108 protein-coding genes, 9 pseudogenes and 1 riboswitch (1 of these 118 running past the window's edge) are annotated in these 114,293 nt (G+C 63.5%); of the genes and pseudogenes, 46 read left to right on the plus strand and 71 right to left on the minus strand.

Annotation, left to right across the window (positions count from 1 at the left end; translation table 11 throughout):
* Positions 1–741 precede the first annotated feature (741 nt).
* Positions 742–825: pseudogene (locus PCS43_RS33485) on the plus strand (transposase); the annotation flags it as partial.
* Positions 826–1,137: 312 nt separating this feature from the next.
* Here the strand turns inward: PCS43_RS33485 and PCS43_RS19310 are convergent.
* Complete coding sequence (locus tag PCS43_RS19310; RefSeq protein WP_231915025.1) at positions 1,138–1,314, minus strand: hypothetical protein; 177 nt, start codon at positions 1,312–1,314, stop codon at positions 1,138–1,140.
* Positions 1,293–2,000 carry a LysR family transcriptional regulator gene (locus PCS43_RS19315; RefSeq protein WP_231915024.1) on the minus strand — a complete coding sequence of 236 codons (708 nt, stop codon included), beginning with the start codon at positions 1,998–2,000 and terminating at the stop codon, positions 1,293–1,295. The genes PCS43_RS19310 and PCS43_RS19315 overlap by 22 nt, the downstream gene beginning before the upstream one ends.
* 326 nt (positions 2,001–2,326) lie before the next feature.
* Here PCS43_RS19315 and PCS43_RS19320 point away from each other — a divergent pair, with 326 nt between their 5' ends.
* The 5 genes from PCS43_RS19320 to PCS43_RS19340 all read left to right on the plus strand — a co-directional run bounded on the left by PCS43_RS19320 (position 2,327) and on the right by PCS43_RS19340 (position 6,926).
* A complete protein-coding gene (locus PCS43_RS19320; RefSeq protein WP_064074420.1) occupies positions 2,327–2,680 on the plus strand; it encodes a hypothetical protein in 354 nt (117 codons plus the stop codon).
* A 343-nt stretch (positions 2,681–3,023) separates the two neighbouring features.
* Positions 3,024–4,550, plus strand: a complete 1,527-nt coding sequence (locus PCS43_RS19325; RefSeq protein WP_007728168.1) for an aldehyde dehydrogenase family protein — start codon at positions 3,024–3,026, stop codon at positions 4,548–4,550.
* 433 nt (positions 4,551–4,983) lie between these two features.
* Positions 4,984–5,343, plus strand: coding sequence for a hypothetical protein (locus PCS43_RS19330; protein WP_064074421.1), 360 nt, complete (start codon positions 4,984–4,986; stop codon positions 5,341–5,343).
* Positions 5,340–6,581 (plus strand): low temperature requirement protein A, encoded by a 1,242-nt coding sequence (locus PCS43_RS19335; RefSeq protein WP_064074422.1) that lies wholly within the window; start codon positions 5,340–5,342, stop codon positions 6,579–6,581. The genes PCS43_RS19330 and PCS43_RS19335 overlap by 4 nt, the downstream gene beginning before the upstream one ends.
* A gap of 57 nt (positions 6,582–6,638) precedes the next feature.
* Positions 6,639–6,926: a hypothetical protein gene (locus PCS43_RS19340; protein WP_064074423.1), complete on the plus strand. Its 288-nt coding sequence runs from the start codon at positions 6,639–6,641 to the stop codon at positions 6,924–6,926.
* 73 nt (positions 6,927–6,999) lie between these two features.
* Here the strand turns inward: PCS43_RS19340 and PCS43_RS19345 are convergent, their stop codons facing one another.
* Positions 7,000–7,431: a hypothetical protein gene (locus tag PCS43_RS19345; RefSeq protein WP_064074424.1), complete on the minus strand. Its 432-nt coding sequence runs from the start codon at positions 7,429–7,431 to the stop codon at positions 7,000–7,002.
* Between the two features lie 137 nt (positions 7,432–7,568).
* Between PCS43_RS19345 and PCS43_RS19350 the strand changes: the two genes are divergently transcribed.
* The 4 genes from PCS43_RS19350 (at position 7,569) to PCS43_RS19365 (ending at position 12,510) form a co-directional block, all read left to right on the plus strand.
* The gene (locus PCS43_RS19350; RefSeq protein WP_064074425.1) at positions 7,569–10,352 is read left to right on the plus strand and encodes an ATP-binding protein; all 2,784 of its coding nucleotides are present in this window, start codon (positions 7,569–7,571) and stop codon (positions 10,350–10,352) included.
* A gap of 149 nt (positions 10,353–10,501) precedes the next feature.
* Entirely contained in the window at positions 10,502–11,326 is an 825-nt protein-coding gene (locus PCS43_RS19355) for an alpha/beta fold hydrolase (RefSeq protein ID WP_064074435.1), read from the plus strand.
* Between the two features lie 55 nt (positions 11,327–11,381).
* Positions 11,382–11,705, plus strand: coding sequence for a putative quinol monooxygenase (locus PCS43_RS19360; RefSeq protein WP_054801418.1), 324 nt, complete (start codon positions 11,382–11,384; stop codon positions 11,703–11,705).
* A gap of 112 nt (positions 11,706–11,817) precedes the next feature.
* Positions 11,818–12,510, plus strand: a complete 693-nt coding sequence (locus tag PCS43_RS19365) for an SDR family NAD(P)-dependent oxidoreductase (RefSeq protein ID WP_064074426.1) — start codon at positions 11,818–11,820, stop codon at positions 12,508–12,510.
* Positions 12,511–12,954: 444 nt separating this feature from the next.
* Here the strand turns inward: PCS43_RS19365 and PCS43_RS19370 are convergent.
* The 3 genes and pseudogenes from PCS43_RS19370 to PCS43_RS19380 all read right to left on the minus strand — a co-directional run.
* Positions 12,955–13,677 (minus strand): annotated as a pseudogene (locus PCS43_RS19370) (transposase); the annotation flags it as partial.
* A 55-nt stretch (positions 13,678–13,732) separates the two neighbouring features.
* Positions 13,733–15,421 carry a sensor histidine kinase gene (locus PCS43_RS19375; RefSeq protein WP_064074427.1) on the minus strand — a complete coding sequence of 563 codons (1,689 nt, stop codon included), beginning with the start codon at positions 15,419–15,421 and terminating at the stop codon, positions 13,733–13,735.
* Positions 15,418–16,061 (minus strand): annotated as a pseudogene (locus tag PCS43_RS19380) (response regulator). Before PCS43_RS19380 ends, PCS43_RS19375 begins: the two are co-directional and overlap by 4 nt.
* A 307-nt stretch (positions 16,062–16,368) precedes the next feature.
* Here PCS43_RS19380 and PCS43_RS19385 point away from each other — a divergent pair.
* Positions 16,369–16,659, plus strand: a complete 291-nt coding sequence (locus tag PCS43_RS19385; RefSeq protein ID WP_231915190.1) for a hypothetical protein — start codon at positions 16,369–16,371, stop codon at positions 16,657–16,659.
* A gap of 151 nt (positions 16,660–16,810) precedes the next feature.
* Positions 16,811–17,569, plus strand: coding sequence for a VIT1/CCC1 transporter family protein (locus PCS43_RS19390; protein ID WP_082893182.1), 759 nt, complete (start codon positions 16,811–16,813; stop codon positions 17,567–17,569).
* A gap of 117 nt (positions 17,570–17,686) precedes the next feature.
* On the opposite strand, the gene PCS43_RS19395 is transcribed toward PCS43_RS19390, so the two are convergent.
* Positions 17,687–18,697, minus strand: a complete 1,011-nt coding sequence (locus tag PCS43_RS19395; protein WP_064074438.1) for a zinc-dependent alcohol dehydrogenase — start codon at positions 18,695–18,697, stop codon at positions 17,687–17,689.
* An 842-nt stretch (positions 18,698–19,539) separates the two neighbouring features.
* On the opposite strand from PCS43_RS19395, the gene PCS43_RS19400 reads away from it, so the two are divergent.
* Complete coding sequence (locus tag PCS43_RS19400; protein ID WP_331712743.1) at positions 19,540–19,923, plus strand: VOC family protein; 384 nt, start codon at positions 19,540–19,542, stop codon at positions 19,921–19,923.
* Between the two features lie 176 nt (positions 19,924–20,099).
* Here PCS43_RS19400 and PCS43_RS19405 read toward each other — a convergent pair whose 3' ends face one another.
* From PCS43_RS19405 to PCS43_RS19425, 5 genes are all read right to left on the minus strand, one after another.
* A complete protein-coding gene (locus tag PCS43_RS19405) occupies positions 20,100–20,735 on the minus strand; it encodes a hypothetical protein (RefSeq protein ID WP_064074428.1) in 636 nt (211 codons plus the stop codon).
* Positions 20,732–21,007, minus strand: a complete 276-nt coding sequence (locus tag PCS43_RS19410) for a hypothetical protein (RefSeq protein ID WP_156525029.1) — start codon at positions 21,005–21,007, stop codon at positions 20,732–20,734. The genes PCS43_RS19405 and PCS43_RS19410 overlap by 4 nt, the downstream gene beginning before the upstream one ends.
* A gap of 55 nt (positions 21,008–21,062) precedes the next feature.
* On the minus strand, positions 21,063–21,902 hold the full coding sequence (locus tag PCS43_RS19415; RefSeq protein WP_064074430.1) for an ABC transporter permease: 840 nt from the start codon (positions 21,900–21,902) through the stop codon (positions 21,063–21,065).
* Positions 21,899–22,846 carry an ABC transporter ATP-binding protein gene (locus tag PCS43_RS19420; RefSeq protein ID WP_064074431.1) on the minus strand — a complete coding sequence of 316 codons (948 nt, stop codon included), beginning with the start codon at positions 22,844–22,846 and terminating at the stop codon, positions 21,899–21,901. Before PCS43_RS19420 ends, PCS43_RS19415 begins: the two co-directional genes overlap by 4 nt.
* 242 nt (positions 22,847–23,088) lie before the next feature.
* Positions 23,089–23,388, minus strand: coding sequence for a DUF4342 domain-containing protein (locus PCS43_RS19425; protein ID WP_197486168.1), 300 nt, complete (start codon positions 23,386–23,388; stop codon positions 23,089–23,091).
* Between the two features lie 397 nt (positions 23,389–23,785).
* On the opposite strand from PCS43_RS19425, the gene PCS43_RS19430 reads away from it, so the two are divergent.
* From PCS43_RS19430 to PCS43_RS19455, 6 genes and pseudogenes are all read left to right on the plus strand, one after another.
* Positions 23,786–24,784 carry a zinc-binding alcohol dehydrogenase family protein gene (locus tag PCS43_RS19430; RefSeq protein WP_064074439.1) on the plus strand — a complete coding sequence of 333 codons (999 nt, stop codon included), beginning with the start codon at positions 23,786–23,788 and terminating at the stop codon, positions 24,782–24,784.
* Complete coding sequence (locus PCS43_RS33490) at positions 24,784–26,697, plus strand: MFS transporter (protein WP_082893180.1); 1,914 nt, start codon at positions 24,784–24,786, stop codon at positions 26,695–26,697. Before PCS43_RS19430 ends, PCS43_RS33490 begins: the two co-directional genes overlap by 1 nt.
* 57 nt (positions 26,698–26,754) lie before the next feature.
* A complete protein-coding gene (locus PCS43_RS19445; protein WP_064233847.1) occupies positions 26,755–27,510 on the plus strand; it encodes a sugar phosphate isomerase/epimerase family protein in 756 nt (251 codons plus the stop codon).
* 167 nt (positions 27,511–27,677) lie between these two features.
* A pseudogene (locus tag PCS43_RS33495) lies at positions 27,678–27,779 on the plus strand (SDR family NAD(P)-dependent oxidoreductase); the annotation flags it as partial.
* Between the two features lie 49 nt (positions 27,780–27,828).
* Positions 27,829–28,440, plus strand: coding sequence for an SDR family NAD(P)-dependent oxidoreductase (locus PCS43_RS19450; protein WP_082893181.1), 612 nt, complete (start codon positions 27,829–27,831; stop codon positions 28,438–28,440).
* Positions 28,441–28,524: 84 nt separating this feature from the next.
* Positions 28,525–29,230: pseudogene (locus PCS43_RS19455) on the plus strand (IS6 family transposase).
* Positions 29,231–29,544: 314 nt separating this feature from the next.
* Here PCS43_RS19455 and PCS43_RS19460 read toward each other — a convergent pair.
* Positions 29,545–30,261 carry an SDR family oxidoreductase gene (locus PCS43_RS19460; protein WP_064074433.1) on the minus strand — a complete coding sequence of 239 codons (717 nt, stop codon included), beginning with the start codon at positions 30,259–30,261 and terminating at the stop codon, positions 29,545–29,547.
* Between the two features lie 92 nt (positions 30,262–30,353).
* On the opposite strand from PCS43_RS19460, the gene PCS43_RS19465 reads away from it, so the two are divergent.
* Positions 30,354–31,226 carry a LysR family transcriptional regulator gene (locus tag PCS43_RS19465; RefSeq protein ID WP_064074434.1) on the plus strand — a complete coding sequence of 291 codons (873 nt, stop codon included), beginning with the start codon at positions 30,354–30,356 and terminating at the stop codon, positions 31,224–31,226.
* Positions 31,227–31,378: 152 nt separating this feature from the next.
* Here PCS43_RS19465 and PCS43_RS19470 read toward each other — a convergent pair whose 3' ends face one another.
* On the minus strand, positions 31,379–31,654 hold the full coding sequence (locus PCS43_RS19470) for a hypothetical protein (protein ID WP_054801407.1): 276 nt from the start codon (positions 31,652–31,654) through the stop codon (positions 31,379–31,381).
* A 2-nt stretch (positions 31,655–31,656) separates the two neighbouring features.
* On the opposite strand from PCS43_RS19470, the gene PCS43_RS19475 reads away from it, so the two are divergent.
* Positions 31,657–31,791: a hypothetical protein gene (locus PCS43_RS19475; RefSeq protein ID WP_270923085.1), complete on the plus strand. Its 135-nt coding sequence runs from the start codon at positions 31,657–31,659 to the stop codon at positions 31,789–31,791.
* Positions 31,792–33,116: 1,325 nt separating this feature from the next.
* On the opposite strand, the gene PCS43_RS19480 is transcribed toward PCS43_RS19475, so the two are convergent.
* The 7 genes and pseudogenes from PCS43_RS19480 to PCS43_RS19510 all read right to left on the minus strand — a co-directional run bounded on the left by PCS43_RS19480 (position 33,117) and on the right by PCS43_RS19510 (position 41,063).
* The gene (locus PCS43_RS19480) at positions 33,117–33,947 is read right to left on the minus strand and encodes an NUDIX hydrolase (RefSeq protein WP_058228089.1); all 831 of its coding nucleotides are present in this window, start codon (positions 33,945–33,947) and stop codon (positions 33,117–33,119) included.
* Entirely contained in the window at positions 33,944–35,092 is a 1,149-nt protein-coding gene (locus PCS43_RS19485) for an acyl-CoA dehydrogenase family protein (RefSeq protein WP_064074884.1), read from the minus strand. The genes PCS43_RS19480 and PCS43_RS19485 overlap by 4 nt, the downstream gene beginning before the upstream one ends.
* Positions 35,093–35,186: 94 nt before the next feature.
* Positions 35,187–36,224: a zinc-binding dehydrogenase gene (locus tag PCS43_RS19490; protein WP_064074876.1), complete on the minus strand. Its 1,038-nt coding sequence runs from the start codon at positions 36,222–36,224 to the stop codon at positions 35,187–35,189.
* Positions 36,225–36,298: 74 nt separating this feature from the next.
* Positions 36,299–37,489 carry an FAD-dependent oxidoreductase gene (locus PCS43_RS19495; RefSeq protein WP_064074875.1) on the minus strand — a complete coding sequence of 397 codons (1,191 nt, stop codon included), beginning with the start codon at positions 37,487–37,489 and terminating at the stop codon, positions 36,299–36,301.
* Between the two features lie 162 nt (positions 37,490–37,651).
* The gene (locus tag PCS43_RS19500) at positions 37,652–38,794 is read right to left on the minus strand and encodes a CaiB/BaiF CoA transferase family protein (protein ID WP_082893240.1); all 1,143 of its coding nucleotides are present in this window, start codon (positions 38,792–38,794) and stop codon (positions 37,652–37,654) included.
* An 89-nt stretch (positions 38,795–38,883) separates the two neighbouring features.
* Positions 38,884–39,787, minus strand: a pseudogene (locus PCS43_RS19505) (enoyl-CoA hydratase-related protein).
* 232 nt (positions 39,788–40,019) lie between these two features.
* A complete protein-coding gene (locus tag PCS43_RS19510) occupies positions 40,020–41,063 on the minus strand; it encodes a phosphotransferase family protein (protein WP_064074883.1) in 1,044 nt (347 codons plus the stop codon).
* Positions 41,064–41,184: 121 nt separating this feature from the next.
* On the opposite strand from PCS43_RS19510, the gene PCS43_RS19515 reads away from it, so the two are divergent.
* The 6 genes from PCS43_RS19515 to PCS43_RS19540 all read left to right on the plus strand — a co-directional run bounded on the left by PCS43_RS19515 (position 41,185) and on the right by PCS43_RS19540 (position 46,390).
* Positions 41,185–41,877: a TetR/AcrR family transcriptional regulator gene (locus tag PCS43_RS19515; RefSeq protein ID WP_054801403.1), complete on the plus strand. Its 693-nt coding sequence runs from the start codon at positions 41,185–41,187 to the stop codon at positions 41,875–41,877.
* A gap of 87 nt (positions 41,878–41,964) precedes the next feature.
* Positions 41,965–42,642, plus strand: a complete 678-nt coding sequence (locus PCS43_RS19520) for a nitroreductase (RefSeq protein ID WP_064074873.1) — start codon at positions 41,965–41,967, stop codon at positions 42,640–42,642.
* A complete protein-coding gene (locus tag PCS43_RS19525) occupies positions 42,639–43,649 on the plus strand; it encodes an NADPH:quinone oxidoreductase family protein (protein ID WP_064074872.1) in 1,011 nt (336 codons plus the stop codon). The genes PCS43_RS19520 and PCS43_RS19525 overlap by 4 nt, the downstream gene beginning before the upstream one ends.
* A 47-nt stretch (positions 43,650–43,696) precedes the next feature.
* Positions 43,697–44,440, plus strand: a complete 744-nt coding sequence (locus PCS43_RS19530) for an SDR family NAD(P)-dependent oxidoreductase (protein ID WP_064074871.1) — start codon at positions 43,697–43,699, stop codon at positions 44,438–44,440.
* Between the two features lies 1 nt (position 44,441).
* Positions 44,442–45,440, plus strand: coding sequence for an NADPH:quinone oxidoreductase family protein (locus PCS43_RS19535; protein ID WP_064074870.1), 999 nt, complete (start codon positions 44,442–44,444; stop codon positions 45,438–45,440).
* 143 nt (positions 45,441–45,583) lie between these two features.
* Positions 45,584–46,390, plus strand: a complete 807-nt coding sequence (locus PCS43_RS19540; protein ID WP_064074869.1) for an SDR family NAD(P)-dependent oxidoreductase — start codon at positions 45,584–45,586, stop codon at positions 46,388–46,390.
* 73 nt (positions 46,391–46,463) lie between these two features.
* On the opposite strand, the gene PCS43_RS19545 is transcribed toward PCS43_RS19540, so the two are convergent.
* A complete protein-coding gene (locus PCS43_RS19545) occupies positions 46,464–47,654 on the minus strand; it encodes an acyl-CoA dehydrogenase family protein (protein ID WP_064074868.1) in 1,191 nt (396 codons plus the stop codon).
* Between the two features lie 14 nt (positions 47,655–47,668).
* Positions 47,669–48,781 (minus strand): acyl-CoA dehydrogenase family protein, encoded by a 1,113-nt coding sequence (locus tag PCS43_RS19550; RefSeq protein WP_064074867.1) that lies wholly within the window; start codon positions 48,779–48,781, stop codon positions 47,669–47,671.
* Between the two features lie 234 nt (positions 48,782–49,015).
* Between PCS43_RS19550 and PCS43_RS19555 the strand changes: the two genes are divergently transcribed.
* The 3 genes from PCS43_RS19555 to PCS43_RS19565 are packed head-to-tail and all read left to right on the plus strand — an operon-like array spanning position 49,016 to position 52,971.
* On the plus strand, positions 49,016–49,798 hold the full coding sequence (locus PCS43_RS19555; RefSeq protein WP_064074866.1) for an enoyl-CoA hydratase/isomerase family protein: 783 nt from the start codon (positions 49,016–49,018) through the stop codon (positions 49,796–49,798).
* 8 nt (positions 49,799–49,806) lie between these two features.
* Positions 49,807–50,607: an SDR family oxidoreductase gene (locus PCS43_RS19560; protein WP_064074865.1), complete on the plus strand. Its 801-nt coding sequence runs from the start codon at positions 49,807–49,809 to the stop codon at positions 50,605–50,607.
* Between the two features lie 21 nt (positions 50,608–50,628).
* Positions 50,629–52,971, plus strand: coding sequence for a CoA transferase (locus PCS43_RS19565; protein ID WP_064074864.1), 2,343 nt, complete (start codon positions 50,629–50,631; stop codon positions 52,969–52,971).
* A gap of 227 nt (positions 52,972–53,198) precedes the next feature.
* Here PCS43_RS19565 and PCS43_RS19570 read toward each other — a convergent pair whose 3' ends face one another.
* The 5 genes from PCS43_RS19570 to PCS43_RS19590 all read right to left on the minus strand — a co-directional run bounded on the left by PCS43_RS19570 (position 53,199) and on the right by PCS43_RS19590 (position 56,882).
* A complete protein-coding gene (locus tag PCS43_RS19570; protein ID WP_156525060.1) occupies positions 53,199–53,342 on the minus strand; it encodes a hypothetical protein in 144 nt (47 codons plus the stop codon).
* 140 nt (positions 53,343–53,482) lie between these two features.
* Positions 53,483–53,905 carry a MaoC/PaaZ C-terminal domain-containing protein gene (locus PCS43_RS19575; protein ID WP_082893239.1) on the minus strand — a complete coding sequence of 141 codons (423 nt, stop codon included), beginning with the start codon at positions 53,903–53,905 and terminating at the stop codon, positions 53,483–53,485.
* Between the two features lie 2 nt (positions 53,906–53,907).
* Positions 53,908–54,396 carry an FAS1-like dehydratase domain-containing protein gene (locus PCS43_RS19580; protein WP_064074881.1) on the minus strand — a complete coding sequence of 163 codons (489 nt, stop codon included), beginning with the start codon at positions 54,394–54,396 and terminating at the stop codon, positions 53,908–53,910.
* A gap of 58 nt (positions 54,397–54,454) precedes the next feature.
* Entirely contained in the window at positions 54,455–55,210 is a 756-nt protein-coding gene (locus tag PCS43_RS19585; protein WP_082908868.1) for an SDR family NAD(P)-dependent oxidoreductase, read from the minus strand.
* Positions 55,211–55,214: 4 nt separating this feature from the next.
* Entirely contained in the window at positions 55,215–56,882 is a 1,668-nt protein-coding gene (locus tag PCS43_RS19590; RefSeq protein ID WP_063892163.1) for an acyl-CoA synthetase, read from the minus strand.
* Positions 56,883–57,065: 183 nt separating this feature from the next.
* On the opposite strand from PCS43_RS19590, the gene PCS43_RS19595 reads away from it, so the two are divergent.
* Positions 57,066–57,866, plus strand: a complete 801-nt coding sequence (locus tag PCS43_RS19595) for an enoyl-CoA hydratase/isomerase family protein (RefSeq protein WP_058228070.1) — start codon at positions 57,066–57,068, stop codon at positions 57,864–57,866.
* A gap of 70 nt (positions 57,867–57,936) precedes the next feature.
* Here the strand turns inward: PCS43_RS19595 and PCS43_RS19600 are convergent, their stop codons facing one another.
* Together PCS43_RS19600 and PCS43_RS19605 are read right to left on the minus strand one after the other, a co-directional pair.
* Positions 57,937–59,139, minus strand: coding sequence for an FAD-dependent oxidoreductase (locus tag PCS43_RS19600; protein ID WP_063892155.1), 1,203 nt, complete (start codon positions 59,137–59,139; stop codon positions 57,937–57,939).
* Positions 59,136–60,197: an amidohydrolase family protein gene (locus PCS43_RS19605; protein WP_063892154.1), complete on the minus strand. Its 1,062-nt coding sequence runs from the start codon at positions 60,195–60,197 to the stop codon at positions 59,136–59,138. The genes PCS43_RS19600 and PCS43_RS19605 overlap by 4 nt, the downstream gene beginning before the upstream one ends.
* A 217-nt stretch (positions 60,198–60,414) precedes the next feature.
* On the opposite strand from PCS43_RS19605, the gene PCS43_RS19610 reads away from it, so the two are divergent.
* The gene (locus PCS43_RS19610) at positions 60,415–61,218 is read left to right on the plus strand and encodes an IclR family transcriptional regulator (RefSeq protein WP_231915183.1); all 804 of its coding nucleotides are present in this window, start codon (positions 60,415–60,417) and stop codon (positions 61,216–61,218) included.
* A 54-nt stretch (positions 61,219–61,272) separates the two neighbouring features.
* Here PCS43_RS19610 and PCS43_RS19615 read toward each other — a convergent pair whose 3' ends face one another.
* From PCS43_RS19615 to PCS43_RS19630, 4 genes are all read right to left on the minus strand, one after another.
* On the minus strand, positions 61,273–62,337 hold the full coding sequence (locus tag PCS43_RS19615) for an extradiol ring-cleavage dioxygenase (RefSeq protein WP_058228068.1): 1,065 nt from the start codon (positions 62,335–62,337) through the stop codon (positions 61,273–61,275).
* A 531-nt stretch (positions 62,338–62,868) separates the two neighbouring features.
* A complete protein-coding gene (locus PCS43_RS19620) occupies positions 62,869–63,735 on the minus strand; it encodes an alpha/beta fold hydrolase (RefSeq protein WP_058228067.1) in 867 nt (288 codons plus the stop codon).
* Between the two features lie 37 nt (positions 63,736–63,772).
* Positions 63,773–64,744, minus strand: a complete 972-nt coding sequence (locus PCS43_RS19625; RefSeq protein ID WP_058228103.1) for an alpha/beta fold hydrolase — start codon at positions 64,742–64,744, stop codon at positions 63,773–63,775.
* Positions 64,745–64,812: 68 nt separating this feature from the next.
* Positions 64,813–66,012 (minus strand): NAD(P)/FAD-dependent oxidoreductase, encoded by a 1,200-nt coding sequence (locus tag PCS43_RS19630; RefSeq protein ID WP_064074862.1) that lies wholly within the window; start codon positions 66,010–66,012, stop codon positions 64,813–64,815.
* 180 nt (positions 66,013–66,192) lie between these two features.
* Between PCS43_RS19630 and PCS43_RS19635 the strand changes: the two genes are divergently transcribed.
* Entirely contained in the window at positions 66,193–67,836 is a 1,644-nt protein-coding gene (locus tag PCS43_RS19635; RefSeq protein WP_197486194.1) for an FAD-dependent monooxygenase, read from the plus strand.
* On the opposite strand, the gene PCS43_RS19640 is transcribed toward PCS43_RS19635, so the two are convergent.
* Positions 67,821–68,144 carry a non-heme iron oxygenase ferredoxin subunit gene (locus tag PCS43_RS19640; RefSeq protein WP_054801916.1) on the minus strand — a complete coding sequence of 108 codons (324 nt, stop codon included), beginning with the start codon at positions 68,142–68,144 and terminating at the stop codon, positions 67,821–67,823. The genes PCS43_RS19635 and PCS43_RS19640 overlap by 16 nt on opposite strands.
* Positions 68,145–68,231: 87 nt before the next feature.
* Positions 68,232–69,089, minus strand: coding sequence for an alpha/beta fold hydrolase (locus PCS43_RS19645; protein WP_231915182.1), 858 nt, complete (start codon positions 69,087–69,089; stop codon positions 68,232–68,234).
* Between the two features lie 179 nt (positions 69,090–69,268).
* Here PCS43_RS19645 and PCS43_RS19650 point away from each other — a divergent pair, with 179 nt between their 5' ends.
* The 3 genes from PCS43_RS19650 to PCS43_RS19660 are packed head-to-tail and all read left to right on the plus strand — an operon-like array spanning position 69,269 to position 72,120.
* The gene (locus PCS43_RS19650) at positions 69,269–70,681 is read left to right on the plus strand and encodes an FAD-dependent oxidoreductase (RefSeq protein WP_063892161.1); all 1,413 of its coding nucleotides are present in this window, start codon (positions 69,269–69,271) and stop codon (positions 70,679–70,681) included.
* A 39-nt stretch (positions 70,682–70,720) separates the two neighbouring features.
* Entirely contained in the window at positions 70,721–71,224 is a 504-nt protein-coding gene (locus tag PCS43_RS19655) for a nuclear transport factor 2 family protein (protein WP_058228064.1), read from the plus strand.
* Positions 71,221–72,120, plus strand: coding sequence for an SDR family NAD(P)-dependent oxidoreductase (locus tag PCS43_RS19660; RefSeq protein WP_058228063.1), 900 nt, complete (start codon positions 71,221–71,223; stop codon positions 72,118–72,120). The genes PCS43_RS19655 and PCS43_RS19660 overlap by 4 nt, the downstream gene beginning before the upstream one ends.
* A gap of 189 nt (positions 72,121–72,309) precedes the next feature.
* On the opposite strand, the gene PCS43_RS19665 is transcribed toward PCS43_RS19660, so the two are convergent.
* The 6 genes from PCS43_RS19665 to PCS43_RS19690 all read right to left on the minus strand — a co-directional run bounded on the left by PCS43_RS19665 (position 72,310) and on the right by PCS43_RS19690 (position 77,649).
* Positions 72,310–72,570, minus strand: a complete 261-nt coding sequence (locus PCS43_RS19665; protein WP_082654932.1) for a zinc-binding dehydrogenase — start codon at positions 72,568–72,570, stop codon at positions 72,310–72,312.
* Between the two features lie 114 nt (positions 72,571–72,684).
* Complete coding sequence (locus PCS43_RS19670; protein WP_058228062.1) at positions 72,685–73,992, minus strand: ABC transporter substrate-binding protein; 1,308 nt, start codon at positions 73,990–73,992, stop codon at positions 72,685–72,687.
* A 148-nt stretch (positions 73,993–74,140) separates the two neighbouring features.
* Positions 74,141–75,274 carry a branched-chain amino acid ABC transporter permease gene (locus PCS43_RS19675; protein ID WP_058228061.1) on the minus strand — a complete coding sequence of 378 codons (1,134 nt, stop codon included), beginning with the start codon at positions 75,272–75,274 and terminating at the stop codon, positions 74,141–74,143.
* Positions 75,274–76,164: a branched-chain amino acid ABC transporter permease gene (locus PCS43_RS19680; RefSeq protein ID WP_058228060.1), complete on the minus strand. Its 891-nt coding sequence runs from the start codon at positions 76,162–76,164 to the stop codon at positions 75,274–75,276. The genes PCS43_RS19675 and PCS43_RS19680 overlap by 1 nt, the downstream gene beginning before the upstream one ends.
* 13 nt (positions 76,165–76,177) lie before the next feature.
* Positions 76,178–76,888 carry an ABC transporter ATP-binding protein gene (locus PCS43_RS19685; RefSeq protein ID WP_058228059.1) on the minus strand — a complete coding sequence of 237 codons (711 nt, stop codon included), beginning with the start codon at positions 76,886–76,888 and terminating at the stop codon, positions 76,178–76,180.
* The gene (locus PCS43_RS19690; RefSeq protein ID WP_058228058.1) at positions 76,885–77,649 is read right to left on the minus strand and encodes an ABC transporter ATP-binding protein; all 765 of its coding nucleotides are present in this window, start codon (positions 77,647–77,649) and stop codon (positions 76,885–76,887) included. The genes PCS43_RS19685 and PCS43_RS19690 overlap by 4 nt, the downstream gene beginning before the upstream one ends.
* A 461-nt stretch (positions 77,650–78,110) precedes the next feature.
* On the opposite strand from PCS43_RS19690, the gene PCS43_RS19695 reads away from it, so the two are divergent.
* Entirely contained in the window at positions 78,111–79,085 is a 975-nt protein-coding gene (locus PCS43_RS19695) for a zinc-binding dehydrogenase (RefSeq protein WP_064074860.1), read from the plus strand.
* Between the two features lie 165 nt (positions 79,086–79,250).
* Here PCS43_RS19695 and PCS43_RS19700 read toward each other — a convergent pair whose 3' ends face one another.
* The 8 genes from PCS43_RS19700 to PCS43_RS19735 form a co-directional block, all read right to left on the minus strand.
* Positions 79,251–80,567, minus strand: coding sequence for an aromatic ring-hydroxylating oxygenase subunit alpha (locus PCS43_RS19700; RefSeq protein WP_058228100.1), 1,317 nt, complete (start codon positions 80,565–80,567; stop codon positions 79,251–79,253).
* A 152-nt stretch (positions 80,568–80,719) separates the two neighbouring features.
* Positions 80,720–81,457 carry a dienelactone hydrolase family protein gene (locus PCS43_RS19705; RefSeq protein ID WP_058228056.1) on the minus strand — a complete coding sequence of 246 codons (738 nt, stop codon included), beginning with the start codon at positions 81,455–81,457 and terminating at the stop codon, positions 80,720–80,722.
* Positions 81,458–81,549: 92 nt separating this feature from the next.
* Entirely contained in the window at positions 81,550–83,109 is a 1,560-nt protein-coding gene (locus PCS43_RS19710; RefSeq protein WP_167349902.1) for a long-chain-fatty-acid--CoA ligase, read from the minus strand.
* Between the two features lie 110 nt (positions 83,110–83,219).
* Positions 83,220–83,552: an IclR family transcriptional regulator domain-containing protein gene (locus PCS43_RS19715; RefSeq protein ID WP_231915187.1), complete on the minus strand. Its 333-nt coding sequence runs from the start codon at positions 83,550–83,552 to the stop codon at positions 83,220–83,222.
* Positions 83,444–84,052 carry a helix-turn-helix domain-containing protein gene (locus PCS43_RS19720; RefSeq protein ID WP_058228054.1) on the minus strand — a complete coding sequence of 203 codons (609 nt, stop codon included), beginning with the start codon at positions 84,050–84,052 and terminating at the stop codon, positions 83,444–83,446. Before PCS43_RS19720 ends, PCS43_RS19715 begins: the two co-directional genes overlap by 109 nt.
* Positions 84,053–84,544: 492 nt before the next feature.
* On the minus strand, positions 84,545–85,465 hold the full coding sequence (locus PCS43_RS19725) for a quinone oxidoreductase family protein (RefSeq protein ID WP_064074859.1): 921 nt from the start codon (positions 85,463–85,465) through the stop codon (positions 84,545–84,547).
* Between the two features lie 31 nt (positions 85,466–85,496).
* The gene (locus tag PCS43_RS19730; protein ID WP_058228052.1) at positions 85,497–86,300 is read right to left on the minus strand and encodes an SDR family NAD(P)-dependent oxidoreductase; all 804 of its coding nucleotides are present in this window, start codon (positions 86,298–86,300) and stop codon (positions 85,497–85,499) included.
* Positions 86,297–86,821 (minus strand): aromatic-ring-hydroxylating dioxygenase subunit beta, encoded by a 525-nt coding sequence (locus tag PCS43_RS19735; protein WP_054801153.1) that lies wholly within the window; start codon positions 86,819–86,821, stop codon positions 86,297–86,299. The genes PCS43_RS19730 and PCS43_RS19735 overlap by 4 nt, the downstream gene beginning before the upstream one ends.
* Before the next feature lie 185 nt (positions 86,822–87,006).
* Here PCS43_RS19735 and PCS43_RS19740 point away from each other — a divergent pair, with 185 nt between their 5' ends.
* Positions 87,007–88,275, plus strand: coding sequence for an acyl-CoA dehydrogenase family protein (locus tag PCS43_RS19740; protein ID WP_058228051.1), 1,269 nt, complete (start codon positions 87,007–87,009; stop codon positions 88,273–88,275).
* A gap of 74 nt (positions 88,276–88,349) precedes the next feature.
* Positions 88,350–88,469 (plus strand): annotated as a pseudogene (locus tag PCS43_RS19745) (aldehyde dehydrogenase family protein); the annotation flags it as partial.
* An 80-nt stretch (positions 88,470–88,549) separates the two neighbouring features.
* Here the strand turns inward: PCS43_RS19745 and PCS43_RS19750 are convergent.
* Both PCS43_RS19750 and PCS43_RS19755 read right to left on the minus strand, forming a co-directional pair.
* Positions 88,550–89,285: pseudogene (locus PCS43_RS19750) on the minus strand (IS6 family transposase).
* A 29-nt stretch (positions 89,286–89,314) separates the two neighbouring features.
* Entirely contained in the window at positions 89,315–89,764 is a 450-nt protein-coding gene (locus tag PCS43_RS19755) for a GIY-YIG nuclease family protein (protein ID WP_231915179.1), read from the minus strand.
* A 603-nt stretch (positions 89,765–90,367) separates the two neighbouring features.
* On the opposite strand from PCS43_RS19755, the gene PCS43_RS19760 reads away from it, so the two are divergent.
* Entirely contained in the window at positions 90,368–90,661 is a 294-nt protein-coding gene (locus tag PCS43_RS19760) for a hypothetical protein (RefSeq protein WP_156667375.1), read from the plus strand.
* A 166-nt stretch (positions 90,662–90,827) separates the two neighbouring features.
* Here PCS43_RS19760 and PCS43_RS19765 read toward each other — a convergent pair whose 3' ends face one another.
* A complete protein-coding gene (locus PCS43_RS19765) occupies positions 90,828–91,253 on the minus strand; it encodes a hypothetical protein (RefSeq protein WP_064074857.1) in 426 nt (141 codons plus the stop codon).
* Positions 91,162–91,380: pseudogene (locus PCS43_RS19770) on the minus strand (aminotransferase class V-fold PLP-dependent enzyme); the annotation flags it as partial. The pseudogene PCS43_RS19770 and the gene PCS43_RS19765, both read right to left, overlap by 92 nt.
* A 51-nt stretch (positions 91,381–91,431) precedes the next feature.
* Positions 91,432–91,546: riboswitch (SAM riboswitch) on the minus strand.
* Positions 91,547–91,866: 320 nt separating this feature from the next.
* Here PCS43_RS19770 and PCS43_RS19775 point away from each other — a divergent pair.
* Positions 91,867–93,429, plus strand: coding sequence for an acyl-CoA carboxylase subunit beta (locus PCS43_RS19775; protein ID WP_058228048.1), 1,563 nt, complete (start codon positions 91,867–91,869; stop codon positions 93,427–93,429).
* Between the two features lie 123 nt (positions 93,430–93,552).
* Here PCS43_RS19775 and PCS43_RS19780 read toward each other — a convergent pair whose 3' ends face one another.
* Together PCS43_RS19780 and PCS43_RS19785 are read right to left on the minus strand one after the other, a co-directional pair.
* Entirely contained in the window at positions 93,553–94,791 is a 1,239-nt protein-coding gene (locus tag PCS43_RS19780; RefSeq protein ID WP_058228047.1) for an NAD(P)/FAD-dependent oxidoreductase, read from the minus strand.
* A 68-nt stretch (positions 94,792–94,859) separates the two neighbouring features.
* Positions 94,860–95,051 (minus strand): ferredoxin, encoded by a 192-nt coding sequence (locus tag PCS43_RS19785; protein ID WP_058228098.1) that lies wholly within the window; start codon positions 95,049–95,051, stop codon positions 94,860–94,862.
* A 161-nt stretch (positions 95,052–95,212) separates the two neighbouring features.
* Between PCS43_RS19785 and PCS43_RS19790 the strand changes: the two genes are divergently transcribed.
* Positions 95,213–95,998 (plus strand): TetR/AcrR family transcriptional regulator, encoded by a 786-nt coding sequence (locus PCS43_RS19790; protein ID WP_074447138.1) that lies wholly within the window; start codon positions 95,213–95,215, stop codon positions 95,996–95,998.
* Positions 95,999–96,051: 53 nt separating this feature from the next.
* Here PCS43_RS19790 and PCS43_RS19795 read toward each other — a convergent pair whose 3' ends face one another.
* The 13 genes from PCS43_RS19795 to fabG all read right to left on the minus strand — a co-directional run bounded on the left by PCS43_RS19795 (position 96,052) and on the right by fabG (position 109,118).
* Entirely contained in the window at positions 96,052–97,368 is a 1,317-nt protein-coding gene (locus PCS43_RS19795; protein ID WP_064074856.1) for a phytoene desaturase family protein, read from the minus strand.
* A 69-nt stretch (positions 97,369–97,437) separates the two neighbouring features.
* Positions 97,438–98,607, minus strand: a complete 1,170-nt coding sequence (locus PCS43_RS19800) for an acyl-CoA dehydrogenase family protein (RefSeq protein WP_058228096.1) — start codon at positions 98,605–98,607, stop codon at positions 97,438–97,440.
* 5 nt (positions 98,608–98,612) lie between these two features.
* Positions 98,613–99,413: an enoyl-CoA hydratase-related protein gene (locus PCS43_RS19805; RefSeq protein ID WP_082654928.1), complete on the minus strand. Its 801-nt coding sequence runs from the start codon at positions 99,411–99,413 to the stop codon at positions 98,613–98,615.
* Between the two features lie 49 nt (positions 99,414–99,462).
* Complete coding sequence (locus tag PCS43_RS19810) at positions 99,463–100,656, minus strand: acetyl-CoA acetyltransferase (RefSeq protein ID WP_058228044.1); 1,194 nt, start codon at positions 100,654–100,656, stop codon at positions 99,463–99,465.
* Positions 100,653–102,035 (minus strand): OB-fold domain-containing protein, encoded by a 1,383-nt coding sequence (locus PCS43_RS19815; protein WP_058228043.1) that lies wholly within the window; start codon positions 102,033–102,035, stop codon positions 100,653–100,655. Before PCS43_RS19815 ends, PCS43_RS19810 begins: the two co-directional genes overlap by 4 nt.
* Before the next feature lie 48 nt (positions 102,036–102,083).
* Positions 102,084–102,314 carry a hypothetical protein gene (locus PCS43_RS19820; RefSeq protein ID WP_082654939.1) on the minus strand — a complete coding sequence of 77 codons (231 nt, stop codon included), beginning with the start codon at positions 102,312–102,314 and terminating at the stop codon, positions 102,084–102,086.
* A gap of 9 nt (positions 102,315–102,323) precedes the next feature.
* The gene (locus tag PCS43_RS19825) at positions 102,324–102,851 is read right to left on the minus strand and encodes an aromatic-ring-hydroxylating dioxygenase subunit beta (RefSeq protein ID WP_058228042.1); all 528 of its coding nucleotides are present in this window, start codon (positions 102,849–102,851) and stop codon (positions 102,324–102,326) included.
* A complete protein-coding gene (locus PCS43_RS19830) occupies positions 102,848–104,164 on the minus strand; it encodes an aromatic ring-hydroxylating oxygenase subunit alpha (RefSeq protein WP_058228095.1) in 1,317 nt (438 codons plus the stop codon). Before PCS43_RS19830 ends, PCS43_RS19825 begins: the two co-directional genes overlap by 4 nt.
* 50 nt (positions 104,165–104,214) lie before the next feature.
* On the minus strand, positions 104,215–105,918 hold the full coding sequence (locus tag PCS43_RS19835; protein ID WP_058228041.1) for a class I adenylate-forming enzyme family protein: 1,704 nt from the start codon (positions 105,916–105,918) through the stop codon (positions 104,215–104,217).
* Between the two features lie 75 nt (positions 105,919–105,993).
* Positions 105,994–106,773, minus strand: a complete 780-nt coding sequence (locus PCS43_RS19840) for an enoyl-CoA hydratase/isomerase family protein (RefSeq protein WP_058228040.1) — start codon at positions 106,771–106,773, stop codon at positions 105,994–105,996.
* Between the two features lies 1 nt (position 106,774).
* Entirely contained in the window at positions 106,775–107,584 is an 810-nt protein-coding gene (locus PCS43_RS19845) for an enoyl-CoA hydratase/isomerase family protein (RefSeq protein ID WP_058228039.1), read from the minus strand.
* Positions 107,581–108,381 (minus strand): enoyl-CoA hydratase/isomerase family protein, encoded by an 801-nt coding sequence (locus tag PCS43_RS19850; protein ID WP_257233028.1) that lies wholly within the window; start codon positions 108,379–108,381, stop codon positions 107,581–107,583. Before PCS43_RS19850 ends, PCS43_RS19845 begins: the two co-directional genes overlap by 4 nt.
* Complete coding sequence (fabG, locus tag PCS43_RS19855) at positions 108,378–109,118, minus strand: 3-oxoacyl-ACP reductase FabG (RefSeq protein WP_058228093.1); 741 nt, start codon at positions 109,116–109,118, stop codon at positions 108,378–108,380. Before fabG ends, PCS43_RS19850 begins: the two co-directional genes overlap by 4 nt.
* Before the next feature lie 161 nt (positions 109,119–109,279).
* On the opposite strand from fabG, the gene PCS43_RS19860 reads away from it, so the two are divergent.
* From PCS43_RS19860 to PCS43_RS19875, 4 genes are read left to right on the plus strand one after another with little or no spacing between them, the layout of a single operon-like run.
* A complete protein-coding gene (locus PCS43_RS19860) occupies positions 109,280–110,077 on the plus strand; it encodes an SDR family NAD(P)-dependent oxidoreductase (protein ID WP_064074854.1) in 798 nt (265 codons plus the stop codon).
* The gene (locus PCS43_RS19865) at positions 110,074–110,709 is read left to right on the plus strand and encodes a TetR/AcrR family transcriptional regulator (protein ID WP_058228037.1); all 636 of its coding nucleotides are present in this window, start codon (positions 110,074–110,076) and stop codon (positions 110,707–110,709) included. The genes PCS43_RS19860 and PCS43_RS19865 overlap by 4 nt, the downstream gene beginning before the upstream one ends.
* 59 nt (positions 110,710–110,768) lie before the next feature.
* Positions 110,769–111,926, plus strand: coding sequence for a CaiB/BaiF CoA transferase family protein (locus PCS43_RS19870; RefSeq protein ID WP_058228036.1), 1,158 nt, complete (start codon positions 110,769–110,771; stop codon positions 111,924–111,926).
* Positions 111,923–112,951, plus strand: a complete 1,029-nt coding sequence (locus PCS43_RS19875; RefSeq protein ID WP_058228035.1) for an MBL fold metallo-hydrolase — start codon at positions 111,923–111,925, stop codon at positions 112,949–112,951. Before PCS43_RS19870 ends, PCS43_RS19875 begins: the two co-directional genes overlap by 4 nt.
* Before the next feature lie 69 nt (positions 112,952–113,020).
* On the opposite strand, the gene PCS43_RS19880 is transcribed toward PCS43_RS19875, so the two are convergent.
* Together PCS43_RS19880 and PCS43_RS19885 are read right to left on the minus strand one after the other, a co-directional pair.
* Positions 113,021–113,884: an SDR family oxidoreductase gene (locus tag PCS43_RS19880; RefSeq protein WP_058228034.1), complete on the minus strand. Its 864-nt coding sequence runs from the start codon at positions 113,882–113,884 to the stop codon at positions 113,021–113,023.
* A gap of 42 nt (positions 113,885–113,926) precedes the next feature.
* On the minus strand, positions 113,927–114,293 hold the final stretch of the coding sequence (locus tag PCS43_RS19885; protein ID WP_058228033.1) for a class I adenylate-forming enzyme family protein. It continues 1,274 nt past the right edge of the window; the window shows 367 of its 1,641 coding nt (coding positions 1,275–1,641); its start codon lies off the right edge, out of view; the stop codon is at positions 113,927–113,929.

Raw genomic sequence — 114,293 nt, forward strand, 5'->3', positions numbered from 1 at the left:
CCGGACGTGGTTCGCGGTTACGAAGACATCAAGCTCGGCAACATCGAGCTGTACAAGACTCGCCTGCGCGAACTCGGAAGATCGCACTCAGATGTCTAGAAAAGCAATCCCAGCTGATGTCTCTTGGGACGCGCATGTCAGTCTAACTAGCTGCGGCTTGGCGCACCTTCGGTCGATGGGGACAACCGATAGGCTTGAAATGTACTCAATTGACTGTGAGGATACTGCCAGCGTCATTCCCCGGCTTACGACCATATTTTGGCGCCTTGGTGTCGAACTTCGGGACTTGTCTACGTGGAAGTCGTTGGCGGGCAAGCCTAAGCAAGGTGTGTTGATCATCTGTAACCGACCGCCGCGTCTAGAAGCAGAGTTTCTGGTTAAACGAATGAACAACTTGGTCGGTGTGGTCAAAATCCGTACGATAGGCCTAGATTCTGCCCGGCATTGCCGACGCGGCAGTGCGCCGCGGAATGAGGTAGCTCCTGACGCGAACGCCCCGCTGCGGAGCGGCTCTCTTTGCTGTGCTGGCCCGTCCGGGTGCCGTTCGGTGTCTGACCGGCCGGAGCTGGTCGAGAGGTGCCGTTGTTCATCGGGCGGCGTCGGCGGCTGACGGGCCCGGTCAAGTCGGCCCTGCCGACCCCTGCCCATGCCGATGGGAAACGGTTGCGGCGACAGCGGATCGACAAAGCCCTACACGCGCTCATCATTTCAGCCATGCGTCCACGGCGTCTCGATCGACGGACCCGCGAAGTCCTCGTCACCGCAGTCGGCGACAGTGCGTCGTTCGAGTTTTGGCGCGAGTTCCTCACCGGCGCCGAAGACCGCAAAAGCGTTGCGGCACTGGAGAAAGATGTCTGGATCGACAACTGGAACCAGGACCCGAAACCCTTCGTCTGGCGCAAGACCGCCGAAGAGATGCTCGTCTCCTCGCCAATATATATCGAAGATTCCAGAACCAGCACACTAGTGCAACGCAAGTCCACGCGGCTGTACCACATGTGTTGTTGCTAGCTCACTTCGATACGTTTCGGCTTGGGGGTGTATTTGGCGGTCGTGATTGATTCTTGTTCTCGTCGGATGCCGACAGCGCACAGAGCTGCTATCGCAGCACCTCGACGCTGGTTCCGGCTGTTCCTCTTACCTATCGACCTCGGCCGCCAATCGCGCCAGGGCCCCGATGTCCGCGGAACGACTACCTGCCGGCCAGGCCAGCACCGTGGTGATCGCGACGGCATCGGTGACCGGGATCGCCACATGTTGTGGCCACTGCCACGCACGACTGGAGGCAGGAATTACCAAGAGCGCCTTGCCCATGCGACTAGCTGGGCTATAGCCGATTGGGTACGCACCTCCGGCCCAGGACCCTCCGGGTAGCTGCCGTCAAGTTTCGGCCACCGGGCCAACGGCAGATCGGGGATATCTCGAATCAGGGAAAGCGTGACATGCGTCCGCGTCGCGAGAAAGTGGCCCGCAGGAACAATGGCCACCTGCCCCTCGGCGAGCATATCTTCGGTGTCGAAGCCGTAGAGGTCATCGACCGGCCGGTGCATGATCGCCATATCGGCCCGGCCACCACGCAGCAGCGCCGCCTGCTCCCCGACCTCACACAGCAGCACCTCGATATCAGGAATGTCACTCCGCTTGGCAGCCTCCTCAAGCAGCTCAAGGGACGCACCTGCTTTCGTCGCAAGCACCAGCTGTCCCCGAGGGCCTCCGGCTCGCCGAGTCCGGTGAGCCGCAGCCTCGACCGCCTCGATCACCATGCGCGCCTCGCTCACCCGGACCCGTCCGGCGTCGGTGAGCTCGACGCCGCGACGGTCGCGCTCGAACACCTTCACGCCGAGCCTCGACTCGAGTCGCTGGATCGCACACGACAGCGGCGGCTGCGCGATACCGAGCCGGTCTGCAGCCCCACTGAAGTGCAGCTCGTCGGCAACGGCGAGGAAATACCGGAGCTCACGCGTTTCCAGATCAGACACGTCCACCGGCACGTTCATCATCTACGAGCGCTGGTAAAACCACGAGCTGCTCGACGCTCATCTGAGCGCACCGCGCATGCAGAAACTCGTCCCGCAGATGCTTGAACTGATCGACGGTTCCATCGAGGACGGCATTCGTTTGCTGCTGCCCTTTCGGCCCGACCACTAGAAGGGCCCTCGTCGGCGGTCCCCTTCCACCCCGGGAGGCGACAAGTCTTACCGCCACCCCGAAAGTCGCTGGTGCTCCGCGTGTTTCTCCGCGCAGGGTAGCGGCACCACCACATACCAGAAAGAGAACTATCACCACGACATTGATCACCGGTGGTAACAGGAGCCTCGGCCACGAAGTGGCACGCCGCCTCGTCCAGGCCGGACAGACAGTCTGGATCGGAGCCCGAGACGCCGAGAACGGCCGTGCGTCCGCCGACCGGCTCGGTGCGCACTTCATCCAACTGGACGTGACCGACGATTACGTCACTGTCGGGCGGGAACCAGCAGATCACCCGTACCACCACACCCTCGTGATAAGAGTGCGAGGTCCGCCACACTCGGTAGCGACCCGACTGCCGCACCCGTTTGAGACCCGGCATATCGACCACCCGCGGTCGTCGCAGCTGTCGAAGTCCGCGAAGGCCTTGAACAGCTATGGCCTTGACGTCGAAGAACTTGTCAGACAGTTCCTCGAATGCTTCGGACGCTAGAACCCGCATGTGATGCGTCCGGGGGTCCCGAGCAACTGCTCGAGACCCCGAAGCATCCCGCAAGGTTCTTCAGAACCTTAAGAACCTCCCCTAACTCGGAACTTGTCCCCATCCAAAACGCGATTCTTCGTGAAGAACGATGTTTCGATACCGCCGGCTCGGCTGTTCTGGCGGTCATTCAAAATGCACATGCTGTAGCCAGCACGACACGACACCTCGTCCCTGCCTCCGAAACACCGCCCCCCTTGAACAGCGGAAACGCACCCGCCGTTCTCGGAAAGGTAACGGCTTATAAGCGAGTCATCGGCCGGATGTCAGTCAGCTGACGGAGGCTGTCGGTACGGTGGCCGAGCCATTCTTGTGGAGATATCGAAACCGCCCGGTACCCGGGCGTGACCACGAGGAGCGGACCATCAACACCATCGCGCAGCACTGGATCAACGGACAGTGGACCGGCTCCGGCTCGGTTCTGGAATCGATCAACCCGGCCGACGGCACAGTCGTCGGCTCGTTCTACGACGGTGGCGAGGCGGAGGCCTCGGCCGCCGTGGACGCCGCCGTCGCCGCGTTCGAGACCACCGAATGGGCGCGCACTCCCTCGCTTCGGGCGACCGCACTCAGTCGGCTGGCCGACGCCCTCGAAGCCCGGGTACCCGAGGTTGCGGCCATGTTGTCCCGGGAGAACGGCAAGCTGCTAGGCGAGACCACGTGGGAGGTCAGCGGTGCGGTCGGGTGGCTACGGTACGCGGCGGCCTCTGCGCGCACCCAGAACGCCGGGCGCGCCGCCGAGACGGAACCCGGCCAGTACACCCACTCGGTGCCTGAACCGCTTGGTGTCGCCGGGATCATCTCACCCTGGAACTCCCCCATCATGCTGACTGTGCGGGCGCTGGGCCCGGCGCTGGCCGCCGGCTGCACCGTCGTGGTCAAGCTTCCAGCTCAGACGGCGCTGACCAATGAGCTTTTCGCGCAGGCCCTGGCCTCGGTCACGGAGATCCCGGCGGGCGTGGTCAGCGTGTTCACCGAGTCCGGCAACACCGGGGCCCCGTTCCTGGTCTCCTCCGACAAGGTCGACGTGATCAACTACACCGGCAGCACGCCGGTCGGGCGCCGTATCGCGGCCGCGGCCTCCACCACGCTTAAGCGGCTCGGTCTGGAACTGGGCGGCAAGGCGCCGATGGTGATCCTTCCTGACGCCGATCTGGACATGGTGATCCCGACCGTGGTGCAGTCGCTGGTGCTGATGAACGGACAGTTCTGCTGCACCGGCTCCCGTGTACTGGTGCACCGGGACATCGCCGACCAGGTGCGAACTCGACTCACCAACGCGCTCGCGCAGGTGCGGCTCGGTTCGGGCGACGACAAGGATGCCCAGCTCGGCCCGGTGATCGACAGGGCGTCCGCCCAGCGGGTGGACGCGATCGTCGAGGAAGCCACCTCATATGGCACGGTACTGCTGCGCGGCGGCGTGGTCACCGACGGTCCCCTGGCCGCCGGTGCGTTCTACCGGCCGAGCCTGATCGAGGTGGACCGCACCGACGTCCGGATCGTGCAGGAAGAGGTCTTCGGTCCGGTCCAGACGTTCGAGATCTTCGACGACGAGGACGACGCCGTGACCAAGGCGAACGCCACCATCTACGGCCTGGCCGCCTCGGTGTTCAGCTCGGACTCGATGAAGGCCCGCCGGATCGCCCGGCGCATCCGTACCGGCACTGTATGGATCAACACCTGGGGAGCTATCAGCGAGGACTTTGAGGAGGGCGGCGTCAAGAGCAGCGGTTACGGCTATCTATGCGGCCCGCGAGCGATTGAGGAGTTCCAGGCCCTCAAGGTGTATGTGGAGCAGGACCACGCCCAGTCCACTCACTGATCAGAACATGACTCGCCCGGAGCCCGCCCGGGCTCCGGGCCCTCGCATGAGAAGGCCGCACCATGCCGTCGATTCTGATCACCGGAGCGACGAACGGTCTTGGTCTGTTTTGGCTGAGGAGTCTGACGAAACCGAGCACCAGTTGCTTCTGCACGATCGCAACCCGCAGCAACCGGTGCCGATGGCGCAACATTTCAGGGCCGAGCAATTCATCGCCGACTTGTCCGCTCCGGCCAAGACCCAGCATCTCGAGGCCGAAGTGACGGCACGACACCCGCAGCGGCTGGCGGTGAAACCATCCGAGCCCTGTGCTGTTCACCTGGCAACTGCTGCCGCTGTTGCGCGCGGACAGCCCATCACGCAGCGCCAACATCGCGTCGGTCGTGCAGGAACCGATGGAATCAAAACGCAACATTACGATTTGGAGTGGTCCATGAACGAGAGACTTGTTTCCCATGCCTACGGTGCCGACGATCCCGGACTGCCAAGCCCACCGACAGTGACAGACGTCCGGCATATGCTCCGGGAGCAGAGACGGAACGATCTCGCGAACGCCGAACCCCGTCTCGGCCCCACCGTTCCGGCCGTCGTCCGGCCTTGGAAGCTGTGGCTGCTCACCGTGTGCGCTATCTACCCCACCATCGTCCTGCTGGGCCTGGCCACGAACCCTGTTCTGGAAGATCTGTACCTGCCGGTACGACTTGCTGTACTCGTCCCGGCGGCAGCAGCAGCGATGGTCTGGCAGATCAATCCCCGACTGCAGCGGCGTTTCGGAGCTTGGCTCACCAGATGACAAGCAGCCCAACTCCGCCGCCGGTACGCTCCACGGCGCCCGCACATTACAGACCACTGAGCAGGCTCACGGCGCGAGGCCGCGACGAGACCCACCGCGGCGTCTCCTCACTGGAGCTCTTCTTCGACCTGTGCTTCATCGTGGCCATAGCCCAGGCAGGCGCCCAGTTGGTGCACGCCATAGTCGAGGGACACACGGGCGATGGGATCCTCAACTACTTGATGATCTTCTTCGCTATCTGGTGGGCGTGGATGAACTTCACGTGGTTCGCCTCGGCTTACGACAACGACGACGTGCTGTATCGGATCGTCACGCTGATCCAGATAGCCGGCGTGCTCGTCCTGACGGCAGGGGTCTCCCAGGCGTTCGAGGAACACGCGTACCCGGTCGTCATCCTGGGCTATGTGATCATGCGGCTAGCCATGACGGCGCAGTGGCTGCGCGTGGCGCGGTCGAGCCGGGGCCCCGAGCGGACGATGGCGCTGCGGTACGCCATCGGGCTGTGCCAGATCGGCTGGCTGGGGCTACTGATCCTGCCGGAGGCCGGCCGCCCGTGGGTCTTCCTGGTGATGGCGCTGCTGGAGATGGCCGTACCGCTGTATGCGGAGCGCGCCCACCCCACGCCCTGGCACCCCCACCACATCGCTGAACGGTACGGGCTGCTCACGCTCATCGTGCTCGGCGAGACCATCGCAGCGGCCACCGTCGCCGTGAAGTCGGGGATCGACGAGCACGAGGCTCTGGGTGAGTTGGTGCCCATCGCCGCCGGCGGACTGCTGATCATCTTCGCCGCCTGGTGGGTGTACTTCGCGGTGCCCATCCACGGGCACCTCCGGTCCAACCGGCAGTCCTTCCTCTGGGGTTACGGCCATTATCTGATCTTCGTCTCAGGTGCCGCGATTGGCGCCGGCCTGGAGGTGGCGGTGGAGCAGGCAGTGGGCAAGGCGCACCTTTCGGCGCTGTCGGCGTCGGCGGCGGTGACGCTGCCGACAGCGCTGTTCCTGCTCACGGTGTGGGCGCTGCACTCGCACTTCTACAAGGTAGGAATCGCCCAGCAGTCGGTGCTGCCGGTCACCGCGCTGCTGGTAGTCGTCTGTACGTTCCTGGGTCACTGGACGGTGCTCGCGGTGGGACTGGTGGCGGCGCTGGCGGTGACAGCCGGGGTGACGCTAACGGCGCTCGGGGCCGGCCCGGAGCGCCGGAGAGGCGAGGAAAGCGCCGCGGTGCCAGCTCTGTGAGGGAACCCTCGCCGCCGCGGGAAACTGGCCGGCGCTGCGTACGAAGGCGCCCGCGCCGTGCGTCCGGTGCCCCTGCTCAACGACGGCGACACGTTGTTCACGCCGACGCCGGGGATGCACCCGCTCGGCACCGCGAACCCGCTGGCCCCGGACGACGCTCTCACGGCGGGGCGCGGACGCGGTGACTCACGCGACCGTACGCGCTGTGGGCACCGCCGAGTAGGTCACGCAGTCATCGACGGAGCCGAGACCGCCACGGCCCTCAACGTTGCTCAGGCAGCCAATGTCGACGCCACCCCCATCACCGTCCCCAGCCAACTCGAAGGGCTTCCCCAAGAAGACTGACATCGAGGGCTTGTTCTCCACCAAGGACGACCTCTGGCTCCTCAACAGGGCCAGGGGGCAATTCCGGTCTGGGTCACTCTCGGCGATCTCGTTCTCGAATCATCAGCGCCGCAGGGCCTTCAGACCTGCGGTCAGACCAGGGATCCGGGTCGGCAGACCCAGGTGGGCAATACGGCCGCGATGGTCGCCGGGTCGGGCAGGGCGGAGAAGTGGAGCAGGTGGACTCGGGAGCGGCGTCACCGTCGCCGCGTTCCTGGTCTTCGGCGTCGTCCTCGTCGACGCCGACGATCCGTCCGTCTCGGTCGCATCGGACGTGGATTTTACGCCGACCGCTGGCGTAGACGCGGGAGGCGAACTGCTCGGCGAGCCGTTCATCATGACTGTGCAGGTCTCGGAGGACGGCGACGAGGGGGCGGTAGCCGGCGGAGGCGACCGGCGCGATGATCCGCGTGACCTTCGTGCTGTCGTTGCGGTGGGACTGCAGCGCCTGGCTGGTGTTCTGCATGCTCTTCGTCTAGAAGCTGTGGGTGGCGGCGAAGCAGATGGTTTCACGCTCCGTTTGCCGGTAGGTGCGATAATCACTGGGCAAGTGCGTGGCTGGTGGATCGACCGCTTCGCGAGGTACAGCGAAGGACGCGGCGAATGTGGGCGAGGTCAAGGACAGACACGAGCGTCGGCCCGGCCGGACTGGTCGGCCGGGAGGGGGAACTCGCCGAGCTGGCGGCGTTCCTGGACATGGCCGGGACGAATGGAGCCGCCCTGCTGCTCACCGGCGATCCGGGCGTGGGGAAGACTGCGCTCCTGGACGCGACAGCCGAGCTGGCGGTGGCGAAAGGAGTGCGGGTCGTCCGCGGGAGTGGCGTCGAATACGAGACTGACATCAGCTTCGCGGGACTCCACCAGCTCGTCGGTTCACTGCCGGACGAGCTTGGTCGTCTGCCGCGTTCCACGCGGGAGGCCCTCGAGGTTGCCCTCGGTCTCGGCGCCGGTCCCGCGTCGAGCCGGATCGCCGTCCTGAACGCGGCACTGGCCCTGTTCGACGAGGCCGCGAAAGAGCAACCGTTCCTCCTCGTGGTCGATGACCTTCATGCCGTCGACCAAGCGAGCCAAGCTGCGGTGGGTTTCGTCGCCAGAAGACTGGGCGGTCGCCGCATCGGGCTGCTGGGAGCACAGCGAGAGGAGTCCGACGAATCCTTCCGGTCCGTCGGCCTACCGGAGCTCAAGATCGCGCCGCTGGACGACGCGGACGCCCTGCGACTGCTGTCCCGGCGTTTCGCCCACCTCCCCCGCCGGGTGCTTTCAACCGTGGCCCACGAGGCACAGGGAAACCCCCTTGCTCTACTCGAGTTCGCCGGGTCGACGGGGGCGACCGGCGACGAACACGGGCAAGGGACGGCGTGGGCGAGCGGCCCAGGGCGGGACGTGCGCGCTTTGTACGGCGCCCGCGTCGCACGACTGCCGCAGAGAACACGCGAGGTACTGCTGCTCGCAGCTCTCGAGGGCTCCGGCGACATCGGCATTCTCGAGGCAGCCGGCGGGCCGGACAGCCTCGAGCAAATCTCTCCCGCGGAGCGTGACCATCTGGTCATGGTCGCGGAGAACGGCCGCGCGGTGCGCTTTAGGCACCCGCTGGTCGGGTCCGCGGTGGTCGACGGTTCCACCGGCGAGCAGCGGCGCAGCGCCCACCGCCAACTGGCCGACGCGCTGGGCGACCAGCCCGAGCGGCGCGGTGATCACCTCGCGAGAGCCACGACGGCGCCTGACGAGGCGGTCTCCGCCGCCGTGGAGTCGGCAGCCCGGAGCAGCCTGCGACGCGGTGACGCCGACGGCGCCATCGCGAGGCTGCGGCGTGCGGCCGAACTGAGTCCCGACCGAGGGGTCCGCAGGCGCCGCCTGTCGAAGGCCGCCTACGTAGCCGCCTGGGTCGCGGGTCATCTGGAGATCAGCCACGAGATCATGCGTGAGGTCGAGGGCGATCCGGCGGCCCGGTCGCTCTCGGCGGCCGCGGCGGCCGGCTTCCTCGTGCTCGTCACGGAAGGCGAAGCCGATACCGCGCACGCGCTCCTGATGGAGGCGGTCGAGCAGGCCTCGGTGATACCCGGACCGCCGCGTGAGGAGCTGGAGACCGCGCTCTTCACTCTCACCCTCGCCTGCCAGTACTCGGGCCGACCCGAGCACTGGCAGCCTCTGGTCAACGTCCTCGATCAGCTCCCCGAGGCATCGCCCGCCGCCGCGGCGTCACTGGGGCGCGTCCACCACGACCTCGGTTCCATCACCGACAGCATGCTGCGCCACCTGGACGAGGAGATCTCGCGGCTGAGGGACAAGAGTGACGCCGACGTGGTCATCCGCACCGCCCTGACCGCCTCGTACCTCGACCGGCTTCCGGGCTGTCGCGAGGCCGTATCCCGGGTCATACGCGACGGCGGCGCGCTGGGGTCGAGCATGCCAGCCCTGATGTTCGTCGCCCTCGACGACCTGTACAGCGGCCGGTGGCGGACGTCGGCCGACGCCGCGGACGAGCTCATCGCACTGTCCGAGGAGACGGGATACCACTTGTTCGCCCAGGTGGGGCACTACATCGCGGCGATGACCGCGGCCCAGCGCGGCGACCTCGACGCGTGCCGCCGCCACTGTGAGGCCGTCTGGGAGTGGGCTAGGCCCAGGGGATTGCAGCGGCTGGAGAACTGCGCCCACCAAGCGGCGGCGCGGGCGGCCCTCGGCGCCGCCGACTTCGAGACGGCCTTCCGGCATGCCACAGCGATCTGCGCCCCGGGCGTGCTGCCGCCGTTTAACCCCGAGGCCCTGTGGTCCGCGCCGGACCTCGTCGAGGCCGCCGTGCGCACCGGGAGGCACGCGGAGGCACGACGGCACGCGGACGCGCTGCGCGACGCCGGTGTCGGCCACCTCTCGTCGCGGCTCGCGCTGAGCTCGGCCATGGTCACGGCGATGACATCGACTGCCGAGGACATGGTCCGGTACTTCGAGGAGGCCCTCGGACTGCCGGACATCGAGCAGTGGCCCTTCGAGGTCGGTCATGCTCGTCTGGCGTACGGCGAAGCGCTTCGCCGGCAAGGACTCAACCGTGACGCCCGGGTGCAGCTGGCCGCCGCCCGCGACTGCTTCGAGGAACTCGGGGCCCATTCGTGGGCGGCCCGGGCCGCTGCAGAGCTCCGCGCCACCGGCATGACGCGGACCGGCCGGGGTAAGTCCGGTGAGGCCCTCACCCCGCAGGAGCTGGAGGTCGCCAGGCTGGCGGCGACGGGGCTGTCCAACCCGCAGATCGCGTCGCGTCTGTTTCTTTCGCCGCGGACTGTGTCATCGCATCTCTACCATGTGTTCCCGAAACTGGGGATCACGTCGCGGGCCGAGCTCCGCGACGCTCTGGATGCGCTGCCTCCCGAGCCTTCGGCCGCCCGGCTGTGAGCGCTACCGGCCGGGCCCCGGCACTGACGTAAGCGAGCCGCCGGCCGGATGTCAGTCAGCTGACGGAGGCTGTCGGTACGGTGGCCGAGTCATTCTTGTGGAGACATCGAAACCGCCCGGTACCCGGGCGAGACCACAAGGAGCAGACCATGCCGTTCGTCACCGCCAGCGACGGAACCGAAATCTTCTACAAGGACTGGGGCTCGGGCCGGCCGATCATGTTCCACCACGGCTGGCCGCTGAGCTCGGACGACTGGGACTCCCAGCTGCTCTTCCTCGTCCAGCGGGGCTACCGTGTCATCGCCCACGACCGCCGCGGGCACGGGCGCTCCGCCCAGGTCGGCCACGGGCACGACATGGACCACTACGCAGCGGACGCCGCCGCCGTGGTGGCGCACCTCGGCCTGCGCGACGTCGTCCACGTCGGCCACTCCACCGGTGGTGGAGAGGTCGCCCGGTACGTTGCCAGGCACGGTGCGGGGCGGGTCGCCAAGGCCGTCCTCATCGGAGCGGTCCCGCCGCTCATGGTCCAGACCGAATCGAACCCGGAAGGGTTGCCGATCGAGGTCTTCGACGGCTTCCGCGAGGCCGTGGTTACCAACCGCTCCCAGTTCTACCTCGACCTCGCCTCCGGGCCGTTCTACGGGTTCAACCGCCCGGGCGCGGACATCTCCCAGGGCGTCATCCAGAACTGGTGGCGCCAGGGAATGACCGGCAGCGCGCAGGCGCACTACGAGGGGATCAAGGCATTCTCGGAGACCGACTTCACCGACGACCTCCGGGCGATCGACGTGCCCACGCTCATCATGCACGGCGACGACGACCAGATCGTCCCGATCACCAACTCCGCCGAGACGGCGGTCACGTTGGTCAAGAACGCGCGTCTGAAGGTCTACCCGGGGCAGTCGCACGGCATGTGCACCGTGAACGCCGACACCGTCAACGCCGACCTCCTCAGCTTCATCGAGAGCTGACACCGGTCTGGCACCGACACTCAGCCCGTCAGCACGGAACAGAACAGGAATCACCATGACCGCAACACCTACCGGCTACGTGACCGTCGTCTGGGACGCAAAGGCGAAGGCCGGCAGGGAGGCCGAGCTCAAGGCGTTCATCACCGCCGCCGTCACCCCCTCGCGCAACGACCCCGGCAACATCGACTACGAGGCCCACGAAATCGAGGGCAGACCCTGCGAATTCGTCATCTACGAACGCTGGGAGACACGCGCCCACCTCGACGCCCACCTCGCTGCACCCCGGATGCGGGAACTTGTCCCGCAGATGCTCGAACTGATCGACGGATCCATCGAGGACGGCATCCGCCTCCTGCGCCCGTTCCGTCCCACCCACTAGCGCCGGACGCCCGCCGGCGAGCCGCACAACCGCGAACCTACCCTGCGGGTGCTCCCGTTGACCGCTTTTGCGGGAGCACCCGCTCCGACGACATACACAGGAGAGACACAACGTGACCATCACACTGATCACCGGCGGCAACAGGGGTCTCGGCCACGAGATCGCGCGCAGACTCGTCCAGGCGGGCCAGACGGTCTGGATCGGAGCCCGGGACGCTGAGAACGGACGCAAGGCCGCCGACCGGCTCGGCGCCGACTTCGTCCAGCTGGACGTGACCGACGACGCGTCGGTCGACGCGGCGGTCAAGACGCTGCGCGCACGGGTCGGCCACCTGGACATTCTCATCAACAACGCCGGCATCCTCGGTGAAGTCACGGCCCCCGAGGACATGACGGTCGACCAGATCGGCCACGTCTACGAAACCAACGTCTTCGGACTGGTGCGCGTCACGCACGCGTTCCTGCCCCTGCTGCGGAAAGCGGCCGCCCCGTCCGTCGTCAACGTCACCAGCGGCCTCGGCTCGTTCACGCTGACCCACGACCCTGAGCGGGTCGAGTCGCAGTATCCGCTCGCCGCCTACGGCTCGTCAAAGAGCGCGGTCACCATGCTGACCACGCAGTACGCCAGAACAATCCCCGACGTCCGCTTCAACGCGGTAGACCCCGGGCAGACCGCGACCGAATTCACCGGCCACATCGGGCAGAGCGTCGAGGAGGGCGCCGAGGCAGCGGTGCGTATCGCCACCCTTGGGCCCAACACGCCCACCGGCACGGTGACCGACCGCACCGGCGTGCTCCCCTGGTGACGGCGACAAGCCCGACGCCAGGACAGGCTTGGCAACCGTCCTCACTCGGCACACCGGACAGGCCCAGTATCGGCCACTTGTTCTCCAGCGTCACCGTGCCGCTCATATCGTCTCCTCAGTTCCGTGGTCAACCCGAGGAGAACATGATCGTCCGCGTGGTCAGATTCCACCGAAGGATCAAGACGCTCAAACGGCAAATGTATGGACGAGCTGGTTTCGACTTGCTCCACAAACGAATACTTCTCATTCGTTGACACATTCAGGACCAATCACGGAAATTGCTCCAAAACATTATTAAGCCTGAATCCACCGACGAGCCCGTGAGAGTCAATGCGGATGAAAGGCCCGAGCAAGCGCTGCTTCCAGACATGGTGTGACCGCTGGTCTACCCAGCTTTTCCACGATTGAAAGGTGTCGGGCCGCTTCCGGCGATTCGGTCAGGTTTCAAGCGATGGACGGCGGGCTGTGTCCGATAGTGTTGGCCCACAATCGAAGCCACGCAGCGGACCACGGCCAGTGAGTCGGTAGTCGCAGAATCGGTTTTCGTTGCGGCCGACACAATCGAGCTGGGATGTTGACGATCTTGCGTCGGAGCGTCGCACCTCGGGAATGAGAATACCGATCACCGGCAAGAACGCCGGTAGCTCGAAGCAGATTGTGGGCGATCGCCGCGCACAACACCCACGCGGAGTTCGCCCCGAACTTCCCCGACGGCATGTGTGCAAGTGGTCCGTCAATGAGATCGGCGAACACGGTTTCGATGATCGCGTGCCGACGGTGGGTGACATCTGCGTCGGCGGTGAGCCCGGTGGTGCTGGTGAAAAACGGGTGATACCGCCAGACGGGGAAACAACGCGTCCGGAAATCGCGCATCTTTGACTCGGCGCACGATCAACCGGGCGGTGACCGGGTTCTTGCTGGAAGCGAAAGCGGTGTAAGTGGTTTCGGCGACCTCGGCATCGGAAATCCAGGCACCGTGTCGGGGTCACGGACCGCGCCGGGATACTTCACGGGTGTCCAGGTTTCATCGGCAATCGAATCGATGGCGCGCGCGACGGCGGTGTTCTTGGCCATCACGACCGAGAATTCGACTTTCGCGCGCAAGCAGGCGGTCACGACGGAACGAGTGCCGTAGGCGGAGTCGCCACGAACGAGGATTGTGCCCGATCTGTACTTGTTTCTGCCGAATCGAGGCCGGTAGTAGTTGGTCACGCAGTGCCGACTACGGCAGCGGAACCGCCCACACCAGGGAGGTCCCACCGCTGGGCATCTTGTGGACAGTCAATGAACCTCCGCACTCGGTGGCGCGACTGCGGAGGTTGTCGAGTCCACTCGACGCCACCGAATCGGCGATGCCGATGCCGTCGTCGGTGATGTCTATTCGGATGTCGTCGCTGATCGAGAGCGCGACTTTCACAGTCCGTGCTCGGGCATGGCGAACGGTGTTACTGACTCCCTCCCTGATCACCGCCACCGCGTGATCGGCCATGGTCTGGTCGATGACCGACAGAGGACCGTTCACGCGAATAGTGATGCGCACGGATGAATCCGCGGACATTTCGTCGACGGCATCGTGCAGTCTGGCTCGCAGTGTCGACTCCGAGAGCGTGCTGCCCTGCAGGTGGAAGATGGCGTTGCGAACATCTTGGACAACTTCTTGCAGGTCGTCGATCGTGGCCGCCAATCGAGCTTTCGTAGTCTCGGAAGGGCTTTGCTGGGCGGTGACCTGCAACGAGAGGCCGGCGGCGAAGATACGTTGAATCACACTGTCATGCAGGTCGCGGGCGATCCGATCACGATCCTTGAGCACGTCGAGTTCACGTAATCGCCTCGCCGCATACGCCATTTGAAGTGCCACAGCGGCCTGGTCGGCGAAAGTGGTCAGCAATGCCAGTTGTTGTTCGCTGAAGGGCTCGGCGTTTCGCTCTCGCAGCGCCACCAGGACACCCGAGACCGAGTCCGGTGTCTGCAGTGGAGAGACCAACGCCGGCCCATACTGCATATGAGAGCCACGATTGACGTCGAATTCGAGGTGTTCGCCGCGGATAGAAGTACGAGTGAGGAAGGACCTGCCGATCGTCGAGCCGATCGCCGGAATCACGTGCCCGACAACTTCTTCCGGCGAATTGCCGTCCGCGACGGTGACGACCAGGTCGGAGTCCGGGCTGAGTGCATCGACTGGTTCGGCGATGAAGGTGCGGTCCGCACCGGTGAGTTGACGAGTTTGCCACGCGATCAGGCGGAGCACGTCCTCGACAGCGACTCCCGAGAGCAGTGCTTCACCTATTTCGCGGGTTGCCTCGAGCCAGAGTTGCCGCGAAGTGGATTCCTCGAACAGTCGTGCATTTTCTATCGCGACCCCGGCCGCGGACGCCAACACTTCGACGACCGCCTGGTCCTCCTCGGAGAAGGGGCCTCCCCCGAATTTCTCGGTGAGGTAGAGATTTCCGAACACGGTCTCACGGACCCGGACAGGCACGCCGAGAAAGGTGTTCATAGGCGGATGGTGGGGCGGGAATCCCACGGAGGAAGGGTGCGAGGACAGTGTCGTCATTCGTAGTGGCTGCGACTCGGTCACGATAGACCCGAGAAGGCCGCGACCAGTCGGCAGCGGACCGATGCGGGCGCGAGTGAGTTCGTCGATGCCCTCGTAGACGAACTGTGTGAGCTGGTCGTCGTGTCCGCGGACTCCAAGTGCGCCGTAGCGAGCGCCGACGAGCTCGATCGCGGCATGCACGATCGAGCGCAGCGTCTGTTCCAGATCAAGGCCGGCGCCGACGACAAGCATCGCCTTCAGTAGCCCATCGGTCCTCTCGCGAGCAGCTCGACTTTCGATGTGATCGTCGGGCAGCTCCGAGTGCGCGATGGCGTCGGTTTGCTCTGGCTCCGCGGGTACGGTGGGTTCCGTCATCGCCGGTTCAGTTTCAGTGTGCGTTTCGATGCGAACACCGCTGCTTGGGCTCGACGTTCCAAACCTAGTTTGGCCAGGAGCCGCGACACGTAGTTCTTGACCGTCTTTTCAGCGAGAAACATGCGCTCGGCGATCTGACGATTGGTCAGACCTTCCCCTAAAAGGGCGAGAAGTTTACATTCTTGATCGGTCAGGTCGCTCAGCTCGTTGTCCGCTTCATCAGCGGCTCGGAGTTTGCTCATCAGAGCAGCGGCGGCGCGATTGTCCAGCAGGGACTTTCCGTGGCCGACGTCTTTGATCGCCTTCGCCAAAGCCATGCCGGTGATGTCCTTGACGATATAGCCGTGCGCGCCGGCGAGAATCGCGTCAAGCATGGCCTTGTCTTCGTGAACGACGTCAGAATCAGGCACTTGACGTCGGGGAGTTTCGAATGCAGTTTCTTGCACAGTTCGATGCCGTCACCATCGGGCAATCGCACGTCCAGCACCGCCACGTTCGGGCGTAACGCTGGGATTCGAGCCAGAGCGTGCGCGTAAGTTCCTGCCTCACCGATCACGGTGAGATCGGGATCATTGTTGATCAAGTCGACCAGACCACGTCTGACCACTTCGTGGTCGTCAACGAGAAACACCGAGATCACAACTGTTCTCCTCTTCCCCGCCCCTCACCAGCCTACGGATCTCTCACTGGCGATCGGCGCCCTGAAGCTGATTATTCGAGGTCTTTTGTCACTTGTTCCGTACTTAAACTTCAGGGCTCCGGACGGCCGCTCCCCTCGGTCCCTCGATGTCGACAGACGAGCATCTCGAGGACTACTACTAAGTCCCCTTTTGGGACAACAGTGGCTTTCGGTGGCCGTTCGGCCCTACCTGATCGTCCGGTCGGCCGAGCATCCTTGGCGGGTAATTGAATTCACCTCTTCACCTGTAAAGGAAAGTTCGATGCACATGACGCACACCGTGACCCGATCGTCGAGGGAAAGAAGCTCCATCGCTTCGCGAATCGTCGAAGAGGAAGCGACTACAGATCCATACGGCCCCCGTCGTGCTGTGACGGTCGCACGGTTGGCGTTGGAGTTCGCGGGCCAGTTTTCCCTAGAAGGAGTGGAAATCGTCCTCGACGGGTGCATTCTCGACCTTTCCTGGGTGTCCTACGCAGCGATGCCCGAGTTGAGCGAACGGTTGGCCCGTCAACGCATCTCGAGCTACTGCCACAGCAAGAACAGAGGATTCAGGTGACACCACTGCCCTGGACTATCCGTGAATTGGCCTGCGGCAGCATAAGTGATCGTCGAGATTCGACCTCGCACGACACAAAAGCCAGCGCGGAGTGGTTCGTGTGCGGCGACGAAACCTGCGCCAGCGCGCACTTCACGAAACGCCCACGATCATGACGGCCGCGCCCCAGCCCGCGATCCCGGACGGACCCGACAACGACAGTAGCGGCCCGACCCACGACGAGCCGCACACCAGTGGCGTGTCGTCACGGCTGAACTGGCTACGCGCGGGCGTACTCGGCGCCAACGACGGCATTGTCTCCGTCGCAGGCCTCGTCGTCGGAGTCGCTGCCCTCTCCACCGATCGCGGCCCGATCCTGACCGCCGGAGTCGCGGGCCTCGTCGCCGGCGCGGTGTCGATGGCACTCGGCGAATACGTCTCGGTAAGCACCCAACGCGACACCGAACGCGCACTGCTGGCCACAGAACGCCACGAACTCGACCACACCCCGGACGCCGAACTCGACGAATTGATCGCGATGTACCAGAACAAAGGCCTGAGCGAAGAAACCGCCCGCCACGTCGCGGGGGAATTGACTGCTCACGATGCCTTCGCCGCACACGTCGACATCGAACTAGGAATCGACCCCGATGCATTGGCCAACCCGATCTCGGCGGCACTGTCATCAGCAATATCGTTCACCGTCGGAGCCATGCTTCCCTTGATCGCGATCCTCGCCCCACCGCCCGGGGTGCGGGTGCCGGTGACGTTCGTCGCTGTTCTGCTTGCGTTGGCTCTGACCGGCGCAGTCAGTGCACAGTTGGGCGGCGCCAGTCGCCGACGCGCGGTGGTTCGCGTGGTCGTGGGAGGGGCCCTGGCAATGATCATCACCTACGCCGTCGGCCAGTTACTCGGAGTGGCAGGGGTCTGACAGCATTCCGACCCGACCGTTGTCGTCGAGGTGGTGTGTGGCCTGTGGAACACCTCTCCGAAACGCGCACCGATCACCTGGTCAGCAGAGCGCCAGCCCGAACCGGCTTCGCCATCATCAGAATTCGAATACCAGGCGCGCGGTGACACGGCCGGCGAGAATGTCGTCGAAGCATTCGTTGACGTCGTCGAGTTTGCGCGAAACTGCAGATACGGTGGTTTTTCCGGCGGCATGAAGCTCGAGCACCTCGCGCAGATCCTCACGTGTGCCGACTATCGATCCCAGAACGGAGATACCCCCGACGACGGTGTCGAAGATCGGGATCGGAAACACACCATGCGCCGGCATCGAGACACAGACCAGTCGGCCCCCGCGCCGAAGTGAGCGGAACGCTTGGTCGAAGACGCTCGGAACGACCGCCAGCACGATCGCGACATCCGCACCGCCAAGCTTCTGGATCGCTTCAACGGGGTCTTCGGTCAGTGAGTTGACAGTGTGGTCCGCCCCCAATGTTGCGGCGAGCTTGAGCTTGTCGTCCTCGATGTCGATTGCCGTGACAAAACCTCCGGCGATCCTGGCGTATTGAACTGCCATGTGCCCCAAGCCGCCGACACCGAAGATCGCGACACGTTGCGCTGGCCTCACCCCACCGACCTTGACCGCCTTGTACGTGGTCACACCCGCGCAGGTGAGCGGGGCAGCATCGAACGACGAAATCGAATCGGGAACACGAACTACGTACTGTGCTTGCGCCACAGCATATTCGGCGTAAGCCCCGTCGATGGAGTATCCGCTGTTCTGCTGCTTCTCGCACAGTGTCTCCCATCCGGAGACACAGTGGTCGCACTCACCGCACGCGGAACCGAGCCATGCGATCGCGACACGTTGACCGATACGATCGCGGGAAACGTTCTCTCCTGCCGCTTCGATCACTCCGATACCTTCGTGACCGGGCACGAAGGGGACGGTGGGTTTGGCGGGCCAGTCGCCCTTCGCTGCGTGTATATCGGTGTGGCACAGTCCGCAGGCTTCGATCTTGATCAGAACTTGGTCCGGCCCAGGCGTTGGGATCGCAATGTCCTGGACGACCAGGGGTGCTCCGAACTCTGTCACTACTGCTGCTCTCATCGCGATCATCCTCAGATTGGGGTGGACTCGAAAAGTCGACGGCCGATCTCGGCGCCGCACCTACTGATGCTCCCGCGACCAAGCACAGCCCAAGTAGGGTCAGAGGTCACCCCGGCAGGTCGAAGGACCCCGAATGCTGAACACCCCAAAAGGTCGGGCCCATGATTTCCTGCAGTCATGGCCGCCCATTTGCCTATGATTCCCATTTCCGCACTGCCTATCGTCGAATCTCTCGCCGGAATCGCCTCAGGAGAACACTGGCATCACCGTAAGAGCGATGAGGTGCACCGCTGCTTCGGCGGTGCGGCCATGCATGTTGCCACTGGTGCGGCGGTGCCGACACCGGTGTTTCACCGGAACCGCGGTGCACTTCCGGGCGTATGTGTCCATGGCGGTCTTTCGGCCCTACTCGACTTAAGCAGCAACCGAGCACACTGGACAAACACGGCGGTCACGCGATGAACGACGACAGAACGGCGATGAGGAATCCCGGATGGACATCTCCCACACCCCCGTTGGCGTGCGAGCGCCCATGCCATGCAACACAATCCGTTTACCCACGCACTGGCCCACCCTACGAAAGGCGCTCACCGGTGTCTACGATCGCGATATCGCTGGGTTGCGGTGAGAGCCGTCGCGGAGCGGAAGCGCGACAGTCCATTTGGTGCCGATCCGAAAAACATTGAGCCACAATTTTTTTCGATCACCGTTGGCGAAGCAAAGAATCTGTGTTCACGTCCTCAGGTGCGAAACGAAGGAAGGTTCACACAGGACAGTGGCCCGCAGTTGCCGCTGGTGGATCATGTCCGAGAAAGGGGACCGAGATGAAGGTGTCGTCGTCGATGATGCATGTACGCGACTTGGATCGTTCTGTGCAGTTCTATCGTGATGTGTTCTCCTGCACTACGGGCCTGCGCACGCCGGACTCGGCGTTGCTCCTGACCCCTGACGGATTTCACATCTACATGCACGCGAAGTCTGCATTTCACCCCGTCGATGCCGGCATCACCGGAGTCCTCTACATCATGTGGTCCACCGACAGCGAAGACGAATTCACACAGATAGCGGAACGGATGCGCGCGCACGACGCGTCGGCATCAGTCTCGACGTCCGACGGGCTGACGCTTCTCGACGGACGCGACCCGGACGGAATCAGAATCGTCATCGCGTATCCGAGCCCGACGCAGTTCCCGCGCGAGGTGATCGCTGCCCGATTCCGCGGGTAACCACCCTCGCATGATTCGCAACCGGAAAGCTGTCGACACCGCCGCTGGCCGGCCACTTGCCAAGATGGTGGTGGGCCAGCGACCAGTCTGCAGGGCACTCTCTCTGACGGCGCCCTGCCTGCTATGTCGTCTCGTCGACAGGTTCGAGGGCCGTACCAGCTCAGCAGCGGCTCGATCTAGCGTGGCATCGCTTCGGCGTTCGCGCGGAGTGTGTGCAACATTTTCCTGCTCATCACGAAACCTATCGGTTCGACGATCGAGCATCCGAAAGCAAGGCGGCTGGCCCATGACTGTCCATGTGAGTATCTCCCCCGCTCGATCAGTCGTGTTCTGTCCGAGGTTATGGGACGTAGATGGAACGACCACAGAGCATGGTCGGCTATGTCTGGGCCTTCGCCGAGAAGAACCATTGTCGTGCCGCGTTTGATCATCGTCACGGTCAGAGGGGGTGATTTCGGGTGCAGAGCTACCTTGTCACCCACTTCGAGGAGTTGGAAGTCGGGATTGATACCTGCCGCACTCGTGATGTTACATCCCACCATGTTCTCCAGTCCGCGATAGCTGTAGAAACCCGCACGTTGTTGGCCTATTTGAATCAGCCACGGCCACAACTGATCTGCTGCGGAATCGACAGTGATCGCGTGTGTGTACGACCATGACGCGTTCGGGACGAACTCATCCCCGGGAAGCGTCTCTGCGATCTCCGATGCCGTCGCACCCCAGCCAATTCTCCACCGACGCAACGGCCTCGATGCAAGTATGTGAAAAGCAATGAGACCAGCACCGCCGATCGATTCCGCAGCCTCATTCATTCCGCGCCCACATCCTCGTGCTGCCCAGCCGAGACGCGGCTGGTTTCGCTCCAGGCCCCTCGGGCACCGAACTCGCCTGTGCACCCCGCTGTCGTCGACGCGACTTTCGGCCACGCCTCTGCAGAGGTGGTTGTCGGATCCGCGACTGCACCGATTGCCGCGAAAGCGGCATTCGACCAGGCAAGCGGGTGGAGCGCTTCTGGGTCGGCGGCGAATACTGTGGTCACAACGGTTGGCAGCACATGTGCAGGACTGTGGTCGATGGTCGTCACGGGAGCCTCAATTGTTTTGTCTTCGAATCGGTTCGACACCAGTTTTGGGTGCGGTCTACGCGTCTCGACGTCTGAGCATGTAACCGGCGAAGCCGATCAAGAGTACGGTCCAGATCACCGCGACGCCGAAACCTTGCCATGCCGAGAGCAGATCTCCGGGGGCTTGCTTCGGTGAGGCGATCAAGCTCCCGGCCTGCGAGGGTAAATAGGCGTGGACGTGCTGCCCGATACTGCCGGGCAGCAGCTGAGCAAGGGGCGCCAAAACGAGAACGAAACCGATGATGCCGGTGACGGCTCCCGCTGTGTGGCGGACGAGAGCGCCGATCGCGATCGCTATCACTCCCAGCACCGAAAGGTACAGACCCGCACCGACTACGGCTCGCAGGACACCCGGATCACCCAACGACACCGACACACGCGACCCCATCACCGCCGATCCGACAAAGAACGCCGGAAAGGCCGCGAGCTCGCCGACCACGAAGACCACAACCATGAACAGTCCGGACTTGGCGGCCAGGACCGGTATCCGCGCAGGAACCGCCAGCAGGCTCGCTCTGATCGTTCCGCTGGCATACTCGCTGGTCATGACGAGAACGCCGAGGACACACACCGCCAGCTGTCCGAGCTGAAAACCGGCGCCGAGAATCTGGCGAGTAGGGTCGGCCACAATCTGCATTTGGGCCAGCGGATCGACTCTGTCCCAGTACGCCACGGTAAACCACGTGAACAGCGCAGTGAAACCGACAGTGACGACAACCAGCAGCGACAGGGACCAGATCGCCGAGCGGAGCGATACGAGTTTGGTCCACTCCGATTTCAGCAATCCCACAAAATTCAGGCTGCTGAGGTGCTGCGCAGGCGCAGCGGGTTCGTCATGGAACGCGGAGATACTCATCTCGCGGCGCTTTCTGTGGCGAGAGGCATCAGCGACCGCTCGTGGGGCGTCATTGCAGGGTGGGTGAGGTTCATGAACGCTTCCTCCAACGTAGCCACTTCCGGTGTCAGCTCGTAGATCGCGATGTGATGCTGATTGGCGAGTTCGCCGACACGCTGAGCGGAAATATCACGCACGGTGAGTGCGCCGTCATCACGCGCGCCGGTATGCCCGCCGGCCGAGGCGATACGTTCGACGAGTGCCGGCGAATCGGATGACCTCACCAACACCGAGGTGTGGCTGCTTCGAGCGACCAATTCCTTGGTGGTGCACTGTGCTATCAGTTTTCCGTGATCGATCACGACGAGGTTGTCAGCGGTTTGCGCCATTTCGCCCATGAGATGGCTGGAGACGAACACAGTTCTTCCCTCGCTTGCGAGGTGCCTCATCATGGAGCGCATCCAGAAGATGCCGTCTGGATCCAATCCGTTGATCGGTTCATCCATGATGAAGGTCGTCGGATCCCCCAAGAGTGCTGCTGCGATTCCCAAACGTTTGCGCATACCGAGCGAAAAGGAACCCGCACGTTCTCCCTCGACGTCACGGAGGCCGACGAGATCGAGGACCTCATCGATACGGTGCCTCGAAATAGACTGTGTTTGAGCGAGATAGAGCAGATGGTTGTACGCCGATCGACCTGGGTGAACAGCCTCGGAATCCAAGAGTGTGCCGACTTCACGCAAGGGCTGACGGAGCTGGGTGTAGTTCAGGCCGTTGATGTGGGCGTGTCCATGACTTGGGTAGTCGAGCCCGACGATCAATCGCATCGTGGTGGACTTGCCTGACCCGTTCGGTCCGAGAAACCCTGTCACTGAACCGGATTCGACTTCGAAAGACAGGTTGTCGATCACAAGCTTGTCGCCGTAGCTCTTGCTGAGCTCTCGAACTTCGATCGTGTGGCTCATCACGGCCTACCAGAATTCGGTTGCGCAGACGCTGTCGGTGCGGTGCAGATCGTTCCGGGCCATGTATCGGTCGCACAGGCCGCGGCCTCGCGTTCCTCATCGCTGGCACTCACGTGAAATTGCGGGCTGCGATCGCGCATCCCCTCGGCTCCCGGAGTTGCTGTAAGCCTACGCATATGGGTTCCTTCGTCGGAGGGATGAACTGAGGGAGCGGACAGGGTCTGTGGTAATCGGCAACGCTGTCAGGAGACCGGTATCTCTTCGGTCTCGCGATGAACCTCGATTCGACAGTCCTTCACCACAGCGGCGACGGCAGCAACTGCGACCAGAACAGGTGCCGCTATGGCGACCACGACGCCAACCGTGACCGGAATCTCGAAAATAGTGTGGTCATGGTCGTTTTTCACCACAATTCTTCGGACGTTGCCATCATGTAGCAGCTTTTTCACCGCATCAGTGACCTCAGCTCCCTGAACCTGGAAGCTGTTCGTAGGAGGAGCGGCGCCCATGGATCCGTTTACTGAATTTCCCTGTTCCTGCATAGTCGACATTCCGTTCTGTACCAACGCACGATGTGGACGCGGTGCGATATCGGGGCGCCGGGTAGCCGATCGACTACCCGTCATCAGTGTCGAGGACGGCATATCGCGTGCGTAGAGTCTTTGTACCTGCGGGGCAGTTCTTTACGGATGCAGATGTCGAGCGCCGCACAGCACTAGTGAGCTCGGGGCTCTCGAACTGATGATGACCTTCGCCCAGACCGTGGGCACCTACTCGCAGTGGCAGGGTCTTTCGGCAGTCCGCACCACTCGGCCCCGCTGGTCGTCGTGGTGACCAGTGACCCTATGGTCGGGTCGCTGAACCGGCGATCATCACAGGATGGACAGAGCGCGAGCGGGAACTGAACGCGCCGACACGTCGGCGTCTGGGCCGGCCACGATGCTGGGTTGGCGCGTCCTTGAACCCACGTCGATCCATGCGCACCCTATGACGTTCGGGCGCATTCCGCGGCCCACGATTCTGCCTGACGAGCTTCTCGTCAGAGTCGTCGCGTGCGGGGTCTGCCGGACCGATCTTCACGTCAGTGAAGGGGACCTCCCCATCCACAAATCCGGTGTGGTCCCCGGTCACGAGGTCGTCGGGTTGGTCGAGGAAGTGGGAGCTTCTGTATCCGGATTCGCATTCGGTGATCGAGTCGGGGTGCCATGGCTGCACTCCACATGTGGCAGCTGCCGTTTCTGTGTGCGGGGGGCCGAAAATCTGTGCCCGAATTCCACGTACACGGGCTGGGACGTCGACGGCGGATACGCCGAATACATTTCCGTTGCTGCAGCATTCGCGCTTGCGTTGCCTTCGGGCTACAGCGACGTCGAGTTGGCGCCGTTGTTATGTGCTGGCATCATCGGCTTCCGCGCTCTCGAACGCACCGATCTGCCCGAAGGTGGGCGTCTGGGTATCTACGGTTTCGGAGGTAGCGGGCATCTGGCGGCGCAGATCGCGATGGCACGAGGATGCGAAGTGCACGTGATGACGCGCAGTCCTTCGGCGCGCACACTCGCACTCGAGTTGGGCGTGGCCTCCGTTCAAGGCTCGCACGATCGACCGCCCGTGCCGCTCGATGCGTCGATTCTGTTCGCCCCTGTCGGCGACCTGGTTCCTGTTGCGCTCGAGTCCTTGGATCGAGGGGGTGTTCTGTCGATCGCCGGTATTCACCTGTCGAACATCCCGCCGATGAACTATCAGCGGCACCTCTTCTACGAACGTCAAGTGCGCTCGGTGACAGCCAACACCCGCGTCGATGCCGTCGAGTTCCTTGATTTTGCGGGCCACCATCATCTGGATGTCAGGGTGCAGCGGTATCCGCTCGCCGACGCGGATCGCGCGCTCATGGACCTGGCTGACGATCGTGTCACCGGTGCTGCGGTGCTGGTGTACTGATGAGCCGGTCCGCGTTACCTGTTACCTCGCTCGATCCGTCGAAGGCGCCCGACGAATACGGTGCGGCTGAGGCGTCCGTCGCCGAGTTCGCGGACGTACTCGCGTTGTTGGATACCACCTCGGCTGGATTGACTAGCGCAGAAGCATCACGGCGGCTCGCCGAGTACGGCCCCAATGCCGTCCGCTCGCATCGCGTCAGTGCCACCGCGGTCCTGGCCCGTCAACTGAAAAGCGCGATCCTTGCGCTCCTCGCTGTCACTGCGGTCATCTCGTTCTTCTTGGGCGACCGAAACGATGCCGTCATCATCGGCATCATCTTGACGGCGAGCATCGGGCTCGGATTCACCAACGAATACCGGGCGGAGCGGGCGAGTGCAGCGCTCCATTCGCAGGTACGGCACACGGCGGTGACACTACGAGACGGATCCGCGACGGAGGTCGACGTCGCCGATCTGGTACTCGGCGACATCCTTCGCCTCACTTTGGGGTCGGTGGTTCCCGCGGACCTGCGGCTGATTGCCGTCAACGGACTCGAGTGCGACGAGAGCATGCTCAGCGGAGAGTCGCTTCCAGCACCGAAATCGTTGTCTCCGTTACCTTACAGCCCCATCCCGCTTTCCGCTTTGTCCACGAAAGTGACCGGGGCACCATTCATCTGCCCAAGGACGACAATGACTATTCCGCGTCAAGCACCACGCTCTGACAGTATTCCCGGGTCTGACGCCCGAGCCACCACTCTGCCACTTGCAGCGCTTCTCCCTCTGACTGCGACGGCATTCCTCGCCATCGTCACCGAGACACTTCCCGCCGGACTGCTCTTACAGATCTCCTCGGGACTGACCATCAGTGAATCCGCAGCCGGTCAGATGGTGAGCGTGTATGCGCTGGGTGCTGTCATCGCTGCGATTCCGGCCATCACTCTTACGCGAGGTTTGCGGAGAAAACCGATCCTGCTGGCAGTCGTTACGGGGATGCTCCTCGCGAACACCATCACCGCGGTCGTCGACTCGTTCACCGTTACGTTGGTCGCACGATTCGTCGCCGGAGCATTTTCCGGTGTGCTGTGGGGCATGCTCGCCGGCTACACCCGGAAGATCACTCCAGCAGCGAAGACTGGAAAAGCACTCGCCATCGCGATGGCCGGCACGACAATTGCGTTCTCCATCGGCACACCACTGGGGACCTACCTCGGATCGGCGCTCGGGTGGCGCTGGGCATTCACGATCTTGGCCGTCTTCTCCGCGATTCTCCTCGTCTGGATCGTCGGCGCCGTTCCTGACGCCCCCGGGCAGGAACAGCAGACCCGCACACCGCTCCAACGCGTTGTCACAGTCCCCGGTGTCGCGATCATACTGTGCATCGTGTTCGGATGGTTTCTCGCGCACAACATGCTGTACACCTACATCGCGCCCTTCCTGACCTCCGTCGACGCCGGATTACGGGTCGACGTCGCCCTTCTCGTCTTCGGCTTCGCATCCGTCGGCGGTATCGTGCTCACCGGCTCGATCATCGACCGGGCACTGCGCAAGATGGTGCTGCTCAGCTTGACCGCATTTGCCGCCGGAACACTGGCCCTCGGCCTGGCAGGCGGAAACACCCTGGTGCTACTTGTCGCCGTGATCCTGTGGGGCGGAACCTTTGCCGGAGCATCGACCCTGCTACAGACAGCAGTGTCGGACGCCACCGGACCCGACGCAGACGTAGCCAACTCCATGTTGACCACGGCCGCGAACCTCGCGATCTTCAGCGCGGGGACGACCGGCGGAATCCTTCTCGACAACGCCGGCCCCGGATTGTTCCCGTGGGCGGCACTGGCAGTGATCGTCGTCGTCTTCGCTCTCGCGTTCGCCGGGCGTCGCGCGGCAATCGTTCCCGGTCGCCGCACCGACCGACTGCCGACATCTTCGTCCTGATCGACTCATCTGAACCACATCCAAAACCACTGATTTGCAACAATATTGGAGGAATCCATGACTACCCCCACCGAGCTGATCATGTGGGAGGGCAGCGTACGCACCCTGACCTACCGCGAACAACTCGAAGCAACAGCCGAAGCCGGATTCGATTCACTGGCACTGACACCCGCCGCATTCCTGACGGCAATCAACAGCGGCCTCGGCGCTACGGGCGTGAAGAAGGCAGCCGACGACAGAGGCATCGGACTGCACCTGGACACCGTTACAGGTTGGGCACCGATCCGCGTTCCCAGTGGTGCAGACGACGCGCTGGTCGCGCGTTTCGATTTCACCGTCGAGCAGTGCTTGGAACTGGTCGACGCACTCGACCTCCGCTCCCTGCTCGCCGTTGCGGTATTCGATCACGATACCGTGCCCACGGACACTCTGGTACGAGGTTTCGCCGACCTGTGCGATGCCGCGCTGACACGCGAAATCCCCGTCAACCTCGAGTTCATGCCGTTCTGGGGCGTTCCCGACCTGGCCGCAGCCTGGAACATCGTCGAGCGCGCACAAAAGCCCAACAGCGGCTTGATTGCTGGACACCTGGCATTTCGCGCACAGCGGGCAAGACCTAGCCCTCCTGGCTGGTATCGACGAAGACGTCACGGTCAATCTGCAACTCGCCGACGGCTTCCAGGCACCGGACGGTGCGGATCTCGTGGAGTTGACCTTGCACACCCGCGATCTCCCGGGTCAAGGAAGCCTCGACCTGGAGAGTGTGCTCGAGGTCGTCCAGAAACGTCGATCGGTCGGCACCGCTGGACCTGAAGTGTTCTCCGACCGTCTGGACACCGAATCGGCACAGAACGCCGGGCGACTTCTGGGTGCGTCTACTCGCCGCGCTCTGGGCATCGACGGCAACTGAACGGCTCGAAACTCCAACCAAACCCTGCGCACCACGCGCCGGACTCCTTCACCTGGAAAGCAGAGTGAACATGAAGCTGAACAACAAAGTTGCCGTCGTCACGGGAGGGGCTGGTGGCTTGGGAATCGAGATCTGCCGAGAACTGGCCCGCCAAGGCGCACACGTCGCGATACTCGACCGCCCCGATGTCATCGATGCCGCTTCGCAACTGAACGTGAGTGATGTCGACGGCTATCCAACTGGCCGTCGACATCACCGAGAACGCAACCGTCGAAGCGGCTTTCAGCGAGATCCAGAATCGACTGGGGTCGATCGACATCCTGGTGAACGCAGCCGGCATCACCGGTACCTCGCGCCCGACCCACGAAGCCACCGAGAAAGATTTCGACGACGTCTTCGCGGTCAACGTCAAAGGCACGTTCTTCTGCTCCAAATACGCCATCCAAAGCATGAAACGCCACAAAACGGGGGGCGCGATCGTCAATATCTCCTCCACCTACGGAGTTGCGGCGAATGCGGACATTCCGCTCTACCATGCAACGAAAGCAGCGGTCATCATGATGGCGAAGACCGACGCAGTCACCTATGCGTCCGATGGAATCCGCGCCAATGCAGTGGTTTTGGGAACGACACGAACGCCTATGTCACAGGCTGCGATGTCGATCAGTCCCGAAGGCGCCGCCTACCTGCAAAACCTGATCGACCTACACCCACTCAAGCGGCAGGCAGAACCGGAAGAGATCGCGAAGGCAGTGGCCTTCCTTGCCGGCCCCGACGCCGGTTACATCACCGCAGCAGCAATCCCTGTAGACGGCGGCTACACCGCAGTCTGATCGAGCCGGAAAGCAGCGATACATATCCAGAACCTGCAGGGCCGAGAGGCACCCCGGATAATCCTCTCGGCCCTGCCGTCGCGCATGGTGTCCTATCGAGCACAATCTCACCAGATCATCACGCACTGCGTGTGGCTGTACTACAGGTTCGCGTTGAGCTTGTGCGACGTCGCGGAACTGATGCTCGCCCGCGGCATCGTCGTCTCACACGAGACGATCCGCACGTGGTGCGCGAAGTTCGGGTCCGAATACGCCCGTAGCCTGCGCCGACGCGCTCCCGAACCTGACGACACCTGGTTTCCCGGCGAGGTGTTCGTCAAGATCGGCGGCATCCGGAAGTACCTGTGGCGGGCAGTCGATCAGGACGGCAACGTCCTCGACGTCCTGGTCCAGTCACGCCGCCACACAAGGCGGCGAAACGCTCCTTCGGCAAGCTGATGCGCAAGCAGGATCGGGTGTCGAGGGTGCTGGTGACCGACAAGCTTTCCAGTTGCGTTGTGGCGCATGGGGAGTTGATGCCATCGGCCCAACACCGGCGCTCGAAGTATGTCAACAACCGGGCTGAGAACTCGCACCAACCGACCAGGCAGCGAGAACGCGCAATGAAGTTCTTCCGCTCGCCCGTTGCGGCACAACGGTTCCTGGCGGTGTTCAGCGCGATCTCGCCGCACTTCCGACCCGGTCGGCACAAGCTCACCGCGAGCGATTACCGCTCCGAAATGACCGACCGATTCGCCACCATGACGTCACTGGCGTACCCGACGCCCGAAAACCGGTTTTCCACCAATAGTATCCGCCCCACCATACCCGAATACTGTTGAATCCCAATTGCATTAAGTCAAGTTGGCAGAGCCCTGTATGCCCCGCTACATCTTGTGTCTCATCGGATCATCCGTGGATCGACTCATGCACTCCGGATCCGGAAGAGCCGGTAAAGCTCTCCGGCTCGATCCAAAGCCAGAAGTGAGTTGTCGAGAATCTCCGGGGAACTATGGCAAGTCCGTCGATAACCGGAACGCGACGACGCCGTCAAGGTTCGCGGTTATCTGCTGCGCAGGCGAGTCGGGGCACTTGTACAGACGACTTAGAAAAATGACACGTGGATCACCAGGGGACGACGCCCTCATCGTCGAAGAAACCACCACGCGGCCCGCCATCGGGCAGCGTAGCGAGCCGGATCGCGATCGCAGCACCCTGCTCCGGCGTCCGCAACCCGGCGAAGCCCGTGAAATCAGTCGCCACGTAACCGGGACAGCTGGCGTTCACCATCACGTTCGTATCAGCGAATTGGCGGGCATACTGCGCAGTGATGCTGTTGAGCATTGTTTTCGACGCTGCATACGCAGCCATGATCGGGCCGGTCTGCAGCGTCAACGAGCCCATATTGCTCGACATATTGACGATGCGCGGAGACTCTGCGTGCCCGAGCAGCGGGAGCATCGCGTTGGTCACCCGAACAACCCCGAACACGTTTGTGTCGAGGACCATTCGAACGACGTCGAGGTCGAGCGTCGTCGGATCCTGCGCGCCGCCGTCGGTCCGGCCTGAAATACCCGCATTGTTGACGAGCACGTCGAGCCGCCCGCTCGTCTGCTCAATGGTCGCCGCCGCAGCAGCAACGCTGTCATCGGAGGTGACGTCGAGAGCGACCCCGAACGCGTCCACTCCCCCAGCACGCAGACTCTCGACGGCCCGCTCGCGTCTGGCATGGTCGCGAGCTCCTACCACGACCCTAAAACCCATCGCCCCGAGACCCTGAGCGATGGCGAAACCGATTCCCTTGTTCGCGCCGGTGACCAGCGCGGTCTTGTTGTTGTTCACTCGATCTATGCTCGGCCATCCGCGCACTCTCCGTCCAATACCGAATCAGCCCGCTGTGATACTCACCAGGTATCAGTCAGTAAGCTCTTTACGTGGACGATCTCGAGACCCGCGAGCTTCGATACTTCGTCGCCGTCGCGGAAGAATTGCACTTCGGACGCGCTGCCGATCGGCTCTCGATCTCCCAACCGCCGCTCTCGCGCGCGATCCGCCAACTCGAGCGACGGCTCGGCGTCCAACTCCTGGAGCGGGATCGTCGCGGCGTGGCACTCACCGACGCCGGCAGAGTACTCCTTCGCGAGGCCACAGTAACCCTCGATGCCCTCGCCGCCGCAGCGCGCCGGACCCGGCGTGCCGGAAATCCGAAGCGCCCGCTGGTACTCGTGACAAAAGCCGGAGCGTCCCACGAACTGCTAAGCCAGCTCCTCGACATGTTTGCGAGTGAACCCGATACGGCACCAATCGAAATCCTCCTGTGTGAGGTCGGCGAGCAGGCGGGGTTGCTCCGCGACGGACACGCCGACGTGGCGCTCATGCATCGCCCGTTCGACGACCTTGTCGGGTTCGACACCGAAAACCTCTGCGTCGAAGGACAAGTCGCGATCCTCCCCGCGCGACATCCGCTCGCATCGCGCGATCAACTCACGTTGGCCGATGTCCGCAACGTGCCGGACCTACCGATCGCTCGATGGCCCCGACTCGACGGGACGTACCCGGACGGACCCGGTCCGGAGGTACACACTCAGTCGAAACTCGCCCAGCTCGTAGCACTCGGCAAAACACTGCTTGTCATCCCTGCCTCCAGCCGCGCCTGGCAGTGGCCCGAACACGTCGCGGTGCCCGTCATCGACGCACCGAACGTCACCACGGTGATCGCCTGGCCGCCAAACAGTCGCTCCCAGGCGGTTGCCGCACTCGTCCGCTCAGCGGCCAAGCTCCACCACACCGAATCAGCAGCTCGATGACACTACTCGTGCCTCCGTCCCCTCTGTCCGTTCCCTGTTTCGTTGGCCCTGTCGATAACCACGCCGGCGCGTCCTGACCCGATCACTTGCATCAGCCTTGAACGGTGGACGGATGGCAATGTCGCCGATTTCGACATCGCGGGTCTGCTCAATCACAAACGCGATAGCCGCACAAACGCGATAGCCGGCGCAACAGCTTCCGGCGCGATCGCGAATTCGTTCATGCTCGGCTGGATCTGATCGCGAACCTGGGCGTCATCGATAGAGCTGGCCAGATCGGTACGATCAAATCCCGGCGACACCGACGTTGTCCGCAATACACCGTCCCGCGACTCCTGCCACAGTCCCTCCAATGGGGTGCGGGCGGCATTCTTGGTTCCGACATAGACCACCGGAGTCGGGATGATCTTCAGACCGGACGTCGACACCCGTGGTCACGAGGAAGATCGGACTACTCATGGCCGAGCGAGGGATCGAAGTGACGTACAAGCCTCGTCTGATCGTTCCGGGCTACCGCCACATCGATTTCGTCGAGGTCATCCAAAACTCGAGCTGGCCCGAATAGGTCAATCGAGGCAAGAAGAACCGGATACCACGGGAGCGACCTTTTCTCCGGTCAACCTTTGTGGATGGTCTTCGGCCGCTCCCTCACTCTCGCTCCTTACGCGTCGGTGAATTGTCCGCCTGCGGGCACGTGGCATCCATTTGTGCTCGGGACTTGAAAATTGGGGCCGGAGGGGAGGTCGCTGAGGACTCTCAATGATCAACTGGACTTTTGTCAGTACCTGGTTGCGCGAGCCCAGCTGGCCGGCGACGACGATGCAGTCCGGCGATTCACCGAGCGTTGAAAACTGGTGATCAAACAGATAGGCAGCATGAGAACCCACCTTCGCCTGGTGTTAGTGCAGGGAAAGGCCCGCCCTCCGGGGACGGCCGGTGGGCGGGCCGGGCGCGGCGGAATCCGCCCACACGAAATCGCCGCAACAAGCACTAGATGCCCACCGTCGAACTAATCCAAACCCGTTGCACGACAAAGCTCCTCAGCGCAGTGTTCTAGTCGGTATGCCGTAGCCGGGAGTTGAGGGTTCAGATAGGCGGCATTGCTTCACATTCAGATTGAATCGCACCGGCGAGTCCGGAGAACTCGGGGTACATCACTTACTGATTTGAGAACTCCGCGATTCGCGTAGTTCTGTGTTCACCGTAGTAGAACGCCTCAAGTTCGGCCGGTGGAACGTCTCCGCAGTGCCCGTAGAGGCGTCGGTGGTTGAACCTGAATCGCACCGGCGAGTCCGGAGACTTTGTTCGGTCGCAGCCAGAAGGGCGCTGTCAAGTTGTTAGGAGTGCAGCGTGCGAGACTCCCACCAACCGCACCAGCAACATGAACGCGCGATAAAAGGGTTCCGTACTGTCGGCTCAGCGCAACGGCTTCTGGCCGCTTTCAGTCGCACCTCCCCGCACTTCCGACCGCCCGCCACCGTATGGGCGCCGCCGATCACCGCAGTGAACTAGCCGACCGATTCCAGGTGTGGGATCAGATTACCGAGTTGGACTCGGTAGCCGGAGTAACGCTCCGCTGATGGCTAATCACCGACTGACTCGACCGTCCGAACACCGAAGTCGACGAGTACCTCACCACATGGGAACTGACGCCGCAGATCACACGGTTGGATATGTTGAGGCGGGCGGCTTACATAGGAAGCAGACAGGGATTTATACGCACTGAACAAACGGGGCATGTCGATCTCGGCAATCGCCCCCGACACACACCTGCAAGAACCGCAGGCCCACGGTGCCCGCGCCCGACCCATTCGAAAGACCCGTAAACTACCGCGCCCGCCTACTCGCTGTCCCCCGATCCGAGGATAGCTGTGGAACTACTGGAAACCTTCACCGCTGCCACGGCAATGTGCCACCTACGCGGATGTACAGATCGGAACCGGGAAACAGTAGCGGCCCGGCACCGACATCCTGCACGATCTCGGGTATCACTGTGTCGACGATCCGCCGCGACTCCATGACGTCGGACACTGAGTCGAATGCGCAGAGGGAGTGCAGCTGACTCCAGGTCGGCGGGAGCAACATGGAGGTGCCGTCACACCATGATTGAATCGCGTCCGTAGGCGACATCCATTCCGCAGCATCGGCTTCCGATGTCGCATCGTCTGCTATCTGCCCGGCTGGTAGGGCAGCAACGAAGAAGCGAGTGTCGTATCGACGCGGTTCCACTGACGGCGTGATCCAGTTCGACCAAGGTTTGAGCATCCCGCTGAGAACGATCAGCTTTTCTCGCCGGAGATAGTCCGAGAACGAAAGCTTGTGGCGTTCGAGCATCTCGCGACCCTCGATACCGCCTGGAGGTGTACTCACTGCACCGTCCGCGCTGGGCCCGGCGAGCAGTACACCGCATTCCTCGAATGTTTCGCGGACCGCAGCGAGGACCAACTGCCTGGACGTTGCGGAGTCTGTCCCCCACTGTCGCCCCCACCATTCGGGACTTGGACCGCTCCAACCGATGTCCGGAGAGCCGTCGGCACTGTCCACGCGCCCGCCCGGGAACACCGTCATTCCACCGGCGAACGCCATACCCTTTACACGGCGTTGCAGGAATACTTCGATGCCACTCGCACCGTCGCGTACAAGGATGACCGAGGCCGCGTCCTTAATCGGAGCGGCGGCTCCATCCAGGGATCTCGGGTTGGTCTTGATTTCACTATTCATCCGAGTCCATCTGTCTTTCCGATGATTTTCTTCATGATCTCCGTCGTACCGGCGAAGATGCGAGTCACTCGTGCATCTGCATAGAAACGCGAAATCGGGTACTCCTCCATGTATCCGTACCCTCCGAACAATTGCAGACACGAATCGACCACGCGGCCTTGGAGTTCGGTACACCACCACTTCGCCATGGCTGCCTGCTCGGAGGACAGTCGACCATCGATCAGGTCGACTGTGCAGCGGTCGACAAAAACCTGAGCGATTTCGATTTCCGTTCGCATTTCGGCGACGGTGAACGCAGAGTTCTGGAACGATCCGAGCTTCTGGCCGAAAGCCGTACGCTGCGTGAGGTATTCGATTGTCATGTCGAGCGCTGCCCGCGCAGCAGCCACTCCGTGGATGGCCGTGTTAAGTCGCTCCTGACCGAGATGGCGTGCCATCAGAGCAAAACCGTCACCTGCAGATCCGACAAGATTGGTTGCCGGAACGCGAACATCGGAGAAGAACAATTCGGCTGTGTCCTGGGAGTGCATCCCTAGTTTCTTGAGGTTCCTGCCGCGTCCGAACCCGGCCATTCCACGCTCGATCATCAACAACGAAAGACCTGCGTATCGCTCGGGGCCGGTACGCACTGCCGCGAGTACGAGATCTGCATTGATTCCGTTGGTGATAAAGATCTTCGAACCGTTGACAACGTAATCTTCGCCATCACGAACTGCGCGGGTAGTGATACCTGCGAGGTCGGACCCAGCTCCCGGTTCGGTCATCCCCACCGCGAGGATCGCCTCACCGCTCGCCACACCCGGCAACCACCGGTCCTTCTGCTCGCTAGTCGCGTGATCGAGAAGATACGGAAGGACAACATCGTTGTGCACGGTGATTCCCTGACCGATCCCGGTAAGTCCGAGCCTCGAACATTCCTCGTTCAGGACGACGCTGAAGCGATAATCGACCGGCCCCATTCCGGAATGCTCCTCGGCGATGCCGGGACCCAGAAACCCCGCTGCTCCTGCCTTGCGAAATATCTCCGCGGGTATGGATTGATCCCGTTCCCACTCTGCGTCGTGCGGGACTACTTCCCGCTCGAGGAACGACCTGAAACTTCGACGGAGGTCGTCGTGCTCGGTGTCGAACAAGTTCCGCTGGATAACCGTACGGGACTGGTTGGGCATCGTAGATGTCATAGATGGGGATGCCTTTCGGGATCTGGAGGGCTGCGACCGCGCTGCGGTGTCTGGCAGGTCAGGGTCGGAGTATCAATCTGATTGGGTCATCGATCTTCTCGTCGAGTCGGCGGATCGCGTCGGCGGCTTCCTCGAGCGGTAGAACGCCGCTGATCGAGCCCGACAGATCGAGGCGACCCCACGAGACAAGATCGATCAGTTCGGGGACGTCACTGTAGTCCTGACCGAAATGGCCGCGGACCGTGTGCTTGAAGACGCTGAAGTCCACGCTGTTCTCGATCGTGATCGGCCGGCCGCTCAGGCCCACCAGGACGATCCGACCACCGTATGCCAGGCTGGAGAGCGTCTGCTGCTGGGCGGCGGACACGCCTGCAAAGTCGAGAGCAAGGTCGAGCATTCGCCCCCGGGTTGCGTCTTTCAGCTGCGCTAAGAAGTCGGCAGCAGTAGGGTCTAGCGCCGCGTCGGCACCGAGCGCCAGCGCCCGATCACGGGCCACCAGCAGCGGGTCGACCGCAACAATGGGTGCAGCACCGACCAGTCGCAAAAGTTGGATGGCATGGGCACCGAGTCCGCCCACACCCCACACTCCGACCGACTCCCCCGCTCGCACTTGGCCTGTGGTGCGAATCGCGCTCCACGGAGTGGAGACGGCATCGGGGATGATCGCTGCCTCCTCGAAGGCGAGCCCGGTGGGGATCGCGACCAGCGTCGAGGCCGGGGTCACAACGTACTCTGCCCAGCCACCGTCGTAGTCGACGCCGAGTGTGCGCGGTCCGTCGGACCGCAAAACCAGTGGCTGCAACGCGACACGATCGCCAACGGTCCAGCCCGCGACGCCCTCGCCTATCCGGGCCACGGTACCGGCCACCTCGTGACCCAGCGTTACCTCACCTGTGCGGATGTGGCGAGGCTTGATCAGCCCCTGGGCGATATGGACATCCGAGAGACAGACGCCAGCTGCCTCCACCCGGACGAGAACCTCGTCGTGCCCAATTTCCGGGACGGGGACCGTCCTCAGCGCCAAAGTCCTGCTCTCGACGTCGAACCGCATCGCGCGCATCGAATCATCGATCTCGAGTTCAATAGTCTCCACCATGGCTCGACTTTCCCACGCCGGAGCGGCCCGTTCCGCAGCTCGTTCCGTGGGCCGGAACCTGGTGGGCCGTGGTTCTAGGGCGATGCGAGCAACGAGGGACTTGCGAGCTCTCCGGCGAGCAGCAGGAATTCTTGCACCGACGCGCGACTGGCAGCTGCCGCACGGTAGCGGGTGAGCTCGCGCTCGAGTCGCCCCGTCTCCGAGCCGTTGAAAATCAACATCTTGGTATCTGAGGAGATCGGCGAGGTGATTTCGGTGAAAACCCGCCGCCGATCGTCGGCGTAGCGGTCGAGAACGACCTCGTCGGCTTCGCCGCTGGCCATTGCGCCGAGCACCTCGGTTGCGGCCAGGACGTCGAAGAAGGAACCCACAAGTCCGAACCCGCTCGTGGGTGCAGTGACGTGCGCCGCGCCGCCGACCAGGAGGACTCGTCCTACTCGGAACGTGTCGGCGACCCGCTGATGCATCCGGTGGGCCACCCATGACTCGACGCGGGGATCGGCGCCGTCGGGCAGAACGTCTGCGAACACCGCCTGCATGCGTGCTTCGATCGACTCCTCCGGTAGCCGTTCGTTCTCGGCGTAGAGGTAGCTCCAGAGGCCTGTTCGGTCTATCTGGGCGATCAAGGCGCCTCGGTCGGGATCGATGTGGGTCGCTGCCTCTTTGATACCCATCGTCGAAAAGTCAAAGCGCAGGTTGACCGCGACGAAGCGTTCGGGCCAGGTCAGGCCAGGGAAGCCGAGGCCCAGCTGGCGACGCACAACGCTGCGCGTTCCGTCGGCTCCGACAACCCACCCCACGCGCCGAGTGATTTCGCCGTCGACTCCTGCGGCTACAACGGTGCAGCCGTCCTTGCCCTGGTCTAGGCTCACGATGCGCGTGTCCCACTCGATCGTCACGGCCGACGATGCCGCGAGGTGCGTCAGCAAGATATCGACGAACTGGCCCTGCTCCATATTGAGTGTGAAAGCATGCTCAACGTCGGCGGACAATGCAGACAGATCGAAGACGATTCTCTCGCCGGTGCGCAGGACGTTCAGCGACACCGCGTGCTGGACCACTCCGACTGCCATCATCTCGTCGAGGATCCCGAGATGGTCGAGCCCGGCCATCATCGACCAGTTGAAAACCAGTGTGCGGGTGACGGGCTGTCGTTCAGGTCCGGGCGCGAGGACAGTCACCTCAACACCGATCTGAGCCAGTCCGAGCGCTTGCAGCAGTCCCAGTGGGCCGCCGCCCACTATAAGCACACTATTCGTCGACATCGAACCAGAGTCGCACAACCTCATTGAGTTCGCCGCACCCGACCTACAACGCGTGGTATTGACATCGCGCGGCAACTGCGTCGGCGGGGGCGTCGAGCTGTGAAGCGTGACGGGGAACGTCAGTGTCGCCGATGCGGGTGATGCCAGGTAGTGCGAACCGGATCACGAATCACTGGTCACAGGCACTGTCGTGCACTGCGGACCCGACGCTGAACCCCAGCGCGCCCAGGTATCGATCGCCGCGTCGAGAGCAACCACTGAGGAGGGCGTGCCCTCGGCGATACGGCCGGCAGTGCGGGAGAAGCGGGGTGCCGACGCCGCCACGACGTCGGTACCCGTGCCAACGAGAACCCCACGAGCGGTGATGTGTGGGTGAGCCGACGCCTCACCGAAGGTCAGTACCGGCGTCACACACGCATCCGTGCCGTCGAATACATCTACCCAGTGATCACGATCGTGCTTCCGGAATACGGCAGCGAGCGTTGTGCAGAGCTCCGGCCACATCGAGCGGTCGTCCCGATCAGGGATTGACGATGCATCCAACCCGAGTCCCGCCATGACGAGAGCCCAGAATTGCGGTTCTACCGCGCCGACTGCCATGAAGCGACCGTCACTGCACTCGTACGTCCGGTAGAACGGAGCAGCGCCGTCGAGGACGTTCTGAGCACGACTGTCCTTCCACTGGCCGATCGCTCGGAGCTCGTGGATCGGCTGGACCAGTGCACTGATACCATCGATCATGGCTGCGTCAACGACTTGGCCGATTCCCGACGAGTGACGCTCGTGGAGCGCCGCGAGGATTCCCGTAACGAGGAACATCGAGCCGCCACCGTAGTCGCCCACTAAGTTCAGCGGGGGGAGTGGCGTCTCGGCGGGCCCGATCGCGTCGAGGGCCCCGGTCAGCGAAATGTAGTTTATGTCGTGCCCCGCAGTGTTCGCCAGCGGGCCGGACTGTCCCCATCCGGTCATCCGGGCGTACACGAGCCGCGGGTTGCTCGTCGTGAACTCGTCCGGTCCGAGACCGAGACGTTCAGCGACCCCTGGCCGGAACCCCTCGATGAGAACATCGGCCAAGGCGACCAAATTACGCACTCGCTCCACGTCCTCGCTGATCTTGAGGTCCGCGAGCACTGTGGTGCGTCCGCGCAGAACGTGCGACGTAGTGGTGTACTCCCCCTCAGGCCTCGAGGGCCTAACCACCCGTACGACGTCAGCGCCGAGGTCGGACAGCATCATGGCTGCATGGGGTCCCGGGCCGATCCCGGCCAGCTCGACAACCCGGAGCCCTCTGAGTGGTCCGTTCATATTCTGCCTTCCATAGATGATGTTTGGGGCGCTAGATGATGTTTGGGGCGCTCCACGTCAGCGCCGGTTGACCTGCTGGGTCATGGCTCTCAATTCGGTAGGGCACCGAAATCGGGCGCCGGCATGTGTCTGAGGAGATCGGGCAGGTCGGCAGACACGGAGTCTGCGAAGGCGGGGCTGCGTTTGTCGATGAAGGCAGAGATGCCTTCCACCGCGTCGCGGCTGACATCCCGCACGTTAAGGGCATGGGTCTCGATTTCGTGGGCCTCCATCGGGTGAGCGGCACCGAGCATCCGCCACATCATCTGCCGCGCAAGGGCCGCCGAGACCGGCGCCGTGTTGTCGCTGACCTCGCGAGCCAAGGCGTACGCCACGTCGACTACCTCGTCCGCCGGGTGCAGGCTCCGCACGAGCCCGCGCCGCAGCGCCTCATCGGCGTCGAAGACCCGTCCGGTCAGAACCCACCCCCCTCAAGTGCCGACTCATCGGGACAAGCCGCGGAAGAAACCACGACGAGCACGACTCCGGGACCAGGCCTCGCCTGTTGAAGACAAACCCGATCCTGGCGTGGTCCGCGCAGACCCGGATGTCAGCCGCGTGTGTCATCGTGATCCCGACGCCCACCGCGTGGCCATTGATAGCCGCAATGATCGGCTTGTCGAGGGCGTGCATCCGCAGTCCGTCCCGCCCGCCACCGTCTCGCCGAAACGGCAACTCCTCACCGTCCACGGTGAACTTGGTTCCGGCGGGCGCGAGATCGCTCGTGCGCCACCCTTCGAATGTCGCATCCGATTCCGACAGATCCATTCCCGCGCAGAACACACGACCGGCCCCTGTCAGGACCACGGCACGGACACCGTCGTCGGCGTCACACCGATCGAAGGCCGCGATGAGCTCGGCCACCATAGTGTCGGTGAAGGTGTTAAGTGCCTCCGGACGATCAAGAGTGATCGTCGCAATGTGCCCGGATGTCTCGAGTTTGACATCGCTCATGACGGCCCCTGCGCGCCCGAACAATGCACCGCGCCGCTCGTCACAGCCGGACGCGGTCGTGACTCTGTTCTGACGATGACGGCTGACGACATGAGAGATCCCTTTGCTACTTGACGATCGTTCAGGGACTCTATGTGCGCTACGGTCTAACGGCCAAGAGGGTGTTCCGAGGCTCAGAACATGACTGTAGTAGCCGACTACGCACCGAGTATTTCGATTCTCCGAATCGTCGCTACGAGATCCGCTGAATCGCCCTGTCGAAGAGCCGCAGCGTTATCGCGTGTAGGCGCAGCCCTGTCTCGACAGACGCCTGCCCGGCAAGAGAACGCGCATAGGTCCCCTCCAGGACGATGCCGAGCTTGAAGCACGCCAGCGCGACGTACCAGTCGATAGCGGAGACGTCTCGCGAAGACCGGTCGGCATAGCGCTGCACGATCTCCTGCTCTGTCGGCAACCCGCCGCCGGTGGCGTAGGCCGAACCAAGGAGGTCCTCGACGTCGTCCGGACCTGCCCATAGCGACAGCATCCATCCGAGGTCGAGCAGTGGGTCCCCGATTGTCGTCATCTCCCAATCGACGATGGCCGCGATCTCCGGCTCGTCGTGACGGAACATCACGTTCGATACGTGGAAGTCGCCGTGCATGATGCCGGGTGTCCAGGCTCGCGGACGGTGCCGTTCCAGCCATTCGGCCACGCGGGTGACATCGCCGATGTCGGGACCGGGGTAGCCCTCGAGTTGGGAGTAGGAATCGAGCTCGCTGAGCCAACGTGGCACCTGACGTTCGAGGAAGCCGTCGGGCCGCGCGTACCCCGAGAGCCCCACGGCCTTGTAGTCGACCTCACCGAGCGTCGCAAGCGCCTCGACCATGCTCAGACCCATCCGGTGACGCATCTCGGGCGAAGCGGCTTGACCTTGGGGCAAGCTCACGAGGGCGTTGTACCCGTCGATCGGCTCCATCAGGTAGAAGACCGCACCACCGAGAACCGACTCGTCCTCGCAGCTGGCGATCAGTCGAGCGTGCGGAACAGCGGTCTGTGCCAGACCGCCAAGCAGGGTGATCTCGCGGCCCATGATCCTGTTGCTGCCTGCTCGCAGGTGCTGGGGACCACGACGCAGGATGTAGCGTCGTCCTGCCCGAACGAACGACACCATGATGTTCTGTGTGCCCCCTGCAAGTGGCTCGACTTGCTCGAGCGAACCTCCGCCCAGGCCTGCACCGTCCATCCATGCAGCCACCGCTGTCGCGTCGATGTAGGCATCACCGGAGATCGTCATCATTTAGTCCTCGCATTCGTCAGGCGGCTCCCTGCAAACAAATTAATTCAAGTGAATCATAGATATGATCAAATGAAACACAAACTGTCGCAGTAGCAGTACACACAGGTACGCTTTGTCCATGACCGCAAGCACGACGAATCGCGAACCGACTCGCGACGCACACTCAGCGATAATCACAGCCGCCGAGCGGCTGTTTGCCGACCAAGGCATCGAAGGAGTCTCCCTGCGAGAGATCATGCGCGCGGCCGGCCAGCGCAACACCACCTCGTTGCAGTATCACTTCGGCGACCGCGACGGACTGCTCCGCGCCTTGGTCGAGAAGCACATCCAGTCCGTCTCCCTGCGCAGGGATGCGATTCTCGACCTGCTTGCGTCACGCGAAAAGACTTCGCTCCGTGACGCGTGCTCCGCACTCGTCCAGCCGCTCGTCGCCAAGCTCAATGATCCTGACGGTGGCCCGGAGTTCCTGCAGATCGCCGCCCAGCTGGTCAACCGGGACAACAAGGTGATCGATCCCAACGGACCGGCGGGCGCCATCATCTACGACCGCAGCGGCAGCCAGGACCGTTGGAGTCGCCTGGTCGAGCAGCTCATGCCACCCGGCACAGCGGGGAGCCCACTGCACCGCCGATTCGCGGCCATCCGCTTTGCGTACATCGAGATTGGACGGCGCGCCAACAACTCGCCCGAGGGCGACCACGCTTTGTTCTCGAGCCAACTCGTCGACCTGTCCGCGGCATTGCTCGGCGCCGAGATCTCTGACGAGACGCAACGACTGCTCGACGAGCGCTACCGACAGAAATCGAGCTGACACCCCCGCACGAATCACGCCGCGGGGTGGCCCATCTAGCGGAACACTGCCTGTAGCGAACGACCGCTAGAGATTTAGTGTCACCGCATGAGCCTGTCGACCCTCCTGTCCTCGCGCTACAGCTGTCGCGCCTTCCTGCCTGCACAGGTCGACGAAGAAACGCTCAACGAGCGCTTCACGCTCGCGCAGCGGACGCCCTCGTGGTGCAATACTCAGCCGTGGCAGGTGTATGTCACGAGTGGTGATGCGACGACGCAGCTTGCCGAAGCCCTCTCCGTCTATGCCACCTCCCAAGAGCCCGTCTCGTGCCTGCAGCTGCCAGTCGGCTACACGGGGGTCCGGGCCGACCGACGCCGGGAAGCGGGCTACGGCCTGTACTCGGCATTGGGCATCGAGCGTTCCGACCGCGAAGGCCGAGACGCGCAGATGGCACGCAACTTCGACTTCTTCGGGGCCCCCCACACTGCCGTCATCACGTCCGCAGCCGAGCTGGGCGTATACGGCGCCGTCGACTGCGGAGCCTACGTTTCGACGTTGCTCCTGGCTACGCAGGAGCTTGGCTTGGGCGCGGTCGCCCAGGGTGCCATCGCGTTCCACACCGACGTCGTTCGCTCCGAGCTGGGGATCCCCGAGGACCAGCACATCGTCTGCACCGTCTCGTTCGGCCACGCCGACACGACCCACCCGGTCAACGCGTTCCGCACAACACGGGCCGACGTGCACGAAGCAGTCCACCACGTAAATACCACGGGCGCGTCGCTATGAGAGCCTGGCACGTCGAGGCCTTCGGTGCCCCGACAGAGGTCATGCGTCTTGTCCAAGTCCCGGACCCCCAGCCCGGTGCGGGACAGGTCGCAGTACGGGTCGCGGCCTGCACCCTGGGTTTCCCCGACGTCCTGATGTGCCGCGCCGGCTACCAGCACAAGCCGACCCTCCCGTTCTCCCCCGGCGCAGACTTCTACGGAGAGATCGTCTCGATCGGTCCCGGCGTAGACCTGGTCGGCCGCGATCTCTCGGTCGGGTCGAAGGTCATCGCGATCGGCGCCGGACTGCACGGCGGACTCGCCGACATCGCGCTGGTCGACCTCGACCTGCTCTTCCCCGCACCAGTCGGCCTGGACGCCGCCGAGTCTGCCGCCCTCTTCAACGCGTATCTCACGGGCTGGCTAGCCCTCACCCACAGCGCGCGTATCCAGGCCGGCGAGGTTTTGCTGGTCCACGCTGCCGCCGGTGGCGTGGGCAGCGCCGCCGTCCAACTCGGCCTCGCAGCCGGCGCGACCGTCATCGGCGTCACGCGTGGCACTCGGAAGGCCGAGGCCGTGCGAAACCTCGGTGCACACCTGGTGATCGACAGGGAACAGGTTTCTGTCATCGACGCCGTCAAGGACGCCACCGGCGGCCGAGGCGCCGATGTCATCTACGACCCTGTGGGTGGTCCGTCCTGGTTCGAGTCGACCAAGTGCGTGTCCTTCGAGGGCAGGCTCCTCATCATCGGGTTTGCCGGCGGCGAGATCCTGTCCCAGCCGCTCAACCACCCGCTCGTCAAGAACTATTCGATCATCGGGATCAACTCCGGCCTCTACACGGTAAAACGGCCGGATGTCGTCGCCCGCGCCATCGCCGAGCTCTCGGCCCTCGCCACCGGCGGGGCGATCCGGCCTCTGATCGGCGAACGGATCCCTCTTGCCGATGCACCCCGTGCCCTACAAGACCTGGCCGACAGGGTCACAGTCGGCCGCTCTGTCGTCATGCTCGACGGGACCGTCGGGTGACCACCCCGGCCCTCCTTCACACACCACTGACCACACCAGGAGTAACCATGGAAGAGTTCAGAGACAAAGTTGTCGTCGTGACCGGCGGCAGCCGCGGCATGGGCAAAGAGATCGTGCTGGCCTTCGCTCAGCGCGGTGCCCACGTCGTCATCGCGAGCCGCAAGATCGAGCCATGCGAGACGCTCGCCGAGGACGTCCGCGTGAGGTTCGGGGTCCGTGCCCTCCCCGTTGCCTGCAATGTCAGTGACTGGGAGCAGTGCGACAGGCTCGTCGAAGCGGCCTACGCCGAGTTCGGCCGTGTCGATGTCTTGATCAACAACGCGGGCCTGTCCCCGCACTACCCGAGCCTGGTCGATGTCACCGAAGCCCTGTTCGATAAGACCATCGCCGTCAACCTACGGGGACCGTTCAGGCTGGCCGCGCTGATCGGCCACAAGATGGTGAAATCCGGCGGCGGGTCCATCGTCAACATCGGTTCCATCGAGGCCATCCGGCCATCGGAGAAAGCCCTCCCCTACGCCGCGGCCAAAGCCGGGTTGCACGTCCTCACCGAGGGTTTCGCCCAGGAGTATGCACCGTCCGTGCGCGTCAACACGATCCAGCCCGGACCGTTCCTGACCGACATCTCGGACAACTGGGCCGACGGCGCCCGCGAGGAACTCGAGGCCGTTGTTGCCCTCGGCCGCTGCGCCGAACCCTCCGAGATCGTCGGCGCTGTGCTGTTCTTCAGCGGGTCGGCGTCGTCGTACTCCACCGGGGCACTGCTCCGCGTCGACGGCGGATGGCGCTGAGATGGCGACCGAGGGGCGCAGTTGGCGCGCACACGCGTTCGGCGACCCACGTGCCGTCCTACGCTTGGAGGACGTCACGTGGGAACCGCCGACGCCGGACCGGTTGCTCGTCCGTGTCGCCGCGTGCGGTGTGGGCCTTCCGGACCTTCTGATGGTGCAGGGCACCTATCCGCTGACGCCGACACCGCCGGTCCAACCGGGCCAGGAGGTTGTCGGCATCGTCGTCGAGGCGGGCGCGAACGCCAACTTCAGGGTCGGTGACCGGGTCATGGGTCTGACCCCGTTTACCGAAGGACATGGTGGATTCGGAGACCATGCCTACATCCGCGCGTCCAAGGCGGTGCTCGCGCCGTCGACGCTGTCCGACGCCGAGGCTGCAGGCTTCATGATCGGATTCCGCACCGCTCACGCCGCGCTCATCAGCCGGCTGACGGTGCGCGCCGGGCAAACCATCGCTGTGCTTGGTGCCAGTGGCAGCTCGGGGCTCGCCGCCATCGCCCTCTCCAAAGCTCTCGGTGCGCGGGTGATTGCGGTGGGCAGCAGCATGGAGAAGCTGGCGTACTGCGCCAATGCCGGCGCTGACGACTGTATCGATCACCGTGTGTCGGATGTCGGTGACGAACTCCTCGCGCTGACGGGCGGTATCGGTGTGGACGTCCTGTTCGACCCGGTTGGCGGGGCCGTCGCTGCGCAGGCTGTCAAGGGCGTCCGAAGCCGGGGCTCCGTGGCCGTGATCGGCTTCGCGAGCGGCAGCTGGATCGATGCCGCCATGGGTGACGTCGTGCTACACAACCTCGCACTGGTCGGAGTCTTCGCCGGCAGCTTCTCCGCCGAGGAAGACGAAGCGATGAATCGGACATTGCTGGAGATGGCCGAGCAGGGACTCATCCGACCCGCCCTCGGGAGCTCGTACGCGTTCTCCGAAGTGTCCGATGTGCTCCATCGTCTTGACCAAGGCATGCCGCCCGGCAAGATCACGGTGCACTTCGACCGATCCTGACGAGCCCGTCCGACGTTTCATCACACGGAATTTCCGGTGTCCTCGGCGGCGAACGACCGGCACTGTGATGAGGTGCCCGGCCGACGGGTATCCGGGTTCGCAGGCACGACGGCGAACCGTCACAGTCACCGAGGAGTTCAAACATGTCACCTGCCCTGAACGAGTCCGTGGTCGTCGTCGCTGGAGGGGCACGCGGCATCGGCCGGGCCACCGCGCTGAGGCTCGCCGAGCGAGGCGCGAAAGTAGCGGTACTCGACGTCAACCTCAGCGCAGCAACCGAATTCGACGAGGACCTGACGGCAGCTTCCGTCGAGGACGAGCTGAAAAACCGGGCCGGCGACGGCCTCGGCGTGCAGGTCAACCTGACCGATCCTGAGGAGACCGAACGCGCGATCGCCACAGTCGTCGAGCGGTTCGGACACCTCAACCACCTCTTCATACCTGCTGGCGGGGCCATCACTCCCTACCCCGACAGCGCGGCGAGCCGGACCTCTCACGACGACTACAGCAAGCTCGTCGCCGTCAACATGACGACGGTCGTCAACTGCTGCCGCTCGGCGGTACCTCACCTCAAAGCTGCGGGCGGCGGATCGATCATCACAGTCTCGAGTGGCTCGGGCTTCAAGGTTGCAGCCGACGGCTATATCGCGGGCTACGCCATGAGCAAGGCCGCAGTGCTGCACTACTCGAAGTACCTCGCGGCCGAAGTCGGGAAAGACGGCATCCGGGTGAACTGCATCGCCCCGGGCGTCATCCGAACCTCACGTCTGATTGCCCAGTCAAAGGTCACCGGATTCGTCGCCAGCGACGAGGAGCTCTCCATGATTCCCCTTCAGAGACAAGGTGAGCCGTCGGATATCGCCGACGTAGTCGAGCTCCTGCTCAGCCCGCTGGCCGGTTTCCTGACCGGTCAGCTCATCGCCGTCGACGGTGGTGCATCGATCGTCTGACGGATGCAGAGATGCGTCATGGCGGGACCCTGAGTCGGGTCCCGCCATGACTATGCAAGCGCCGGTACCGTGATCAGCCGGCGAGACGACCCATCAGCGTCCGTCCGACAACAATGCGCTGAACCTGGCCCGAACCCTCGAAGATGTCCATGATCTTGACGTCCCGGTACCACTTCTCGAGCAGAAGCTCCTCGCTCGTACCCTCAGGTCCCAGCAGCTGCATGCACCGACGAATGACACGCTCGACGGTTTCGGGCGCATAGCCCTTACCGGCGGCCGAGATCGCCCGGTCTTCCTTACCCTGATCCACGAGGAACTGTGCCTTATACGACATCCGGCGTCCACGCTCGAGGGCGAAGTTCATCGCCTCGAGATCCTCCTCGACTGCGCGCCATCGCTGCGGAGAGAAGGCTGCTTTCTGGCCCCCGAGAATACCGGTCGTGACGTCGATCGCCGCCTGACCGAGCCCGATGCACATCGCCGACATGTTGGGGCGGTTGTTGGCCAGCGCGCCCAGCGCGCCGCCCTGCCCGCTGCGGCGCGGAGCCGCGGAACCGTCGGCGGTCCAGCCGAGTTGGTTCTCGACCGGGATGATGCAGTTGTCGAACAACAGTTCCGACGTGACCCAGCTTCGGATACCGAGCTTCTGCTCGTTTTCCTTCGCGATGATGAAGCCTGGTGCATCGGCTGGCACGACGAAAGCGTTGATGCCCTTGGCGCCGAGCGACTTGTCGACTGTCGCGAACACCACGATGTACTCCGCGGTGGCACCACCGCTGCAGAAGATCTTGGTGCCGTTCAGCACCCAGCTGTCGCCATCGCGGGTCGCCGTGGTCGAGACCTGCGAGGTGTCGGAGCCGAAGTGAGGCTCGGTCAGCGCGAAACCAGTCGGCGTGTTCTCCTCGATGGCGGGCGTGTACCACTTCTCGACCTGCTCAGGGGTACCCATCGACTCCACGACCAGGTGGGCAATGCCGCTACCGAGGGTCTGCTGGACCCAAATATCGCCATAGTTGATGTTCTCGTAGAAGACCAGGTTGCGCACCCAATAGCCCTCGTCGAACGTGGGGATCGGGTCGGGCTCGGCCAGGTCGCTCCGACCGAGCGATACCGGACTGGTGCCAATAATCTCGGCCCAGTTGTCCGGGACCTTGTGCTCCGTGTCGGCCTGCCGCGCGTACGGGCGGGCCTCGGACGCGGACCACTCGCGGACTGCGCGACCGTAATCGACGAGCGGCTTGCTGAGCTGGAAGCTGTAAGACATGTTCTTTCCCCTATTCAGAGCGCGGGCTCGAAGGACGAGCGCGTCGGGTCGAAGTCGAGTGCCGCGAGGGCGGCTGCGGACCGGTACCAGATCTCCACCGGGTGGTCCGTGATGAAGCCGTGACCGCCGAGCGTCTGCACGCTGTCGCGAGTCGCTTCGAGTGCGATCTCGGAGGCGTATGACACCGCACGTGCGACATCGACCTCACCCACACCAACGCCGAGGTCGAGGCGCTCTGCGACGTCGCTGATCTCAAGCCGCGCGGCGTCGAGCTGCATAACGGCCTCGGCGAGCGGGAACGAAATACCCTGGAAGGTGGCGATGGGCGTGCCGAATGCGATGCGCGTCGTCGCGTATGCCGCGGCGTACTCGATCGCACGCTGCGCGGTACCGACCTGTGCGGCGGCATTGAGGAGCCGGAGCTGCTGCACGGACGTCGTCAGCGCCACCGCGTCGGCATCGGTGCCACCAACGAGTGCGTCGGTCGTCGTCGTGACGTCGAACGTAATCGAACCTGAAGCAGCGGCATCGAGCGCGATACCTCGGGTCACGTCGTCGACCGTCACTCCGGCGTCACCGCTCGCCAGAACGACTGCTCGAAGACGCCCGTCCTGTGCGTCACGGCCCACGACAACTAGCGGATCGGCCGACGCAGCGAAAGCCACCCCGACCTTCCGGCCGGTGACCCTCACAGTGTCTCCGTCGATCGCGATGGTGGTCTCGAGCTCGGCCGGTCCTCGGCCGTGACCCTCATACAGGGCCACCGCGCCCCGTGCGTCGGGGCTCGATGCGAAAATGCGCAGGCCATCGGTCTGCGACGCCGTGCCGTGCCGAGCGATCAGACCACCGGCAGCTCCGCTCCACACAGCCGCCATCGCGATCCCGGCGTCACCGAACGCAAGGTTCTCGACCGCAAGCAACTGGGTGATCGTGTCGGGAACACCACCACCGCCGAACTCCTCCGGGATCGGGACGGTCAGTCCACTATCGAAGAGCTTGCTCCAGACATCCTTGGGTACGGACTGCTCTCGCTCCGCCTCACACGCAGCAGGCGACAAGATGTCGGTCGCGATGCTGCGCGCCAACTCCGCGACTGCCTCGTGGTCTTCATCGGGTAACAGGTTCATCTCAAGTCTCCTCAACTCGTCGGGCGCGGTGGGTCGCCGGGACGAACACGTACGTCGGCGAGCCTCGCTGCATATTTCGTGACCCCAGTCACGAGGACAACGGCGTGTTCCGCTCCCCGGAAGCAGCCCCCCGAAGCGTGGCCGAGACGCGGAGGCATCAGATCCAGTCCAACGTTCCGGAGGTCGGAAAACACTGTGCCGGTCGAGGTCGGGATGCACCTACTGTCAACGTCCATGTCCCTCGTCACGCTCGAACGCCGCGGGCCGATCGCGATCATCACTCTCGACCGGCCCGACATCCGCAATGCCTTCGACCACCCGATGGCGCAGGCACTCGGTGCCGCACTCGCTCAGGTCGAGGACGATCCTGAACTGCGAGTCGCGATCCTCACTGCGACCGTCACCGAGCCGCGACCGGTTTTCTGCGCCGGTCACGATCTACGGACGATCGAGGACGAGCGCGACGGCGGCGCTCGGGCCGAGACCTCGGCGGGTGGCTTCGCGGGCGTCACCCAGTTGACCCGCACCAAGCCGCTGATTGCCGCCGTCGATGGGCTCGCGACGTCCGGCGGGCTCGAGATCGTGCTGTCGTGCGACCTCGTTGTCGCGACACGACGCTCCTCCTTCGCACTGGCAGAGGTCCGTTGGGGCCTCGTCGCCGGTGCCGGCGGAATGTTCCGGCTCCCATGGGCGATCGGCCGGGCGACCGCGATGGACATGATCCTGACCGGACAGCCGATCGACGCGGAGCGCGCGTACGCCCTCGGGCTCGTGAGCACTCTGACGGACTCGGACGTCGTGTCCGCGGCGATCGAGCGCGCCGAGTTCATCGCCGCCCACCCGTCGACCGCAGTCGCCGCGAGCATGTTCGTCGCGGCGCAGGCCTTCGGTCAATCCACGGACGATCTCTGGGTGGCCAACGACACCGCAATCGGCATGATCATGCACTCCGATGACCTCACGGCCGGGCTCGCGTCGTTCGCAACCAACGGGGCATCGAGCCCTCAGGACCGCTGAGAGGCAGCATGGACCTGGGGATCACCGGACGCGCGGCCATCGTGACCGGCGGCAGCAAAGGTAGATGCGTCGGGCCATGCTGCCCGGTGAGCGTATCGGCCCCCGGCAGTGTTCTGCTACTGGCCGAGGGTGCGAATGTCTGCGCCGTAAGCCGCGACATCACACTGCTCGACGAACTCGTCGCCTCGTCCGCGGGGCACCTGGTGACGGCGAGCTGTGACCTCACGACCGTCGAGGGCTGCGACCTGGCGGCCAAGGCTTGCCTCGATGCATTCGACCGGATCGACATCCTCGTCAACTGCGCCGGGTCGGCAGGGATGGGCAACATTCTCGAAATCTCGGCCGACGACGTCGACGATGCGCTCCTGCTGAAATTCCACGGCTACCTGAGGATGGCGCAGCGAGTCATCCCGTCGATGACGGTGCGCCGGTGGGGCCGCATCGTCAACATCGCAGGCACAAGCGCCACAGCCGACAACCTGCCGACCAGCCTGGCCAATATCGCGGTCCACAACCTGACCCGCGCCCTGAGCGACGAGCTCACGTCGTCTGGGATCCAGGTAAACCTGGTGGCTCCCGGTATGACACTGACCGACCGGGCAGTGACGCTCGTCGCGCGAGCGGCGGAGCAACAGGACCGATCCCCACAGGAACTCATCGCCGAGGTGGGTTCCGGACTACCGGCGGGTCGTGCCGCCGATCCCGCCGAGGTCGCGCGCGTCGTCTGCTTCCTCGCCCCGGATGCCTGCAGCTACGTACAGGCATCCGTGCTCTACATGGACGGTGGCGCGCGACGCGCGACCCCGTGACTAACCGACAAGGAGATACACATGCTTGACGACATCGTGGTCCTGGAAGCAGGACGCCGGGTCTCCACCGGCTACGCCGGCAAGCTGCTGCGTGATGCCGGTGCAACGGTTATACGACTCGAGCCCTCCGAAGGCGACCCGCTCCGCACGGATTCCCCGGAGTACGCCGAGTACCTCCATGCCGGCAAGGGATCGGTGACCGACGTGAGCAGCTCCTCTGCTGGCCTTGCTCTCGCCGACCGGGTCGACGTCGTGATCTGCGACGAGAAATCCGACGTCCAGTCACTGGTCCGCGATTTGCGGTCGCGTCGACCGCGCCTCATCGTCGTCGCGGTGTCCCCATACGGCCTCGACGGTCCCGACGCGACGACCCCCGCGACGGACTTCACGCTGCAGGCCGAGGCCGGCATCTCGTTGGTGCACCCGAGCGGCGACAAGCCATCGATCTCGGTGGGTGTGCCGATCGTCGAGATGACCGGCGGCGCTGCGGCGGCAATGGCAGTAGTCGTCGGACTGTTGGCCAACGACGCCGACGAGGCCCCCGTGGTGGCGGACGTGTCACTGTTCGAGTCGGCCGTTGCACTGCAGCAGTTCCCTTGGCTCTACAACCGCATCGAGCACCACTCGAAATACCCGCTGCCGCAGGCACCGATCCCCGGCATCGAACAGGCCAGTGACGGATGGGTATGTGTCGTCAGCGTGACGCCGCCGCAGTGGAAGGACTTCAAGCAGATCGCCCAGGTCCCTGCGCTCGACGATCCGCGATTCGACACCCTCAACGACCGGGTCGATCACGCCGCCGAGGTCACTGCGCTCGTCCGTGAGTTCACTCGCCGTCACACCATCGACGAACTTGTCGAGCTTGGTGCCGCCAACAGGGTGCCGATCGTTCCGGTCGCCACTCCAGGGACGATCGCGTCGATCGCGCCGTTCGCGGCACGGAACTCGTTCGTCCGGAGCGCCTCGGGTGTGTTCACCGCACCCGGCCCCCCGTTCCGTGTGAACGGTGACGCTAGGTGGACGCCTGCTCTTCTCGCAGACATCGGCCAAGACGACAACCAGGACTGGTCGTGCACGGCGCCCCGCATCCGCAACACCGCCGACGGCATCGATCCTCGGCTGCCATTGGCGGGTCTGCGCGTCGTCGAATTCGGCACCTTCCAGGCCGGCCCGATGGTGACTATGAACCTCGCGAGCCTTGGCGCCGAAGTGATCAAGGTAGAGACCGTCAACCGACCCGACCTCATCCGATTCAACGGCGTGCCCGGGACGGTCGATCGTTTCTGGGAGCGTGGTGCGCCGTTCGTGGGTGCCAACCTGGGTAAGAAGGACATCACTGCGGATCTCGCCGACCCCCGCGGGCTCACCGTGGTCCGCGAGTTGATCGCCGAGGCCGACGTCATCCTGGAGAACTACGGACCAAGGGTGCTGGAGTCGCGCGGACTCGACTACGAGGGCATCCGGGCGATCAACCCTGACATCGTCATGGTGCGTATGCCGGCCTGGGGGCTCGACGGACCGTGGCGCGACCGGCCGGGCTTCACCTATACGGTCAACGCAGCATCCGGCATGGCGGAGCTGACCGGCTATGCCGACGGCGAGCCACTGCTGACCGGATCAGCGGTCGACCCGTTCGCGGCGTTCGTGTGCTCGTTCGCCACGATCACCGCCATCAGACGGCGACGGGTGACCGGGCACGGGGCACTCCTGGAGGTGCCGCTGTGCGACGCCGCGATCCAGCTGACGGCCGAGGCGGTAGTCCAGCAGTCCGCGTCCGGTCGGACCTTCAGCCGCACCGGCAACAACCGGCCAGGATCGGCCCCGCAAGGTGTCTATCGCGGTACCGACGGCGCTGAATTCGCTGTGTCGGTCGAGAACGACGAGCAGTGGTCCGCTCTCGCTGCGCTGCCGTGGGCCAAAGCATGGGCAGACGACGAGCGATTCGCCGACGTGGCCGGTCGAGAGGCTATGGGGGCTGAGCTCGACGGTCTACTGCGGCAGGCATGCGCCGAGCTCGACTCGACACAGGTCGTCGACGACCTCAGAGCAGCGGGCATCCCGTCGGCACGCCTCGAGGTCGGAGACGAGGTAGTGCGGCATCGCCAGCTGCTCGCCCGCAAACGGGTCGTGGAAATCGCGCACCCTGTCATCGGGCCGCAGGAGTACCTCGCGGGACCGGTCCGGTTCGTCGAGGGACCTGATATGGCGCCATGCTCTCCGGCACCTCTGTTCGGGCAGCACAACGACGAGATCCTGACCCGGCTGGGTCGCACGGCCGAGGAGATCGCCGCACTTCGCGAGGACGGACTGATCTCGGACTCGCCGTTCAACACTCCGTTCGAACGCACCTATACCCTGCGGTGACTGCGGGAACGGCCGGTGCACAACATCTCTGGACGATGCACTAGCCGCGCCAGTAGCCACAAGATCTTCAACTTATCGGCGTCACGGATCGACATCACGATCCGTGACGCCGATCTTCATGACCAACACCCTCGTCGCGGGCGAGCGAACCGTGGGCTTGGTGGTGATCGACCGCCTCGTCGTCAAGTTTCAGAGTCGGGGTGGGGAAGCGCCGAGCTGTTTACTCATCACGGTCCGCACCGGACTGCTCGCCGGCTCTGGACGCTGGTCTTCGTCGGTAGCGTCGCAGGGATCTTCCTGCTCTCGTCCGGCACGATCATTGCCGTCCGTCCGCCGCCAAGGTGCGTCATCATCGACGCGTCACTGGTCATGCTGGCGATCATGATCCGTGAATGGCACAGCTTCCCGCGGCCGTTGGTCGGGACGGTTGTGACGGCGGCGTTCGCGGTCTGCAGCGACGCAGCAGCTCACATTGCTGCTGCCGCTAGATCCCCAGAAGTGCCGAGCCGATCTAGATCGCGACGGTGCCGAGGCCGACGAAGACCGTCCTACCGTCCTGACGGACGGTCTCGACAGCCACGCGGGCACGAAGCTCCCCGCCTTCCTCGAGTATTTCGGTAACCGTCGCAGTAGCCGTCAATGAGTCTCCAGGCCAGACCTGCGTCACGAAGCGGCCACCGAAAGCCCGCAGATTCTGCGGGCCGAATACGTCGGTCAGGATGCGTCCCGTCATGCCCATCGTCAGCATGCCGTGTGCGAAAACACCTGGGAAGCCAGCGATCTCGGTCGCGTAGGTCGCATCGGTGTGCAGAGCGTTGAAGTCGCCGGATGCACCGGCGTACTGGACGATCTGCGTTCGAGTGAGGTTCTCCACGAGAACCTGCTCGTGGGTGTCTCCCACCGTAGCGGTCGCGGCAGTTTGCTGATCGGTCATGGTCAGTCGTCCTTGGGCTGGTGCTGTGTGGCGACACCGACGACGCGAGCCGTCACGACGAGCTCTCCCGCCTCGTCGCGGTAGTCAGTGATGGTCTCGAAGAAGCGCAGATCACCGCCCCGACGGCCTTGCTTGCGCCAGGTATCACCGTCGCGGACGGTCGCCGTGAGGACATCGCCCACAAGCAGCGGCCGGTGATATACGAAGTGCTGCTCACCGTGCAGCGTCCCACTGGCAGTGTCCTCGTCGTCAGGACCGTAGCCCGTCGCATCGCCCCCCGATCCGAACCAAGGTCCATCCAGGTGCGGGCGCAGCGGGTAGTCCGGGTCGAAGTGTGCGCTCGCCTGAACATACGTCGGCAGTGCCGGGATCGCGTCCAGGCCTGCAGTCGCGGCGACCTCCGGATCGGTAAAGACGGGGTTGGCATCGCCGAGCGAGCGCGCGAACTGCAGAACCTGCCCTGCCTCGATGGGGAATCGGCCGATGGCCATTGGCAACTCCTTGAGTATCAACACGAACTGTGTCGCGATGCTGCGGTGTGCGGTGTGATCACCATGGCCGGCCCCCATTTACGAAAACGACCTCACCCGTCGTGTAGGACGCGGCTGAAGACGCGAGATAGACGGCCGCGCCGGCCATCTCCTCTGGACGTCCCAACCGCCCCATCGGCACATGCGGCAGCAGGTCGATGTGTGCTTGGTGCGCTGGCTCACCGTCAGGACTGACGATGCCGGGACACAGTGCGTTGACCCGGACCTTGGGCGCCAACTCGACCGCAAGCTGACGTGTCAACATCCACAGTGCAGCCTTGCTGACCCCGTAGGCTCCGATGCCCTGGGACGGCAGGAAACCCGAACCCGAGACGACGTTGATCACCGAGCACCCCGACCGGCCTGCCATGAGCGGCACGAGTTCCCGACACAGTCGGAACGGCGCAACGACGTTGGCGGCCAGAACTTCGTCCCAGACCTCGTCGTCGAGGTCGAGCACCGGGCACACCACGCCGCCCGACGAGTAGGCGTTGTTGACCAGCACATCGATGCCCGACCATGATGCCTGGGCGCGCTCCGCGATCTGAGCCGGCGCATCTTCGGCCATGACGTCGGTCATGACGGTGACGACCCTCTGCCCGGTCCCAACTCTCAGTTCGTCAGCAAATTCCGTCAGCGCGTCGTGGCGACGGGCTACCAGCAGCAGATCTGCCCCAGCTTCGGCGAAGGCTCGAGCGATCGCCGCGCCAATGCCCTGGCTCGCACCCGTCACCACGGCCACCTTGCCGTCGAGCCGGAACATCCGGTCGGTCACTGCCTCACACCGGCGCGGTCTGCCGGCGCAGTTCGTTGCGCTTGATCTTGCCAGCCTCCGTACGCGGCAACTCGTCGACGTAGTCGATGATCTTGGGGTACGCGTGGCGTCCGAGGTTCTTACGCACGTCCGCGGCGATCTCGTCGGAAACCTGCTGCTGGCCGACTGTCCCGTTAAGCACGATAATCGCGCGCACGACCGAGCCGCGCTCAGGGTCGGGCGCCGCCACGACGGCGACCTCTGTGACTCCGGGGTGCGCCAGGATGAGGTTCTCGACCTCGCTGGGCCCTACGTTGTAGCCGGACGTCACGATCAGATCGTCGTCCCTGCCGACGAACCAGTAGCGACCGTCCTCGTCACGGCGCACGACGTCGCCGGTCAGGAAAAGGTCATCACGCCAACGGGCCTTCCACAGGTCGTCACCGTTCAGGTAGCCGGTCGCAGCCTGATACTCGGGGTTGCGCAGCGCCAAAATGCCCTGGCTCTCCTGCTCGACGCCCTCGTCGTCAACGAGCACGATATCGAAGCCAGGGACAACCGATGACATCGCGCCCGGGACGTCCGGAGTCGCCGGGTCTGCGAGGTTGGCCAGCACCATGGCGGCCTCACTCTGGCCGTAGCCGTCCTGGATCGTGCTGCCGGTCAATTCCATCCACGCTTGAGCGAGCGGCGCGTCGAGCGGTTCGCCCGCGCTGGTCGCGCCGCGCACGCTACTCGAGATCCCCCGGCGCGCAGCGATCGGAACGAGACGACGCAGCGCGCTGGGCGCAGCCGCAATGTAGGTGACCTGTTCCTCCTCGAAGATACGCAACCACGCAGCCGGATCGAAGTCCCCGCTGTAGACCACGCGCGGGATGCCGAGCGCCATCGGTCCAGCACCGGTCGTGTACAGGCCGTAGGACCATCCGGGTGCTGCGCCGGTGAAGAACATGTCGTCGGGGGTTAACGCCCAGGTGTGCCGGATGAACGGCTGAATGGTGAGAATCAATGAGTGGGGCTGGATGCAGCCTTTCGCCGCACCAGTCGTACCGCTGGTGTAGATCAACGTCGCCGGGTCGGAGGGCGCCGTCTCGACCATGCCGAAATCGGGAGCATGGCTGTCGATCTCAGCCCACAGGCTCCGGTCGCCCTTGACCAGGCCGCGTCCTGCAGCGCCTGCCACGGTGTAGATCTGAGGGTCGACGGTCAGAAACGGCAACGCCTCTGCGAGCTGGCCCCGGTACCGGTGATCGACCACGACCGCTGCCGGCTCGGCGCCATTGAGCCGCTGCACGATGGCATCGGTGCCGAAGCCGGCGAACAGCGGCACGTAGACCATGCCCGAACGCCACGCGGCGAGCGCTCCGATGAACGCCTCGACCTGCTGATTGACCAGGGCTGCAACCTTGTCACCACGCACGAGCCCTGCGGCCTTCCACGCTGAGGCCAGTCGGCTCGACGTCCGGGCCAGCTCGGCGTAGGTCCAGCGGTCGCTGCTGCCGTCGGGGTGCCGAATGATCATTGCGAGACGAGCCCGGTCGCGCGCCCACCGGTCCGCACACTCATGTGCGGTGTTGAGCCCGCGATCGATCGGCCAGTCGAGTCGCTTCTCGGCAGCTCGCCAGATCTCGGAGCTCGAGAGCCCACGCTCGGCGTGGAGTTCGGCGTACAGGTTTTCGCGCACTACGGACATAGTTTTCACCTCGGTGTCGAACGGTAGGAATCTCACCGAACCACCCCTCGCGGCGGACCGCACCATCGTGTTCCGTGCCTCGGAACCGTGGGCTGTCGATGTGTAGGCCCCTGCTTACTCTGAGGCCTTCCGGAGCAGCACCGCGGCTGCCAGCAGTGTGTTTATGGTGAGGAGAATGGCGAGATGACCGGACAGGTGCGGATCGAGCACACAGAACGCGTCGCATGGATCACGATCGACCGCCCTGAGGCCAAAGGTGCGCTCACTTCCGACATGGTCGCCGCACTGCATGACACCGTCGCCGACCTGCGCACCCGAAAGTGCGTCGATGTCGTGGTGATCCGCGGCGAGGGCACCGACTTCTGTACCGGGTCCGACATGGGCGATATCGCAAGTGTCCTCGGTGCGCCTGCCGACGAGCGTCGAGAAGCTTTCGACTCGAGTATCTCCGGGACTATTCAGCCGCTGCTGCGAGATCTGCTGGCCCTGCCACAGCCCATTGTCGCGAGCACGCGCGGCTACGCGATCGGCATCGGCGTCATGTTCATGCTCGCCGCCGACCTCGTGATCGCGTCCGACACGACGAAGATATCCCTCCCGCAGCCCCATCTCGGGCATTCGCTGGATCACGGCGAGAGTTGGCTCCTCCCCCGCCGCGTAGGACCGTCACGCGCGCTGCAGATCTGTCTGCTCGGCGACGTCGTCGGATCCGAGGATCTCGAGCGGTTCGGCCTGTGCAACTGGCTCAGCAGCGATGCACACCTCGAGAGCCGGACTCAAGAGGTCGTCGATGGCCTACTCGCTGTCGCTCCGGGCTCGCTGTGGCGCACCAAGGCATTGCTGCGCAACTCGATCGATGCCTCATTCGAGGAGCAGCTATTGCTCGAGCGTGAGCACGCCTCTGCAGGAGCTGCAACCGAGGACTTCATCGAGGCGATCAATGCCCAGATGCAGCGTCGCGTACCCGTCTACAACAACCGCTGATCGCGGGAAATGCCACATACTGGTCGAACTCCGCGAAGCAATCGGCAACATCGGTCCAGGGGATACCGCATCAGACCGGCAGGTTTCCCTTCGACAGCAACGATTCGCTTTGCAGTTCGCGCTCGACCAGCATGGCCCGACGCATCAAGTCACGGTCTCCGGTGATCCGGCGATAGTGTTCCAGGTCTGCCTCGAGCCTGACCGGGTCATGACTGTCGAAGATTAGCTGTTTCCGCTCCGAGGACACCGGCGACGAGATCTCGGTGAAGACCCGACGCCGGACGCCCGAGTAGTGGTCGAGCATGTCCTCTGGGGCGTCGCCGTGGACCACCGCGGCCAGCGTCTCCACGAGCAGGGCCGAGTCGAAGAACCCTCCTGCCACGCCGTAGCCGCTCGACGGGTTGGTGACGTGTGCCGAGTCGCCGACCAGTAGCGCGCGGCCGACTCGGAACCGGTCTGCGACACGCTCGTGCATCCGGAAGGCCGCCCACGCCGTGACCTGCGGATCGACATCGTCGGGCAGCAAGGCGCGGAAGACGTCGGGCATTCGGTCTGCGACCGAGTCGTTCGGCAGCATCAGGCTCTCGGCGTACGTGTAGCGCCACGGCACGGGATCACCGAACTGCGCGATCAGCGCACCGTGCGTCGGGTCCACCCGGGCGACGGAGCGCGCGTAGCCCAGTGTCGCCAGATCGAGGTCCAGATCCGTGGCGACGAAGCGCTCGGGCCATGTCATACCGGGGAAGGCGAGCCCGAGCTGACGCCGGATGATGCTGTGGGCGCCGTCGGCCGCCACGACCCACGACGAGCGGTAGTCACGCTCACCCGCCGGACCAACCGCCGACACGGTGCAGCCGTGCGCATCCTGCTCGAACGAGCGGGCCGACATATCCCACTCGATCCGGACGTTGGACATTGCACCGAGCCGGGCCAGCACGATCTCACTGAGCGTGTCCTGCCCGAGGTGGAGAGTGAAGGGGTGCTCGACGGAGTCGTCCAGCACGCTCAGGTCGAACACGAGCTCCTCACCGGTCCGCGGGACCGAAAGCGTCCAGCTCCGCTGAACCAGCCCGGCCGACGCCGCGGCGGCCAGCAGACCGAGTCGCTCCAGTTCGGCCATGATCGACCAGTGGAACAACATTGTCCGCGGCGTGCGGACGACGGTAGGCGTGGCCTCGAGTACCGTGACACCGATACCAGCCTGCGCGAGGCCCAGTGCCGTGATGAGTCCGATGGGGCCCCCACCGACGACAGTGACGTCGTGTGTCGTCATGGTGCTGTAGCCTCGGCGCCCGAAGTGAGCCTGCTGCCTCGGACAAGATCCAGGGCGTTGGTCCCCAACACCCCGAGTGCTTGCTCCGCCGTCAGGATTCCAGCATCGACCGCGTCGCGGACCTGCGTCTGTTGACCTTCGAGCTGGCCGGCGATGAACGGGTGATCCGTGCCGATCATGACGTGCTCGGCACCGAAGCGCCGGACCAACAGCGCCAGGTGTTCGGCATCGAAGACCAGAGTGTCGACCCACAGCCTACGAGCTAGGTCGTCGTGGTCGTGGTCGGTGTCGCCGGCGAGGACGGCACCGAGGCGAAGGCGCGGCAACGACCAGGGGAAGGTTCCGCAGCCGTGCGACATCACGACACGCAGCTCGGGCAGGTCCCGTAGGACTCCCCCGAATACCAGAGCTCCCGCGGCGAGCGCCGTGTCGGTCAACATGCCGAGACCGAAATCGTACGGCTGACCGGTGCGACGCAGTGCTCCGTCTCCCCCTCCCAGTGGGTGTACGTAGACGACGGCACCCAGCGCGGCAGCGGCCTCGAAGAGCGGTCGTACCGCCGGGTCGTCAAGCTCGCGGCCCGCCAGTCGGCAGCCTATCTCGACACCTCGTAGCCCGAGCGTCCTCACCGCGCGCTCGAGCTCGACGACTGCTGCGTCGATATCCTGGACCGGTAGCGCACCGAGGCCCAGCAATCGACCGTCAGCGGCGGCTACATCCTCGGCGATGCCGTCGTTCATGGCACGGGCGAAATCCGCAGCCTCCTGCGGAGGTGCCCAATCGGTCAGCGTGATCGGGACGGGCGACACGAGCTGCACATCGATCCCTGCAACGTCGAGCTCACCGACCCGGTGGGTCACGTCCCACAGGGCAGAGCGGACCTTCCGAAACTCGCTGTCACCAAGCATGATCCGGCCCGAACTGTCGTCGTCGCGGACCAGGCAGGGCCACCGTCTGTCGCCCGTACGCGCCGCGAAATCGTCGAGCCCACGTGGGAAATGATGTGCGTGGACGTCAACCGTCGTTCCGCAGTGGGTACCTGGGGCATCGGTGAACATCCGAATTGCTCCTAAAAGAGGGCGTAAGGGAGAACCGGAGAGTCGTCCCCACGGAAGGTTAAATACGACCCAACGCGAAATACCAGTCCCTGTTCCATCCGACGGAATAGCCACGTGATCGCCCGAAGCCACAAAAAAGCGCACAATATCCACCTGGTTAAGGTGGGTGAACCACGTCACGTTGCGAGTGCCGTACAACCCCTCGGAGTTGCACACTGTGAATGACCCTCTCGCCCATGGGTCTCGGACCCCCGAGCCACCATCGATCCTGTCCAAGGCGTTCGACCTCCTCCGCGCCTTCAACAACAACGAACGGGTCATGACACTCAGCGAGCTGTCGCGCGCGTCGGGCTTACCCAAGTCCACCGTGCATCGGCTGATCGCTCGGCTGATCGACCTCGATGCCATCGAGCAGCACCGCTCCGGCTACAAGCTGGGGCTGGGACTGCTGGAACTTGCGGCCAACACGCCGGCCGGCAGCATGCGCGACATGGCGATGCCTTACCTCGCCGCACTCCACCGGTGGTCGGGCCAGACCGTCCACCTCGCGGTGCTGCGGCGCTACGACGTCGTCTATCTGGAGAAGCTCGCCAATCCCGTTGCCCCGACCGGCCCTTCCGGTGTCGGTGTCCGTCTCCCGGCCAACTGCACAGCCGTCGGTAAGGCATTGCTGTCCTGGGAGAACCTCGAAGACCTCGAGGCGTTCCTCCCCTCGCCCATGCCCATGCTGACGCCGCGGTCGATCACGAACGTCGAGGATTTTGTGATCGAGCTCCGCAAGATCCGCACCAGCGGCATCGCCTATGAGCACAACGAGGCACAGCTCGGCCAGGCCTGCGTCGCAGCCCCGATCGTGGTTCACGACGTCGCGATCGGCGCGATCTCGATCTCCCACCGCGCCGATACCGATACCGGTCAGAAGATCGTGAATGCCTTGCGTGACACCGCAGCCCAGATCGCAAAGGGGTCCCGTGGGGGCCTGGCTCAGGGACGAGCGCACTGGTTTCCGCGCGAGCTCTGACGTTCGACGGCGCCGAACCCCCGATCGGGAAGACGGCGCCGTCGAACGTTCCAATCAGCGGTAGATCGCGAACGTCTTGTTGGAGTTGAGAACCTCGGTCTCCACGAACTCGCTCCACTCGAGCTTCAGATCGAGCTCGGACATCGCACCCAGCAGACAAAACCAGTTGAGCATCTCATGCTGGCCTGCCTCGATGACCTCACGCGTTGTGACCTTCTTCCATGCCTCGTAGTCGCATGCGACCATCGCGTCGTACAACGCGCGGTCAGCCTCGATGTCCGGACGCAGGTGCCAGTCCTTGTCGTTCAGGAAGGCGTGTGACCAACTCGCCGAGGCAATCAGCGCGACGCGCTTGTCGCTGGCACGTGCGGCACGACCGATGGCCTGGCCGAACTGGAAACAGCGTAACGGGGACGGTCCCGGAGGATCGAGATTCTCCCCTGCCTTGATGTCGGCGAAGCGGGCGATGCCGCCCTTGCGCGCGATGACGTGCTCGCCGTAGCAGTTGACCGCCAAGGGAATCACCGGATACGGGAACTCCTTACCGACGTTGTCGTAGTCGAGAAAGATCTGAGTGTTGCCGAACGCGTGCGGGAAGTGGATCCCTTCACGCTGCTCGTACGAGTAGGCGACATCGATGCCGTCGTTGAGCACGGCAGTCGCGATCTGCTTGGCGAACTTGGGGTCGCCCTTCATCGTGAACCGCTCCTCGTCCGGAAGACCCCAAACGTTGGGGACATCGAGCAACTTCAACACCGCGAAGGGCTCAACCTCTGTGTCCGCATACGCCAGGACGCAGAAAGACGGGATGACCTCCTCTCGAAAGTTCTCGTACTGGTCGTCGCCCCACACCAGGACAACATCGGGTTCGAAGTCGTCGAGCGCGGCGCGGACCTTGTCGAGTCCCTTGCGCAGCTGCGCCCGGTGACCGGCCGCGGCAGTGGTCCCCTGATCGTCACCCCACTCGCTTTGCGCTAACGCGGACCAGTTGTCCGGGTCCTTGCGATCCTCGGGGATATCTGGATCTTTCAGAACGCTCTTCATCAGGTTTGCCATGTGCGTGTCCGCACCGGCCAGCATCGGGTAGTGAGTCATACCGAGACCTATCACTTCTGCCATGTGTGCTGCTCCTCCTCATTGCTGACACCGGCGCCGTCGAGCTTCGTCGATAAGCGCCGATGATCCGAACGTATTCGTCATTAGAGACTTGTGGAACGCATCCCACCACCAGAAGTTCTGGTGCTTGGAACCTTCCGCGGCAACGCCCGCAGCGCTCGGTGGTGATCCACATGGAGAACTCCCCATCCACGCCCCCTACTGCCGATGACCCACGTCTGCCGATGACCCACGTCGTGACGACGCAAGGATGCCGCCGTTGCATGGCGCGAGCAGTCGGCGACTACCGGCGTCCCCTGTGCGCCAGTCCGCAACCTCATCGGGACCGACGACATCCCCTTGGCATACCTAGTGCAACAACACATCGTGAGCAGCCCGCGACGTTCCAGTCTGGGCCGGACCCCGCAAGAGGGTCGGCGGCAGGAGGACCTGCTGGTCGACGTAGCGCTGGAGCGGATCGCGTCACGCAGCTGACTTTGACGGAGGACGAGGGGTGAGGCTATCGACCTCACCCCTCATCGGTGTCGTGCTGCCTCAGGCGTTGCTCACAAAATCGGTGATGATGCGGTTGAACTCATCGGCATGCTCGATCTGTAGCCAGTGACCGCAGCGGTTGATGATGTGAGCACGTGACGTCGGAACCGCAGCCAGGAAGCGCAGAGTGTGCTCGAAGCTCACGACCCGATCATCTCGTCCGTGCAGAGCGAGCGTCGGCACCGTGATCTTGGCGAGATCGGGAAGCAACCCGAAATACGGGTTGGGCGGCTGTGGGTTGTCCCACAACGTGTTCCAGCTATCGAGGTGCCCTCTGTGGGCGAGTGCTGCAGCCGAACGCAGCCCGGCAAGTTCGTCCGTGGCCATCGACTGATCGAAGCACATGATCTGTACGAGCTTCTTCATGTTCTCCGGTGTGGGCACTCGGTATGCCTGGAAGAGAACTTTCAGGCCCTCGGAGAGGCCGCCTCCGGGGCTGAAGAGGTCGAGGCCAGGCGCTGGTGCGCCCATCGAAACCAGGTGACTGACCCGCTCCGGGTAGCGGACGGCAGTCTCGACGGACGTCATTCCACCCATTGAGTTGCCGACCAAGGCAGCCTTTTCGATCCCGAGCTCGTCCATGAACGCGATGAGATCGGCGGAGTGATCACGGCCGATTGTGTCGTTCTGAGTGTCGCTCTCGCCCCAACCGGGCATATCGACCGCGTGGACGTGGAACTGGCGAGAGAGCGGCTCGATGTTGGGGCGGAAGTTGCTCCACCCCGTCGCGCCCGGACCGCTGCCGTGCAGCAGGATTACGGGATGGCCGACTCCGGCCTCGTAGTAGTGGATTTTGTAACGGCTGGTCAGGACCGTCCGGCTCGTGCTCTCTGCGGTGACCGAGGACTTCTCGGTGGCAATGCTCATAATTCTGTTTCCTTTCGTCGAGGACCGGAACCGGACTTCAGACCTGCGCGACGAGGTCGGGAAGCTCGGGACGCAACTTGGACACACCGGCTGCATCCGCGCTCTGACGGGAGACCTGGCCGTCCCGGAAGAACTCCAGAAACACCTGGTTGAAGATCTCCGGCGAGTCCGTCTGTCCCTGGTGCCCGGTCTCTTCGGGATAGAAGAACTGAATGTTCGGCAGGACCTTCTCCTGCTCGTAACCCCACTCGACCGGCGTCAAGACGTCCTCGGTGCCGTAGAGGTAGATCCCGGGAATCGTGAGCTTGTCGAGCCGGCCCTTGGTCGAGAGACGCGCCTCGATATTGGGGTCCTCCCACGGGATGATCCGGCCGTACTGGAGCAGACCGGGCCAGAACTGCGCGTGGGCCTCCTTGCCGCGCTCAGCCGCAGCGAACCGCATCTCGATCAGGTCGTCGTTGATCGCTTCGCCTCGGTGGATGATGGCGCTCATCATCGAGCGCATTCCTTCACGGGTGCCGTCGTACTGCGTCAGCTCGACCTTGGCCGGCGGCTTGAGCCCGGCGGGTACGACGTCGCCGATGTCACCGGCGATCAGCGCGAAGCTCAGCACCCTCTCCGGATGGGCCACAACGTAGTTGGTCGTGTTCATACAGCCCATCGAGTTGCCGGACAGGTGGAACTCGTCGAGGCAGAGTGCAGTCGTGAACTCATGGATGAAGTCGACATAGCTGTGGACGCCTTCGGGCCAGAACTCCTCACGGTCGTCCGACAGACCGAATGCCGGCATGTCCGGGCAGTAGACCCGGAAACCGTTGGCCCCCAGGAACGGTGCCATGAAGCGCCACCCCGCCGTGCCCGACGAGCCTGGAAGGCCACCGTGCAGCAGCACGACGGCCGGGCCGGTCGTGCCGGAGGTCATGTAGTGGGCCTTCGCGCCACTCGCGAGCCGAACCCAGCGACTCATCATTCCCGGAACCTCGATGAGTCCCTCTTCCGTCAACGCCATGTTCACTCCTTCATTGACGTGCACCGGACGCGGACGCCTCCGGGTCAGTTGTCTGCCGTTAGGTCGGGTCACACCGGACGAGCGGGCGTCAGGCCCAGATCCAGGTCGGTAACCGCAACGCGCTTGGTCACGGCCTTTCGGCACTTCATCAACATCCGCGGGTCGTCCACGACCAACGCGCCGGTCACGATGCCGGCCTCGTCCGCGTATACCGCGACAAGCCCGCACTCGACCGTGCCGTGAGAGATCGCCACGGCGCCGTCGCCCGGACGGCCCACGATCTGGATCCGATGGCCGTACTGGTCGGACCAGACGTACGGCACCTGAGCATGTGGGACGGACGTACCCATCACGTCGGCGGCAATGATCCCGGCGTGCTCATTGGCATTGGTCCAGTGCTCGATCCGCAGGTCCGAACCGTAGAAGCCGTGTGCCCATCGGGCGATGTCGCCTGCCGCGAAAATCCGGTCGGTGCCGCGGACATGCAGCGACGCGTCGCATTCCAGACCGTTGGTAATCGGTAGGCCGGACGACGCCAGCCACTCGGTGGCAGGAGTTGCGCCGATTCCCACGACCACCAGGTCGGCAGGCAAGACTCGACCGTCCTCTAGTGCTACTCCCGAGACGTGCGAATCTCCGACGAAATGGGAGAACTGCACACCTGTGTGGACGGTGACACCGTTGACCTCATGCAAGCGTGCGAGCTCGGCACCTACTTCAGCTCCGAGTACACGTGTCAGCGGAACCTGCTGCGTCTCGATAATCGTCACGCGCGTGCCGTATGCCCGTGCAGCCGAAGCGAACTCGGCACCGATGAATCCCGCACCGATGACAACAACGTCTTGTGCGGTCGCCAGGCCGACCCGCAGTGCGACGGCGTCCTCGGCGTTACGCAACGTGTGGATCCCGGTGAGCGTATCGGCCCCCGGCAGTGTTCGAGGGGTGACGCCGGTCGCGATCACCAAGTCGTCGAACGGAAATGTCGTGCCGTCATGGGTCGTGACGACGCGTTCATTGACGTCGAGCGCGACAGCGCGAGTGCCGAGATGCATCTGGACGTCGAGAGCCTCCAACTCGGCGCTCGACAACAGCGGAACGGGCTGATTGGGGCCGTCGGGGAGCAACATCTCCTTGGACAGCGGAGGTTTGTCGTAGGGCTGGTGGACCTCTTCGCCCACGACCGTGATGGCGTCGTTGTAACCCTGCATGCGGAGGGCCTGCGCCGTGCGGATTCCCGCCACGGACGCGCCGATTATCAAGATGGACACGGCGCAAGTGTCATCGGGGTCACTGGGTCGGGCAACGAGGTATACCGCTGGCTGGAACCCGGCGGGCACGTTTCGCACGATGGAACATCGGCTGGGTCGCAGAGCACACGGCGCCCCAAACTGTGCGGACGCATCACCGGTGCGCGACCGAAATCAACATCAATCTTGGAGCACACCATCGTGAATGAGTTCGATGTCGTCGTCGTAGGAGCAGGACCGGTCGGGTTCACCCTGGCCATCGACCTCGGCAGGCGCGGAGTCCGAACGCTGCTGGTCGAGAAGGATCCGACAACCAAGGAGTGGCCCAAGATGGACCGCTCCAACGCACGCACGATGGAGTTCTACCGACGTCTCGGCATCGCCGACGAAGTTCGTGCGGCAGGCTACCCTGCCGATGGCTCGATGGATGTCTTCATCGTGACCCGGTTGTCGGACCCGCCCCTGGTCAAGCTCGAATATCCCAGCGTCGCCGAGCACCGCGCCACAATCGCCGCAACGACCGACGCCTCCGAACCGCTCGAGCCATACCAACTCGTCGCACAGAACGACCTCGAACCTGTGCTCAAGCGGGTCGCCGAGAGCACCCCGAACGTCACGGTGCGCTTCGGCTACAACCTCGTCGACTTCATCCAGGACGACGAAGGCGTGACCGTGACCCTCGAAGACCTCGCGGGAGCCCGGGAGACGGTTCGCACCGGATATCTCTCCGGCTGTGACGGCGGCATCAGCACAATCCGCAAAAAACTCGGCATCAAACTCGAAGGGCAAGGCAGTATCCGCCAGCTGCGTCAGGTCACGTTCCGTTCCGATGAGCTCTACGACAAGATCCCAATTGGCAAGGGACGCCACTACTACGTCGCCGACGCCGAAGGCAGCGCCTTCGTCGTGCAGGGCAGCCGAAAGGACTTCACCCTCAATATCGCGATCGACGTGGACGCCGACCTCGCACAGGCCGTGCGCGACCGTGTGGGTTTCGACTTCGACTTCACGATCCGCAACTCGACGAACTGGAAGCTGCATCTCCTACTGGCCGAGCGATACCGCGACGAACGTGTACTACTGGCCGGCGACGCGGTCCACCTGGTGATCCCCACCGGTGGCTTGGGCATGAACACCGGCGTCGGTGACGCGATCGACCTGGCCTGGAAGCTGGCCGGAACGGTCCAGGGCTGGGGTGGGCCGGGTCTGCTCGACAGCTACGAGACCGAGCGGCGCAAGGTCGGCGCTCGCAACGTCCAGGCCTCCGGATGGGCCGCCCAAGGCATGAGCCTATGGCGTGATCTCGTGACGCCTGAGATTACCGAGGACACCCCCGCTGGCGCGACACTACGGTCGGAGGTGGGTGCCGCGGCGAACATCCACCACCGTCGCGTCCACGAGATGATCGGCGTCGAGTGGGGCTACAGCTATGCCGGCTCGGATTTGATCGCCCATGAGGACGACAACATCACCGACTGGGACACCACGACCTACACGGCGCACACGCGTCCTGGCGTACGTGTCCCGCACATCTGGCTCCAGGACGGCCGTGCCATGCAGGATGCTTTAGGTCAGGACTACACATTCATCGACCTGACCGGTTCGGCCGACACGACAGCCGTCGAGGCGGACTTCGCCAGGCTGGGTGCACCTCTGGAGGTACTTCGAATCGACGACCCGAACGTCCGTGCGGCCTACGATTGCTCGCTGTTGTTAGTGCGGCCCGACCTACACGTGTTCTGGCGCGGCGACGTGCTGCCCGAGGATGTCGACCACTGGGCCGAGCAGGCGGTCGGCCACCTCACCCAAGCTGAGCGCGACGCAATGGCTCAGGAGACGACGTAAACTTGGTCGTCGTCGATTTCGACCCGATAGGTCGCAAGCGCGATGGTCGCCGGCAGACACAACGGCTTGCCGCTGGCCAGATCGAAGCGCGCCATGTGCAGCGGACAGACGAGCTCACTGCCCTCGATCTCACCCTCACTGCCGAGCGACCATTTCTCGTGGGAGCAACTGTCGGCCGTGGCGAAGAACGTCCCATCCTCGGCCCGGTGCAGGGCGATCTGTCCACCGTCGAGGGTCATGGACTCACCCGGCGTGAGATCATCTACAGCGCAGGCTAACTGGCGCTTCATCGTCTGTGTATCTTCCATCAGGTATCGACCTCCTCGTCATTGCCGGAAATTCTCTCGGCAGACGATCAGTCTGGTTCGGTAACCGAAAACCCGACAGGGACCGTTTCACTCGGCGGAAACGTCACAAGCAAGCAGTACCCGCAGCCCAGTGACCAGGGCAATCGGTTGGTCGAGCATGACGTGGTGCTCCGCAGCAGGGATATCGATGACCCGAGCCGCGCCGTTCAGTCGCTCGGAAATCATCTCGCCCATCGCGGTGTCCACCAGGCCCTGCTCCGGCCGGAGAAGTGCAACGCTGCATTGGAGCCGTGACAGCTCACAGGGACGCAGAGGCTCGTGGGCGAAGATCGCGGGATCGAACTTCCATGCCCAGCCACCGCCGACCTGACGGACAGAGTGCTCGGCGATGTGGTCGAAGATGTACGGCTCGGTGTCCTGGCCGGGGATCACGCGGAACCGTGCCACGACCTCTTCACGCGTCACGTAGACCTTCTGTGGTCCGAACGCGACTTTGTCCCGTGCCGCAGCTTCCTCGGGTGTCGCCTCGTGGATCGGTGTGTCGATGATGATCGCGCCCGCCAGGTCGGCCCCGTGCCACGTCGCGGCGGCGAGGGTCACCATGCCGCCCATGCTGTGCCCGATCACGACGGGCGGTGCGTCGAAGGAGTCCCGAGCGACTGCCATGACCTCGTCCGCCCATGCCTCGAGCGAATACGTTTCCCGGCGACCACTGTCGCCGTGACCGCTCAGATCCAGCGCGACGACGTGGCGCGTGGTCGCGAGCAGCGGCGCGATGTGGTCCCACCACCGAGCGTGCGCCGCGCCGCCGTGCACCAGCACCACACCGGGCGCCCCGGGCTCACCCCACGATCGGCAGGTCACCGCGACCCCGTCCACATCGAGCGTGTGGACAATGGCGTGCTGCGCCAGAGCCCGCTGGAACCATGCTGGAGTGAGTGTCACCGGGGCGGCCGTAGTGGGAGAGAACATAACCAAGGACTAACAGGTCCGCCGCCCCGTGACGCAGGTCGGTTTCGCCAGTCGGAACATTCGATGTCGACAATCGATGACGGCGAGCAGCATCGGCGGCAATGACGCACGCCGTTCCCGGCGTCAGATCCGTCCGAATCAGGAGTGAACCGATGAGTATCCACGAATCGCAGCCCGCCATATACGACGTCATCGTCGTCGGAGCCGGCCTGGCGGGGAACATCGCAGCACTGTCCGCCGCCGAGAGCGGCGCCACGGTTCTGCTACTGGAGAAGGGCGCGCAATACGGCGGCTCATCGGTGAAATCCGGTGGCGGAATGCTGTTCGCCGGCACCGACATTCAGGCGGCCGCCGGCATCGAGGACGACAACGAGCAGTTGCGCGCGTCGATCCTCGCCGCCGGACGGGGCAAGAACGATCCGGCACCCGTCCAGGCCTACCTCGAGCACCAGCTCGATACCTTCGAGTTCATGCGAGGTCACGGAATCGACTTCACTTTGACGATCACCGGCACCGACGTGGTCTCGCGCATGCACGCGGCACCTCAGGGTTACGCGACGAAGGTCATGCACGAGAAGTTCGTGGCGCTCGACCACACCCACTACTGGCCATCCAGCACTGCTCGGCGGCTCGTCCAGGCTGCGGAGGGTCGCGTCACCGGCGTCGTCCTCGAGCGCGACGGGCAGGAGATCGTGCTGCACGCCGCCGCCGTGATCCTGACGAGCGGGGGCTTCGCCCGCAGCCGTGAGCTGCTGGAAACCTTCGCCCCACAGTGGGCTGACGCTACCAAGATGGGCGGTGTCGACAATACCGGTGACGGGCTGCGCATGGCGTGGGCACTGGGCGCCGACGTCGCCGACATGGGCTACGTCGAGGCTTCCTTCGGCGCCTCGATCAAGAACTACCCGGACCTGTCGGAAGACCCGAACGAGGAGCCCCGCCTGCTGTACCCGAACTCGCAGGGTGCCATCATCGTCAACCTCGACGGCAAACGTTTCGTCGACGAGAACCTCAACTACAAGACCATCAGCTCGATCTGCGTCCGTCAGCCGGCGGGAATCGGCTTCCAGGTGTTCGACGACTGGATGATGAATCGTTCTCAGGTCGCCCCGACGCCGGCGGACTTCAAATCGGCTCTGGCCGACGGGTATGTCATCGTCGCCGACACGGTCGAGGATCTCGCCGAGAAACTGCAGATCGATCCGTATATGTTGCGGGCCACGATCAATGCCTACAACGGCTTCGTCGACGAGGGCGTCGATCCCGAGTTCGGACGATCGCTGAGCGACTACGGCGTCGCGCGCGGCGGCCACCTCGACACAGCGCCCTACTATGCATTCCCCTGCCGCTCGGGTCTGACCACGACCTTCTGTGGTGTCCGGGTCGACGAGCAACTGAACGTCGTCGACGTGTTCGGCAAGCCGATCCCGGGGCTCTTCGCGGCCGGCGAGGTCGTCGGCGGCTTTCACGGCGCGACGTATCTCAGCGGCACCGGGCTCGGCAAGGCCGGTGTCTTCGGCCGGGCCGCCGGCCTGTCCAGCGTCGCGCAACTTCCACGCTCATAGCCCCAGATCCCATCACCGACCGCACGACGAAGGACGATCATGACCGAGCTCAAGCCTGACTTCCATGAGGTCCTGGCCCGTACCGAAGGCCCCACAGCCACCCTCGACGTGTTCCGCCGCTGGCATGAGGCCGTCGACGCGCAGGATCTCGCAGCGGTCCGTAGCTGCATGGCCGACGACATCGTGGTCGAGATCCCCTTCAGTGAGTCGGGGCAGGTAGAGGAGGGCAAGTTCCGCTCCTACGTCGGCATCGATGCGGCAACCGACTTCTGGGCCGTCGCCTTTACTGCCGAAGGCGAAAGCGAGGGACCCTGTAACTGCGAAATCACGCTGTCTGCTGACGGCACAACGGTGTTCCTCGAGACCTACGGCAAGCTCACGATGGCCAACGGCCGTGACTACCGCAACCGCTACATCATGAAGATGATCACCGAGAACAACATGGTCAAACATGTCCGCGAGTATTACAACCCGATTCAGTCCGCGTACGCGTTCGGCCGACCGATCGCCGGTCACATCACAGTCGAATCCCTCTCCTCATGAACACCGCCGAGTACCGTTTCGACGGTCAAGTCGCCTTGGTCACCGGGTCGGGAGCAGGCCTGGAACTGGCTCACGCGCGGCTGCTGGCCGAGCGTGGCGCCCAGGTCGTGATCAATGACATCAGCACCGCCGACGACGGGCGACCACTGGCCGACGTCGTCTCCGAACAGCTACGCGACGAGGGCTTGACGGCCGTCTCGGCCACCGGGAACGTCGGTGTCGAGACCGAGGCGATCGGTCTTGTCCGGCAGACCGTCGACACCTTCGGGCGCATCGACATCCTGGTCAACAACGCCGGGGCCGGCGGGAGCGGGTCTGCCCAGGAGGTCTCGACGCAGACCTTTGCCGAGACTTTGAACATGCATTTGTTCGGGACCTTCTGGACAATGCAGGAGGCCCTGCGGCACATGCGAGGTCAGGGGCACGGCCGCATCGTCAATACGACGTCAGCCCTCGGTGTGTTCGGCGCGCCCGACTCGGTGCCCTACGTGACCGCCAAGGCCGGCGTCGTCGGGCTCACGAAAGCAGCCTCGCTGGACAATCGCGACCTCGACATCCGGATAAACGCGCTGGCGCCTGTCGCTGCGACCGGATATGCCAAGGCATATTTCGAGAACCATCCCGATCTCGATCTTCGGTACCTACAGGCGTCGATCGTCTCCCCGGTGGTGGCCTACCTGTCCCACGGATCGTGTGAACTCACCTGCCAGACGCTAGCTGCGGGCGGAGGACGCGCGGCTCTGCTGTTCAGCGCCGCGGTGCCTGGACTGTCGAGTCGAACACTCTCGATCGAGGAGGTCGCGGCCGGACTCGACCAGGTCACCGACGCCGAGGGGTTCCGCATCCTCGACAGCTCGGTCGAGCAGTACGGACTACTCCCCCGCTTCAACGACTGAATGCGACGCCCTCGCCGAGGATCACGTCCTCGTCGCGGGCGCCAACGAAGGCTATGGATCCGGTGAGCGTCGAGACTCAGGCGTCTGGACCGACACGCACCATCAACTTGCCGACGTTGCCTCCGCCCAGCAGGTCGACCAACGCTGACGGGGCCGCCTGCATGCCTTCCCGGACGTCCTCAAGAACCTTCACATCGCCAGAGGAAACCAGGCCTCGAGGTCAGCGAGTGCAGTGGGGAACGACTCCGCGAAGTCGTAGACGATGAAGCCCTGCATCGCGAGCCTCTTCGTCACGAGCACAGTAGGAACGTTCGCTGGGCCTGGAGATCCAGCCGGGCCTTCGTACTGGGATACCGCACCACAGCACACGACTCGACCATGCAGGTTCATATTGTGCAGGGCAACCTCCAAGATACGACCGCCGACGCTGTCGAAGTAGACGTCTATCAGTCATATGTCTTCTCCTTGGATGTGGCGGAGCAAGCCAGACCCGTGGGCCTGGTCAGGAAGTAGTTCAGAGACCCGGCGGACGATCGTCCGCCGGGTCTCTGAGCTGGTGCTCGACTACCCCGTCATCTGTCCTTCGAAGTCGTACAGCTTGCCGTCCTCGAACAGCTTGGTGTCAGAGTTGTAGACACTCAGATAGGACGCCTCGATCGCGACCTGGTCCTTGAGACCGTCGAGTTTGAACTTCACGCCCGGCTTGAGGAGTGCAGGCTGGAAGTCCAGGTGAGTGACGGCGTCCATCATCCCGAGTCGGCTCAGACCCAGCGGAGACTTCGCCGCAACCTTTGCCGCTTCGAAGAACGGCTGCGGGTAGAGGAAGCCAGTCATCGTCGTGGTCGTGATCGGCGTACTGGGCGAGGCCTTCTTAATTGAGTCGATCGCGGTCACTACGACTGGGTCGTTGACGAACTCACCACGCGTGGGGTCCTTCGCATACGTCGTGATGTGCCAGCCATTGGCTGCCGCGCCGGCGACGTCAAACGTCAAGCTCGCGCACACTGACGACATGTATCGGTCGGCATTCCATCCCTGGTTCGAGACCTCCTGCATCGTCGACGCACACTGAGCAGCTGTCGGAACTGCGATCACCACGGTGGCCCCGGTGGAACGCAGCGTCGTGATCTGTGAGGAGGGTGACCCTGTTTCGGTTGCTTCGATCGTCTCGGTTTTTACGATCTTGCTCTTGCCCGCGTACTTCTCGAGCGCACTCAGATAATCTTTGCCCGACTCGTTGTTGGAATACAGCACTGCGACATTCGCGCCGTCGGGGTGGTTTTCGTTGATGCTGGCCATCATGATCCGCGCGTCGAGAGCGGACGGCTGAGTGAACACCGATGTCCATGGATACTCGGCGGGATTGTTGGCCGAAGTACCGCCCGAGATCCCGGGCATCAGCGGCACGCACTCCCCGCCGAGGACTCCGCGTATCGCAGCGACCTGAGCGGTGCCGACAACCCCGGTGATCAGGTCGACGCCGTCCTTGTCCAGCAAAGTCTGCGTCGTAGTTAATGCCTTGTCCGGTGTAAAAGCGTCATCACCCTGAACCAACTCGAACGTGGTGCCCAGACCCGAGGTCTCGTTGAACTGACGGAACGCCTCCTTCATGGCAGGTCCGATGCCACCCAAGGCAGGTGCAACCGGTCCTGTCTGCGGGATCGTGTTCCCAACCTTGACTGTCGTGCCGAATGCCTTGGTCACGTCGGTCGGGCAGGCTGCCAGGTCGATGCCGAGCGCCTTCGCGGCCGCATTCGACTCGCTGGACGTGTCCGCGGCGCCTGCGCTGTCACCGCCCGGTGAACTACAGGCCGTGACCAGGAGGCCGAGAGCCAGCACTGCTCCCGCCAGGTGTTTGCGATGTGTGAACACGTCGTACTCCTTCAAGAAAGGGTCCGGGACGGACCGAGAGATTGCCGAATAGAACAAGTGGTGCTGTCAGCAGTGCGCCCTCATCAAGCGCACCGAGTCGAAGGGATCCCGCGACATGTGGTGGCGGTTTTCCCGAGAATTCTGGGTGTCAGACGGGGTCTGTCACGGGTGATCTGCCGGCGGGCATCTCTTCCAGAGCGGCCGGCACCTCGTCGGGATCGAGGACCTCGAAATCTCCCGTCAGAGGGTCCTCGCCGAGTTTCACGCTGGACGCGGGCTGGGACGGCTGTACGACGAGGAACCTGGCACCGAGGCTCTTGAGACCGCCGATGACACCATCGCGAAGGGTGAAGACCATGACGATAATGAGGACACCGAAGACAACGCCAGCTGCGGGTCCCTCGGTGATCTCGCCCGTCCACAGCGGCAAGAAGTAGATCGCGAAGCCGCCGATTATCGGTCCCCAGTAGCTCGCGCGGCCACCCAGGACCATCGCGACCAGCAGGTAGATCGTGAACAGCAGCGAGAAGCTATCGGGGGTCAGAATGCCGGTGTCGACAGCGAAGAGGCCGCCGGCGAGTCCGGCGATCGCTGCCGAGATGCCGAACAGCACAGTCCTTACGACGGTGCGGTCAACACCCATGACGATCGCGGCCGACTCGTTGTCGCGAAGGGCGACAATGGCGCGTCCCGTCCGCCCCCGCATGATGTTCCAGACGATCAGGCACGCCAGCAGCAGTGCGACGACTGCTACGTAGTAAAGCCAGACCACCTGACCTGACCGGCCGGCGAAGTAGGCGATGTCCGGAGCTTTGAACTCGATGCCGAACAGACCGGCTGAGCCTCCGGTCAGCGACTCGAACCGGCGGACGAGACTCGGGAAGACCACGCCCACCGCCAGTGTCACCAACGCGAGGTACATGCCCTTCACCCGCAAAGCGGGTATGCCGACCAGCACTCCCACGATGAAACAGACCAGCATGCCCATCACGAAAGCCAGCGGAGCCGACCAACCGTGGTCGGTCACCAGGATGGCGGTCGAGTATGCACCGAATCCGAAGAAGGCTGCATGGCCCAGCGATATCTGTCCGCCGAATCCCGACAGCAGATTGAGGCCGACCGCGGCGATCGCCAGGATCAGCGCGCCTGTGATCTGGTCGAGCAGGTAGGACTTCACGACGTACGGAAGCACCACGATGACGGCCACAACGAGGATGGCACGGCCGAGGTTGAGGCCGCGGTGCGCGGCCGTGCCTTCGTGAACAGTGATCGGAAGTTCCATCAGACTCTCTCCACTCGCTTGGACCCGAAAAGGCCGGACGGTTTAACCATGAGGACCACGAGCAGCAACCCGAGCGCCACGGCCAGCTTGAGATCCGAGCCGATGAAGGACACGTAGCCGCCTACGAGACTCTCGAGCACACCGATAATCAGCCCCGCCACGACCGCGCCGCCGGGGGAATCGAAACCGCCGAGCGTGGCCGCCGCGGATGCGTAGATCAGGAAGTTGAACATCATGAACGTCGTCAGGGTCGTGCCAGGTGCCACGAGCGGCCCCAGCAGTCCGCCGACGGCGCCGGCCATGATCCAGCCCAACGCGTTGATCCGATTGACCCGGATGCCCAGCAGCTTCGCGGACTCGGGGTTACTGGTCGCGGTGCGCATCGCCAGGCCGAGCTTGGTGTACTTGAACAGCGCGAAGATGCCGGCAAGGACGAGTCCCAACAGGACCATCATCAACAGCTGCTGGTATCGCAGTCGACCGCCGAAGATCGAGATGTAGTCGTCGGGACCAGATGGCAGCACGCTGGGGAAGGGCAGCGGCTCGCCTCCCCAGATCAACCCCGCTCCCGCATTGAGGGCGAGGAAGACGCCGATCCCGACCAACAGGATCGAGTAATCGGCGTTATTACCCAGCGGCCGCACGAGTACCCGCTCTATCAGTCCGCCGCCGATCGCACCCGCCGCAACGGCCAAAAGGATCGCGAACACAACCGGGACACCGGCTTGGGTAAATGCGAAGGCGAGGAAGGCGCTGAACATGGCCATCTCGCCCTGGGCCAGGTTGAGGTGCTTGGTGCTGCGGTAGACGCATACCAGCGCGAGGGCGAGGAACGCGTAGATCACGCCGTTGTTGAGCCCGTCGATGATGCGGGCGATCAAGAGATCCATGAGTCAGTTCTCCCTAGTACCCGAGGTATGCGGCGCGGATGGCGTCGTCACCGGCAAGTTCGGCTGCCGGTCGAGATGCGGCAATCGTGCCCACCTCGATCAGGTAGCCGCGATCGGCGATGCCGAGCGCCAGGGTGGCGTTCTGCTCGACGAGCAGGATGGCCATGCTCATCTCTTTGCTGATCTGCGCCAGCGAGACGAAAAGTTCCTGCGTGAGCTTGGGAGAGAGCCCCAGACTCGGCTCGTCGCACAGCAACAGCTGGGGGCGGCTCATCATGGCCCTCGAGACCGCGAGCATCTGCTGTTCGCCACCGGACAGCAGACCGGCCTTTTGCTTGCGTCGCTCCGACAGGCGCGGGTATGTGTCGAACCAGCGCGCGATGTCGTCGACGATCCCCTTCTTATCCGTGCGCACGTGTGCACCTGCCCGAAGGTTTTCCTCCACTGTGAGGTCTGCGATCGTGCCACGTCCCTGCGGGACCTGGGCCAGTCCGAGTCGCACGACTTCGTCGGGTGAGGCTGCGGAAATGTCGTTACCGTCGAACATCACGCGGCCACGACGCTGGATCATGCCGGAGATGGCGCGCATCGTCGTCGTCTTACCAGCGCCGTTGGCACCCAGAATCACGACGACCTCCCCATTTTCGACAGTCAGGTTGATCCCGTGCAGAACATCAGCGGTGCCGTAGTTGGCGTACAGATCTTGTACTTCGAGAAGGCTCATGCGGCGGGCGCTCCCAGATAGGCCGAGATGACCTCGGGGTGTGAACGGACCTCGGTGGGCTTTCCCTCGGCGATCTTCTTGCCGAAGTTCATCGCGACGACGAGGTCGGAGATGCCCATGACCATCGCCATGTGGTGCTCGACCAGCAGGATCGAGAGGTCGAACTCGTCGCGGACGCGCAGTATCGTGCTGGACAGCTCGTCGACCTCGCTGTGGGTCAGCCCACCGGCGGGCTCGTCGAGCAGCAGCAACTTGGGCTTGGCGGCCAGCGCGCGTGCCAACTCGAGCCGCTTGAGGGTGCCGAACGGTTGATCAGCCGCGGGAAGGAAGGCGAGGTCCGCAAGGTCGAGCCGTTCGAGCAGTTCGAACGACTCACTCCGGAGTTGCTTTTCTGCCTTGTCTTCACCGAAGCGAAGCAGAGACCGCACATAGCCGCCCCTGCCACAGGAGTAGGCGCCGGCCATCGTGTTCTCGAGGAAGGTCAGCGACGGGAACAGGCCGAGGTTCTGGAACGTGCGTGCAACGCCGTGCCCGGCGATCTTGTGAGCAGGTACGGAAAGGAGTTCCTCTCCATCCATCCTGATGCTGCCTGAGCTCGGCTGGTAGATCCGGCTGACACAGTTGAACAGCGTGGTCTTGCCGGCCCCGTTAGGGCCGATCAGGCCGCAGATCTGTCCGCTGCCGATCGTGAATGAAAGGCCGTCGAGGGCTTTTATCCCGCCGAAGTGCATCGAAACGTCGTCGATGATGAGCCCACTCATGGTGATCTCCTCGTCTCTCTGGCCAGGAACTGTTTCATGTGGTCTCCCGTGGTTCGTGTGGCATGTGCGTCGCACTAGGTGTGAGCGAAGGCACACTGACCATCCGTTTTCGTCAGTGTGATGTGGACTACATCGAGGTGTCACAGCTAGTTCCACCGAACGGAACGAGGCACCGCGGAGACTCTGCGGACGACAAATCCTGCTGCTGTCTCCGACGTGGAGCCGTTCCCGCATGCCCGCGTTTCTCTGGAATTTCCTGGCATGCCGGACGCGACAATGCAGGAAGTGCCATCCGTGTGATCGGCTGAAGCCTCCATCGAGACAGCCGTGGCGCGAAGCACAAGTTCCGGCAGACGGAACGCTTGCGCAAAGTCAGCTACCGCGGCGCATAACGCCAGCTTTGCCGTTTCGGCCCGTGGAACATTTCCTATCGACGTCGCCCTCGAAGACATCCTGAGCCCATGAAAGCTATGCGCATGACCGTCGCCGGGCGACCCATGGAACTGCAGGACATTCCGATACCGGACGCAGCACCAGGATGGGTCGTGCTGCGCGTCGAAGCCGCCGGGTTGTGTCACTCCGACCTGCACATCCTGGACGGCTCACTGGTCCACACGATGTCCACCGAGGAGGGCGAGCTGCTCGCCACCACCGCACCGATCACGCTCGGTCACGAAATCGCCGGAACCATATTCGAAATCGGTAACGGGGTTCCCACCCACTTCTCGGTGGGCGATCGAGTTATCTCCGGCGGGCCGATGATCCCTCGAGCCACACCGGGCCTCACTATCGACGGCGGCTTCGCCCAGTACGTCACGGTGCCGCACGAGAAGCTGCAACCCATCCCCGACGGTGTCGGCTTCGATGAGGCAGCAGTCGCGACCGACTCGATCGCAACGGCCTACTCGGCCGTCCGAACCACCGCAGGAGTCAATGCCGGTGAAACGGTGGCGATCATCGGACTGGGAGGCCTCGGCCTCAACGGCGTGCGGACAGCAGCACTGCTCGACAGCACGGTCTACGGCGTAGACGTGAACCCCGTGACGTTCGACGCGGCACGAGGCGCTGGAGCGACCGAGTGTTTCACCGAGATCGAGTCGCTGCGTGACCTGCGCCCCGATGTCCTCGTCGACTTCGCGGGCACCGGCTCCACGACCGAGCAAGCCTTAAGTGTCGTGCGCAGCGGAGGGCGGGTCGTCGTGGTCGGGATGTCTGCGGCCGCCGCGAAGGTCGACACACACAGCCTGATATTGCGCCGCCAGACCCTGCGCGGCTCCTTCGGCCGCACCGTCACGGATATGGCCGAGGTCCTCGACCTACTCGCGCAAGGGCATCTGCGGCCCGAAACGACCGTCGTCGACCTGGCCGACCTCAATGAGGCCTACGCCCGGCTCGAGCGTGGCGAGGTCGTGGGGCGACTCGTGACCCACCCGTGACGTCAACCGTTCCGGCGTTCAGCCCTGCAGAACGCCGGAACGGAACCAACCGTCACAGCTCTACGCACTACGGGATGCCATGCGGCTCCTGAGGTGCCCCGAAAAACGGACGATGCCCACCAGTCGTGAATCTGGTGGGCATCGTTACGTCTCGCGTTCTCGCACTCAGGTGGCGGGCTGCTGCTCTTGGACCCTACGTGCGGCGGTGTATCCCGCGGCCGGCGGATTGTGCTGCTCCGGGGGCAGGACCTCTCCGGTGATCAGTGCGTTCCAGCGCCGCCACCATGCCCGCATCTGCAACTCGTCGGATCCTACGGGCTGGTCCTCCCCTGCCATGCCGCGCGAAACGTCCGACCACGGCAATTCCTGGTATGAGGCGAAGGACCGTTGACAGGTCTCGAGCGCCTCGACGTCGTCGGGTGAGGCCAGGCCGCCCGGCCCCCAGAACGTCAGAAAGTTGTCGAGGCGCTGGCGCTTGAGTTCGTCGCCCTCCTCCGGCGGGATGAGCTGCCAGGCCGAGACTTCCATATAGTCGGGTGCGAGTGGGTCAATCTTGCGGACCACGACGCCCATAACCAAGTCGATGATGACCAGATTGGGGAAGATCACAAGATTGCGGGACCCTGACATCCGGTCGACCCACTCGTCGCCGTACTTCGCCCGGAACTCCTCGAAGCGCGACTCCCTCTCAGCATTGCCCTCTACGGAAAGCGGACGTCCGAACAGTCCGCCTGTATCGGGTCCGCCGGCGACGACAGCATGTCCGTTACCCAGATCGAGGCCCACGGACTGCGACAATTTGGCGCTGTCGATTTCGACCCCGGATGCCATAACCATCTCGAAGTAGCGCTGGTGCGCCGAGACCGCGTGGTAGCCATCGACGCTGTTCTCAACGAGTAACTTCCAGTTGGCCTTGACCGAGTACTCGTGCGACCCCTCGAGGATCTGCATGCCCGCCTCGGACTGATCTGCGACCAGGTCGATGAAGTCTGTTGCACCAGCGAGGTAGTCGACCAGCGGCTCGACGTCAGGGTTGAAGCTGACGAAAACGAAGCCTCGGTACGAGTCGACCTTCGCTGGGGTCGACAAGCCTGGACGCTCGAAAGCCGGACCGTACGAGGTGTCGCCAGGGACAGAGACTAGCTTGCCCGCAGAGCTGAAGCTCCAGCCATGGTAGAAGCACGTCATGAACCGGGCATTGCCCTCCGGCTCGCGGCAGATCATCGCGCCGCGATGCGGGCACGAATTGATCCAGACCTGAATCTTGCCCTTGGAGTCACGACCGAAGATCAGCGGACGACCCGCGACGTTGCGCGTCTTGAAGTCGTTGGGCTTCTTCAGCTCTGTCTCGTGACCGAGGTAGAGCCAAACCTGGCTGAAGATCTGGTCGCGTTCCTTGGCGAAGACCTCGGGATCGACCATCGCTTGACGGTTTACCCGGAAACGGGGCATCTCGCGGTCGTCGTCGATGAATTGCGACATCAGCACACTTCCTTTGTATTCTCGGTGCTCTGGGTGCTGCGGAGAACTGACCTCCGCCGAATCATTGCTCGGTCAAACGTGCCTGGGCCATACGGCACGGGATAGTGGACGTTCCGATCATCGGAAACGCGGGGAGATCGAACGAAGCCATGTCAGTCACTCATGGCTTCCTTGAGGGACCAGATCTCGGCGAACGGCGACTGCCGCGGCACGACCCGCAGGTTTAGCCACTCCATGACACGCTGCCGGGAGTCGAACATCGCTGCATGGCCCAAGGCCTCGGCCGACTCGCGGAAGAAGTCATCGCCGACACCGGGGTAAGTCACGACCTCGGTGTATGCCGGTGACGAGTCCGTCAGCCGCTCGGCCAGAAGCCTGACGGATTCAATCGGCGCGGCCTCGTCGTCGGCTCCGAACATGCCCAGCCAGGGCGTCGTGACCGGTCGGGCGTCGTCGACCAGTGCGGGTCGGACGTCGGTGCCGCGGGCCACTCCGTCTGGCGAGACGCTGACGGCGGCGCCGAGGTCCAGATCGGCGGCCGCCCGCAGGGCGATCCGTCCACCGAAGCCGTAGCCCACGATGCCGATCTGTTCCTCGCGCCAGCCTCGCTTCTCGAGCTGCGCCACGAAGGATCGCAGGACCTCAAGCACGCGGTCGTCATCAATGAGATCGGGACTGACGGCCGTCATGTCGGCCGCGAGCGACTCGTAGCCTTGCTCCGCGAACCCGTTCATGAGTTCGACCGACTGTTCGCCCAGCCCATCCTGGTCAAACAGCAAGATCACGGCGCCGCGGGGGATGCCGGGCAGGTTGATCTGCGCGATCGGCCAATTACCACCTGCAGCAACGACTTCGGCGTACGTTGGTATGATCCTGGGAACGGGAATCATCGTTCCTTGCCCCTCTCGTCGTCTATCGGTCGATGGTGTCCCACCGACCACCACCCGTCACGTGAACGTTCTGGACGCTGGAACGCTGCCGGTCAGCCGATGTGGCCTTCCGCATCGTTCCAATAGGGCTGGCGCAGTACCCGTTTGAGGATTTTGCCTGAGGGATTGCGCGGTAATTCGTCGAGGAATTCAACGGATGTAGGACACTTGTAGACCGCAAGGTTGGCCCGCGCGTAGGCGATGACTTCGGCCTCGGTCAGTGCAGCATCGGCGTTCAGGACGACCATCGCCTTGACCGTCTCACCCCACCGGTTCGACGGGACGCCGATCACTGCGATGTCGTTGATGGCGGGATGCTCGATCAGGACGTTCTCGATCTCGATCGGGTAGACGTTCTCGGCCCCGCTCACGATCATGTCCTTGAGCCGGTCACGCATGTAAACGTATCCGTCCCGTAGCAATGCACCGTCACCGGTTCGGACGAAACCATCCTCGGTCAGCGTGTCGCGCGTGGCTTCTTCGTTGCACCAGTATCCGTGCATATTGGTAGGCGCTTTGATCCAGACCTCACCGACGACATCGTCCTCGACGTCGTCGCCCGTCCCGGGGTCGACGACGCGCAAGGTGACACCAGGTATGGCCCTGCCGACCGACAGGATACGTTCGGGATGCTCGGGGTCGAGATGGTCCTCGGGGAGCAAGGTAGTGGCGCTCTGCGTCTCGGTCAGACCGTACATTTGCAGGAACCTGGCATCGAAGACGGCCAGGCACCGACGAAGCAGTTCAGGTGAGATCGGTGAAGCGGCGTAAGCGATCGTATCCAGGCTGGAGAGATCATATCGGTCGATCTCGGACGACTCGGCGATCATCTTGAGCACCGCCGGAACGAGCGTCGTCATCGTGATCCGCCACCGTGCGATGAGCGACAAGACTGTGGTCGGAGCGGTATCGCGCGCGATGACGATGTGGGCACCTGTGCGGAAACCCAGTACCCCCAAGCATGCTCCTGCCGAGTGAAAGACCGGCATCGAGATCAGCAGGGTTGACGTCTCGTCAATGCGCAGGACCTCGGCCATTCCCTCCGTCGCGAGCACGGCGCGGCTACTGAACAAAACTCCCTTGGGTAGGCCCGTCGTGCCCGAGGTGTACATCTGCATCGCGGTGTCGTCGGACCGGACCGGGACGAGGGGATCCTTCGCGACGTGACGCTCGAGCCAGTCTTCGTAGCTTTCCAGGCCCTGCGCCCTGCCGATCACGACGACTTTCTCGACCGTCGTCAGATCGTCACGAAACTGCTCGTACTGCCCTACGAACTCTTCCCCCACGAACAACACCTTGGCCGTGGAGTGGTTGATGATCTGCAGCATCTCACGTGGCGCGAGGCGCCAATTTACCGCTGCGGTCACGGCCCCTGCCATCGCGGAGCCGGCCGTGATTTCGAAGAACTCCGGGTTGTTCTTGTCGAGGAAGATGACCCGGTCTTGCGGTCCGACTCCGGACTCGGTGAGCCCGTGTGCGAGCCGGCTAGCCCTGTCGTGGAGCTCGGCCCACGTCAGGGTCACATCATCGCAACTCATGCAGGGCTTATCGGGCGCCGTGGTCGCCCAGCGGCGAACATGCTCGGCAATGGACGGGTCGGTGTCTATGGGCACAGGGACCTCTTTCAGGGTAGATGGACGAGATGAAACAGGCAGGCGATTCGGGAAGCGATGCGCGTGCTCGGTTAAGGACGGGTCGTTTTCACGGGCAATAGCGACCTCTTTCAGTCGAGAGGGAGCAGGCGCGTGATTCGGGCAGCAGCGTCGACCGCGAGCCGGCCCAAGGAATCCAGACCGGCGTCACCGGTGCGCGCCACACCCGCAGTCGGGACACTCAGCGAGATCGCAGCGATTGTCTTTCCATCGCGCAGAACCGGGGCAGCGACGCAAATCGTTCCGTGGCATGCCTCCTCACGCTCGATCGCGTAACCATCCGTGTGCGCCTTGCTCAACTGCTCGACGAACTGGTTGCGTAGAGCAACCGAGTAGGGGGTGACCCGGGACAGTGGCTGTCCGATGACGGACAACACCGTCGCCCGCGAGCTATAGGCGAGGATCGCCTTGCCGAGTGCCGTGCAGGTAGCTGGGAAGCGACCGCCGACTCGGCTCGGCAGCCGGTTCCAGCTGGTCTGGTGATCTTGTCGAGGTAGAGCACGTCGCGACCGCTCAGGGTCGCGACGTGGACAGCGTCGGCGTTCGAGCGCTCGAACAGCCAGTTGAGCGGTCCGGACGCGACATCACGCAACTCGCCGAACTCCGACCACCGAGCTGCTTCGCTGAGCTCGAAGAATGTGCCGCCAACTCGGTAGCGTGAGCCGCTGCGTCCAACGAAGCCGTGCTCAACGAGAGTTTTGAGCAGCCGGTGCGCCGTGCTCTTGGGGACGCCGATGTCGGCCGCGACCTCGGTGAGTCCGAAGGAGTTTCCGCGGGCCTTCGAGATGACCTCGAGCAGTTCCAGCGCCTTCGACGCGGAAGACTGCGCTACATTCTCAGTCGGTTCACGGGACGCGTTGACTTCCCGGTCGAGCGTGAACGGTTCAATGATGTCGATGCTCATTTGGACCTCTTCCTCATCGCTGCCACCTACCCAGAGCGCGCTGGTGCGACGGGAGTGTCGCTATCGGTGCAGCCAAATCGGTGTGACGTAGATAACGCCGTAATCAATGGCTATCGTGGGATCCGTGTCCGATAAATGGCACCCACGGTTCCGACCGCTGGAACGTCTGCGCACCGCCCGGGTTCCCTGATCACGGTCAGCATGAGTACCGTCCCGTCAGATGGAACAGCGGTAGCCTGCACTGTTGTTGGTCATCGAGACCGAGGACGGATTCCTCGTCTATGTCGAGTCACACAGGGTCGAGGCACGCGGGCGTATCGCCCCACCCCGGTGCAAGAGCCGACACCATCGCGCTCCTGGTCACGACTCTGGAGACCGCCAGCCCATGCATGGCTGAACCGCAATGTGGCGGCAACTCGGGCCGACTCGAACGGCACGCGCCCGAGTTGCACGATCATGACCGCCATCACCACCTGAGCCGAGGTCCCACGCTTAGGGCACGATGAGCAGCTTGCAGTGTGGACTGGTTGCCTGGCGTTTCCACGTCTCGGCGACGTCTGCGAGGGCCGTACGCTCGAACTCGACGTGGATCCCACCTGTGCGTGCCACCTGGCACAGGTCGCCGAAGGCCCGCGCCTTGACGGCGGTCGGCACCATGTCGATGCTGCACGAGAGCAGGTCACGCCCTTTGAGGGGGATCCCGGGGAGTTCGACGGTCCGGCCTGCGCGCATTCCGAGGTTGACGATCCGCCCGCCGGCCCGGGTCGCCCGGATGCCGGCCACCATGGGGTCGCCGAACAAAGAGTCGACGACGAGATCGAAGCCCCCCTCGGAGGCGTCGACGAGCCTGCTCTCATAGCCCTCGTCGAGCGTCACCACGGTGTCCGCTCCATGATCGAGCAGGGTGTCCAGGGTTTCGCGGTCACGACCCGCGGCAACGACTCGGCGCGCTCCGAGAGCCTTGGCCGCCTGTACGGCGATCTGGCCGACGCTGCCGGTCGCTCCGAGCACCAGTACCGACTCACCGGGCTGGATGCCGGCCTTGTATGTCAGCGCGAGCCAGGCGGTCGTGCCGGCGACGCCGAGACACAGAGCCTGTTCGTCGGTGATGTCGTCGGCGAGCGGCTGGACCTGCCCCAGGTGCGCCACGGCCTGCTCCGCGAACGTGCCGTGGGGGTGCTGTGCGGGATAAAAGTAGACCCGCTTTCCGTCGGGTGTTCTACCGACCGCTTCGATCCCGGGGACGAACGGCGTCGACGGCTTCAGCCGAATACCCGAGGCATAAACCAAGTCCGCCGGATTGAGGGCTGCGGTTGAAACGTGCACGAGAACGCCGCCCTCGCCAGCGACCGGGTCGGGTCGCTCGCCGAGGACTGGCTCAGCTCCGAGTTCTGTGATGATTGCAGCACGCACGGTGTCCTCCTGTTCGGCCCTAGTGGGTTGTTCAGTCCTGCTGGGGCCTCCACGGCCAGTATTTGGCGGTGGCACCGCCGTCGACCGTGATGTTGCTGCCGGTGATCATCCGGGAGTCGTCCGATGCAAGGAACACGACCGTCGGTGCGTAGTCGCTCGGCGTCGGCAACCGCTTCATCGGGAATTGAGCCGTGAAGTCCATCGGGTAAGCGCTGGGCTGGCTCGTCATTGCGGCCATCCGAGCCACCAGTTCCGGGTCCTCCGGCTGCGTCGCTGTCGGGGTGAAGCCGTTGACCCGGATCCCGTGCTCGGCGAGCTCCATCGCGGCCGAGCGAGTGAAGTTGATAAGTCCGCTTTTGCCTGTGCTGTAGCCGATGTTGCCGGGCTGTCCCTGCCACGCCGCGGTCGAGAGGACGTTGATGATGCTGCCCGCGACCTGCTGGTCGATCATCGCCTGGCCGACCGCCCGGGTGAACAGGAAGGCACCACCCAAGATGATGTCGATCTGGCGGCGGTACTCATCGAGAGGCATTGTGAAGAGCCCCTTTTGGTTGAACCAGACGGCGTTGTTGACGAGCACGTCGATACGTCCCCAGCGCTCCAGCGTCTGAGCGACGACGTCCGATACGTGATCGGGATCGGTGACGTCACCGGTGACGGCAAGTGCCTCACCACCCGCGTCCTCGATACGTGCGACAGTCGCTGCCGCAACTTCGGCCGACATGTCTGTACAGACGAGTTTGGCCCCCGCTGCTGCGAGCCCTGCTGCCAGCGATCCCCCGATATTGGCACTGGCGCCCGTGACGATCGCGACCTTACCTTCGAGACGGCTCACAGGATGATACTGACCTTGCCGTGTGGACGGAGCGCGTCCATTGTCAGGACGGACTTGCGCTCAACGTACTTGAGGACCTGCTCGGCATCAGGCTCGAGAATGTGACGGTATTGGCCGACGTACGTGTCGATGACCCCGTTGCGGACGCGGTAGACGGCGAAGTTGGCGCGGACGTGAATGCGGCCGGATTCCCCGTGCGTTGCCCGGATGTTGGAGATCATCCGGGTCGTCCGTGAGTGAGGGTATTCCGCGTGAGCAGCTCGGGTCAGCAGCGAGTTGACACGCTGCTCCAGCAGGAACCGATCGTCCTGCACGAGGAACAAGTCGCGGCTCGGGTCGCCGTCGGGACGATCTGTGGAAGGAATGAGGTAGTGGGCATCTGAGGTGAAGAGCTCGAGCCACTCGTGCAGCCGCCACTCGTCGAGCAACTGCGCCTCGTCGAAGAGGTACCGCTCGATCTGTCGAAGCTGCGCGTCCGACACGGACAGTACGGGAACCGGGTCCACCTGGACATTACTCATCGTCAACCTCCTGTTGTCTCACTGATCGCCAGTCTTTCGGGCCGATCGAGTGTGGACCAGAGCACGTTCCATGGTCCGGAACCTCGACGTATCCACTTCAAACCACAGTGAATCAGTTGATTGTGTTTTTAATTCAATTGACCTACTGTCGTGCCGACATCACCTCGACGGAACGGACACCCAGCATGTGGAGCTTTGAGAACGATCCTGAGTTTCAGCCCGAACTCGACTGGATCGACACCTTTGTGCGCGAGCGGGTCCAGCCGCTTGACTACCTACTGGGCAGCCAGTGGAACATCCACGACCCTGAGTTCATCCGCCTCGTCCGGCCGCTACAGGCCGAGGTCAAGGAGCGTGGACTGTGGGCCTGCCACCTGGGCCCCGAACTGGGCGGAAAGGGCTACGGCCAACTCAAACTCGCACTGATGAACGAGAAGTTCGGCATGTCGCGCTTCGGCCCGATCGTTTTCGGCTGCCAGGCGCCGGACTCCGGAAATGCCGAGATCCTCGCGCACTACGGCACCGACGAGCAGAAGGAGACCTTCCTCCACCCGCTGCTGGCGAACGAGATCGTGTCGTGCTTCTCGATGACCGAACCGCAGGGCGGCGCCGACCCCCTGATCTTCACGGCCCATGCCGAGCCCGACGGCGACGAGTGGGTCATCAACGGCGAGAAGTGGTTCGCCTCCGAGGCCGACCACGCGGCGTTCTTCATCCTCATGGTGGTGACGGACCCGGACGCCGAGAACCCGTACCGCCGCATGTCGATGTTCATTGTCCCGCGCGACCTTCCCGGCATCGAGAACATCAAGAACTACGGTGTCTACGGGGAGCCCGACGAATCGCATGCCCACCTGCGCTTCAACAATGTCCGCGTCCCGGCGGAGAACATGCTCGGAGGACCGGGCGACGCATTCGTCGTGGCTCAGGTCCGTCTCGGCGGTGGCCGCATGCACCACGCAATGCGCACCCTCGCCCAGGCCACACGCGCCTTCGAGATGATATGCGAGCGAGTCGTTTCGCGCGAGACCAAGGGCGAGCAACTCTCGCAGAAACAGCTCGTGCAGGAGAAGATCGCCGACAGCTGGGTCGAGTTGCGTCAGTTCCGCCTGCTAATCCTCGAGACCGCGTGGCTGGCCGACCAGGGCAACGATTGGAAGGCAATCCGCAAAAACGTCTCGGCCGTCAAGGCGACGATGCCCAAGCTCCTCCACGACATCTCTTCCCGTGCCCTGCACCTCCACGGATCGCTGGGCCTGACCCATGAGATGCCGTTCGCCGAGTGGGTCATCCACTCGTTCCATGTCGGCCTCGCCGACGGCCCTACGGAGGTCCACAAGGTCGTCGTCGCCAAGGAAGTCCTGCGCGACATCAAGCCGGCCGAGGGCATGTTCCCCAGCTACCACAAGGTCGAGATGACGCGACGCGCCCACGAACTGTACGACGCTTCCTAGTTGTCGTGACACCAGGCGTCAGACCGATGCCCACCATCGTGCCGTCAAACGTCAGCTGCCGCCGAGGCCGGCTTGTCGACATGATCAGTTTCACCGGATCCGATCGCACTGGAAGCGACATCATGGCCCTGGCGGCGCGGTCACTCAAGCCCGTGGTGCACGAACTGGGTGGAAAATCGGCCCTGATCGGGCTTTGTCAACTTAGCTGAACGCAACTGGGGATCAACAGCATTCGGTCATACTGGGGGGCGAATTCTCTTGGAGTGAAACCGGTTCAGGCGGCGTAAGGTGCGCCGGTGACGTCGTTCCAGGTAGCGAATCGGCCGGTCATTTCGAAGCGGTAATCGCTCGCAGTGAGCTTGTGTCGGCCAGGCCGGAGGTGCGGCGAGATCGCACTGACCACCGCCAGGAACCGTTGTGCCGCAACGGGCGAGCGGAAGACCTTCATTGCCCGTTCGCACTGCCTGGTCGGTTGGTGCGAGTTCTCGGCCCGGTTGTTGAGGTACTTCGAGCGCCGGTGTTCGACCGATGGCATAAATTCACGATGCGCCACAACGTAACTGGCGAGCGTGTCGGTCACCAGCACCCTCGGCGCCGGGGCCTGCTTGCGCATCAGCTTGCCGAAGAAGCGTTTCGCTGCCTTCGCGTTGCGTCGTGACTGGACCAGGACGAAAGAGGACGTTCTCTTCCTGATCGACCGCCCGCCACAGGCACTTCCGGATACCGCCGATCTTGATGAACACCTCGTCCAAAAACCATGTGTCGCCAGGTTCGGGAGCGCGTCGGCGCAGGCCACGCGCGTATTCGGGCCCAAACTTCGCGCACCATGTACGGATCGTCTCGTGCGAAACCACGATGCCGCGGGCGAGCATCAACTCCTCAACGTCGCGCAAGCTCAAGGTGAACCGGTAGTACAACCACACGCAGTGCGCGATGATCTCCGCAGGATAGCGGTGCCGTTTGTACAGTGACCGCGTCGCATCCGCCAGTGTCTCGCTTCCAAAGCTCATCCAATGATCGTCCCTGACTGGAGGCCCAGTTAAGTTGACGATGCCGGGTGCTGGAACCAGGTCAATCGTAGATGGGTGTGCATCCAGGCAGTCAGTCGAATCTCGTCCTCGTCGACGAGGACGACGCGATCAGTGCGTCGGGTCCGGTAGTGCTCGGTATCGAGGAGCAACCCGGCGAGGGTGCGGCGGAGGGTGGATGATCCGCTGCGGCGCAGATGATTACTGATAATCCGCCGGCGCAGGTTCGTGGCGAGACCGATGTAGAGCAGCCGTATCCCAGCGTTGGTCGGGTGTGTGGGCCCCGGGAGCTGAGAGAACACCTCCGGCGCCGCCCACCACGCGTAAAGGCCCGGTGCCGCGGGCAGCATGGATAGGTCCTCGAGCGCGCGACTGGAGCTACTGAGCGCGGTGATGGTATCGGCTGCATCGTGCGGCGCCGTGGATGCGGGGTTTGCATAGCGAGCAGTCTGCCTCGCCACGCAGACACTCAGCGCGACAAACAGGAACTGTCGCCGATGAGGGCAGGGTCGTGTGGCGCGAGCTGTCAGCCTCGTCGGCACGGTGCATGCAAAGCGATGAAGGCATCGCGCACCGGGCGGACGCTGTCCGTGAACTGGACCCAAAGCGCGAGAGCGGTGGTGGGTGCGCGTCAGTGCGGTGACCGGGTTGAGAGCTACGGGATCTCGGTGGGCCAGCGCGTGTTGGAAATCGGATCGGTTGGGTGTCTGTCCTGTCCGGGCTCTCGGTTCGAGCGGAGCATGAGGTCGGCGTGCCGCACCCGCAGTCGTCCCTGGTGGCCATTGGCGTATCGGATTTCGCAGACAGAATCGAGGGACATAATGGGTGAAGGACAAAGTCGTTGCTTCCGTGGAGCATTCGTCGTCGCTGATCGAAGTGACGACGATGGTGGGTTGGATGCAACAGTGGCGGCAACGATTGCTTCGCTGGTGTCATGTGGTGCGGAGACACGGGGTGAGTTCTCTGACGTCAGTCCTGATGCGCGGCTCGCTGGCATGTTGGCTGGATTGTTCCGTACGAGCGCACTGGTAGAGCAGTGCGAACGCTTTCGGGTAGACTGCACGGTGTCGACGTTGCACATCCGGTTCGGCGGTGGAGGTGCGCTGCGCGATGCTGGTTATCCCTGGGACGCCGTGGCGGCCAAAGCGGCGCTCTCTGTTGTCGCGGAGTTGGGGGTGACCGGCGAAGTGGAGTACGCCAACTTCGATTCGAGCGAGCCTCTGTTCGTCCGGTGGGTTCTGGACGGAGGCTTGTTGGCCGAGAGTCTGGACGTGTTGTGTACGCCGCCTGAGAGGCAAATACCGCTGGCGACCTACGAGAAAACTCTCGTAGGTCGCCAGCGGTATTTGTGGTCATGACTGTCCGGCCGCGCTGTGGGGGAAGTTGTCTGTGGACCTGTCCGGCTCTTTGCTGCCGCCGACACCAGCGAACCGGCCCTCACAGATCAGGTGTGAGGGCCGGTTCTCTGGTGCGGATTCGGGGCAGGTGCGGCAAGGCGAAGGATCCGCACCTGCCCCGTGTCGGTCAGGCCGCCTGACTGTGCTGGTGGTCGCTGTCGAGGACGCCGGCGATCTCCGCGCCGATCGCAGCTAGTCGGGCTTCGGCTGCGACGAGCGTCTGCTCGTCAGGGAACAGGAGCGAGGTCGCAGCGTTGCGAGCAGCGTCCTCTTCCACTCGTAGCAGTTCGATCGACTGTTGCAACCGAGCGGATTCGGTTCGCTCTGGGGCGGTGAGACGGTGCAACGTCTCTGCTACTACTGGTGCGATGCGGGCTGTGCCCCGCCGGAGCTGAGACCGGGAGACCGGGACGTCCGCCAGTGTCGTGTAGTCATGCCGGATCGTGAATCCGACGATCTGGCCTTCGGACGTTTCCGGCGCCGCGGTGGACGCTGGCGTAAGTGGGAGCAATTCTGCGATGCAGTCCGTGACCTGGGCCAATGCCTGGCGCACTGGCTGCGTAGTCGAAGTTTGCGTACGAACACTCGCCGCCCTGCACGAGGGGAACCTGCAGGTCAGAACCCGAAACCTTGGCAATGGGGGCGGTGGCACAGAACTCGGCACTCAAAACAGCAGTCATCGAAGACAATCCTCACGTTCAAGGACTCATTTTTCGGGTGTTGTTCCCGGAAGCCCGCGCTTGCCGCATCCGTTTTCGGATACAGCCGGGTCGTCACCCGGAGCACCCCACCGCGGAGGAGGGTTGCCGACCAGCAAGCCGGGGCTGAACACTGGTACTCGTGACCTGCAAAGGAGAATGGCAGGAACTTCCAACCTTGTCAACCTGACGCGTAATCCATCTGTCTCGGCTGCATAGAGCCTGAGATCGAGCCGGCCGAACATGCTCGGCACGACGCTTTCCGAGGATGGCCTTCGAACTGCTCCGCAGTAGCAGATCTGCGTTCATCTGCTTGTCGGACGCACGCCCGGCAAGCAGATTGACGCAGTCTTTATTTTAACTTACATTCAATTAACGCCGACGGAGTGATCTCGGTTTTCGGGACGATGGCGATGAATCAGAGAGAACCAGCTTCGTTGGGCACCAAATTCATTGAAAGGTAGTGCGGTGAGCAAGGATTCGACACCAAATCCACTTGCGCAGCAGGTCATCGATCGGCACGCGTCGGGTTTTGACGCGTCGAGGCCGGCAGAGGTCAGCCGTCAACATCAGCGCGGCAAACTGACCGCCCGCGAGCGCATCGCACTATTGGCCGACGAGGATGGCTTCTTCGAATTCGGCGGACTGGCCGGGCCCGGGCCTGCTCAGCCCGGAAGCGACCCCCTGATTGCACCCGGCGACGGCGTCGTCACGGGAGTGGCCTACGTGGATGGTCGGCCAGTAGCGCTGGCGGTCTTCGACTTTACCGTGCTGGGCGGCAGCAACGGCGTCACCGGAATGCAGAAGGTCGCTCGATGCGCCGAACGCGCTCTGCTAGACCGGATCCCGCTGATCTTGCTGAGCGACGGGGGCGGGCACCGCATGCAGGAGGGTCTGGATTCACGCCACGCCGCACCCGGGTCACCTCTACTTCAACAGCTCGTCGATTTGTCGGGACTGGTTCCTGTCGTCTCGGCGATGATGGGCCCGGGTTTCGGTGTCGCAACAAACCTCGCTGCACTCAGCGATTTTGTTGTGATGGTCAGGGATATGTCGACCCTGGGGATGTCCTCCTCGCCGTTTGTCGCTGCTGCCACGGGTGAGAATCTGACCAATGAGCAGATCGGCGGCGCCGATGTTCAGGCATGCAACGGTGTTGCGGATATCGCGGTCGACGACGAGCCAGAAGCCATCGACGCGATTCGGGCGTTCCTCGGGTTCTTGCCGTCGAGTTCAGAGGAATTTCCGCCACGAGTGCCCGGCATTCGGAAACCGGCCGCCGTCGATCTCGACGAGGTCGTGCCGCTCAGCAGTCGCCAATCCTACGATGTCAGGGACGTAATCCGCGGAATAGCCGACGAGGATTCGGTATTCGAACTGCGCGAGGTCGTTGCGGCCAACGTAGTGACCAGCTTCGCGCGCATCGACGGACGTCCAGTAGGAGTCATCGCGAACCAGCCGCTTCATCTGGGTGGGGCGCTCGACAGCCCTGCCTGTGAAAAAGCCGCACATTTTATTGCAGTCTGCGATGCGTTCGGCTTGCCGCTGGTCATCCTGATCGATCTGCCGGGGTTCCTTATCGGTACTGCTGCCGAATCCAGCCAGTTGTCCCGGCGCAGTGGGCGATTGGTCTTCGAGATGGGGCAGGCAACCGTCCCTCGGTTCAGTATCGTTCTGCGCAAAGGGTACGGAGCCGCGTACATCGCGATGGGCGGCGGACGGAGCTACGGAGCCGATCTCGCCCTTGCGTGGCCTACTGCCGAGATCTGCGCAATGCCGGTGGAAGGCGCAGTTGACATCGCCTACCGCCGCGAGTGGGAAGCTGCGGATGATCCTACGGCCCATCGTAAGTCGCTGATTGCCAAGTTCAGTTCCAATATCGGAGCTTTCGAAGCCGCTGACGGATTCGGAATTGACGACGTGGTTGCCCCTTCGGATACCCGTCGACTTCTAGCCGAAGCACTGTCCCGGGTTGCTCCGCGACGAGAATCTCGGGTGCCGGGCAAACGCCGGACAATTTCCCCGATCTAGTCCGTCTCCACTTCGGAAGTACACGTACGACTAGGCCACCATCGCTCACAGCCCGAGCGATGGTGGCCTGATTTCTCCGAAAAATCCTGTCAGCCAAGCATTCTGGATTCAGTATCGCTGCGATTACGCCTTGACTACAGCTGCCAGCTTTCGCTTCTCGGCGAAGGCAAGGGCGTCGGCCCAGGTGGCACCCTTCATCAGCAGGCCTCGGTACTTCATGATCACAGCCTGACCGTTGAGGGTAAGGGCGCCGACCAGACGATCACCCTCGCGATAGAGCGCGACCCAGCGGTCACTGTCGAGTTCACCGTCGACCACCACAATCTCGTCGGCCTGCGGAACCCCTACGAATTGAATCCGGCTGCCGTACCAGTCGGACCAAAAGTAGGGAACGGTGGTGTAAGCCTTCACGGCATCAGGATCGAGCGCGTTGCGGGCAGCGACGGCTCCCTGCTCGGCAGCACTGGTCCAGTGTTCCAGACGCTGTGAACGATCGAAAAGCGTGTTATGCCAACGTGCTACATCGCCGGCCGCATACACTCCCTCCACACCGGTGTAGAGGTTCTCATCGCACACGATTCCGTTGTCGAGAGTCAGGCCAGAATCCTCCAGCCAGCCGGTGGCCGGCACAGCACCGATGCCCACGACCACCAGATCCGCGGGCAGAACGGTGCCGTCCGAAAGGACCACGCGTTCAACGCGTCCGGCGCCCTCCACTGCGCTCACACCCACCCCACACAGGAGTGGTGTGCCGTTGCGCTCGTGCAGGGATGCGATTGCACCACCCAGCCTCTCGCCGACGGCCCGCACCAACGGAGTGGCCAGCGCCTCTACGACCGTGACGTCCACGCCTCGCTTACGCGCTGCGGCAGCCACTTCGGAGCCGATGAATCCGGCACCGATCACTACCGTCCGAGCATTCGCGTCGAGTGCCGCACGCACCGCAATCGCGTCATCGATGGTGCGCAGGGAATGAACGCCCGCAAGCCCCTCGGTACCGGGCAAGAGGCGCGCATCGGCCCCGGTGGCGATGACAAGAGCGTCGTAATGCACCTCGCTTCGCCCCTCACGGTCGTCGACTACGACGACTTTCCGTGCGGTATCGAGGGAGGTCGCGCGTCGTCCCAGTAGCAGTGTCACATCGAGTTCATCCGAGAATGTGCGACTGTCACGGAATTGGGTGGACTCGGGTTCCGATCCTGCTTCGAGATAGGCCTTCGACAGCGGTGGACGGTCGTAGGGCAGGTGCTTCTCTCCACCGATCAGTGTGATCGGTCCGGTGAAGCCGGTCTTCCTGGCTGCTTCGACCGCACGCAGTCCGGCCAGAGACGCGCCGACCACTACCAGATGCCGCTCGCTCATATCCTCGTCCTCTACTTGATGTCGTTTTGTGGGAGTTCCCCTCCTCCGGAGAACCCGCGGCGCTTCCCCTAGCGGATGATCCGCAGCGCCTCAGTGGGGCAGCCCGCTACGGCCTCTTCGATCTCGGCGAGTTCATCGGGCCCGATGTCGTCCTTGAGCAGGAGCAGGTCGCCGGAGTCGTCTACTTCGAAGAAAGCCGGCGCCAAGGACTCACAGATGCCCAGTCCGGTGCACTTCTTCCTGTCAACTTCAACCTTCATGACGGTGTCCTTTCGACGCGATTGCGCAGTTCCTACAGGGATCATTATTTACTTTAATATAGATTAAAGTATCTCTTCCGGCAGGTCCACTTTCCAGTGCGCATCGGTGGGCCATGTTCAGGAGGTAACTGGGGTGGCCGGTGTGCCGATATAATCGATCCGTGCTTAAAAACGATACGGCCGGATCAGCGGCCGAGGACCGGACGAAGAGCGCCCTCACGCGTGAACGCATCCTCGATTCCGCTGCATACGTGCTTAGCCGGAAGGGCTTCGCCGGTACCCGGCTGGTAGATGTAGCCGCTCACGCCGAACTTCAGGCGCCCGCCATCTACTACTACTTCAAATCCCGCGAAGAGCTGATCGAAGAGGTCATGTTCGTCGGCATCTCCAATATCCGCGCCCATGTGAGCGAGGTACTCGAGGCGCTCGACCCCAATACGCGTCCTATCGACCGCATCGCGGCAGCCGTCGAGGCGCATCTGCGCTATGAACTTTCCATCTCGGACTACACCACAGCCGCCATCCGCAACGGTGGACAAATGCCGGAGCACCTTCGTGAGCGGCACGAGAGCGTACGCAACAAATACGGCAACGAGTGGCAGGCGCTGTACCAGGCGGCCAAGGACGCCGGGGAACTACGCGAGGATCTCGACGTTCGGGCTACCCGCATGCTGGTAATGGGGGCGCTGAACTGGGCGGCAGAGTGGTGGAATCCGAAACGAGGCGGCTCACTGACCAGCCTCGTCCGGACCGCGCAGTCCATCGTGCTGCACGGTATTGCGAGTCCTGCCGCACTTGCCGGAACGGTAGCCGACACATCCTCGGCACCCGCCCCCGAGAAGTCGAGCACTAAGCGCGTGGCCGCGAAGTCCAACACTGCGAAGGCAGTCGGTCGCAGGTCCGGCACCAAGACGGCAAGCGCCAAGAAGGTCGCGGCAAAGGGCTGAAGCGGTGGCCACTGAATCTTCCGGTGGCCGCCGCTCTCAGATCCTCACTTCCGCTACGCAGTCGCTTCCACAGCGAATCGCTCCCGGACCGCGTCGACAACAATCTTGGCGGTCTCAGCGCAAGCAGTGGTGCCGCCGTTGGCGTATTCCTTCACCCCGTCGCCGACGTTCCACAAGTTGGCGATCGGAGTGGTGTTTGGCAGATCGAAGCCCGACACCGCGCGCTGCGGCGGCCACCCGTCGCGGGTGGTGACGACGGAGAGGATTCGAGCCTTGTCGAAACCCTTGATCTCCGCCTGCAGCTCGTCGAGGAGAATCTTGGTTTCCGCTTCCTCGTCGAAGTCACCCACCGCAGGTTTCGGGACTGCTGCACCGACGTAGAGGTTCCACCCTTCCGGAGCCATCTCGGGGCACACATCGGTGAAGTTCGCGACATAGCAAAGACGCTTGGTGTTCGCGAAGCTCAGCATGCCGGGTACGTCGATCAGTCTGTCCTGGCTGGCGAAGTTGACCGCGATCATCGAGCAGGGCCGGTCACCACGCTTCACGGTCTCGAGGTAATCCGCCGGCAGATTCTCGCTGCCGACGAGACTCACCGTGGCCGCGGGGCCGGTGTCGCTGACTGCAAACCTGCAGGAAACCTCCACGGACTGACCGTCGCGCTCGATCACAGCTCCGGTCACCTGACCGTCGGCGGTGATGATGCTCTCGACTTCAGCGTTCAGCCAGAGCTGTCCGCCGTCACGTTCGAAGGCGCTTGCCAGCGAACGCCAGATTCCGATGGTGCCCTCGGGAGCGAAACCGAAGGTCTTGAACGCACTCTTGCGAGTGAAGTACGTAAGGAAAACCCGGGCCGGGAGTTCCTCCGAACTCACCGCGAACACCGAACCGCACATGTTGCGGAAGATGCCGCGCACGCCCTCGTTCTTGGTGTACTTGCACACCCACTCGTCAGTGGACAACTCGTCCTCCGGCAGACCGGAATCGTTGCGGGCCGCGCCGATTCCCTTGACCAGCTTGGCACCCTGACGGGTGAGCTTGCCGAGAAGGAAGCCCCAACCGCCGCCACTGACATCCACATCCTTACCACCCAGACGATAGAGAATCGGGGGCTTCGGCGAACGCACGTCGAATTCTGCACCGAGTTCGGCGAAGGTCTCCTCGGTGATGCCGCCGGTCTCGATGACTATGGCACCGTTGTTGACCTTGAAGCCGTCAATGTCGTGTGTGGAGGCGCGGCCACCAACCTGATCCAGACGCTCCACCAGCAGAGTGCGGTAGCCCAGATGTTGTAGCCGGGCCGCAGCGAACAGACCGCCGGCGCCGGCGCCGACTACCAGGGCGTCGAAGTTGTTCTCGGGACTACTCATAGCGATGCTCCTCAGTGAAATTCTCGGTAAGAACGGCGCGGGCCGAGAAGTAGCGGCACGCGAAATCGGTCAGTACGAAGCCGGTAACCCGAGGGTGGTCTGAGCGATGTAGTTGAGCACCATCTCCCGACTGACCGGCGCGGTGCGCAGCATCCTCGTGATGAACCACAACTCCGCCAGGCCGTATTCCTTGCTCATCCCGTTGCCTCCGTGCACCTGGATGGCCTGATCGAGAGCTTTGAGCGACGCATCCGCCGCGACGAACTTCGCCATGTTCGCAGCTTCGGCAGCATCGAGTCCGGCGTCGTGAAGTGCGGCACTGCGCTGCGTGGCGAGACGCGCCATCTGCACGGCGACATGTGCTTCCGCCAACGGATGTGAGACGCCCTGGTGCGATCCGATCGCGACATCCCACACCTTGCGGTCCTTGGCGTATACGGTGGCCTTCGCGATGGCGTATCGGCCGATACCGTTGCTCAGCGAGGACGCCAGGATGCGCTCGGGATTCAGTCCGGCGAACACCTGCCTCAGACCCCGTCCTTGCGCGCCGATCAGCGCTTCCGGGCCGACCTTGACGTCGTCGAAGAAGACGGTGAACTGACGGTCCGGATTGACCAGCGCCGTTTCGAGCGGCTGGAACACCAGACCGGGAGTGTTCTTGGGGACCACGAAGAGAGACAGCGGACTGCGCTTCGAGCCCGGAGCCTGCTCGATGCTCGCATCTCGCGTCACCACGAGAAGAGCCTCGGCTTCCTCGATCGCGGAGATGAAGTACTTGCCGCCGGTAATGCTCCAGCCCTCGCCACTGCGACGGGCCGTGGTGGTCACATTGTGACTGTTGGAGCCCGCCTCCGGTTCGGTGAGCGCGAAAGCCATTCGTCGCTTGCCGGAGGCCAGTCCGGGCAGCCACTCGTCCTTCATTTCCTCGGAGCCGTGCTCGGCGATGATGCAACCGCAGATGGCGGGCGAGATGACGCCGATCAACAGTGGCATCCCGTGTGCGGCAAGTTCTTCGAGCACGATGACGAACTCGGACAGACCGGCCCCGCCGCCGCCGTATTCCTCGGGTAGGTGGACACCGACGAGGCCCGCCTCGCCCAGCTCATTCCAGAGCTCGTCGACGTTGCCACCGGAACGGGAACGCTCCAAATAGTATTCGGGGCCGAACTTCTCGGCGATCTTCGCGACGCTCTCGCGAATCAGGCGATGCTCATCGGTATCTACGACCAATCCGGTCACGGCGGTCACTTCCCTTCGAAGGTGGGGTGTTGTCTGGCAATGAAACTCGTGAAAGCTCGCTGCGCGTCTCGGGACGAACCGATGAGGCCCACCGCGGCCGCCTCGTCTGCCAGTTGCTGCGACAGCGTGGTGGTGGACGACTGCTGGAACAACGCCCGCATGGCGCCGTAGGCGACGGTAGGACCGGTGGCCAGTTTCCGTGCCACGGCAGCGCCCTGTTCTCCAAGTTCGGAAGCCGGCACCACCCGGGTGATCAGACCCCAGTCCTCAGCCTCGTGCGCGTTCAGCACACGGTCCTCGAAATAGAGTTCCGCTGCGCGTCGGGCGCCCACAAGCCGTGGCAGGAACCAAGAATTGCCACCGTCACCGGCGAGTCCGATCTGGCCGAACCCTGTGGCGAACTTCGTTCCCTCGGCAGCGAGCACGATGTCCGAGACGTAGATGAGGCCGAGCGCCCCGCCCGCGACGGCGCCATGCACCGCGGCGACCACTGGTACCTGCAGCCGGGAGAATTGCCGCAGCGCGTCGTGATAGCGCCCGGCCATCCGTCCGAGAACTTCGGGCACCTCCTCCGAGGGGGTTGAGGCAAAGACGGTGATGTCACCGCCCACGGAGAAGACTTTCCCGTTTCCGGTGATCAATACAGCGCGCACGGTGCTGTCATGGGCGATACGCTGCGCGATGTCATAGAGATCGTCCGCGACGTCCTGGTTCATCGCATTCTTGGCATCGGGACGATTGAGAGTGACGGTGGCCAGTCCGTCCACTACAGCCATCTCCACCGCCCGCTGCTCCTGCAAGCTCATACAGCTTCCGCCTTATTGAATCTACTATCGATTAGAAAATGTAACGATGTCAACCCCGTTCACGCCCGACAACAGAGACGAAGGAAACGCAACTACCCGGGCGGCCACCCAAGTTGTGGGTCAACGCAGTCCGTGGATCGTCCAGTTGCCGCGCTCCTGCAAGCCCGCGAAACTGCAGCCAGCATTCATACAGCATCCGAAGTCCACTGGCCCCCACTGGATGACCGAACGATTTCAACCCGCCGTCCGGGTTCACGGGAAGTCGGCCGGTCCGATCGAATTCACCGGCCAGCACGTCCTTCCAACCCTGTCCACGGTCTGCGAAACCGAGATCCTCCATCAGGACAAGTTCAGTGGGCGTGAAGCAGTCGTGCACCTCAGCCAGGGAAATCTGTGTGCGCGGGTCGATGATCCCCGCCTGTGCGTACGCGTCCTGGGCACTGCGGACAACCTCGGGGAAAGTCGTGAAGTCGTAGCCTGGGTCGGTCGCACCCAACGCGGGACCCGCAACGAGCGAAAGTCCCCTCACATACATCGGGGTGTCGGTGTAGAGGTGTGCGTCCTCCGCGCGGACGATCAATGCGCAGGCGGCACCGTCGGACACGCCGGAGCAGTCGAAAACACCGAGCCTTCCCGCGACCAGCGGGGCGCTCTCGATCCGCTCGCGGGAAACTTCGGATCTGAACTGCGCCTTGGGATTCAGCGCACCGTTCACGTGGTTCTTCCACGCTATGTGCGTCATTGCCGAACGCATTTGCTCGGGGTCGACGCCGTAGCGTGCGCAGTACGCCGGGTCCAGCAGCGAGAACGCCGCGGGCGCTGTCATCGACAACTCAGCAGCAGTGCCGTCCCCGGGAGGATCCCCGCGTAGCAAACCCGAGAAGCCGGAGTCTTTGAGCTTCTCCACACCAACGGCCATCACCTTGTCGTACGCACCGGAAGCCACTGCATAGCAGGCATTCCGGAATGATTCCGAACCGCTGGCACAGTAGTTCTCGACGCGAGTGACGGGCTTGTAGTCCAGGGCCAACGGCTTGCTCAGCGTGAGCCCACTCTGACCACTGCCGAGGGTTCCGAGCCAGAACGCATCGACGTCCGCCAGTGAGATGCGATCATTGCCATCGAAGCAATCGGCCATGGCATCGACGAGCAGATCGTCCGCGCTGCGGTCCCAATGCTCACCGAAGGAAGTACAACCCATAGCGACGATGGCCACCTTATCGGCAATTCCATTGCTACTCATAGCGCCTTGGCCTTCCAGAAGTAGTTGTGCACTCCGCTTGTGGTGCCCAAACGGCGGAACGTCAGGCCTACTCGGGCGCCGACCCTCAGTGTCTCCGCGTCGGAATCTGCAACCTCGAGGGTGTAACGGCCACCGCCGTCGAAGTTCACCACGGCATCCACGACCGGCGGAGACGGCGAGAACGCCAGTCGGTCTACGGTGTACGTGGCCACGCTGCCCTCACGCGGCGCCAGCGACTCTGCGATCATCTTGTCGACCGCCCCGCAACCCTTGCAGACCCGAGCGGGCGGAAGGTGCAGGAAACTGCAAGCAGAACAACGTGTTCCAGCGAAGTTGAATTTCCAGCCCAGGGCCCGCGCGGAGGGCGGAGCAGCCGCCCAATCGGGTTCAGGACGGCGCGGCGGCTCACGATCAAGGAGTCCACGCCAATTGAGATAGGTGAAATACGGGAGCGCACGGCCAGAGTCCAGTTGGTTTGCCACGCTGACACTCTGGCGAGCCTGGAGGATCCGGTCGGTAGTTCGCAGAACAAGAGCATCGGCTCCGTCGGCCGCCGAGATCAGCAGGATCGACTGCCCGGGCTCGGCGCGGTCCAGTACGTCGGCAAGAGCGAGCCCGAGGCCCGCGGCACCGGCGTACCCGATCGGAGATCCGGTAGTTCCGATCACCGCGGGCAGCAGTTTCGCTGCTCGTTTGGTGACACCGCTGTTGGGCGAGACCACCACGACGTGATCGACCTGGCCGATATCTGCTTTTGCCAGTGCCTCTTTCGCGACTTCAGCGATCAGCGGGAGGTACCGCTCCAGCCCGAACCGCTCCTCCCATTGGCTGCCGGCTGCAGCGCCGGGAACACGCCAACGGTCCAGGAACTCTTCACTGAGGCTGGCCCGAGCGAGCACTGTGGCAAGTGCTGTCTCAGCGGAACCGAAGACGAAAGCCGCCGCCCCGTCACCACCGCTCCGTTCATCGGCCGAACCCGGCCGCCCGGTGATCACATCGGACAACACTGCCAAGCCGCCCGACTCTCCAGCCGTGAGCAAGGCTGCCACCGTGCCGCGCGCGCTGCCGGCGATATCAGCAGCAAAAACATCGCGATCCAGACCCAATGCCGCATGCACCGCAACGGCATTGGTCTTGTCTGCATACGCCGGCGAGGTAGTGGCCAGATACAGCGAACGCGGATCCTGGTCCGTCCCGCCCGCGAGCGCCGCACGTGCGGCCTCGACAGCCATCGTGGTGCTGTCCTCGTCGAACGACGCGGCAACACGTTCACCCCGTCCCCCACTCGCGCCACCGGCGCTCGCGATCTCGGCCAGGGACACCCGGTGTCGCGGAAGGTACGTGCCGTATGACGTGATACCAAGGCGTTGAGTTGTCATGAACTACAGAACCTTTCAAGAATCGTGGCGAAACGGCGCCGCCCGAGATCACAGCTCATCGAGATCACGGTCCTCCCGCCAACGGTCGGCAGAGGGGTCGAGCAGGCGTTCCATCGCCTCGTCGCTCAGCCACACGAGCGCCTCGAGAACAAGGGCGTCGAGATAGCGTGTCTGTCCCGTGCGGAGATCCTCAAGACGCAACCGGGGGCTCTTGGCATTCTCGTCGATCTCCACCGAAACCTGGGCGAACTCGCTGTACACGACCGCTTTGCCGGACATGACCATCTCCTAGATCAAGAAGCCCATATTGGGCAGTGCATACTCGTTGTCCACCAAGACCACGGTCTTGCCCGCCAGCCGAATCGCGCCGTCAATCACGCGTAGTCGGTAGGTGACCCGGCCCGCGAAGGTGTCGGTCCCCCGCTCCTTAGCCGAGAACAACATGAAATTGGCACCCACGACGGTGTTCTCGACACCGGACGCGGCCTGCTCCGTACCGAGCAACTCGACGTTGGAGACCACACGGCGCATGTTGGACGGCGGTGATTGCGCATAGCGCTTACCCGTGCGCAATTGCTTCAATCGGGTGGAAATACGATTCCGATTGTCGTAGATCACCGACATGTGGGTCTTCGGGTCCTTGTCGGTACCGTCGATGGGCACCCAGTACAGGGCATCGTCGGTCCACAGCGCTTCCCAGGAATCGAAGTCGTGCTCGTCGGCATAGCGCGCTTCCCGGTAGAGGAATGCTTCCACCTGACGGATGTCGGTGAGATCCGGCGTCCCTTGGCTGCGATCTTCGAATGCGACGCTCACTTTGTTTCCTCCCCGACAACGGCAACAACATCGGCATCAGCATCAGCGACTACATCCGCCGGCGCCTGCATGATCTGCTTGTAGTGACGCCAGAAGGCGCGCATCGCGGTCTCGTCGGTGGCGGTTCCGATCTGATAACCACGCTCGTCGGTCTGTTCGCGGTCAACGCCACGGCGGATGTCCACCCAATGCGGTTCGCGCATAGTCACACCCACTTGATTTCGCTCGTACATCTCGGTGTCGTCGGCAAGCAACATGCCGGCCGGGCCCACCGAACCGATCGACTGCGACACCATCCGGGTGTTAAGTTCCGGAGCACCCTTGAGCTGCACTGCGGTCGAGTACTGCACGCACTCGTGCGCGGAGAGCGGCTGAATGTTGAATACCTGAATCTCGGCGATGAACAGGTTGGGAAAAATCATGACATGGGGAGCACCCTCGATCATGATCTCTTCGGCGCCGGCGCCGTGCTTGGCGCGCATCGCTGCCACATAATCGGGAACCCGATCCTCGGTGGTGCCGAACCAGCGCATCGGCTCGGCGAAGGTGCGAAACTCCGGTCGGAGATCGTTCTCACTGTGCCCGTTGCCGAATGCCCTGGTAACTGCTGTGGAGTTGTCACTGTAGAGCGCACCGATGGGGCTGCCCGTCACCGAGAAAATGGAGCCGTGGACAAACTGGGGATGGTATCCGTCAGTCTCGTTCTCGGCCAGCAGTTTCCAATTGGCACGGGTCTTGTGCTTGAGCCAACCCGCGGTCAACTCCACCTCCCCCTCCGGCGAAAGCCGTGCCAGTCGGTCGAGTTCGCCCGCAGCATCGCCGAGGTGCTCGAGGAGAGTGGGTCCGGCCTCGGCGAAACTGCCGAACACGAAGCCTTGATAGACGGCGACGCGGGGCACTCGGCCCATGCCGAGTTCGAGCTTGTTCTTTCCGCCGTACCCCTTGTTGTACGGGTAGCCAAGCAGCTCACCGGTATTGCGGTACGTCCACCCGTGGTACGGGCACCGGAACGAACTCGAATTCCCGGCGGCGTCGTCGCACACGAGGTTGGCGCGGTGGGCGCAACGGTTGAGCAGCAGGTGTACGTCACCGGACTTGTCCCGGGTCATGATGATGTCTTGTAGGCCTAGCTTCTTGCGGACGTAGTCGTTGGGTTCGGGCACCTCAGAGGTATGACCGACAAAAACCCAAGTCTTGTACCAGATTCGCTCGAGTTCGTCGGCGAAGACATCGTCGTTGGTGTAGAGCGATCCGTGGATTCGCTCGGGCTCGATGAGGGCCGAGTAGTCGACTCGAGGCGCTCTGTCGACCACGGGGTCGCGGTCCGTTGCAAGAGTCACTGTTCTGCTCCGATCCTTCAATATTACTGTTGACGAATATGTTTGGCTGCCTCGGTGGCGAGGCGAAATTTCTGGATCTTCCCGGTGGTAGTGGTGGGCAGCTCCGAAGCGTCGAGGAACCAGACGTGCTTGGGTACCTTGAAGCGAGCCAGGTGCTCCCGGCACAGCGCCAGAACCTCATCCTCGGTGATCGTCGATTTCGGTGCGCGCACTACGCAGGCACAGCCGACTTCGCCCCATCTGTCGTCAGGTACACCGATTGCGTACACCTGACTTACTTCCGGGTGGGCTGTGAGCAGTTCTTCGATTTCCTTGGGCATCACCAGTTCTCCGCCGCTCTTGTAGAGCTCCTTGGAGCGGCCGGTGACCTGCACGTAGCCGTCCTTGCGGACGATTCCCAAGTCTCCGGTGTAGACCCAACCGTCACGTAGGCCTTTAGCGGTCTCCTCGGGCTTGTCCCAGAATCCGAGCATCGCGGTGGGACCCCTCGAAATCAGTTCACCTTCTTCGCCGTTCGGAAGAAACTCACCCGTCACGGGGTCGGCAGTGCGGTACTCACACAAGTCGCCTGACCGCTCAGGGATTCCCGCGACGCCGGCCAATTTGGGCTTGCCGACCGTGGTAGCCGTCAGTTCGAAATTATCGTCCGGATCATTCAGAGTCATGGCTCCGCCGCACTCGGTCATACCGTAGCCGGTAACGATCTCGGTGATGCCGAGAAGACCAGCAGCCTTCTCCCACAACCACACCGGACCGGGAGCCGCACCCGAAAGCAATGCGCGCAGGCTGGAGAGATCGTAGTCTGCGATGTCCGGGCGTTCCAGAATGCCCACTGTCATAGTCGGCACACACAAAATATCGTTGACCTGATGCCGTTCGATGCCGGCAAGGTAGGCAGCGGGATCGAACGTGGGTTGCAGAATAACGGCGCCGCCCACCGTCATCGCGGCCAGCAGGCCCTCGATGTAGCCGAACATGTGGTAGCACGGCAGCGAGAAGAGCACGCGCCAACCGTCGTCGAAGGCCCGAGTCAGTGCCGACGCGTAACCGGTGCGCTGGACCGCGTCATGGGTTACCTGCACGCCCTTGGGCGAGCCGGTGGTTCCCGAGGTGTAGAGAATGTCTCCTACCGAACCCGGGTCGACGACAATGCCTGCGCTGGCGCCCGCGTTTTCCCGACCAAGCTCCTCCAGGTCTTGAAGTGTGCGCACGCCGGCCCTGGCCTGACCGTCGACACTGACCTGTACGACATGTCGCAACAACGGCAGAGCCGTCTGCCCTTCCGTGGTGTCCCAGCCTGGTGCAACGGAATCGAGCATCTCCGGGTAGTCCAGACCGGCGTGTCCTGTCATAGTGATCAGCACTGTGCAGTGGGACTGCTCCAGGACGTAGGCCAACTCTTCTGCCTTGTAGAGAAAGTTGAGCGGAATCGCCACTGCACCGGCCTGGGCCACCGCGAACTTCACCGGAACGAATTCGGTGTAGTTGGCCATCACGATCCCGACGTGATCGCCGGGCTGGACGCCGAGAGTCACAAGGCCGTCTGCCAGACGACGCGACCAACTCGCAATCTCACCGTAGGTAGTGGTCTTTTCATCGGTAATGACCAAGGGTCGGTCACCGAAGAGTTCTGCCCTGTGATCCAGCCAGTCCCCCAGCGAACGCTGTGTCCACTCGGGGAACTGACGCTCCAGCGCGTCGCGCCGTTCCGCGATCGAGTTCACCACGACTATTTCCTCCTTTTTTAAATCGTAATTCGATTAAATGCGACTTAGGGGAATGGCAAGTTCAGGCATTCGTCTCTATCGGCCCCGGAACACAGCCGGGCGCTTCGCCGTGAATGCTTCGACTCCTTCGGCGAAGTCCTCGGTGTCGAAGAGCCTGGCCTGAGCTTCGACCTCGAGGTCGAGTAGATCCATCGGCGCCACAGCTCCGCGGCTCCAGATCCATTTCATTTCCCGCAGCGCCAGCGGAGGCGCGGCAGCAATCAGTTCGGCATCGGACAACGCGCGCTCGAGTGCGGTGCCTGCCGGCACCGTCTCGTCGACCATGCCCAGGCCCAGGCCCTCCACGGCAGACAGTCGTTTCGGCAGCATCATCAACTGCCGCGCCACCGCAGTCCCCACCCGAGACGGCAACGAGTAGAAGATTCCCATGTCCCCCGCCAGTCCGACGCCGGTGAACGCCGTGCTCAGGACCGCATCTTCACTGACAACCACTCGGTCGCAGGCCATCGCGAGCGAGACGCCCGCACCGAACGCAAAGCCTTCGACGGCCGCGATGACAGGCTTGGAACCGCCCCAGATCGCCCGGATCACACGCTGGGCAGCCTGAGCGCGAATGACGGTCTTCTCCGCGATCTGGCGGTCCATGGTGGAGATGTCCCCACCTGAACAGAAGGCTTTGCCGGCGCCGGTCAGCACGACTACCCGAACGGACTCCACGGACATTGCTGCTTCCAGAGCCTCGGCCAGCTCCACCCGCAATATCAGGTCGATGGCGTTTCGTTTGTCCGGGCGATTGAGGGTGATCAGACGAGTGGTGCCACGATCTTCGACGAGGACCGTCGATTCCGGCTCCATCTCAGCGGCCCACGAATTTCGGCGCGCGACGCTCGAGAACCGCGGCGAGTCCCTCGCGGGAGTCTGCAGTCCCCGACAGTTCGGAAACCGTGCGCGCCTCTTCTGCAAGCCGGTCGGCTACGGTGGCGCCCACGCCTCCCCAGAGCAGTCGCTTGGTCGCTCCGACCGCAAGTGGGGCGAGCTCGGTGAATTGTGCGGCGTACTCGTCGGTGCGCTTCGCGAGCTCTCCAGCGGGAACGACGGATGTGATGAGACCGATCTCCAGCGCGGTCTGCGCGTCGAGAGTCGGGTTGGTCAACAGGATTTCGGCGGCCTTGCGCAGACCCACGAGCTGAGTGAGGGTCACCGACACACCACCATCGGGAGCCATACCCACGCGGACGGCGCCGGACATGAACTTGGCAGTTTCCTCGGCGATCACGAAATCTGCAGCGCACACCAGGCCCAACCCGCCGCCACCTGCAGCGAAACCATGCACCGAGGCGATGACCGGGACCTGAAGTTGCATCAGAGCCGAGGTCGCGATTTGCAGCCACGCTGTGGCCTCGCGGAGGTAATCCGGCAGCGCCTCGCCCTTGGAGGCGAAGGTGCGGACGTCACCGCCGGCACAGAAGTGCTTGCCTTCCCCGGTGATGACGACAACCCTCACCCGCGGCTCGCCATGACACCGCAGCACCGCAGCATGCAGGGCCTGGAGGAATCCGACGTCCATTCCGTTGGATGCTTCAGGTCGGTTAAGACGCAGCCTGGCAACACCATTGGACTCGAGGTCCAGCAGCACAGGCCCATCGGGGATCAAATTTTCAGTCATGGCGTGCTCCTTCGTTGATCCTTGTTGGTGAATTCGTCAATGCCTGTGCCGCTCGAATCCTCACTGAGATGATCGAGAACGGTGCGATGCTCCAGAGACAGTCCGTCCGCCAGCGGCAAACGAAGCCCCGCGTAGACGAGTCGCTTGCTGCGCCCTAGTGCAACGGGGTCCTTGGCCGCCAGAGCTTCGGCAAACGCGTCCACATCCGCATCGAACGTGTCCGCCGGCAGAGCGCGATAAGCGAGCCCCCAGGCCACTGCCTGATCCGCGGAGAGCCTGTCGCCGGTGAGAATGTGTGCGAGCGCCCGTTGCCGGCCAACCAGGCGGGGAAGTCGCTGCGTGCTACCACCACCCGGCACCATGCCGTGATTGGAATGAGTATCGGCCAGTTTGGCTTTCGCGTGTACCAGCGCAATATCAGCGGACTGCATCAATTCGAAACCGCCGGCCATGGCGTAACCCTCGACTGCCGCGATCACGGGCACATCCAGCTCGGCGATCGCCGAGCACGCCCGGCCGAAGTTACCGAACAGCTCTGACATCGCATCACGGCCTTGCTCGCGCAATTGCTGCAGCTCGTGGAAATCCCCGCCCACAGAGAAGTTGCCGCTGGCGCCGCGCAGAACTATCACGCGTACCTGCGGCGCCAACGTCCGAAGCGCCGTCTCCAACTGCTCACCGAGTGCGACGGTGATCGCGTTCATCGCCTCGGGCCTGTTGAGCGTGATGCGGCCGATGGCCCCGTCCACAACGGCCTCGACGACGGACTCGGTACGCTTCACATCCGCGGCAGTCACATCAGCCGCCCGCCGCCGACTTCGAGCACGGCACCGGTCATGTAACTCGAATGCTCCGACGCCAGGAACAGCACTGCCCCCGCCACCTCACGGGGTTCGCCGGCCCGCTTCATGGGAATATCCGCCTCACGAGCAGCGAAGATATCGGGCGGCATGGCCTCGGTCATCGGGGTGCGAATCAGGCCCGGCTGCACGGCATTGACTCGAACACCTTTGTGCGCCAGTTCCTTCGCGGCAGACTTCGTCAGACCGACAATGCCGGCTTTTGCGGAGCTGTAGTTGGACTGGCCGAAGTTGCCGGACTTCCCCGACAGAGACGACATGTTGATGATGGATCCGCTACCGGCTTCGCGCATCACGGCCGATGCTGCTCGCACACCGAGCCAACTGCCCTTGAGATGCACGTTGAGGACCGCTTCGAAGTCGGCCAGCGTCATCTTGCCCAGCGACGAGTCTCGGGTGATGCCGGCGTTGTTGACGAATATGTCCAGGCAACCGAACTCTGCGACAGTCGCTTCCACTGCATCACGCACGGAGTCCTCGTCGGTGACGTCGCAACCCCGGCCCACGGCGCCCTCACCCAACGACGCGGCAGCCGACGCAGCCTGATCCTCATTGACGTCGAGGATCATCACCTTTGCGCCCTCTTCATGTAGGAGGCGTGCGATTTCCAGTCCAATTCCCTGAGCAGCGCCCGTAATGGCCGCACTCTTTCCCTCTACCAATCCTGCCCTCACGATGCGCACCCCTGGTCCGACTCGGCACCGAACACGACGTGGCAGACCCTGCGAAGAATCCTCATGCAACCTCCTGGATCAATACTTTTGAATTTAACATAAATTAGTTAAGCTGCCGGAGTCAATGCCGGAGCGCCAAGACACGGAAGCGAGACAAGCAGATGGACCTAGGTCTGAAGAATGCACGGGTGCTGGTCACCGGAGGCGGATCGAACGTGGGCCGCGGTATCGTGCACGGCTTCGCCCGCGAGGGCGCCCGAGTAGCAATCTGTGACATCGACGGAGATCAGGCCGAGAAGGTGCGCATCGAGGCCCTCGAACTCGGCGCCGCCGAAGCCATCGTGCTTGCCGAAGACCTCACCAAGGAAGGCGGCGCGGAACGATCGGTGGGCGCACTCCTGGAAAAGTGGGGCGGCATAGACGCATTGGTGAACAACGCCGGATTCAGCGAGGCCGAATTTTTTGCCAAGGACACCGACCGAGCGCGCTGGCAGAAGACCATCGAGATCAACCTCTACACCGCGATCGCCTGCACCCAGGCCGCACTCGGCCCCATGCGAGAGGCCCAAGCCGGCTCCATCGTCTTCATTTCCTCCGACGCGGCCTTCGGCGAAATCCGGCAAGGCATCTACGGAGCGACCAAAGCCGGACTGATTTCCATGGCTCGCACCGTAGCGAAAGAGCATGGACGCCACGGCATTCGCTCCAATGTCGTGTGCCCGGGACTGGTACTCCCCGAGAGCCCGGACGCCGTGGGCGCAAGCAGTCTGTGGGCGGGCGGCGCAGACACGGTGTTCAACGCCGGCCAGATCGAAAACCTCGAAAAAGGCATCCCCCTTCGCCGACTCACCACCGCCCACGACGTCGCTGACGCCGTCGTCTTCTTCTGCTCCGCAGGTGCTGCCCGCCAGATCACCGGCCAGGTCTTGTCTGTCAGCGGCGGGTATTCAATGCCGTGAACGTTCGCGAAACGAGGGCGAACAAGCCGTCCACCTCCGGCAGCAAGTCCGAAGCGACACAGGAGCGCCTTCTGTTCGCGGCCGCAAAAGTACTCTCGCGCAGGGGCATTTCCGAGACTCGCCTCACCGACATCGCCGAGATGGCAGACCTGCGCGCACCTGCCGTCTACTACTATTTTGCGTCCCGGCACGATTTGATTTCCGAAGTCATGTCGGTCGGCCAGACCCGTCTGCGTGAGCACGTCGCCGCCGCCCTCGACTCCCTACCCGCACAGACTAGCCCGATGGACCGAATCTGCGCCGCAGTTGCGGCGCACCTCGAAGTCGAGCTCGAACTATCCGACTTCGCGACAGCAGTCACCCGCAACACCGGCCAGCTGCCCGACGGCATCCGCGAGCGACTGCGCGAAGATTCGCATGCCTACTCCACCTTGTGGCGCGAACTGATGGATGCAGCCGCCGTGGCGGGGCAGATCAGGGCAGATCTCGATCTCAGAACTGCCCGCAAGTTGGTGATCGGCGCGCTCAATTGGGCCCCTGAGTGGTGGCGAGGATCGGACGGTTCCCTGGCCGACCTCGTGGCAACCACACAGAGCCTGGTCCGGCACGGACTGAGCCCCGTCGCCACTTAGAAGAATGCCGAAACTACAAGGAACTTCCTCAGATTCGGCCCGATGAAGGGAAAACCGCTATGACAAAACCACTCGCAGGATGCCGGGTCCTCGAACTTGCGGGGATCGGTCCAGGACCTTTTGCCGGAATGTTCCTGGCGGATCTCGGCGCCGAGGTTGTGCGGGTGGACCGCCCCGGCGGTAGCGGGTTTTTCGCCGGTTCGGAACACGTCGACATCATGAACCGCGGGAAGCAGTCACTGCTACTGGATCTCAAGAAGCCCGAAGCGGTAGACGTACTTCTCCGCATGGTGGAGCACGCGGACGTGCTGATCGAGGGATACCGACCCGGCGTAGCCGAAAAGCTGGGGGTCGGTCCCGAAGCCTGCCTGGCCCGCAACCCCAAGCTCGTCTACGGCCGGATCACCGGCTGGGGCCAAGACGGCCCGCTCGCCCAATCAGCCGGCCACGACATCGACTACATCGCACTCACCGGCGCATTGCACGCCATCGGCCCCGCGGACGGAGCCCCACAAATCCCGCTGAACCTTCTCGGCGACTTCGGCGGTGGCGGTGCCTATCTCGTGATCGGCGTGCTCGCAGCACTCATCGACGCCAAGGCGACCGGCACCGGCCAAGTGGTGGACGCCGCAATCGTCGACGGCGTCAGCCACCTACTGTCCTCGACGCACATGATGATCGCTGCCGGAGCCTGGGCGGACCGCCGCCAGAGCAACATGCTCGACGGCGGCACTCCCTACTACTCGATCTACGAGACTGCTGACGGCCGTCATATGGCCGTGGGCGCCCTCGAGCCCAAGTTCTATGCCGAACTTCTCTCCGGCCTCGGGCTGGACGAGCCGGCGCACCGGCAGCACGACCAGAGCCGCTGGCCGGGGCTTCGCAGAAGTATCGCTGCTACGTTCAAAACCCGCACGCAATCAGAGTGGACGGATCACTTCGCGAACACTGACGCCTGCGTGGCACCCATCGCGACTCTGACGGGCGCTGCCGAAAATTCTCACGTTCGCGCCCGCGGTTCCCTCGTCGAGGTCGGCGGCGTGCTGCAGTCCGCACCGGCGCCGCGATTCTCCAAGGAGCAGTCGACGGTGAACTGGCCGCCTCCCATGCCCGGTGAGCACTCCCGAGAAGTTCTTACCCGTTGGGGCGCAACCCATATTGACGATCTCATCGCCCGCGGAGTTGCCATCGAAGCGCTCGAGGTGACAGCCCCATGACCGCACTCCCCGAGCAGTCCGTCAGCTCGAGCACCCCCGGCGTACACCGAGTAGCCGAGGGGATCTACCGAATTCCGCTCGCTCTTCCCATGGCAGACCTCACGACTGTCAACTGTTACGCCGTCACGTCGGGGTCGTCGATCACCCTCGTAGACCCGGGATGGGCCTCGCCGGCTACGGAACGCGCCCTGAGCGAGGCTCTTTCGAATCTCGGATTCGCACTGGCAGACGTCGAGCAGATCGTTGTGACGCACACACATTGGGATCACTACACCCAGGCCATCGCGCTTCGCGATTCCTACGGAACACCAGTGCTCGTGGGCGAGCAGGAACAGCACACCATCGATGCGTTCGACACCATCGCCGGGATGCACCCGCGACAGGTGGAGTTACTGAGAACCTGTGGTGCCCCCGAACTGGCTGATTCGATCAAGGCACTCGAATTCGAAGAACACGAGAGAGACGTCCCTTTCGGGGAGCCTGATGAGTGGTTGAAAGACGGACAACAACTTTCGGTCGGCGACCGGACGCTCCACGTTCATCACACGCCCGGACACACTCGCGGCCACATGATCGTGATCGATCCCGAGCGGAACGTCATGATCACCGGCGATCACATCCTCCCGCGGATCACGCCATCCATCGGATTCGAGCGCGCTCCGGAGGAACTGCCGCTCGCCTCGTTCCTCGAGTCTCTGACACTGGTGAAGTCTCTGCCAAACACTTCCATGCTCCCGGCCCACGGACAGGTCACTCCATTCGTCCACGAACGAGTCGATGCCCTGCTCGCGCATCACGACGCACGGTTCGGTGCCGTTCTGTCACAGGTAATCTCGGGCCGTCACACCGCAGCCGACGTCGCCGATGCACTGACCTGGACGCGGCATGAGCATGCGCTTGCCGACCTGGGCGACGTCCATCGCATGCTGGCGATCCTGGAGATCGGCGCACACCTGGACGTGCTCGCGGTGCGGGGACGCCTGACACGCACTGACGTCGAAGGCGTCCACCACTTCACTCTCTGACTCCCCCAAACACTTGGGTGGGGTGTCGAACAGTAACTGTTCGACACCCCACCCAGGAGCAACCGAGCGTTATCCGAGCGGGTTCACACCCCGAACTGCACCGGCCATGTCGGAGATCTCCGCCCAACGCTCTGCAAGCTGGTCGACGGTGGGAGGCTCGGCGAAGGTCACGCCCTTGTTCTGGAACTGCGCCACGCGCTGAACCTGGCCGCCACCGACCACGAACACCGAACCGGTATCTGTGGATTCCTCGGTGAGGAGGTAGCCGACGACCGGAGCGACGTGTGCCGGCGGCAGCTTCTCGAGAAACTCCGGCGGTGCGATGTCCTCTGTCATCCGGGTTGCCGCCAGCGGCGCAACCGCATTGGCATTGACCCCGTACTTGGCGCCCTCGATTGCCAGCGTGTTGATCAGGCCGACGAGTCCGAGTTTTGCTGCACCGTAGTTGGATTGACCGAAGTTGCCGAAAAGACCACTAGTAGAGGTTGCGACGACGATGCGGCCGAACTTCTGCTCGCGGAAGTGTGGCCACGCCGCCCGCGAGACGTTGTATCCGCCGTAGAGATGCACCTTCATCACTGCGTCCCAGTTGTCGCTCGTCATCTTGTGGAACGCACCGTCGCGGAGGATGCCGGCGTTGTTGACCACGCCGTGCACCGCACCGAATTCGTCGAGTGCCGTCTGAATCAGGGACTGCGCGCCCTCCTCGGTAGCCACGCTGTCGTAGTTGGCTACCGCGAGACCGCCGGCCTTGCGGATCTCCGCCACCACGTCGTCGGCCATCGTCGATCCGGAACCCGAACCGTCGCGGGCGCCGCCGAGGTCGTTGACCACAACGCGGGCGCCTTCTCGGGCGAGCAGCAACGCGTACTCGCGTCCGAGACCGCCACCGGCTCCGGTCACCACGATGACCCGGTCATTTACTCCTGGCATATCTACCCCTTGAACTCGATGAATGTGTTATCCGCGACCGGGTCAGGCCAACGGCGTGCATGTGCCGTCGACGATCGCCGCACGGAGCTTGAACTTTTGGATCTTGCCTGAGGCAGTGGTGGGTAGCTCTGCCGCCAGATACCAATCGCGGGGCACCTTGTACGGAGACAAACCCTGTGCGGCGTAGTCGATCAGCCTTTGCCGCATGCCCTCACCGGCCTCGCCGCGCGGAACGACGACGGCCGCGATCGCCTCGCCCCACTTCTCGTCCTGAACGCCGATCACCGTCACGTCGAGGACATCCTCGTGTGCCGTCAGGAACGACTCGATCTCCGCGGGGGAAACGTTCTCGCCACCCCGAATGATGAGATCCTTGAGTCGGCCGGTGATTGTCAAAGTGCCACGCTGA

It is taken from the genome of Rhodococcus sp. C-2, assembly GCF_027854095.1.
In the GTDB taxonomy this organism is placed as follows: domain Bacteria; phylum Actinomycetota; class Actinomycetes; order Mycobacteriales; family Mycobacteriaceae; genus Rhodococcus_F; species Rhodococcus_F qingshengii.

What these genes read in the sequence shown, in the direction of transcription:
- PCS43_RS19315 (WP_231915024.1), bottom strand. Translation starts at nt 2,000, where the DNA reads ATGATGAACGTGCCGGTGGACGTGTCTGATCTGGAAACGCGTGAGCTC.
- PCS43_RS19660 (WP_058228063.1), top strand. Translation starts at nt 71,221, where the DNA reads ATGAACACCGCCGAGTACCGTTTCGACGGTCAAGTCGCCTTGGTCACC.
- PCS43_RS19625 (WP_058228103.1), bottom strand. Translation starts at nt 64,744, where the DNA reads ATGGCGTTGACGGAAGAGGGACTCATCGAGGTTCCGGGAATGATGAGT.
- PCS43_RS19595 (WP_058228070.1), top strand. Translation starts at nt 57,066, where the DNA reads ATGACCGGACAGGTGCGGATCGAGCACACAGAACGCGTCGCATGGATC.
- PCS43_RS19690 (WP_058228058.1), bottom strand. Translation starts at nt 77,649, where the DNA reads ATGAGTGGGCTCATCATCGACGACGTTTCGATGCACTTCGGCGGGATA.
- PCS43_RS19400 (WP_331712743.1), top strand. Translation starts at nt 19,540, where the DNA reads ATGATGCATGTACGCGACTTGGATCGTTCTGTGCAGTTCTATCGTGAT.
- PCS43_RS19570 (WP_156525060.1), bottom strand. Translation starts at nt 53,342, where the DNA reads ATGACCAGTGACGCGTCGATGATGACGCACCTTGGCGGCGGACGGACG.
- PCS43_RS19675 (WP_058228061.1), bottom strand. Translation starts at nt 75,274, where the DNA reads ATGGAACTTCCGATCACTGTTCACGAAGGCACGGCCGCGCACCGCGGC.
- PCS43_RS19530 (WP_064074871.1), top strand. Translation starts at nt 43,697, where the DNA reads ATGGAAGAGTTCAGAGACAAAGTTGTCGTCGTGACCGGCGGCAGCCGC.
- PCS43_RS19680 (WP_058228060.1), bottom strand. Translation starts at nt 76,164, where the DNA reads ATGGATCTCTTGATCGCCCGCATCATCGACGGGCTCAACAACGGCGTG.
- PCS43_RS19445 (WP_064233847.1), top strand. Translation starts at nt 26,755, where the DNA reads ATGACTACCCCCACCGAGCTGATCATGTGGGAGGGCAGCGTACGCACC.
- PCS43_RS19685 (WP_058228059.1), bottom strand. Translation starts at nt 76,888, where the DNA reads ATGAGCCTTCTCGAAGTACAAGATCTGTACGCCAACTACGGCACCGCT.
- PCS43_RS19535 (WP_064074870.1), top strand. Translation starts at nt 44,442, where the DNA reads ATGGCGACCGAGGGGCGCAGTTGGCGCGCACACGCGTTCGGCGACCCA.
- PCS43_RS19565 (WP_064074864.1), top strand. Translation starts at nt 50,629, where the DNA reads ATGCTTGACGACATCGTGGTCCTGGAAGCAGGACGCCGGGTCTCCACC.
- PCS43_RS19705 (WP_058228056.1), bottom strand. Translation starts at nt 81,457, where the DNA reads ATGATTCCCGTTCCCAGGATCATACCAACGTACGCCGAAGTCGTTGCT.
- PCS43_RS19515 (WP_054801403.1), top strand. Translation starts at nt 41,185, where the DNA reads ATGACCGCAAGCACGACGAATCGCGAACCGACTCGCGACGCACACTCA.
- PCS43_RS19385 (WP_231915190.1), top strand. Translation starts at nt 16,369, where the DNA reads ATGACGCACACCGTGACCCGATCGTCGAGGGAAAGAAGCTCCATCGCT.
- PCS43_RS19785 (WP_058228098.1), bottom strand. Translation starts at nt 95,051, where the DNA reads ATGAAGGTTGAAGTTGACAGGAAGAAGTGCACCGGACTGGGCATCTGT.
- PCS43_RS19860 (WP_064074854.1), top strand. Translation starts at nt 109,280, where the DNA reads ATGGACCTAGGTCTGAAGAATGCACGGGTGCTGGTCACCGGAGGCGGA.
- PCS43_RS19545 (WP_064074868.1), bottom strand. Translation starts at nt 47,654, where the DNA reads ATGTCTTACAGCTTCCAGCTCAGCAAGCCGCTCGTCGATTACGGTCGC.
- PCS43_RS19820 (WP_082654939.1), bottom strand. Translation starts at nt 102,314, where the DNA reads ATGTCCGGCAAAGCGGTCGTGTACAGCGAGTTCGCCCAGGTTTCGGTG.
- PCS43_RS19540 (WP_064074869.1), top strand. Translation starts at nt 45,584, where the DNA reads ATGTCACCTGCCCTGAACGAGTCCGTGGTCGTCGTCGCTGGAGGGGCA.
- PCS43_RS19650 (WP_063892161.1), top strand. Translation starts at nt 69,269, where the DNA reads ATGAGTATCCACGAATCGCAGCCCGCCATATACGACGTCATCGTCGTC.
- PCS43_RS19360 (WP_054801418.1), top strand. Translation starts at nt 11,382, where the DNA reads ATGACCGCAACACCTACCGGCTACGTGACCGTCGTCTGGGACGCAAAG.
- PCS43_RS19805 (WP_082654928.1), bottom strand. Translation starts at nt 99,413, where the DNA reads ATGAGCTTGCAGGAGCAGCGGGCGGTGGAGATGGCTGTAGTGGACGGA.
- PCS43_RS19735 (WP_054801153.1), bottom strand. Translation starts at nt 86,821, where the DNA reads ATGAGTAATGTCCAGGTGGACCCGGTTCCCGTACTGTCCGTGTCGGAC.
- PCS43_RS19355 (WP_064074435.1), top strand. Translation starts at nt 10,502, where the DNA reads ATGCCGTTCGTCACCGCCAGCGACGGAACCGAAATCTTCTACAAGGAC.
- PCS43_RS19640 (WP_054801916.1), bottom strand. Translation starts at nt 68,144, where the DNA reads ATGGAAGATACACAGACGATGAAGCGCCAGTTAGCCTGCGCTGTAGAT.
- PCS43_RS19780 (WP_058228047.1), bottom strand. Translation starts at nt 94,791, where the DNA reads ATGAGCGAGCGGCATCTGGTAGTGGTCGGCGCGTCTCTGGCCGGACTG.
- PCS43_RS19590 (WP_063892163.1), bottom strand. Translation starts at nt 56,882, where the DNA reads ATGTCCGTAGTGCGCGAAAACCTGTACGCCGAACTCCACGCCGAGCGT.
- PCS43_RS19520 (WP_064074873.1), top strand. Translation starts at nt 41,965, where the DNA reads ATGAGCCTGTCGACCCTCCTGTCCTCGCGCTACAGCTGTCGCGCCTTC.
- PCS43_RS19350 (WP_064074425.1), top strand. Translation starts at nt 7,569, where the DNA reads ATGTGGGCGAGGTCAAGGACAGACACGAGCGTCGGCCCGGCCGGACTG.
- PCS43_RS19815 (WP_058228043.1), bottom strand. Translation starts at nt 102,035, where the DNA reads ATGACAACTCAACGCCTTGGTATCACGTCATACGGCACGTACCTTCCG.
- PCS43_RS19415 (WP_064074430.1), bottom strand. Translation starts at nt 21,902, where the DNA reads ATGAGTATCTCCGCGTTCCATGACGAACCCGCTGCGCCTGCGCAGCAC.
- PCS43_RS19875 (WP_058228035.1), top strand. Translation starts at nt 111,923, where the DNA reads ATGACCGCACTCCCCGAGCAGTCCGTCAGCTCGAGCACCCCCGGCGTA.
- PCS43_RS19390 (WP_082893182.1), top strand. Translation starts at nt 16,811, where the DNA reads ATGACGGCCGCGCCCCAGCCCGCGATCCCGGACGGACCCGACAACGAC.
- PCS43_RS19495 (WP_064074875.1), bottom strand. Translation starts at nt 37,489, where the DNA reads ATGTCGACGAATAGTGTGCTTATAGTGGGCGGCGGCCCACTGGGACTG.
- PCS43_RS19880 (WP_058228034.1), bottom strand. Translation starts at nt 113,884, where the DNA reads ATGCCAGGAGTAAATGACCGGGTCATCGTGGTGACCGGAGCCGGTGGC.
- PCS43_RS19600 (WP_063892155.1), bottom strand. Translation starts at nt 59,139, where the DNA reads ATGACGACACACGACGTCACTGTCGTCGGTGGGGGCCCCATCGGACTC.
- PCS43_RS19430 (WP_064074439.1), top strand. Translation starts at nt 23,786, where the DNA reads ATGCTGGGTTGGCGCGTCCTTGAACCCACGTCGATCCATGCGCACCCT.
- PCS43_RS19720 (WP_058228054.1), bottom strand. Translation starts at nt 84,052, where the DNA reads ATGAGCATCGACATCATTGAACCGTTCACGCTCGACCGGGAAGTCAAC.
- PCS43_RS19330 (WP_064074421.1), top strand. Translation starts at nt 4,984, where the DNA reads ATGAACGAGAGACTTGTTTCCCATGCCTACGGTGCCGACGATCCCGGA.
- PCS43_RS19870 (WP_058228036.1), top strand. Translation starts at nt 110,769, where the DNA reads ATGACAAAACCACTCGCAGGATGCCGGGTCCTCGAACTTGCGGGGATC.
- PCS43_RS19395 (WP_064074438.1), bottom strand. Translation starts at nt 18,697, where the DNA reads ATGAGAGCAGCAGTAGTGACAGAGTTCGGAGCACCCCTGGTCGTCCAG.
- PCS43_RS19695 (WP_064074860.1), top strand. Translation starts at nt 78,111, where the DNA reads ATGAAAGCTATGCGCATGACCGTCGCCGGGCGACCCATGGAACTGCAG.
- PCS43_RS19450 (WP_082893181.1), top strand. Translation starts at nt 27,829, where the DNA reads ATGTCGACGGCTATCCAACTGGCCGTCGACATCACCGAGAACGCAACC.
- PCS43_RS19375 (WP_064074427.1), bottom strand. Translation starts at nt 15,421, where the DNA reads ATGACGGAACCCACCGTACCCGCGGAGCCAGAGCAAACCGACGCCATC.
- PCS43_RS19615 (WP_058228068.1), bottom strand. Translation starts at nt 62,337, where the DNA reads ATGGCAGAAGTGATAGGTCTCGGTATGACTCACTACCCGATGCTGGCC.
- PCS43_RS19620 (WP_058228067.1), bottom strand. Translation starts at nt 63,735, where the DNA reads ATGAGCATTGCCACCGAGAAGTCCTCGGTCACCGCAGAGAGCACGAGC.
- PCS43_RS19605 (WP_063892154.1), bottom strand. Translation starts at nt 60,197, where the DNA reads ATGTTCACCGATGCCCCAGGTACCCACTGCGGAACGACGGTTGACGTC.
- PCS43_RS19525 (WP_064074872.1), top strand. Translation starts at nt 42,639, where the DNA reads ATGAGAGCCTGGCACGTCGAGGCCTTCGGTGCCCCGACAGAGGTCATG.
- PCS43_RS19345 (WP_064074424.1), bottom strand. Translation starts at nt 7,431, where the DNA reads ATGCAGAACACCAGCCAGGCGCTGCAGTCCCACCGCAACGACAGCACG.
- PCS43_RS19480 (WP_058228089.1), bottom strand. Translation starts at nt 33,947, where the DNA reads ATGAATAGTGAAATCAAGACCAACCCGAGATCCCTGGATGGAGCCGCC.
- PCS43_RS19425 (WP_197486168.1), bottom strand. Translation starts at nt 23,388, where the DNA reads ATGCAGGAACAGGGAAATTCAGTAAACGGATCCATGGGCGCCGCTCCT.
- PCS43_RS19810 (WP_058228044.1), bottom strand. Translation starts at nt 100,656, where the DNA reads ATGAGTAGCAATGGAATTGCCGATAAGGTGGCCATCGTCGCTATGGGT.
- PCS43_RS19405 (WP_064074428.1), bottom strand. Translation starts at nt 20,735, where the DNA reads ATGAATGAGGCTGCGGAATCGATCGGCGGTGCTGGTCTCATTGCTTTT.
- PCS43_RS19490 (WP_064074876.1), bottom strand. Translation starts at nt 36,224, where the DNA reads ATGGTGGAGACTATTGAACTCGAGATCGATGATTCGATGCGCGCGATG.
- PCS43_RS19550 (WP_064074867.1), bottom strand. Translation starts at nt 48,781, where the DNA reads ATGAACCTGTTACCCGATGAAGACCACGAGGCAGTCGCGGAGTTGGCG.
- PCS43_RS19740 (WP_058228051.1), top strand. Translation starts at nt 87,007, where the DNA reads ATGTGGAGCTTTGAGAACGATCCTGAGTTTCAGCCCGAACTCGACTGG.
- PCS43_RS19580 (WP_064074881.1), bottom strand. Translation starts at nt 54,396, where the DNA reads ATGGCCATCGGCCGATTCCCCATCGAGGCAGGGCAGGTTCTGCAGTTC.
- PCS43_RS19795 (WP_064074856.1), bottom strand. Translation starts at nt 97,368, where the DNA reads ATGAGTAGTCCCGAGAACAACTTCGACGCCCTGGTAGTCGGCGCCGGC.
- PCS43_RS19500 (WP_082893240.1), bottom strand. Translation starts at nt 38,794, where the DNA reads ATGAACGGACCACTCAGAGGGCTCCGGGTTGTCGAGCTGGCCGGGATC.
- PCS43_RS19510 (WP_064074883.1), bottom strand. Translation starts at nt 41,063, where the DNA reads ATGACGATCTCCGGTGATGCCTACATCGACGCGACAGCGGTGGCTGCA.
- PCS43_RS19310 (WP_231915025.1), bottom strand. Translation starts at nt 1,314, where the DNA reads ATGGGCAAGGCGCTCTTGGTAATTCCTGCCTCCAGTCGTGCGTGGCAG.
- PCS43_RS19840 (WP_058228040.1), bottom strand. Translation starts at nt 106,773, where the DNA reads ATGGAGCCGGAATCGACGGTCCTCGTCGAAGATCGTGGCACCACTCGT.
- PCS43_RS19420 (WP_064074431.1), bottom strand. Translation starts at nt 22,846, where the DNA reads ATGAGCCACACGATCGAAGTTCGAGAGCTCAGCAAGAGCTACGGCGAC.
- PCS43_RS19575 (WP_082893239.1), bottom strand. Translation starts at nt 53,905, where the DNA reads ATGACCGATCAGCAAACTGCCGCGACCGCTACGGTGGGAGACACCCAC.
- PCS43_RS33490 (WP_082893180.1), top strand. Translation starts at nt 24,784, where the DNA reads ATGAGCCGGTCCGCGTTACCTGTTACCTCGCTCGATCCGTCGAAGGCG.
- PCS43_RS19555 (WP_064074866.1), top strand. Translation starts at nt 49,016, where the DNA reads ATGTCCCTCGTCACGCTCGAACGCCGCGGGCCGATCGCGATCATCACT.
- PCS43_RS19700 (WP_058228100.1), bottom strand. Translation starts at nt 80,567, where the DNA reads ATGTCGCAATTCATCGACGACGACCGCGAGATGCCCCGTTTCCGGGTA.
- PCS43_RS19335 (WP_064074422.1), top strand. Translation starts at nt 5,340, where the DNA reads ATGACAAGCAGCCCAACTCCGCCGCCGGTACGCTCCACGGCGCCCGCA.
- PCS43_RS19560 (WP_064074865.1), top strand. Translation starts at nt 49,807, where the DNA reads ATGGACCTGGGGATCACCGGACGCGCGGCCATCGTGACCGGCGGCAGC.
- PCS43_RS19845 (WP_058228039.1), bottom strand. Translation starts at nt 107,584, where the DNA reads ATGACTGAAAATTTGATCCCCGATGGGCCTGTGCTGCTGGACCTCGAG.
- PCS43_RS19655 (WP_058228064.1), top strand. Translation starts at nt 70,721, where the DNA reads ATGACCGAGCTCAAGCCTGACTTCCATGAGGTCCTGGCCCGTACCGAA.